105 protein-coding genes (1 of these 105 running past the window's edge) are annotated in these 111209 nt (G+C 69.4%); 63 read left to right on the top strand and 42 right to left on the bottom strand.

The genetic code is table 11. From position 1 onward, the window contains the following. Together ABDW61_RS08795 and ABDW61_RS08790 are read left to right on the top strand one after the other, a co-directional pair. Positions 1 to 1838 carry the 3' portion of an EAL domain-containing protein gene (locus ABDW61_RS08795; protein ID WP_343638071.1) on the top strand. The gene continues 268 nt to the left of window position 1, outside the view, so the window shows 1838 of its 2106 coding nt (coding positions 269–2106); the start codon falls outside the window, past its left edge; the stop codon is at positions 1836 to 1838. Between the two features lie 95 nt (positions 1839 to 1933). Continuing rightward, entirely contained in the window at positions 1934 to 3019 is a 1086-nt protein-coding gene (locus ABDW61_RS08790) for an SAM-dependent methyltransferase (RefSeq protein WP_343638218.1), read from the top strand. Here the strand turns inward: ABDW61_RS08790 and ABDW61_RS08785 are convergent. Continuing rightward, entirely contained in the window at positions 2988 to 4229 is a 1242-nt protein-coding gene (locus ABDW61_RS08785) for a multifunctional CCA addition/repair protein (RefSeq protein WP_343638070.1), read from the bottom strand. The genes ABDW61_RS08790 and ABDW61_RS08785 overlap by 32 nt on opposite strands. Positions 4230 to 4391: 162 nt before the next feature. Between ABDW61_RS08785 and ABDW61_RS08780 the strand changes: the two genes are divergently transcribed. Continuing rightward, positions 4392 to 4667: a hypothetical protein gene (locus ABDW61_RS08780; RefSeq protein ID WP_343638069.1), complete on the top strand. Its 276-nt coding sequence runs from the start codon at positions 4392 to 4394 to the stop codon at positions 4665 to 4667. Positions 4668 to 4751: 84 nt separating this feature from the next. Here ABDW61_RS08780 and ABDW61_RS08775 read toward each other — a convergent pair whose 3' ends face one another. Both ABDW61_RS08775 and ABDW61_RS08770 read right to left on the bottom strand, forming a co-directional pair. Next, positions 4752 to 5459 carry a glutathione S-transferase gene (locus ABDW61_RS08775; RefSeq protein ID WP_343638068.1) on the bottom strand — a complete coding sequence of 236 codons (708 nt, stop codon included), beginning with the start codon at positions 5457 to 5459 and terminating at the stop codon, positions 4752 to 4754. Positions 5460 to 5509: 50 nt separating this feature from the next. Next, entirely contained in the window at positions 5510 to 7549 is a 2040-nt protein-coding gene (locus ABDW61_RS08770; protein ID WP_343638067.1) for a transglycosylase SLT domain-containing protein, read from the bottom strand. Positions 7550 to 7614: 65 nt separating this feature from the next. Between ABDW61_RS08770 and ABDW61_RS08765 the strand changes: the two genes are divergently transcribed. Further along, positions 7615 to 8232, top strand: coding sequence for a 5-formyltetrahydrofolate cyclo-ligase (locus tag ABDW61_RS08765; RefSeq protein WP_343638066.1), 618 nt, complete (start codon positions 7615 to 7617; stop codon positions 8230 to 8232). Between the two features lie 20 nt (positions 8233 to 8252). Here ABDW61_RS08765 and ABDW61_RS08760 read toward each other — a convergent pair whose 3' ends face one another. Further along, a complete protein-coding gene (locus ABDW61_RS08760; protein WP_343638065.1) occupies positions 8253 to 9236 on the bottom strand; it encodes a LysR family transcriptional regulator in 984 nt (327 codons plus the stop codon). Between the two features lie 70 nt (positions 9237 to 9306). Here ABDW61_RS08760 and ABDW61_RS08755 point away from each other — a divergent pair, with 70 nt between their 5' ends. Next, positions 9307 to 9717 carry a DUF2917 domain-containing protein gene (locus tag ABDW61_RS08755; protein ID WP_343638064.1) on the top strand — a complete coding sequence of 137 codons (411 nt, stop codon included), beginning with the start codon at positions 9307 to 9309 and terminating at the stop codon, positions 9715 to 9717. On the opposite strand, the gene ABDW61_RS08750 is transcribed toward ABDW61_RS08755, so the two are convergent. Further along, a complete protein-coding gene (locus ABDW61_RS08750; RefSeq protein WP_343638063.1) occupies positions 9665 to 10201 on the bottom strand; it encodes a TfoX/Sxy family protein in 537 nt (178 codons plus the stop codon). The genes ABDW61_RS08755 and ABDW61_RS08750 overlap by 53 nt on opposite strands. 89 nt (positions 10202 to 10290) lie before the next feature. Between ABDW61_RS08750 and ABDW61_RS08745 the strand changes: the two genes are divergently transcribed. The 13 genes from ABDW61_RS08745 (at position 10291) to ABDW61_RS08685 (ending at position 24185) form a co-directional block, all read left to right on the top strand. Continuing rightward, the gene (locus tag ABDW61_RS08745; RefSeq protein ID WP_343638062.1) at positions 10291 to 10884 is read left to right on the top strand and encodes a 5-formyltetrahydrofolate cyclo-ligase; all 594 of its coding nucleotides are present in this window, start codon (positions 10291 to 10293) and stop codon (positions 10882 to 10884) included. Then, complete coding sequence (gene pepQ, locus ABDW61_RS08740) at positions 10881 to 12230, top strand: Xaa-Pro dipeptidase (protein ID WP_343638061.1); 1350 nt, start codon at positions 10881 to 10883, stop codon at positions 12228 to 12230. The genes ABDW61_RS08745 and pepQ overlap by 4 nt, the downstream gene beginning before the upstream one ends. Positions 12231 to 12246: 16 nt before the next feature. Further along, on the top strand, positions 12247 to 12699 hold the full coding sequence (locus ABDW61_RS08735; RefSeq protein ID WP_343638060.1) for a DUF2946 family protein: 453 nt from the start codon (positions 12247 to 12249) through the stop codon (positions 12697 to 12699). 108 nt (positions 12700 to 12807) lie between these two features. Further along, positions 12808 to 13092 (top strand): hypothetical protein, encoded by a 285-nt coding sequence (locus ABDW61_RS08730; RefSeq protein ID WP_343638059.1) that lies wholly within the window; start codon positions 12808 to 12810, stop codon positions 13090 to 13092. A 10-nt stretch (positions 13093 to 13102) separates the two neighbouring features. Next, entirely contained in the window at positions 13103 to 14554 is a 1452-nt protein-coding gene (locus tag ABDW61_RS08725) for a TolC family protein (RefSeq protein WP_343638058.1), read from the top strand. A gap of 22 nt (positions 14555 to 14576) precedes the next feature. Continuing rightward, entirely contained in the window at positions 14577 to 16001 is a 1425-nt protein-coding gene (locus ABDW61_RS08720; RefSeq protein ID WP_343638057.1) for a copper oxidase, read from the top strand. A 173-nt stretch (positions 16002 to 16174) separates the two neighbouring features. Then, positions 16175 to 17188 (top strand): ribosome biogenesis GTPase YlqF, encoded by a 1014-nt coding sequence (ylqF, locus tag ABDW61_RS08715; protein ID WP_343638056.1) that lies wholly within the window; start codon positions 16175 to 16177, stop codon positions 17186 to 17188. A gap of 167 nt (positions 17189 to 17355) precedes the next feature. Next, positions 17356 to 18534, top strand: a complete 1179-nt coding sequence (locus ABDW61_RS08710) for an isovaleryl-CoA dehydrogenase (RefSeq protein ID WP_343638055.1) — start codon at positions 17356 to 17358, stop codon at positions 18532 to 18534. Positions 18535 to 18589: 55 nt separating this feature from the next. Beyond that, a complete protein-coding gene (gene can, locus ABDW61_RS08705; protein ID WP_343638054.1) occupies positions 18590 to 19267 on the top strand; it encodes a carbonate dehydratase in 678 nt (225 codons plus the stop codon). 36 nt (positions 19268 to 19303) lie between these two features. Continuing rightward, a complete protein-coding gene (gene aceK, locus ABDW61_RS08700) occupies positions 19304 to 21142 on the top strand; it encodes a bifunctional isocitrate dehydrogenase kinase/phosphatase (protein WP_343638053.1) in 1839 nt (612 codons plus the stop codon). Between the two features lie 47 nt (positions 21143 to 21189). Then, on the top strand, positions 21190 to 22368 hold the full coding sequence (locus ABDW61_RS08695) for an acetyl-CoA C-acyltransferase (protein WP_343638052.1): 1179 nt from the start codon (positions 21190 to 21192) through the stop codon (positions 22366 to 22368). Positions 22369 to 22381: 13 nt separating this feature from the next. Then, complete coding sequence (locus ABDW61_RS08690) at positions 22382 to 23050, top strand: SDR family oxidoreductase (RefSeq protein ID WP_343638051.1); 669 nt, start codon at positions 22382 to 22384, stop codon at positions 23048 to 23050. 4 nt (positions 23051 to 23054) lie between these two features. Beyond that, on the top strand, positions 23055 to 24185 hold the full coding sequence (locus tag ABDW61_RS08685) for an acyl-CoA dehydrogenase family protein (protein WP_343638050.1): 1131 nt from the start codon (positions 23055 to 23057) through the stop codon (positions 24183 to 24185). Positions 24186 to 24225: 40 nt separating this feature from the next. Here the strand turns inward: ABDW61_RS08685 and ABDW61_RS08680 are convergent, their stop codons facing one another. The 5 genes from ABDW61_RS08680 to ABDW61_RS08660 form a co-directional block, all read right to left on the bottom strand. Beyond that, on the bottom strand, positions 24226 to 24978 hold the full coding sequence (locus ABDW61_RS08680) for a carbonic anhydrase family protein (RefSeq protein WP_343638049.1): 753 nt from the start codon (positions 24976 to 24978) through the stop codon (positions 24226 to 24228). Positions 24979 to 25175: 197 nt separating this feature from the next. Continuing rightward, positions 25176 to 27245: a S41 family peptidase gene (locus ABDW61_RS08675; protein ID WP_343638048.1), complete on the bottom strand. Its 2070-nt coding sequence runs from the start codon at positions 27243 to 27245 to the stop codon at positions 25176 to 25178. Positions 27246 to 27767: 522 nt separating this feature from the next. Then, on the bottom strand, positions 27768 to 28634 hold the full coding sequence (locus ABDW61_RS08670; RefSeq protein WP_343638047.1) for a hypothetical protein: 867 nt from the start codon (positions 28632 to 28634) through the stop codon (positions 27768 to 27770). A 19-nt stretch (positions 28635 to 28653) separates the two neighbouring features. Continuing rightward, positions 28654 to 29349 carry a hypothetical protein gene (locus ABDW61_RS08665; protein ID WP_343638046.1) on the bottom strand — a complete coding sequence of 232 codons (696 nt, stop codon included), beginning with the start codon at positions 29347 to 29349 and terminating at the stop codon, positions 28654 to 28656. Between the two features lie 158 nt (positions 29350 to 29507). Then, on the bottom strand, positions 29508 to 30221 hold the full coding sequence (locus ABDW61_RS08660; RefSeq protein WP_343638045.1) for a hypothetical protein: 714 nt from the start codon (positions 30219 to 30221) through the stop codon (positions 29508 to 29510). Between the two features lie 266 nt (positions 30222 to 30487). Here ABDW61_RS08660 and ABDW61_RS08655 point away from each other — a divergent pair, with 266 nt between their 5' ends. After that, complete coding sequence (locus tag ABDW61_RS08655) at positions 30488 to 31483, top strand: LD-carboxypeptidase (protein WP_343638044.1); 996 nt, start codon at positions 30488 to 30490, stop codon at positions 31481 to 31483. Next, on the top strand, positions 31480 to 32142 hold the full coding sequence (locus ABDW61_RS08650; RefSeq protein WP_343638043.1) for a glycoside hydrolase family 25 protein: 663 nt from the start codon (positions 31480 to 31482) through the stop codon (positions 32140 to 32142). Before ABDW61_RS08655 ends, ABDW61_RS08650 begins: the two co-directional genes overlap by 4 nt. 18 nt (positions 32143 to 32160) lie before the next feature. Here the strand turns inward: ABDW61_RS08650 and ABDW61_RS08645 are convergent, their stop codons facing one another. The 5 genes from ABDW61_RS08645 to ABDW61_RS08625 form a co-directional block, all read right to left on the bottom strand. Then, complete coding sequence (locus ABDW61_RS08645) at positions 32161 to 32982, bottom strand: ZIP family metal transporter (protein ID WP_343638217.1); 822 nt, start codon at positions 32980 to 32982, stop codon at positions 32161 to 32163. Positions 32983 to 33097: 115 nt separating this feature from the next. Next, positions 33098 to 34498, bottom strand: coding sequence for a class II fumarate hydratase (locus ABDW61_RS08640; protein WP_343638042.1), 1401 nt, complete (start codon positions 34496 to 34498; stop codon positions 33098 to 33100). Positions 34499 to 34645: 147 nt separating this feature from the next. Then, positions 34646 to 35836: a DUF1501 domain-containing protein gene (locus ABDW61_RS08635; RefSeq protein ID WP_343638041.1), complete on the bottom strand. Its 1191-nt coding sequence runs from the start codon at positions 35834 to 35836 to the stop codon at positions 34646 to 34648. 20 nt (positions 35837 to 35856) lie between these two features. After that, complete coding sequence (locus tag ABDW61_RS08630; protein ID WP_343638040.1) at positions 35857 to 37416, bottom strand: DUF1800 domain-containing protein; 1560 nt, start codon at positions 37414 to 37416, stop codon at positions 35857 to 35859. Positions 37417 to 37522: 106 nt separating this feature from the next. Further along, on the bottom strand, positions 37523 to 41098 hold the full coding sequence (locus ABDW61_RS08625; RefSeq protein WP_343638039.1) for an indolepyruvate ferredoxin oxidoreductase family protein: 3576 nt from the start codon (positions 41096 to 41098) through the stop codon (positions 37523 to 37525). Between the two features lie 140 nt (positions 41099 to 41238). On the opposite strand from ABDW61_RS08625, the gene ABDW61_RS08620 reads away from it, so the two are divergent. Then, positions 41239 to 41709: an Lrp/AsnC family transcriptional regulator gene (locus tag ABDW61_RS08620; protein WP_343638038.1), complete on the top strand. Its 471-nt coding sequence runs from the start codon at positions 41239 to 41241 to the stop codon at positions 41707 to 41709. Positions 41710 to 41882: 173 nt separating this feature from the next. After that, positions 41883 to 42575, top strand: coding sequence for a CBS domain-containing protein (locus tag ABDW61_RS08615; protein WP_343638037.1), 693 nt, complete (start codon positions 41883 to 41885; stop codon positions 42573 to 42575). A gap of 19 nt (positions 42576 to 42594) precedes the next feature. On the opposite strand, the gene ABDW61_RS08610 is transcribed toward ABDW61_RS08615, so the two are convergent. Continuing rightward, entirely contained in the window at positions 42595 to 43020 is a 426-nt protein-coding gene (locus tag ABDW61_RS08610; protein WP_343638036.1) for a hypothetical protein, read from the bottom strand. Positions 43021 to 43224: 204 nt separating this feature from the next. Between ABDW61_RS08610 and ABDW61_RS08605 the strand changes: the two genes are divergently transcribed. Then, complete coding sequence (locus tag ABDW61_RS08605; RefSeq protein WP_343638035.1) at positions 43225 to 43770, top strand: protein phosphatase CheZ; 546 nt, start codon at positions 43225 to 43227, stop codon at positions 43768 to 43770. Positions 43771 to 43816: 46 nt separating this feature from the next. Here the strand turns inward: ABDW61_RS08605 and ABDW61_RS08600 are convergent, their stop codons facing one another. Both ABDW61_RS08600 and ABDW61_RS08595 read right to left on the bottom strand, forming a co-directional pair. Beyond that, entirely contained in the window at positions 43817 to 44635 is an 819-nt protein-coding gene (locus ABDW61_RS08600) for a M90 family metallopeptidase (protein ID WP_343638034.1), read from the bottom strand. Beyond that, entirely contained in the window at positions 44632 to 44916 is a 285-nt protein-coding gene (locus ABDW61_RS08595; RefSeq protein WP_343638033.1) for a hypothetical protein, read from the bottom strand. Before ABDW61_RS08595 ends, ABDW61_RS08600 begins: the two co-directional genes overlap by 4 nt. A 65-nt stretch (positions 44917 to 44981) precedes the next feature. On the opposite strand from ABDW61_RS08595, the gene ABDW61_RS08590 reads away from it, so the two are divergent. The 4 genes from ABDW61_RS08590 to ABDW61_RS08575 all read left to right on the top strand — a co-directional run bounded on the left by ABDW61_RS08590 (position 44982) and on the right by ABDW61_RS08575 (position 50392). Beyond that, a complete protein-coding gene (locus ABDW61_RS08590) occupies positions 44982 to 45368 on the top strand; it encodes a hypothetical protein (protein WP_343638032.1) in 387 nt (128 codons plus the stop codon). A gap of 214 nt (positions 45369 to 45582) precedes the next feature. After that, positions 45583 to 45816, top strand: coding sequence for a hypothetical protein (locus ABDW61_RS08585; protein WP_343638031.1), 234 nt, complete (start codon positions 45583 to 45585; stop codon positions 45814 to 45816). 271 nt (positions 45817 to 46087) lie between these two features. Further along, positions 46088 to 47632, top strand: coding sequence for a methyl-accepting chemotaxis protein (locus ABDW61_RS08580; RefSeq protein WP_343638030.1), 1545 nt, complete (start codon positions 46088 to 46090; stop codon positions 47630 to 47632). A 48-nt stretch (positions 47633 to 47680) separates the two neighbouring features. Continuing rightward, on the top strand, positions 47681 to 50392 hold the full coding sequence (locus ABDW61_RS08575; RefSeq protein WP_343638029.1) for a 2-oxoglutarate dehydrogenase E1 component: 2712 nt from the start codon (positions 47681 to 47683) through the stop codon (positions 50390 to 50392). 182 nt (positions 50393 to 50574) lie between these two features. On the opposite strand, the gene ABDW61_RS08570 is transcribed toward ABDW61_RS08575, so the two are convergent. After that, complete coding sequence (locus ABDW61_RS08570) at positions 50575 to 50967, bottom strand: hypothetical protein (RefSeq protein ID WP_343638028.1); 393 nt, start codon at positions 50965 to 50967, stop codon at positions 50575 to 50577. Between the two features lie 187 nt (positions 50968 to 51154). Here ABDW61_RS08570 and ABDW61_RS08565 point away from each other — a divergent pair, with 187 nt between their 5' ends. Then, positions 51155 to 52243, top strand: a complete 1089-nt coding sequence (locus tag ABDW61_RS08565) for a sensor domain-containing diguanylate cyclase (protein ID WP_343638027.1) — start codon at positions 51155 to 51157, stop codon at positions 52241 to 52243. A gap of 27 nt (positions 52244 to 52270) precedes the next feature. On the opposite strand, the gene ABDW61_RS08560 is transcribed toward ABDW61_RS08565, so the two are convergent. Further along, positions 52271 to 55969, bottom strand: a complete 3699-nt coding sequence (locus ABDW61_RS08560) for a CheR family methyltransferase (RefSeq protein WP_343638026.1) — start codon at positions 55967 to 55969, stop codon at positions 52271 to 52273. A 139-nt stretch (positions 55970 to 56108) separates the two neighbouring features. On the opposite strand from ABDW61_RS08560, the gene dmeF reads away from it, so the two are divergent. From dmeF to ABDW61_RS08520, 8 genes are all read left to right on the top strand, one after another. Next, a complete protein-coding gene (gene dmeF, locus ABDW61_RS08555; protein ID WP_343638025.1) occupies positions 56109 to 57110 on the top strand; it encodes a CDF family Co(II)/Ni(II) efflux transporter DmeF in 1002 nt (333 codons plus the stop codon). 55 nt (positions 57111 to 57165) lie between these two features. Further along, positions 57166 to 57306: a hypothetical protein gene (locus ABDW61_RS08550; RefSeq protein ID WP_343638024.1), complete on the top strand. Its 141-nt coding sequence runs from the start codon at positions 57166 to 57168 to the stop codon at positions 57304 to 57306. Between the two features lie 134 nt (positions 57307 to 57440). After that, the gene (locus ABDW61_RS08545; RefSeq protein ID WP_343638023.1) at positions 57441 to 57671 is read left to right on the top strand and encodes a hypothetical protein; all 231 of its coding nucleotides are present in this window, start codon (positions 57441 to 57443) and stop codon (positions 57669 to 57671) included. Between the two features lie 201 nt (positions 57672 to 57872). After that, complete coding sequence (locus tag ABDW61_RS08540; RefSeq protein ID WP_343638022.1) at positions 57873 to 58136, top strand: hypothetical protein; 264 nt, start codon at positions 57873 to 57875, stop codon at positions 58134 to 58136. A 13-nt stretch (positions 58137 to 58149) separates the two neighbouring features. After that, positions 58150 to 58500: a hypothetical protein gene (locus ABDW61_RS08535; RefSeq protein WP_343638021.1), complete on the top strand. Its 351-nt coding sequence runs from the start codon at positions 58150 to 58152 to the stop codon at positions 58498 to 58500. 10 nt (positions 58501 to 58510) lie between these two features. Beyond that, positions 58511 to 59050, top strand: a complete 540-nt coding sequence (locus ABDW61_RS08530) for a cell division protein FtsI (RefSeq protein WP_343638020.1) — start codon at positions 58511 to 58513, stop codon at positions 59048 to 59050. A gap of 14 nt (positions 59051 to 59064) precedes the next feature. Next, positions 59065 to 59781, top strand: a complete 717-nt coding sequence (locus ABDW61_RS08525; protein WP_343638019.1) for a flagellar basal body L-ring protein FlgH — start codon at positions 59065 to 59067, stop codon at positions 59779 to 59781. Between the two features lie 167 nt (positions 59782 to 59948). Continuing rightward, a complete protein-coding gene (locus ABDW61_RS08520; protein WP_343638018.1) occupies positions 59949 to 60716 on the top strand; it encodes a hypothetical protein in 768 nt (255 codons plus the stop codon). Between the two features lie 22 nt (positions 60717 to 60738). Here the strand turns inward: ABDW61_RS08520 and ABDW61_RS08515 are convergent, their stop codons facing one another. After that, positions 60739 to 61278: a cysteine hydrolase family protein gene (locus ABDW61_RS08515; RefSeq protein ID WP_343638017.1), complete on the bottom strand. Its 540-nt coding sequence runs from the start codon at positions 61276 to 61278 to the stop codon at positions 60739 to 60741. A 198-nt stretch (positions 61279 to 61476) separates the two neighbouring features. On the opposite strand from ABDW61_RS08515, the gene ABDW61_RS08510 reads away from it, so the two are divergent. Further along, entirely contained in the window at positions 61477 to 61737 is a 261-nt protein-coding gene (locus tag ABDW61_RS08510) for a type II toxin-antitoxin system HicB family antitoxin (RefSeq protein WP_343638216.1), read from the top strand. Here ABDW61_RS08510 and ABDW61_RS08505 read toward each other — a convergent pair. From ABDW61_RS08505 to ABDW61_RS08495, 3 genes are read right to left on the bottom strand one after another with little or no spacing between them, the layout of a single operon-like run. After that, a complete protein-coding gene (locus ABDW61_RS08505) occupies positions 61725 to 64691 on the bottom strand; it encodes a TonB-dependent receptor (protein WP_343638016.1) in 2967 nt (988 codons plus the stop codon). The two genes, ABDW61_RS08510 and ABDW61_RS08505, sit on opposite strands and share 13 nt — an antisense overlap. A 10-nt stretch (positions 64692 to 64701) precedes the next feature. After that, positions 64702 to 65550 (bottom strand): hypothetical protein, encoded by an 849-nt coding sequence (locus ABDW61_RS08500; protein WP_343638015.1) that lies wholly within the window; start codon positions 65548 to 65550, stop codon positions 64702 to 64704. Between the two features lie 57 nt (positions 65551 to 65607). After that, entirely contained in the window at positions 65608 to 66000 is a 393-nt protein-coding gene (locus tag ABDW61_RS08495) for a hypothetical protein (RefSeq protein WP_343638014.1), read from the bottom strand. A 565-nt stretch (positions 66001 to 66565) separates the two neighbouring features. On the opposite strand from ABDW61_RS08495, the gene ABDW61_RS08490 reads away from it, so the two are divergent. From ABDW61_RS08490 to fdhD, 4 genes are all read left to right on the top strand, one after another. Further along, a complete protein-coding gene (locus ABDW61_RS08490; RefSeq protein WP_343638013.1) occupies positions 66566 to 68236 on the top strand; it encodes an OFA family MFS transporter in 1671 nt (556 codons plus the stop codon). A gap of 184 nt (positions 68237 to 68420) precedes the next feature. Further along, the gene (locus ABDW61_RS08485) at positions 68421 to 70781 is read left to right on the top strand and encodes an FdhF/YdeP family oxidoreductase (protein WP_343638012.1); all 2361 of its coding nucleotides are present in this window, start codon (positions 68421 to 68423) and stop codon (positions 70779 to 70781) included. A 25-nt stretch (positions 70782 to 70806) separates the two neighbouring features. Next, entirely contained in the window at positions 70807 to 71148 is a 342-nt protein-coding gene (locus ABDW61_RS08480; protein WP_343638011.1) for a hypothetical protein, read from the top strand. After that, positions 71145 to 71990: a formate dehydrogenase accessory sulfurtransferase FdhD gene (gene fdhD, locus ABDW61_RS08475; RefSeq protein WP_343638010.1), complete on the top strand. Its 846-nt coding sequence runs from the start codon at positions 71145 to 71147 to the stop codon at positions 71988 to 71990. Before ABDW61_RS08480 ends, fdhD begins: the two co-directional genes overlap by 4 nt. Before the next feature lie 58 nt (positions 71991 to 72048). Here fdhD and ABDW61_RS08470 read toward each other — a convergent pair whose 3' ends face one another. The 4 genes from ABDW61_RS08470 to ABDW61_RS08455 all read right to left on the bottom strand — a co-directional run bounded on the left by ABDW61_RS08470 (position 72049) and on the right by ABDW61_RS08455 (position 76288). Then, positions 72049 to 72714: a hypothetical protein gene (locus ABDW61_RS08470; protein WP_343638009.1), complete on the bottom strand. Its 666-nt coding sequence runs from the start codon at positions 72712 to 72714 to the stop codon at positions 72049 to 72051. Between the two features lie 438 nt (positions 72715 to 73152). Next, positions 73153 to 74289 carry an ABC transporter permease gene (locus ABDW61_RS08465; protein ID WP_343638008.1) on the bottom strand — a complete coding sequence of 379 codons (1137 nt, stop codon included), beginning with the start codon at positions 74287 to 74289 and terminating at the stop codon, positions 73153 to 73155. Then, positions 74286 to 75272: an ABC transporter ATP-binding protein gene (locus ABDW61_RS08460; RefSeq protein WP_343638007.1), complete on the bottom strand. Its 987-nt coding sequence runs from the start codon at positions 75270 to 75272 to the stop codon at positions 74286 to 74288. The genes ABDW61_RS08465 and ABDW61_RS08460 overlap by 4 nt, the downstream gene beginning before the upstream one ends. After that, positions 75269 to 76288: an HlyD family efflux transporter periplasmic adaptor subunit gene (locus ABDW61_RS08455; protein WP_343638006.1), complete on the bottom strand. Its 1020-nt coding sequence runs from the start codon at positions 76286 to 76288 to the stop codon at positions 75269 to 75271. The genes ABDW61_RS08460 and ABDW61_RS08455 overlap by 4 nt, the downstream gene beginning before the upstream one ends. Positions 76289 to 76506: 218 nt before the next feature. On the opposite strand from ABDW61_RS08455, the gene ABDW61_RS08450 reads away from it, so the two are divergent. Continuing rightward, entirely contained in the window at positions 76507 to 77208 is a 702-nt protein-coding gene (locus ABDW61_RS08450) for an SDR family oxidoreductase (RefSeq protein WP_343638005.1), read from the top strand. 228 nt (positions 77209 to 77436) lie between these two features. Here ABDW61_RS08450 and ABDW61_RS08445 read toward each other — a convergent pair whose 3' ends face one another. The 3 genes from ABDW61_RS08445 to ABDW61_RS08435 form a co-directional block, all read right to left on the bottom strand. Then, positions 77437 to 78765 carry a TRAP transporter large permease subunit gene (locus ABDW61_RS08445; RefSeq protein ID WP_343638004.1) on the bottom strand — a complete coding sequence of 443 codons (1329 nt, stop codon included), beginning with the start codon at positions 78763 to 78765 and terminating at the stop codon, positions 77437 to 77439. Continuing rightward, on the bottom strand, positions 78762 to 79412 hold the full coding sequence (locus tag ABDW61_RS08440; protein WP_343638215.1) for a TRAP transporter small permease: 651 nt from the start codon (positions 79410 to 79412) through the stop codon (positions 78762 to 78764). Before ABDW61_RS08440 ends, ABDW61_RS08445 begins: the two co-directional genes overlap by 4 nt. 175 nt (positions 79413 to 79587) lie before the next feature. Beyond that, a complete protein-coding gene (locus ABDW61_RS08435; RefSeq protein ID WP_343638003.1) occupies positions 79588 to 80610 on the bottom strand; it encodes a TRAP transporter substrate-binding protein in 1023 nt (340 codons plus the stop codon). 173 nt (positions 80611 to 80783) lie between these two features. On the opposite strand from ABDW61_RS08435, the gene ABDW61_RS08430 reads away from it, so the two are divergent. Together ABDW61_RS08430 and ABDW61_RS08425 are read left to right on the top strand one after the other, a co-directional pair. Continuing rightward, the gene (locus ABDW61_RS08430; protein WP_343638002.1) at positions 80784 to 82730 is read left to right on the top strand and encodes a PAS domain S-box protein; all 1947 of its coding nucleotides are present in this window, start codon (positions 80784 to 80786) and stop codon (positions 82728 to 82730) included. Beyond that, positions 82727 to 83365, top strand: coding sequence for a response regulator (locus tag ABDW61_RS08425; protein ID WP_343638001.1), 639 nt, complete (start codon positions 82727 to 82729; stop codon positions 83363 to 83365). Before ABDW61_RS08430 ends, ABDW61_RS08425 begins: the two co-directional genes overlap by 4 nt. Here ABDW61_RS08425 and ABDW61_RS08420 read toward each other — a convergent pair. From ABDW61_RS08420 to ABDW61_RS08400, 5 genes are all read right to left on the bottom strand, one after another. After that, on the bottom strand, positions 83359 to 83652 hold the full coding sequence (locus ABDW61_RS08420) for an addiction module antidote protein (RefSeq protein WP_343638000.1): 294 nt from the start codon (positions 83650 to 83652) through the stop codon (positions 83359 to 83361). The two genes, ABDW61_RS08425 and ABDW61_RS08420, sit on opposite strands and share 7 nt — an antisense overlap. Then, positions 83645 to 83908 (bottom strand): type II toxin-antitoxin system RelE/ParE family toxin, encoded by a 264-nt coding sequence (locus ABDW61_RS08415; RefSeq protein ID WP_343637999.1) that lies wholly within the window; start codon positions 83906 to 83908, stop codon positions 83645 to 83647. The genes ABDW61_RS08420 and ABDW61_RS08415 overlap by 8 nt, the downstream gene beginning before the upstream one ends. 112 nt (positions 83909 to 84020) lie before the next feature. Continuing rightward, positions 84021 to 85247 carry a beta-ketoacyl-[acyl-carrier-protein] synthase family protein gene (locus tag ABDW61_RS08410; RefSeq protein WP_343637998.1) on the bottom strand — a complete coding sequence of 409 codons (1227 nt, stop codon included), beginning with the start codon at positions 85245 to 85247 and terminating at the stop codon, positions 84021 to 84023. 11 nt (positions 85248 to 85258) lie between these two features. Beyond that, positions 85259 to 85534 carry an acyl carrier protein gene (locus ABDW61_RS08405; protein ID WP_343637997.1) on the bottom strand — a complete coding sequence of 92 codons (276 nt, stop codon included), beginning with the start codon at positions 85532 to 85534 and terminating at the stop codon, positions 85259 to 85261. After that, positions 85518 to 86441 carry an alpha/beta fold hydrolase gene (locus ABDW61_RS08400; RefSeq protein WP_343637996.1) on the bottom strand — a complete coding sequence of 308 codons (924 nt, stop codon included), beginning with the start codon at positions 86439 to 86441 and terminating at the stop codon, positions 85518 to 85520. The genes ABDW61_RS08405 and ABDW61_RS08400 overlap by 17 nt, the downstream gene beginning before the upstream one ends. Before the next feature lie 135 nt (positions 86442 to 86576). Here ABDW61_RS08400 and ABDW61_RS08395 point away from each other — a divergent pair, with 135 nt between their 5' ends. Next, positions 86577 to 87263 (top strand): response regulator transcription factor, encoded by a 687-nt coding sequence (locus ABDW61_RS08395; protein WP_343637995.1) that lies wholly within the window; start codon positions 86577 to 86579, stop codon positions 87261 to 87263. Positions 87264 to 87274: 11 nt separating this feature from the next. Further along, positions 87275 to 88672 carry a sensor histidine kinase gene (locus ABDW61_RS08390; RefSeq protein WP_343637994.1) on the top strand — a complete coding sequence of 466 codons (1398 nt, stop codon included), beginning with the start codon at positions 87275 to 87277 and terminating at the stop codon, positions 88670 to 88672. A gap of 153 nt (positions 88673 to 88825) precedes the next feature. Here ABDW61_RS08390 and ABDW61_RS08385 read toward each other — a convergent pair whose 3' ends face one another. Further along, positions 88826 to 89296: a hypothetical protein gene (locus ABDW61_RS08385; RefSeq protein ID WP_343637993.1), complete on the bottom strand. Its 471-nt coding sequence runs from the start codon at positions 89294 to 89296 to the stop codon at positions 88826 to 88828. Continuing rightward, on the bottom strand, positions 89293 to 89886 hold the full coding sequence (locus ABDW61_RS08380; RefSeq protein WP_343637992.1) for a Panacea domain-containing protein: 594 nt from the start codon (positions 89884 to 89886) through the stop codon (positions 89293 to 89295). Before ABDW61_RS08380 ends, ABDW61_RS08385 begins: the two co-directional genes overlap by 4 nt. A gap of 125 nt (positions 89887 to 90011) precedes the next feature. Between ABDW61_RS08380 and ABDW61_RS08375 the strand changes: the two genes are divergently transcribed. Further along, positions 90012 to 90416 (top strand): DUF488 family protein, encoded by a 405-nt coding sequence (locus ABDW61_RS08375; protein WP_343637991.1) that lies wholly within the window; start codon positions 90012 to 90014, stop codon positions 90414 to 90416. A gap of 22 nt (positions 90417 to 90438) precedes the next feature. Here ABDW61_RS08375 and ABDW61_RS08370 read toward each other — a convergent pair whose 3' ends face one another. Then, positions 90439 to 91452, bottom strand: a complete 1014-nt coding sequence (locus tag ABDW61_RS08370) for a LysR family transcriptional regulator (RefSeq protein ID WP_343637990.1) — start codon at positions 91450 to 91452, stop codon at positions 90439 to 90441. A 244-nt stretch (positions 91453 to 91696) separates the two neighbouring features. Between ABDW61_RS08370 and ABDW61_RS08365 the strand changes: the two genes are divergently transcribed. The 6 genes from ABDW61_RS08365 to ABDW61_RS08340 all read left to right on the top strand — a co-directional run bounded on the left by ABDW61_RS08365 (position 91697) and on the right by ABDW61_RS08340 (position 99482). Continuing rightward, positions 91697 to 92545 (top strand): alpha/beta hydrolase fold domain-containing protein, encoded by an 849-nt coding sequence (locus ABDW61_RS08365; protein WP_343637989.1) that lies wholly within the window; start codon positions 91697 to 91699, stop codon positions 92543 to 92545. 48 nt (positions 92546 to 92593) lie between these two features. Beyond that, on the top strand, positions 92594 to 93844 hold the full coding sequence (locus tag ABDW61_RS08360; protein WP_343637988.1) for an efflux RND transporter periplasmic adaptor subunit: 1251 nt from the start codon (positions 92594 to 92596) through the stop codon (positions 93842 to 93844). A gap of 48 nt (positions 93845 to 93892) precedes the next feature. Beyond that, positions 93893 to 97156: an efflux RND transporter permease subunit gene (locus ABDW61_RS08355; RefSeq protein WP_343637987.1), complete on the top strand. Its 3264-nt coding sequence runs from the start codon at positions 93893 to 93895 to the stop codon at positions 97154 to 97156. A 12-nt stretch (positions 97157 to 97168) separates the two neighbouring features. After that, positions 97169 to 98587: an efflux transporter outer membrane subunit gene (locus ABDW61_RS08350; protein WP_343637986.1), complete on the top strand. Its 1419-nt coding sequence runs from the start codon at positions 97169 to 97171 to the stop codon at positions 98585 to 98587. A gap of 249 nt (positions 98588 to 98836) precedes the next feature. Continuing rightward, positions 98837 to 99106, top strand: a complete 270-nt coding sequence (locus ABDW61_RS08345; protein ID WP_343637985.1) for a type II toxin-antitoxin system RelE/ParE family toxin — start codon at positions 98837 to 98839, stop codon at positions 99104 to 99106. 70 nt (positions 99107 to 99176) lie between these two features. Beyond that, the gene (locus ABDW61_RS08340; RefSeq protein ID WP_343637984.1) at positions 99177 to 99482 is read left to right on the top strand and encodes a HigA family addiction module antitoxin; all 306 of its coding nucleotides are present in this window, start codon (positions 99177 to 99179) and stop codon (positions 99480 to 99482) included. A 10-nt stretch (positions 99483 to 99492) separates the two neighbouring features. On the opposite strand, the gene ABDW61_RS08335 is transcribed toward ABDW61_RS08340, so the two are convergent. Genes ABDW61_RS08335 through ABDW61_RS08325 form a run of 3 tightly spaced genes read right to left on the bottom strand, consistent with a single transcriptional unit; the run spans position 99493 to position 101975 of the window. After that, complete coding sequence (locus ABDW61_RS08335; protein WP_343637983.1) at positions 99493 to 99726, bottom strand: hypothetical protein; 234 nt, start codon at positions 99724 to 99726, stop codon at positions 99493 to 99495. 57 nt (positions 99727 to 99783) lie between these two features. Beyond that, positions 99784 to 100743, bottom strand: coding sequence for an alpha/beta hydrolase (locus tag ABDW61_RS08330; protein ID WP_343637982.1), 960 nt, complete (start codon positions 100741 to 100743; stop codon positions 99784 to 99786). Then, complete coding sequence (locus ABDW61_RS08325) at positions 100740 to 101975, bottom strand: low temperature requirement protein A (protein ID WP_343637981.1); 1236 nt, start codon at positions 101973 to 101975, stop codon at positions 100740 to 100742. The genes ABDW61_RS08330 and ABDW61_RS08325 overlap by 4 nt, the downstream gene beginning before the upstream one ends. A gap of 136 nt (positions 101976 to 102111) precedes the next feature. On the opposite strand from ABDW61_RS08325, the gene ABDW61_RS08320 reads away from it, so the two are divergent. The 10 genes from ABDW61_RS08320 (at position 102112) to ABDW61_RS08275 (ending at position 110866) form a co-directional block, all read left to right on the top strand. After that, positions 102112 to 104028: a diguanylate cyclase gene (locus ABDW61_RS08320; RefSeq protein WP_343637980.1), complete on the top strand. Its 1917-nt coding sequence runs from the start codon at positions 102112 to 102114 to the stop codon at positions 104026 to 104028. Between the two features lie 45 nt (positions 104029 to 104073). After that, positions 104074 to 104883 carry a cytochrome C gene (locus ABDW61_RS08315; protein WP_343637979.1) on the top strand — a complete coding sequence of 270 codons (810 nt, stop codon included), beginning with the start codon at positions 104074 to 104076 and terminating at the stop codon, positions 104881 to 104883. Then, the gene (locus tag ABDW61_RS08310) at positions 104880 to 106238 is read left to right on the top strand and encodes a c-type cytochrome (RefSeq protein WP_343637978.1); all 1359 of its coding nucleotides are present in this window, start codon (positions 104880 to 104882) and stop codon (positions 106236 to 106238) included. The genes ABDW61_RS08315 and ABDW61_RS08310 overlap by 4 nt, the downstream gene beginning before the upstream one ends. Before the next feature lie 149 nt (positions 106239 to 106387). Next, positions 106388 to 106876, top strand: coding sequence for an Hsp20/alpha crystallin family protein (locus ABDW61_RS08305; protein WP_343637977.1), 489 nt, complete (start codon positions 106388 to 106390; stop codon positions 106874 to 106876). 26 nt (positions 106877 to 106902) lie between these two features. Further along, complete coding sequence (locus tag ABDW61_RS08300; RefSeq protein ID WP_343637976.1) at positions 106903 to 107325, top strand: Hsp20/alpha crystallin family protein; 423 nt, start codon at positions 106903 to 106905, stop codon at positions 107323 to 107325. 137 nt (positions 107326 to 107462) lie between these two features. Next, a complete protein-coding gene (locus ABDW61_RS08295) occupies positions 107463 to 107882 on the top strand; it encodes a VOC family protein (protein WP_343637975.1) in 420 nt (139 codons plus the stop codon). Between the two features lie 95 nt (positions 107883 to 107977). After that, complete coding sequence (locus ABDW61_RS08290) at positions 107978 to 108847, top strand: DUF3034 family protein (protein WP_343637974.1); 870 nt, start codon at positions 107978 to 107980, stop codon at positions 108845 to 108847. A gap of 32 nt (positions 108848 to 108879) precedes the next feature. Then, the gene (locus ABDW61_RS08285; protein WP_343637973.1) at positions 108880 to 109335 is read left to right on the top strand and encodes a group 1 truncated hemoglobin; all 456 of its coding nucleotides are present in this window, start codon (positions 108880 to 108882) and stop codon (positions 109333 to 109335) included. Positions 109336 to 109513: 178 nt separating this feature from the next. Beyond that, entirely contained in the window at positions 109514 to 109939 is a 426-nt protein-coding gene (locus ABDW61_RS08280) for a hypothetical protein (RefSeq protein WP_343637972.1), read from the top strand. A gap of 108 nt (positions 109940 to 110047) precedes the next feature. Next, entirely contained in the window at positions 110048 to 110866 is an 819-nt protein-coding gene (locus tag ABDW61_RS08275; protein WP_343637971.1) for a hypothetical protein, read from the top strand. Positions 110867 to 111209 lie beyond the last annotated feature (343 nt).

Here is a 111209-nt window from a genome sequence, read left to right as displayed (position 1 = left end):
AGCGCGTGTCCGTCAGCTACGAGCGCCGGCTGGAGCGCCGCGACGGCGCGCCGCGCTGGATCGAGGTCAACCTGATCCCTTACGTGCCGCCCGGCGAGTCGGTGGTGCAGTCCAGCTTCGTGCTGATCAGCGACATCACGCGCTTTCGCGAGGCCGAGGCGGCGGTGCGCGAATCCGAGGAGCGCCTGGCCAAGTTCATGCAGGCGTCGATGGAAGGCATCGTCTTCCACCGCGACGGCATCGTCACCGACGCCAACCCGCCGATCTGCGAGCTGATCGGCTGGCCGCTCGAGGACCTGATCGGCCGCCAGGCGCTGTCGCTGATCGCGCCGGATCAGGTCGACACCGTGCGCGCGGTGATGGAGTCCGGCCAGGAGACCCGCTACGCGACCGCGATCCAGCACCGCAGCGGCGAACGCATCGACGTCGAATTCATCGTCCGCACGCTGTGGCGCCATGGCGAGCGGCTGCGCATGACCATCGTCCGCGACCTGCGTCCGCATCTGGCGGCGGTGGCGCGCATCCAGCATCTGGCGCAGCACGATCCGCTGACCGGGCTGCTGAACCGCTCGACCTTCATGGAGCGGCTGCGCGAGCGCCTGCTGCAAGGCCCGTCGCGGCGCACGGCGCTGCTGTTCATCGACCTGGACAACTTCAAGCGCGTCAACGATTCGCTCGGCCACCTGGAGGGCGACCGCGTGCTGCAGACGGTCGCCGAGCGGCTGCGCGGCGGCCTGCGCGGCAGCGACCTGGTGGCGCGCTTCGGCGGCGACGAGTTCGTCGTGCTGCTCGAGGACGTGCATCAGCGCAAGGACGTGCAGACGGTGCTCAATGCGCTGCTCAGCGTCGTCGAGGTGCCGGTGCAGGCCGATGGCCGCGACCTGTCGGTGACGCCGTCGATCGGCGTGGCCATGTACCCGGAGCACGGCGAATCCCCCGAAGAGCTGCTGCAGCACGCGGACACGGCGATGTACCTCGCCAAGACCGCCGGGCGCGCGACCTACCGCTTTTTCGAGCCCGCGATGGCCGAGAGCGCCTATGCCGACCTGGTGCTGGAGAGCGAGCTCGCGCAGGCGCTGACGGCCGACGAGTTCGTGCTCTTCTACCAGCCGCAGGTCGACGCGCGCAGCGGCGAGCTGGTGGGGGCCGAGGCGCTGCTGCGCTGGCGTCATCCGCAGCGCGGGTTGCTGACGCCGGACGCCTTCATCATCGTCGCCGAGCGCCACCGGCTGATGCTGCCGCTGGGCGAGTGGGTGATGTACGAGGCGGCGCGCCAGACGCGCGCCTGGCATGAGCGCGGCGTCGCCGCGGTGCCGATCGCCGTCAACCTGTCGAGCATGCAGTTCCGGCTGGCCAGCTTCTCGAGGTCGGTCGCGCAGGTGCTGAAGACCGCCGGCGTGCCGGGCGAATGGCTGGAACTGGAACTGACCGAGCGCATGCTGACCGAGGAGATCGACCGCCTGCCCGAGCTGCTGCAGACGTTGCGCGCCCAGGGGCTGGCGATCTCCATCGACGACTTCGGCACCGGCTACACGGCGCTGAATCAATTGACCCGGCTGCCGCTGGACAAGCTCAAGATCGATCAGAGCTTCGTCGCGGTGCTGCCGGACGACCGCGGCGCCGCGGCGATCACGCGCGCCGTGGTGCAGATGGCCAAGGGCCTGGGTCTGCGCGTGGGCGCCGAGGGCGTGCGCAACGCGCGGCAATGGCAGTTGCTGGCCGAATGGGGCTGCGACGAGCTGCAGGGCGAGGTGATCGCGCCCGCGATGCCCGCCGACGAATTCGAGGCATGGCTGGCCGCACGCGGCCGGCCCCCGCTTCCCGGACAAGACACATGACCTCCAAGACGCCCGATTCCGCCCGCCCGAACGGCGCGGCCCGCCTGCCCGCCGGCACGCCGCCAGGCGGGCCCGTTCATGAAACCGATCCGGCCATGGCCGCGCTGCTGCAGGGCGAGATCGCCGCCGCGGGCGGCTGGCTGCCCTTCGACCGCTACATGAGCCTGGCGCTGTACGCGCCGGGACTGGGCTACTACGCCAACGCGCGCCGCAAGTTCGGCACGATGCCGCAGCAGGGCTCGGACTTCGTGACCGCGCCGGAACTCTCGCCCTTGTTCGGACGCGCGCTGGCCAGGCAGGTCGCGCAGGCGCTGTCGCTCAGCGGCACCGAGACCGTGATCGAATTCGGCGCCGGCAGCGGCGCGCTGGCGGAGCAGCTGCTGGAGACGCTGGACGGGCTGGGGCAGCCGGTCTCGAAGTACTTCATCGTCGACCTGTCGGGCTCGCTGCGCGCGCGCCAGGCCGAGCGGCTGGCGCGCTTCGCGCCGCGCGTCGAGTGGCTGGACCGCTGGCCCGACGAGATTCATGGCGTGCTGGTCGCCAACGAACTGCTGGACGCGATGCCGGTCGAACTGCTGTGCTGGGATGGCGCCCGCTGGCTGCAGCGCGGCGTGGGCCTGGACGGGCAGGGGACCTTGCACTTCGTCGACCGGCCCGGCGACGCGCGCCCGCCGACGCCGCAGGAGCACGACCTCGGTGTCGTGCCGGGCACGGTGACGGAGATCCATCCGCAGGCCGAAGCCTTCATGCGCACGCTGGCGGAGCGGCTCAAGCGCGGCGCGGCCTTCTTCATCGACTACGGCTTCCCCGAGGCCGAGTACTACCACCCGCAGCGCACCGGCGGCACGCTGATGTGCCACCACCTGCACCGCGCCGATCCCGATCCGCTGGCGTTGCCGGGCCAGAAGGACATCACGACCCACGTGAACTTCACCGGCATCGCGCTGGCCGGTCAGGATGCCGGGCTGACGGTGCTGGGCTACACCAGCCAGGCCAACTTCCTGATCAACTGCGGCCTCGTGGACCTGATGGCCGAAGCCAGCCTGGCCGAGCGCACGATGGCGCACCGGCTGATCGCCGAGCACGAGATGGGCGAGCTGTTCAAGGTGATCGGCTTCGCGCCGGGTGAGGGCTTCGACGCGCTGGGCTTCAGCGCGGGCGATCGCTCTCACACGCTGTGAGCGCGGCGCGGCGGGCTTCGTAGATCGCCTGGCCGATCGCGGGTCCCTGCTTCCCCGCCGCGAGCGCCGCGGCCGAGATCGCCGCCTGGTCCACCGATCGCACCGCGCGCAGGTCATGCAGCAGCGCAGCCCGCTGCGGATAGGGGCGGTCGCGCAGGCCGGCGCGGCCGCGGGCATCGCATTCGCAGGCCAGCAGCAGCAGCTCGAAGCGTTCGGGGCGGCGGAATGCATCGCTGCGCTCCATCAGGCGCAGCCGGGCCTCCGGCGTGAAGTCCAGGCTCTGATGCACATGCGTGTGCTCGCGCGCGACCAGCTCGGCCAGTTCCTTGCAGTCCGAGGGCACGCGCCAGCGCTGCGACAGCGCCGCCGCCAACGCGGCGCCGCGCGCCTCGTGCTTCAGATGGCGTGGCCACTCCTCCTCCGGCGTCGTGCCTTTGCCGAGGTCGTGGCACAGCGACGCGTACCGGACCGGCAGCGGCGCGTCCACGCGGGCGCATTCCTCGAGCACCAGCAGCAGGTGCGCGCCGGTGTCGACCTCCGGGTGATGCGCGGGCGGCTGCGGCACGCCGAACAGCCGATCCAGCTCCGGCGCGATCCGCGCCAGCGCGCCGCTGTCGCGCAGGATCTCGATCATTCGCGCCGGGTGTTTCTCCATCAGGCCGCGGGCGACTTCCTGCCAGACCCGCTCGGCGACCAGCGCGTCGGCTTCGCCGGCGGCGACCATGCCGCGCATCAGCGCCATCGTCTCGGGCGCGACCGTGAAGTCACCGAATCGGGCCGCGAAGCGCGCCAGCCTCAGGATCCGCACCGGATCCTCGGCGAAGGCAGGGGAGACGTGGCGCAGCACGCGAGCTTCCAGGTCGCGCCGGCCACCATACGGGTCGATGAGCGAACCGTCCTCGGCCTGGGCCATCGCGTTGATGGTCAGGTCGCGGCGGCCCAGGTCCTCTTCGAGCGTGACGTCGGGGTCCGTGTGGAACTGGAAACCGTGGTATCCGGATCCGGTCTTGCGTTCGGTCCGCGCCAATGCCACCTCTTCATGGGTCACGGGGTGCAGGAACACCGGGAAGTCCTTGCCGACGGGCACGAAACCCTTGTCGATCAAGGACTTGGGTGTTGTTCCCACAGCGACCCAGTCCCGGTCCTGGACCGGCAGACCCAAGAGGGCATCACGAACGGCACCCCCGACAAGAAACATCTGATCACTCATGTTGCGGCGCAGCATCCCCAAGGCTGGGGATAGCTCACGTAGGCTGTGACTCCGTATATTCACCAATGCCACCTGCACACCAGTGCCTGTCCGGAAACAGGCCAGCTACCGAGAGAGACGTTGTAGTTCCGCAGGTTGGCTCATGCAGTAGGGAGTTTATGAATGAAGTCTGTTCTGTTCTTCCTGCTGGGCGGAATTGGTCTCGCCGCCCAGGCGCAGGAACTGCCGTCGCCGGAAGCTCCCCAGCTTCACGTCGCGGCTGAAACGAGTTTTGTCCAGCAGAGCCAGGCGGCCGCCGCCCAGCTGCCGGATGTCAACGAGCAGGAAGGCGCGGATACCGTGATCCCGTCCTTCGCGTCCGAGTCCCAGACCCAGGCCATGATGCTGGGCGGCTTGCTGGCCGTCGGCTTCCTGGTCCGCCGCCGCCGCGACCACTGAACCCGGTCCCGACGGTCCACCTCGCCGCTTCCCGCCGCCTGCCCGCACAGGCGGCCGGAAGCGGTTCTTCTTTCAGCCCCTGATTCAACCCGTGAAGGTCAGCACCGGCTCCGGGCCGCTGACGTCGCGATAGGGCTCCTCGAAGTCCAGGAAATCCTTCTCCGCGATGGCATCGGCGATCCACTCGCGCACGCCTGGCGCGGCCTGGATGCGCCCGGCATACCCCTGCAGCGCTTCGGGCAGGGGCAGCCCGTAGCGCGTGACCCGCATCACCACCGGCGCGAAGAACGCGTCCGCCGCGCCGAAGGCGCCGAACAGGAAGGGGCCGCCGCTGTGCGCCAGCGCCTCGGTCCACAGCTCGACGACGCGGTCGAGGTCCTTGCGCAGGCCGGCCTCCCTGGCCAGCAGGCGCGGGCCCACGGTGCGCAGGTCGGCGTCGATGTTCATCACGCACAGGCCGCGCATCTGGCTGAAGCCGCTGTGCATCTCGGCGCACAGGCTGCGCGCGCGGGCCCGCTGGCGCGCGTCGCGCGGCCAGACGCCGGCGTCGGGGAAGCGCTCGGCCAGGTACTCGACGATGGCCAGCGAATCCCACACCGCGAAGCCCTCGTCCACCAGCACCGGCACCTTGCCGGTCGGCGTCACGGCGCCGACCTCGCGGTAGAAGGCCGAATCGGGGGTGAAGTCGAAGCGGACCACATGTTCCTGGAACGGAATGCCCAGCGCCTTCATCAGCACCCATGGGCGCATCGACCAGGACGAGTAGTTCTTGTTGCCGACGATCAGCTGCATGCGGAGTCTCTCCGTTGGGGGGAATGGGAGGGGGCGGTCGGCGCGGGCGATCAATTGCCCCCGTTGGCGGGAATGTCCGGCGCCGACGCGGCCGCCGGGCCGATGACGCGGCCGAGCCGGTCGCGCAGCAGCGTGCCGCCCTCGCGGCCCATCAACTGGGCGTAGATCGTCGCGTTGGACAGCACTTTGCGCACGTAGTCGCGGGTCTCCCAGATGGGGATGTTCTCGGTCCAGACGGCGGCGTCGAGCTGCGGGCCCTCGCGCCAGCGGCGCGGGCGGTTCGGGCCGGCGTTGTAGGCCGCCGCGGCCATCGCCTGCGAGCCGTCGAAGCTGTCCATCACCAGCTTCAGGTAGCCGGTGCCCAGGCGCAGATTGGTGTCGCGGTCGTGCAGCATGTCGGGTCTGAATTCGACGCCCAGCTTCTTGGCCGTCCACTTCGCGGTGGCCGGCATCACCTGCATGAGCCCGCCGGCGCCGACGTGCGAACGCGCGTCCATCATGAAGCGCGACTCCTGGCGGATCAGCCCGTAGACGTAGGCCGGGTCCAGGCCGACGGCGGTCGCCTGCTTGAAGACGTCGGCGCGGTAGGGCATGGGGAAGCGCTGGGCCAGGTCGATCTCGCCCTTGGTGCGCTCGCTGGTCTGGATGCAGCGCTCCCAGAGTTCGCGCTCGCAGGCGGCCTGGGCGATGGCCAGCAGCTCGCGGTCGGACAGCCCGCGCAGCGTGAAGTTCCATTCGCGCTGTCCTTCGCCGCGCAGGCCGACGGCCAGCAGTTGCATCGCGCGCTGGATCCCGGGCAGGGCCAGGGCGGCGGCGCGTTCCTGGGCGGTCAGTTCGGCGGGGGGCGGCGGCAGCGGCAGGCGCAGCTTGAGTTCGTCCGCGGCCAGCTTGCCGTAGAAGCTCAGCGGCGAGGCGATCGCGCGCAGCGTCTCCTGCGCCTCGCGGCGCTGGGCGTCGCCGCCGGGGCCGGACGGCGCGAGTTGCTGCTGGGCTTTCGCTCGCCAGTACTGCCAGGTGATGTCCTTCTGGTCCGCAGGCTTCATGAGCGCGATCGCGGCCAGCAACTGCTCGGGTCTGGGCGCGCCGGCGTCGCCGCGCAGCGCCGCGCGCGCGATCCAGCCGACCGTCTCGTCGCTCCACTCCAGCGGGCCGCCGAGCCGGGCCTGCAGCTTCATCGCCCGCTCGAAGTGCTCGTTGGCCTCGTCCTTGAGCCGCAGCGCGGCCTGGCGGCCGTACTGGGCCCACAGCCACGCCGACAGGTCATTGGGCAGCTTCGGCGCCCAGCGGCGCACGTCGTCCTCCGATTTGTCGAAGTCGGTCGCCATCAGACGCATCAGCGCCAGCATCGTCAGCTCCGCCTTCGCGCGCGGCGACGCGCCGGCCTTCTTGTTCAGGTAGCGCTCGGGCTTGTCCATGAGCTCGGCGAGCGCGTCCTGCTCGGGCTTGCCCAGCAGCGCGCCGGCCTGCTTCACCGCGCGCGGCTTGTTGGTCTCCACCACCAGGCGCAGCTTGCGCCAGACGTCCGCGTCCTTGAACTCGCCGTTCTCATGCAGCGTGGTGGCCAGCATGTTGCAGCCCTCGTCGGCGTCGCGCTGGGCGAACCAGGCGGCGCGGGCGGTCTCGCGCAGGTCGCGCTTGGGCGGATCGGCGAGCAGCGTGTAGCAGACGACCTCGCGGTCGTCCTGCATCTTGTAGCCGGCGAGGTCACGCCGGAAGTTGGCCCAGTCGCGGCGGTGGCCGAGTTCGAGCAGCCAGTCGTTGCGCAGCCGGTCCTCGACGTAGCTCCCCGGCCAGCGCGCGTAGAACGCGTTGATCTCCGGCTGCTGGGCGTCGGACAGGCGGGCGTTCAGTTCCCAGTAGTCGAACCAGGGCGCGAGCGGATGCTGCTGGTCGAAAGCCGCCTGCCGCATCGCGGCCAGTCTGGCGCGATCGCGGACGCGCCAGGCCTCGCGGGCATCGGTGACGAGGTCGGGCAGCGGCGGCGGCGGGTTGGGGACGACGTTGAAGGCCGTGACCGACTGCGCGGCGGCCGGGGCCGCGGGCAGGAGCGCCGGCGCGGCGATCGCGGCGACGGAGCCAAGGACGGCCATGACGGCCCGAGGGGCGGCGGCGAGGGCGGTTACAGTGATCCGAGCGAACTTCATGCCGAACTGCGATGAGTGACTCTCCCATGGCCCCCGAGGCCGCCGGCACGTCCGGCAAGACCTGGCCCCATGAGCGGAGCGAATTGCGGCGCGCCTTGCTGGCGCGCCGCCGCGAATGGTGGGCCGGCGCCGAGGCGCGTCTCGCCGCCGACAAGCTGGGCGAGCAGCTGCTTCCGCTGCTGCGCCAGCTCGAGCCGCTGACCCTCGGCCTGTACTGGCCACTGGAAGGGGAATTTAACGCAGCGGCCTGGGCCGCGACGCACGAGCTCGGGGGGGAGATGCAATTGGCGCTGCCGTTCGCGCGCAAGGCCGGGGACCGCGGGCCAGCGTCGATGGAGTTCCGGAGATGGGATGGGCGGGAGCCGGCGGTAAAGGATGAATGCGGCATCCCGAGCGCGACGGGGCCGGTGCTGGTGCCGGAAGTGCTGCTGGTGCCTTGCCTGGGCTATACGCGGGAGGGGTTCCGCTTGGGTTACGGCGGCGGCTACTTCGACCGCTGGCTGGAGGCGCATCCGGGCGTGACCACGATCGGGCTGGCGTGGAGCTGCTGCGAGGCAGCTTTCGAAGTCCAGCCGCACGACCAGGCGATGACCGTCGTGCTGACCGAGCGCGAACTCGTCGCGCCTTGAGCGGGGCGACGGCCGCTGGCTCAGCCTGAGCGCTCATCCACTGGCGGATCCGGCTCCCCGATCGCCTGCCGCGTGAGCGCCGCCTGTTCGGCGATCCACTGCGCGAACTCCACCACCTCCGGCCGCGCCCGCCCCTGCGGCGACAGCACCAGCCAATACACCGTCGGACAGTCCGTCCGCCCCTCCAGCCCGAAGGGCTCGACCAGTTCCCCGCGCTGCAGCGCTTCGTAGACCAGCGGCAGCCGTGCCAGCGCCACCGCCTGCCCGGACACTGCCGCCTGGATCTGCTGGTACGTGAAGTTCAGATACATCCAGCGCCGAGGCTGCAGCTCCGGCGCGCCGTGCAGCGACAGCCACCGCCGCCAGCTCAGGAAGATGCCGCTGGGCCGCTGATCATCCTCCTCCGCCAGCGTGTACTGCCGCAGATCGCTCGCCTGGCTCAGCGGCGGCGCCTGGCCGTCCCTGGCCTGCGCCGCCACCCACGGATTCACCACCGGCGTCAGCATCTCGCCGAACATGCGCTGCGCCGTCGGCGGCACGCGGTTCGGCGCGGCGTAGCGCAGCGCCAGGTCGAACTCGCTGTCATCCATCTCCACGAGCTGATCCAGCGCCGACACGCGGATGTCCATGTCCGGATGCTCGCGATGGAAGGCCTCCAGCCTCGGAATCAGCCACAGCGAAGCGAAGGAGGCGAACGTCGTCACGTTGACCACGCGCCGGCCGCGGGTCGAGCGGATCTGGCGCACCATCCCATCGAGCCGCTCCAGCATCGGCTCCACCACCGACAGCAGCAGCTTCCCATCCGGCGCGAGCTCGACATGGCGCGTCCCCCGCAGGAACAGCGTCGCGCCGAGCTCCTCCTCCAGCGCCCGGATCTGGCGGCTGACCGCCGACTGGGTCAGGAACAGTTCCTCCGCCGCGGCGCTGAAGCTCAGCCGGCGGGCGACCGCCTCGAAGGCGCGCAGCGGACCGATGGCGAGTGGGCGGTGGCGACCGGTATTCATGCGCGAATGGTATCAATCGACGCCCGAACACTCATTGGACCGGACTGCGGGTCAACCCTAGGATTGCACCATGTCCACGAAGGAAGGCCGCAAGTGCGCGGACCGCCCGCTGGACCGGGAGCCGATCATGAACGTCATGCAAAAGTCATCAATCCAGGTCAGCCGCGACGACGCCGCATGGGCGTTGTCCGAGGGCGAGGCGATGAGCCTGCCGATCGGCCCGGGCCGGCGCGAGCTGCACGTGCTCGAGGGCCGGGTCTGGGTGACGCAGCGCGGTGACCTGGCGCTGCCGGCGCAGGATTTCTGGCTGAGCGCCGGCGAGACGCTGGAAGTCGACAGCGGCGCCCAGCTCGTCGTCGAAGCCTGGCCGACCGCCCGCTTCCAGCTGCTGGTGCCGCCGCAGGCCTGCGCCACCCGCCATCCCCGCGTCACCCGCCGGCCTTCGTTCGGCCTGTTCGGCCAGCGCCTGGCGAACGCTTGACCGGAGCAGCGGCCTTGACCGGCTTCACTTTCTTCTCCGTGCTGGGCTCGGCGGTGGTGCCGGCCCTCTTCTTCGCGGTGCTGGCCTTGGGTTTCGCGTTCGCGGAACGCAAGGCCGCCTCCATCGCCAGGCGCCCCCAGGGCAGCATCAGCGCGGGCGACTCCAGCGTCTCCTCCGGCGGCCGGAAGTAATTCAGGCTGGCGACCTCCTGCTGGCCGTCCTTGCCGGACTTCGCATACCGGAACGGCTCGCAGCCGGCGTCGACGTAGCGCGCCTGGCTCGCCGCGTCCGCCTTCAGATAGAGCTCGTCGCGGCTGATGATGGCCATGAACAGGCCGTCCACGTAGAGCCCGAAGCCCCCGAACATCCGCCGCGCCAGCACCGGCCCCAGCGGCGCGAGCAACTCCATGCAGTGATTGGCGAAGTCGCTGCCCGCGCCGGTGACGCGGCGGACGGTTCCTGTCGTGGTGGTGCCTCGTGTCATGGCGGCGACTCTAGCGCCGCGTTCGCGGCGCGGCCACAATCGCCGCTCCCGGGGCCCGTCGGTCCCGCTGGGCGACGCGAAAGGGCCGGATGGATCCGAACGACAAGCTGCCGATCTCCGAAGACCGCCAGGCGCTGCGCGAGCGCCTGATCCGCGAACGGCTGGACCTGCCGGGCCGGCTCGAGCTGGCCGACATCGTGCAGAGCGTGCTGCGCGTCTGGCTGGTGGGGCGCAAGGAACTGCGCATCGCGGCCTACTGGCCGATCAAGGGCGAGTTCGATCCGCTGCCGGCGCTGTTCCGCTGGAGCGAGGTCGACGCCAACCGCCGCATCGGGCTGCCGGTCGTCGATCGCGAGGAAGGGCGCCTGCGCTTCCATGTCTGGTACCCCGGCTGTCCGATGGAAGAGGACGCGACCGGCATCACCAAGCCCAAGGACACCGAGTCCTTCGACCCGCAATTGCTGCTGCTGCCCTGCCTGGGCTACGGGCCGGGCGGCATCCGCATGGGCTACGGCGGCGGCTTCATGCTGCGCACCATCGCGCAGATCCAGCCGCGGCCGGTGGTGGTGGGCGTGGGCTTCAGCCACGGCTTCCAACCGACGCTCACCGCCCAGCCCAGCGACGTGCGGCTGGACGCGATGCTGACCGAGATGGGTGTCGTCTGGGAGAATCCCCGCGCATGAATTCCTCGCGCATCACGGCTGCCGATCCGAACGCCCTTCACACGCTGTACGAAGCCCACCTGGCGGAGCAGCAGCGCCGCACCGAGCACGCGCTGCGGCGCGGCGGCTTCGATGCGCTGCTGATCGCCTCGGGCATCGAGAAGTTCGCCTTCCTCGACGACCGGCCCTACGTCTTCCAGCCCAATCCCCACTTCAAGCTGTGGGTGCCGCTGGTCCGTCATCCGGACAGCTGGCTGGTGATCCGCCCGGGCCACAAGCCGCGGCTGGTGTACGTCCAGCCGGAGGACTACTGGCATGTGCCGCCCGAAGCGCCGAGCGGCTTCTGGGTCGAGCATTTCGAGCTGATCGTCGTGCGCAAGGCAGAGGAGGCGCTGCCCTATCTGCAGTTGCCGGGGAACCTGGCCATCGTCGGCGAGGCCGACGCGGCGCTGGGCGACATCATCCCGAACAACCCGCCCGAGGTGCTGAACCCGCTGCACTACGCCCGCGCGGTCAAGACCGGCTATGAGCTGCTGCGCTTGCGCGAGGCGTCGGCGCTGGGCGCGAAGGCGCATCTGGCGTCGCAGCGCGCGTTCCGCGACGGTCTGTCGGAGGCGGGCATCCACCGCGCCTACCTCGAGTCCTGCGGCCTGGCCGAGCGCGACCTCCCGTACGGCAACATCGTCGCGCTGAACGAGCACGCCGCGGTGCTGCATTACCAGTACCAGGACGAACGGGCGCCGGCGCAATCGCTGTCGCTGCTGGTCGACGCGGGCGCGCACAGCTGCGGCTATGCCTCGGACATCACGCGCACCACTGGTAACGGCGACGCGGCCTTCCAGGCGCTGATCGACGCGATGGACGCCGCGCAGCTGCGCCTGGTCGATCAGGTGCGGGCGGGCGTCGACTACCGCGACATCCATCTGGCCTCGCATCGCGAGATCGCCGGCGTGCTGCGTCAACTGGGCATCGTGAAGATGGACGAGGAGGCGATGCTCGCGCAAGGCGTGACCTCGGCCTTCCTGCCGCACGGCATCGGCCATCTGCTGGGCCTGCAGGTCCACGACATCGGCGGCTTCATGGCCGGCGAGGACGGCGGCACCATCGCCAAGCCGCAGGGCCATCCCTACCTGCGCCTGACGCGCGTGCTGCAGCCCGGCATGGTGGTCACGATCGAGCCGGGCCTGTACTTCATCCCCATGCTGCTGGAGAAGCTGCGCGCCACGCCGGCGGCGGCCAGCGTCGACTGGGCGCTGGTGAAGCACCTGAGCGCCTTCGGCGGCGTGCGCATCGAGGACGATGTCGCATGCCGCGAAGCCGGCGCACCGGAGAACCTCACCCGGGACGCCTTCGCGGCGCTGGCCTGACCTACACTCCGTCCCCATGTCCCGCCCGATCGCGTCCACGCCGCGCCGGCTCCTCTGGAGCCGCTGGCTGGTGCTCGCGCTGCTCAGCCTGACCCTGCCGCTGCAGGGCGCGCTCGCGGCGACGATGGGGATCGGCATGGCGCTGATGTCGTCGCACTCGGTGTCCACCGTGATGACGATGCCCAGCGATTGCCAGGACATGGCCGCGATGGGCATGGACGGCACGGACCACGGCGCGATGTCGATGGACTCCGCGCCGCCACATGACGATGGCGGCGATGGCGCCGCCCAGGATCACCACCACTGCGGCATCTGCCTGCAGTGCTGCCTTGGCGCCGCGATGCCCATCGCGCCGCTGACCGTCGCCGCGCAGGACCTGCGTGACGCCGCTCCCGCGCTCGGCGCCGTCGGCGCGCCGGAGCAGTCCCCCCAGCCGCTCGAGCGGCCACCCAAAGCCTTCCTCGCCTGAACGCCGGCGCGCTCGTCCTCGACGGGCGGCCGTTCGTGCCGATCCGCGCCCGCGCCTGAGCGAGGCGCCTCGGCGCCGATCCCGTTCCTGTTCCTTTGCGAGGAAGCCATGTCTTCTCGATTCATTTCCGCGCTCGCGCTCGTCCTGATGGCGGGCAGCGGCGCGGTCGCCGCCGCGCCACCGGATCCCGCCGACGCGCGCCTGGGTTCCCGCGCGCCGCTCCCGCCCGCGCCTGCGAAGCCGTCCAGTGCGGCCGTCGCCGATCCCGGCGTCGGTGACTGGCGCGCGGCCAACCGCCGCGTCCTGGAAGCCGGCGGCTGGCGCGCGCTGGCCCGCGAACGCTCAGCCTCGGCCCCGCCCTCGGCGCCGGCTGCCGGCCATCACCAGCACTGAGGAGTCCACCATGTCCTCCTTGAAGAAGTCGGGGCGGGTGGCGGTGCCGCTGCTGCTCGCGCTGATGCTGTCGGCCTGCGCCTCGCTGTCCCCGGAGCGGGCCGCCGCGCCGGTTCAGCAGCAGAGCCGCGACTGGCTCGGCGCCGACCTGCCGCTGCAGCGAGACGACGACCAGCGCGCCGCGGCCCGCGCGCGCTCCGAGGCCTTGCTCGCGCAGCCGCTGGACGCGCAGGGCGCGGTGCAGCTCGCGCTGCTGAACCATCGCGGTCTGCAGGCGGCGCTGCGCGGTCTTGGCATGGCGGAAGCCGAGCGCGTGCAGACGCTGCTCTGGCCCAACCCCGTGCTGAACATCGGCCGCCTGGTCCGCGGCGATGAGCGCGAGATCGAACGCGGCCTCGAGTTCAACCTACTGGCCCTGCTCAGCCGCGGCGCGCGCCAGGAAGCCGGCGCGCGAGCGCTGGAACGGGAGCAGGCGCGCGTCGCGCAGCAACTGCTCGACGTCGCCGGCCAGGCGCGCCGCGGCTGGGTGCAGGCCGTCGCCTCGCAGGAGCAGTTGACGCAGGCGCAGACCGTGCTTGACTCCGCCTCGGCCGGGGCCGAGCTCGCCGCGCGGATGCGCCAGTCGGGCAATGTCAGCGCGCTGCGGCTGGCGCGCGAGCGCGCCGTGCTCGCTGAGGCGCAACTCGCGATGGAGCAGGCGCGGCTCGCCGCCGTGCGTGATCGCGAGGCGCTGATCCGCGCGATCGGCCTGTGGGGCGACGACGTCGCCGCGCTGAAGCTGCCCCAGCGCCTGCCCGAAGTGCCGGCCGAGTTCCGCGCCGCGGACGACCTCGAGCGTCAGGCGGTCGCGCAGCGGCTCGACATCCTGGCCGCGAAGCGCGAGTCGGGACAGCTCGCCGCGCAGCTTGGCCTGACGCGCCAGACCGGGCGGGTCAACGTGCTGCAGCTGGGCGTGCAGCGCAACAGCAGCAACGAGGCGCCGACCCAGCGCGGCGTCGACCTCAGCGTCGAGCTGCCGCTGTTCGATTGGGGCCAGGCGCGCGTCGCCGGCGCGCGCGAGGCCTACGGTCAATCGCTGGAGCGCGCCGCGCAGATCGCGATCGACGCGCGCTCCGAAGTGCGCGTCGCGCGCGCCCAGGCCGAAGCGGCCTGGCGCATCGCGCGGCGTCATCACGACGAGCTGCTGCCGCTGGCCCGGCAGGTCTCCGACGAGACCCTGCTGCGCTACAACGGCATGCTGGTCGGCGTGATGGAACTGCTCGCCGATGCGCGCGACCAGGCTCGCGCGGTGTCCGCCGCGCTGAACGCGCAGCGCGACTACTGGCTCGCCGAATCGGCGCTGTCGCAGAGCCTGCTCGGCCCGCTGCGCGAGTCCGGCGCCGGCGCCACTTCCGCCGCCAACTCTCCCGCTTCATCGACTGCCGCCGCTTCGCTCGAAGCCGCTGGCGGCGCCGCGCATTGAGCGCGGCCCGAAAGGATTGCCCATGATTTCCCGACGACACCTCTTCGCGCAGGTCGCGGCTGGCGCGGCGCTCGGCGCCGCTGGCGCGGTCAATGCGAGCAGCGTCTCGCGCGCCGCGATGGCGGCGCTGCCCGAGCCCGCCCAGCGCGACAACGCCGACACGGCGCCGCCGCTGGCGCCTTCCGATGGCCGGCCCTACAACCCGGTCGTCACCCTCAACGGCTGGACGCTGCCCTGGCGCATGCGCGATGGCGTCAAGGAGTTCCACCTCGTCGCCGAGCCGGTCCTGCGCGAGCTCGCGCCCGGCTGCACCGCGCACCTGTGGGGCTACAACGGCCAGTCGCCCGGTCCCACCATCGAAGTGGTCGAAGGCGACCGCGTCCGCATCTACGTCACCAATCGCCTGCCCGAGCACACCAGCGTCCACTGGCACGGCCAGCGTCTGCCCAATGGCATGGACGGCGTGTCGGGCCTGACGCAGCCGGCGATCAAACCGGGCGAGACCTTCGTCTACGAGTTCGTCGCGCGCCGTCCCGGCACTTTCATGTACCACCCGCATGCGGACGAGATGACGCAGATGGCCATGGGCATGATGGGCTTCTGGGTCACGCATCCGAAGGGCCGGCACCCGCACATCGCCGAGGTGCAGCGCGACTTCTGCTTCCTGCTCTCGAGCTTCGACATCGATCCCGGCAGCTACACGCCGCGCACGATGACGATGACCGATTTCAATCTGTGGGCCTGGAACAGCCGCGTCTTTCCCGGCATCGACTCGCTCAACGTGCGCCAGGGCGACCGGGTGCGGATCCGTGTCGGCAACCTCACGATGACGAATCACCCGATCCATCTGCATGGGCATGAGTTCGAGGTCACCGGCACCGATGGCGGCCCGGTGCCGAAGGCGGCGCGCTGGCCCGAGGTCACCACCGATGTTGCGGTCGGGCAGATGCGGCAGGTCGAGTTCATCGCGGACGAGCCTGGCGACTGGGCGCTCCACTGCCACAAGAGCCATCACACGATGAACGCGATGGGGCACCAGGTCGACACGCTGATCGGCGTCGATCATCGCGGGCTTGCGGCGCGCATCAACAAGGTCATTCCGGACTACATGGCGATGGGCGAGCGCGGCATGGCCGACATGGGCGAGATGGAGATGCCGCTGCCCGAGAACACCGCGCCGATGATGTCGGGGCAGGGACCGCACGGCCCGCTGGAGATGGGCGGCATGTTCAGCGTGCTCAAGGTCCGCAAGGACCAGAAGCCTGGCGACTACAGCGATCCGGGCTGGTTCGCTGCCGCGGCCGGCACGGTCGCCCGCCGCGTCGCCACGCCTGACGGCGCGCCCAGCGCGCCCGCTCCAAGCCCTTCGCCGAAGGCCGCGCCGGCCTCTTCCTCCGAGCCCCTGCGCGTCCGCAAGCCTGATGGCCACGGCCATCAAGGCCATTGAACGAAGGCATTCCCGTCCCCCGCGGTCCTCGAACTGTGGTTGGTTCTCGGTCGTTCGGGGACGGCAGGGCGCGGGGTTTCGGCGCTTGCCGCCGGGGCCCCGCGCCCTGGCGGCCAAGCGCTGAGAGATCGCAGGTGGAAAGCCCCCCTCCCGATCACCGACAATCCCGCCCCATGGCGATTCAATGGTTTCCCGGGCACATGCACAAGACCCGGGGCGCGATCCGCGAGCGCATGAAGAGCGGGATTGACGTGGTCATCGAGATGCTCGATGCCCGGGTGCCTGCGAGCAGTGCCAATCCGTTGATTGCGCAGCTGACGCAGGGCCGGCCGGCGCTGAAGCTGCTCAACAAGCAGGATCTGGCGGATCCGGCGCGCACGGTGGAGTGGCTGGCGTTCTACCGGGCGCAGCCCAACACGCATGCAGTGGCGATTCATCAGGGTCAGCCGGGTCTGGCGAAGCTGATGGCGGCGGAGTGCCGTGCGCTGGCGCCGACGCGGGGTGGGCTGGACAAGCCGCTGCGGGTGTTGATCTGTGGCATTCCCAACGTGGGCAAGTCGACGCTGATCAACACCATTGTGGGCAAGCGCGCTGCTGCCACGGGTGACGAGCCGGGCATCACGAAGATCGAGCAGAAGATCCTGCTCGACAAGGGTGTCTATCTGTTTGACACGCCGGGCATGCTGTGGCCCAAGATCCGTGTGCCGGAGGCGGGCATCAATCTGGCGGCCAGTGGTGCGGTGGGGCGCAATGCGTTCGAGGAGGAGGTGGTGGCGCTGGATCTGCTGGGGTATCTGCGCCGGCACTATCCGCAGGCGCTCAAGGGCCGGTATCAGCTGGAGCCGGATGCGTCGTTGCTCGATGGTGAGGTGCTGGCGCTGATCGGCAAGCGGCGTGGTGCGGTGCTGCCGGGCGGGCGGATCAACATGCAGAAGGCGGCCGAGATCCTGCTGTACGACCTGCGCCAGGGGCAGCTGGGACGGATCACGCTGGAGACGCCGGGCGAATTCGCCGAGTGGACTGCCGCGGCCGAGGCTGCTGAGGCGGCCAAGGAGGCGGAGAAGGAAGCGCGCCGGGTGGAGAGCAAGCGCGGCACGCGCGACGCGTACGCCGCCGACGACGGTGACGACGAGGAAGAGGCCGACGAGGACCAGGACGAGGGCCTCGGCGACGACGGGCGGTCCTGATTGGCGGCGGGCCGGGCCGCCACCCGGACTGAACCTTACGCATTTATGCAATAGCCGAAACGGTACGGACCTGCTCTACAATTGACGTTTACGTAAACGTAAGTACGAATTACCCAGTGCGGCGCCCGGTCAGGGCGGCGCGCGGAGGTGGTCGAGGAGACAAGCCCATGAACCTGCCCGGTCTGAACTTCCAACTCGGCGAGGACATCGACGCGCTGCGCGATGCGGTGCGCGAATTCGCCCAAGCCGAGATCGCCCCCCGCGCGGCCGAGATCGACCGCAGCGACCAGTTCCCGATGGACCTGTGGCGCAAGATGGGCGAACTGGGCGTCCTGGGCATCACGGTGCCCGAGGAATACGGCGGCGCCGCGATGGGCTACCTGGCCCACATGGTGGCGATGGAGGAGATCAGCCGCGCCAGCGCCTCGGTGGGTCTGAGCTACGGTGCCCACAGCAACCTGTGCGTCAACCAGATCAAGCGCAACGGCAGCGACGCCCAGAAGAAGAAATACCTGCCCAAGCTGATCAGCGGCGAGCACGTCGGCGCGCTCGCGATGAGCGAGCCGGGCGCCGGCTCCGACGTCGTGTCGATGAAGCTGCGCGCCGAGGACAAGGGCGGCTACTACGTCCTGAACGGCACCAAGATGTGGATCACCAACGGTCCCGACGCGGACACGCTGGTCGTCTACGCCAAGACCGAGCCCGAACTCGGCGCCCGCGGCATGACCGCCTTCCTGATCGAGAAGGGCATGAAGGGTTTCTCGATCGCGCAGAAGCTGGACAAGCTCGGCATGCGCGGCAGCCACACCGGCGAGCTGGTGTTCCAGGACGTCGAGGTCCCGGCGGAGAACGTCCTGGGCCAGGCCGGCGGCGGCACCAAGGTGCTGATGTCGGGCCTGGACTACGAGCGCGCCGTGCTGGCCGCCGGCCCGATCGGCATCATGCAGGCGGTGATGGACAACGTCGTCCCCTACATCCACGACCGCAAGCAGTTCGGCCAGTCCATCGGCGAATTCCAGCTGATCCAGGGCAAGGTCGCCGACATGTACACGGTGCTGCAGGCCGCGCGCGCGTTCTGCTACACGGTGGGCAAGAACCTCGACGCGCTGGATGGATCGCATGTGCGTCAGGTCCGCAAGGATTGCGCCTCCGTCATCCTGTGGTGCGCCGAGAAGGCCACCTGGATGGCCGGTGAAGGCATCCAGATCTTCGGCGGCAACGGCTACATCAACGAATATCCGCTCGGCCGTCTGTGGCGTGACGCGAAGCTCTACGAAATTGGGGCGGGTACTTCCGAGATCCGCCGCATGCTGATCGGGCGCGAGCTCTTCGCCGAAACGATGTGAGGCCTTCGCGGTTCTGACATCCGCTGACGCTGCGCAACCGCGACAATCCCGCCCCATGAGCACGAACGACCACATCGACGGGTTGCTGGACAACAACCAGCGCTGGGCCACCGAGACCGAGGAACGCAGTCCCGGTTTCTTCTCTCGCCTGCTGAAGCAGCAGACGCCGCAGTATCTGTGGATCGGCTGCGCCGACAGCCGCGTGCCGGCCAACGAGCTGGTCGGCCTGCTGCCGGGCGAGCTGTTCGTGCATCGCAACGTCGCCAACGTCGTGGTGCACTCCGACCTGAACTGCCTGTCGGTCATGCAGTTCGCGGTCGACCAGCTGCAGGTGCGGCACATCATCATCGTGGGCCACAGCAACTGCGGCGGCGTGCGCGCCGCGCTCGAAGACCTGCGCGTGGGCCTGGTGGACAACTGGCTGCGCCATGTGCAGGACGTGCGCAACCACCATCAGGAATGGCTGGACCAGCTCAATCCCGAGCAGCGCGTCAACGCGCTGTGCGAGCTCAACGTGCTGGAGCAGGCCCGCAACGCCTGCCAGACGACGGTGGTCCAGGATGCCTGGGCGCGCGGCCAGTCGGTGGCGGTGCATGGCTGGGTCTACGGCCTGCACAACGGTCTGCTGAAGGACCTGAGCGTCACCGCCGCGGGTCCGGACGACGTCGGCCCCGCCTACCGCCGCGCCCTGGAGGCGCTGCACCGCCGCTACGAGGCGGCCATGGGCCGCTGAGCCCGGGCGCGGGAGGGGCGCGGGATGAGTGCGGCGATGTTTCCCCACGAGCTCACCGATCCGCGCGCGTTCGAGATCGCGCAGACGATGCTCGAGGGCTTCGACAAGCATTACCGGCTCTTCCGCGCCGCCTCGGCGACCGCCAAGCAGCGCTTCGAGCAGGCGGACTGGCAGGGCCAGCAGCGCGCGCAGCGCGAGCGCATCGAGTTCTACGACCTGCGCGTCGACGAAGCCGTCGCGCTGCTGGAGGAGCGCTACACCACCAGCGCGCTGCCCAGCGAGGTCTGGCAGCAGGTCAAGCTGCACTACATCGGCCTGCTGACCAAGCATCTGCGCCCGGAGCTGGCCGAGACCTTCTTCAACTCGGTCACCACGCGCATCCTGCACCACAGCTACTTCCACAACGAGTTCATCTTCGTCCGGCCGGCGATTTCGACCGAGTACATCGAGAACGACCAGCCCGGCGCGCAGTCGACCTATCGCTGCTACTACCCCTCGCAGGACACGCTGCGCGACACCTTCCTGCGCATCGTGTGGAACTTCCAGCTGGCGGTGGAGTTCGAGGACCTGGAGCGCGACATCGACCTGGTGCTGAAGGCGGTGGGCGAGCAACTCGGGGCCTTCCGCTGGCGCACCAACTTCCAGGTGCAGGTGCTGTCCTCGCTGTTCTATCGGAACAAGGGCGCGTACATCGTCGGCAAGGTCATCAACGGCTTCACCGAGACGCCCTTCGCGCTGCCCATCCTGCACAAGGAGCGGCCTGACGGCGAGGTCGATGCGTCGCCGGCGCGGCGCCGGCTCTACATCGACGCGGCGCTGTTCGGCGAGGACGAACTGCAGATGCTGTTCAGTTTCGCGCGCGCCTACTTCCTCGTGGACATGGAGGTTCCGAGCGCCTACGTGCAGTTCCTGCGCTCGCTGATGCCGCGCAAGCCGCGCTCGGAGATCTATTCGGCGTTGGGGCTGCAGAAGCAGGGCAAGAACCTGTTCTACCGCGACTTCCTCAACCACCTGCGCCACAGCAGCGACAAGTTCCGCATCGCGCCCGGCATCAAGGGCATGGTGATGCTGGTCTTCGACCTGCCGTCGTATCCCTTCGTCTTCAAGGTCATCAAGGATTTTTATCCGCCGCAGAAGGACACGACGCGCGAGCAGATCCAGGCCAAGTACCTGCTGGTCAAGCAGCACGATCGCGTCGGGCGCATGGCCGACACGCTGGAGTACACGCGCGTGGCCTTTCCGCGCCACCGCTTCGAGGACGAGCTGGTGGCCGAGCTCAAGCACTTCTGCCCGTCGCTGCTGGAGGAGTCCGGCGAGGACCTGGTCATCAAGCACCTGTACATCGAGCGCCGCATGGTGCCGCTCAACATCTACCTGCAGGAGGCGTCTCCCGCGCAGCTGGCGCATGCGGTGGTGGAGTACGGCAACGCGATCAAGGACCTGGTGGCGGCCAACATCTTCCCGGGCGACATGCTGTGGAAGAACTTCGGCGTGACGCGCCACGGCAAGGTCGTGTTCTACGACTACGACGAGATCGAATATCTCACCGACTGCAACTTCCGCAAGGTGCCCGCGCCGCGCAACGAGGAGGAGGAGCTGTCCGGCGAGGTCTGGTATCCCGTCAACAAGCTGGACGTGTTCCCCGAGACCTTCGGCCCCTTCCTGCTCGGCCATCCCGGCGTGCGCGACGTCTTCCTGGCGCATCACGCCGACCTGCTCGATCCGGCGTTCTGGCAGACCCACAAGGAGCGCATCCTGGCGGGCCATGTCGAGGATGTCTTCCCTTACGACCCGCACAAGCGCTTCCACGTCCACGGCGTGGCGCCGGCCCTGAAGGTGCCGGAGCCGCAGGACCGGGAGCTTCCCATCCACTGATCCGCCGCGGCCCGCGGGGCCGCACCGATTCCCTTGAAGGAGACCCCATGTCCGATTCCATCGTCATCGTTTCCGCCGCGCGCACGCCGATCGGCGGCCTGCTAGGCGACTTCGCCGGCCTGGCCGCGTGGGAGCTGGGCGCTGTCGCGATCAAGGCGGCCGTCGAGCGCGCCGGCGTGCCGGCCGACTCGATCAGCGAAGCCCTGATGGGCAACTGCCTGATGGCCGGTCAGGGCCAGGCGCCGGCCCGGCAGGCGGTGCTGAAGGCGGGGTTGCCGCAGTCGGTGGGCGCGGTCACGCTGTCCAAGATGTGCGGCGCCGGCATGCGCGCGGTCATGTTCGCGCACGACACGCTCAAGGCCGAAAGCGCCGACGTCATGATCGCCGGCGGCATGGAGTCCATGACCAACGCGCCGCATCTGATGTTCGCGCGCAAGGGCGTGAAGTACGGCGCCGCGCAGATGTATGACCACATGGCGCTGGACGGCCTGGAGGACGCGTACGAGCGCGGCAAGGCGATGGGCGTCTTCGCCGAGCAGTGCGTCGACAAGTACGCCTTCACGCGCGAGGCGCAGGACCAGTTCGCGATCGCCTCGACCGAGCGCAGCAAGCGCGCCAACGAGGATGGCAGCTTCAGCTGGGAGATGGCGCCGGTGACGCTCGCCGGCAAGGGCGGCGAGACCGTGATCTCGCGCGACGAGCAGCCGTTCAAGGCCAAGCTGGACAAGATTCCGTCGCTCAAGCCGGCGTTCAAGAAGGACGGCTCGATCACGGCCGCGACCTCGTCGTCGATCTCCGACGGCGCTGCCGCGATGGTGCTGATGCGCGAGTCCACCGCGCGCAAGCTGGGCGTCACGCCGGTGGCGCGCATCGTGGGCACGGCGGTGCACGCCAACGCGCCGGAGTGGTTCACGACCGCGCCGGTCGGCGCGATCCAGAAGCTGTTGGCGAAGAACCAGTGGGACGCCAAGAGCGTCGACCTGTGGGAAGTCAACGAAGCCTTCGCCGCCGTCACGATGGCCGCGATGGCCGAGTTCAAGCTGCCGCACGAGATCGTCAACGTCAACGGCGGCGCCGTGGCGCTGGGCCATCCGATCGGCGCCTCGGGCGCGCGCATCCTGGTGACGCTGCTGGGCGCGCTCAAGCATCGCGGCCTCAAGCGTGGCGTCGCGGCGCTGTGCATCGGCGGCGGCGAAGCGACGGCCGTCGGCGTCGAGCTGATCTGAAGGGCGTGAATTGATGGCGCAAGTCCTCATCATCGGCGCGTCGCGCGGCATCGGCCTGGAGCTGGTGAAGCAGCATCGCGCGCTGGGCGACACGGTGGTCGCCACGGCGCGCGACGATGCCAGCCTCGACAAGCTGCGCGCGCTGGGCGCGACGGCGATCAAGCTCGACGTGTCGGACGTGATCAGCATCGCGGGCCTGGCCTGGCAGCTCGACGGCTACCAGTTCAACCGCGTCATGTACGTGGCGGGCCTGTACGGGCCCAAGACCATCGGCCTGCAGCCGCCGAGCCAGGCGGACTTCGACGCCGTCATGCACACCAACGTGCTGGGTCCGATGCGGGTGCTGCCGCAGCTGCTGGACGCGCTGGCGCCGGACGCGCGCATCGGCATCCTGTCCTCGCGGATGGGATCGCTGACGCTGCGGGCGAACTCGGCGGGCTGGGTCTACCGCGCGTCCAAGGCGGCGGTGAACTCGGTGATGAAGGACCTGGCGCTGTCGCTGGACGGCCGCGCGGTGTGCGTCAGCCTGCATCCGGGCTGGGTCAAGACCGACATGGGCGGCCAGGAGGCCGACATCGACGTGGCCACCAGCGCCTCCAGCCTGCGCGGCGTGCTCGACGGCCTCAAGGCCGGCGACAACGGCGGTTTCTTCAACTACGACGGCAGCGCGCTGCCCTGGTGATCGCATGATCCTTTCCGAAGACCACCGCGCCGTGCAGGATGCCGTTCGCGCCTACGTGCAGGACCAGATCGCGCCGAAGGCGGCCGAGTGGGACAAGTCCCATCATTTCCCCGCCGCGGAGCTCAAGGGTCTGGCCGAGCTCGGCTGCTACGGCGTGGCCGTGCCGCATGAGTACGACGGCGCGGGCCTGGACTACCTGGCGCTGGCGATCATCCTGGAGGAGATCGGCGCTGGCGATGGCGCGACTTCGACCGTGGTCAGCGTCAACAACTGCCCGGTGTGCAGCATCCTGATGGCCTTCGGCAATGAGGATCAGAAGGAGCGCTTCCTCAAGCCGCTGGCGCGCGGCGACATGCTGGGCGCGTTCTGCCTGACCGAGCCGCATGTGGGCTCGGAGGCCGGCGGGCTGAAGACGACCGCCGTGCGCGATGGCGACGACTACGTCCTGAACGGCGTCAAGCAGTTCATCACCAGCGGCAAGAACGGGGACGTCGCGATCGTGATGGCGGTGACGGACAAGGCGGCCGGCAAGAAGGGCATCTCGGCCTTCCTGGTGCCGACGTCGACGCCGGGCTACGTGGTGGCGCGCATCGAGGACAAGATGGGCCAGCACGCCAGCGACACGGCGCAGATCCTGTTCGAGCACTGCCGCGTGCCGGCCGCCAACCGGCTGGGCGAGGAAGGGCAGGGGCTCAAGATCGCGCTGTCGGGGCTGGAGGGCGGGCGCATCGGCATCGCGTCGCAGTCGGTGGGCATGGCGCGCGCGGCCTTCGAGGCGGCGCTGCGCTACAGCAAGGAGCGGGTCGCCTTCGGCGTGCCGATCTTCGAGCACCAGGCGATGCAGCACAAACTGGCCGACATGGCCACGCAGATCGAGGCGGCGCGCCAACTGATCTGGCATGCGGCGTCGCTGAAGGACGCCGGCCAGCCCTGCTTGAAGGAGGCGGCGATGGCCAAGCTCTTCGCCAGCGAGATGGCCGAGCGGGTCTGCTCGGCGGCGATCCAGATCCACGGCGGCTACGGCTACGTCAGCGACTTCCCGGTCGAGCGCATCTACCGCGACGTGCGCGTCACGCAGATCTACGAAGGCACCTCGGAAGTGCAGAAGATTCTGATCGGGCGCGCGCTGGGCTGAGGCGGCGTGAACGGGCCGGCCCGAGCGGGCCGGCGCCGTCTCACTCGCTTTCCTTCACTTCGCGGCCGTTGAGCGCCTGCACGGGCCGCGCATTGCTGCCGATCAGCTTGCGGAACGCGCCGAGCTGCTGGCTCGAGAGCGTCGTCGGCGTCTTCAGCACCATCCAGTGCACGCCTTCGGAGCAGGGCGGCGTCGTGAGCGAGCCGGCGAAGTCGTAGTAGCCCAGCGATGCCGGCAGCAGCGCGGCCAGGTCGAGCGACAGCTCGTCCACGGTGATCTTCTCGCCCTTGCGCGGCAGGTGCTCGAAGACCGGCGACAGCGCCGGATTGGCCCGGCCTGCCTTGATCAGCACCGCCACCACGCCCAGTTCACCCGCAGCGGTCTTGTGGACGAAGTGGACGACCATCGGCTGTGACTTGCCCTGGATGCGTTCCTCGCTGGGCGTGTGGAAGTGGAACTGCAGCAGCTCATAGGTCTGGTCCCCGACTTGCAGCGTGTTGCCGGGTGGCAGGTTCACCTGCACGGTGTGGCCGTTGTTCCAGATCGTTGGCGTGGCGCTGCCGTAATGGAAGACGAGCTGGGGCAGGGCGGTCTTCACCGTCCGGGTGATGTCGATCGGGCTCTGTTGATGGCCGAGCGCGCATTGGGCGAAGGACGCGTCGATCTCGCTCCAGTGGGCGGCGCCCTCGCTGCCGGTGTAGGTCCAGTGCGGCGGCGCCGCGGATGCGGACAAGGCGGACGACAGGAGGCCGATCGACAGGGCGGCGGACAGCGCGCGGGCGTGCAGGGTCATGGTGCTTCGTGGGTGGTGGAGGCGGGGAAGGGAGGCCCGGGGGGCCTCACGCCGGCCGGCAGTGTGGCACGCGCCGAAAGGGGTTTTCCGGCGTTTCGCGCTGAAGTCGAGGGCGAAACGCATGTGGCGTTTGGGTCGTGTGAAGACGGTGTGCTGATTTCGTTCGCATTGAATGAAAACCAGCGTTTTCTGTCTCGCTACATGGTGCACGAGCGTCGCCCTGACGCTACTTGGACTGCAGCGTTCAGAACGGGGTCGCTGCCAGCAACAATGTCTGCCAGCGATGGCTCCACCAGTATGTCGGGCACCAAGCCATCGGGGTTGGCCAGCTTCCCATCCGCCGACAGCACGTCGTTCGCAGTAAAGGACACGAACAGCCCGCCAGGCAGGGAAGCTGCAGCAACGTTTCCATAGGTGCCAAAGGTGTTCTGCCCGACGGTGCAGAGCTTCGTCACCGACTTCAGCAACAGCACGGAGTATTCGCCTTGGCTTTGAGTCTCTGGTCCGATCAGCGCGATGACGCGTCCGCGCCACTGAGTCACAGCACGATTGGTGGTGACGCTCTGCACCACGGCTCCTTCGCCGATCCCCTGCCGAGGCATGACGTGAGTCGGTCCTGCGGCCATGGGTGCCTTCAGCAGGCGCCCCGCGAGCGCCCAGGCTGCGCCGCGCGGATATCGGCGTAGATCGACGATGAGTGACGCCGCGTTTCCCAAAGCTGCATCGACAGTCGCAAGGTCTTCAGTCTCCGAAAGGTCCAGGTATCCCACCGATGCGGAGAGCATTCGCGTGGATGACTGCGATGCCTCAATTGCGCGAGCAGACGTCGCCTGCATCTTCAGATCGAGTTGCTGATTTCCGCGCTTGACACGGATCACTGCGGTTTGACCCACTGGTCGCTGGCTGAGTAAATCGAGAGCGAGCAGTTCACGCGATGCAGGGGTCGCTGCGCTGACAAAAGGGAGCTGCGCCGCCACCGCCTCCGCGATGGGCTTACCGTCTATCGCGAGCACCTGATCGCCGCGGCGGGCGGCCATCGGTGGGCTGCCATCGACATCCTTGACGACGAAGCGCGATCCCACCCGTCGCAGACGCACCGGCAAGGCGCCTTCACCGACGCGTGCGCGCATCCATCGCCCCATCAACTTCGCGTGTCCGTCGTTGAGCGATGCCAGCATGCACCGCAGAACGTCCACATACCTGTCCTTCGAAGTGGCCTCGGTCATGGCAGCGGCTGCCTGATCGAAAGCCGCATTCCATCGCGCTGCCGGGAAAGTGAGTGGACGTGACGCCGCCTTGATTGACGACCACAGTTTGATTGCGGCCATCGCTCGCCAAGCCGCGTCTGGAACGTCGGGGGGACGCGGCGACTCTGGCTCGGTGACGGCTGTTGCCGTCCGGGCGAAGCCGGGGATAGGCCCCATGGATGTAGAACTCGTCCCGGCACTGGTCAAGCCACAAAGATCCCGGGACTGCGGACAAAGCTCAAAGCGGCCTGCTACCGGCAATGGTCGTGACGATGAATCAGCCGCGTCCAACGCCGGCACACGGCCGCGTTTGGATTCGTCCTCCACCTCGACGAATATCGCGGTCGTGAAGCGGAACTCCCGGCCATTCCCGACCGGGACAGCCTCCATCGCACCCACCATTGGCGGATCTCCCGAGCCTGAGATGAATAGCTCGGCCCGGCGCTGTTGAATCAGCGCCCACGCCGCTCGCGTGACGACGGTCCGTTCGTCAGCCACGATGCTCATGCGAAGCGCGCGCCCAGGGCGCTTGGCTGCCAAATCCCGCCCGCCTTCAAGGCGCATGCCAGACGACATACCGTCCATGCCATGGGCCACGTCGAAGCCACCGCGAAACGCGTGCTGAACTGCCGGCAATCGCAGCGGCTGCGTCATGAGGCGAGAAAGCACCTCTTGAAGACTGGTCTCGTCGACCATGAGCCGATCGCCAAGCGGGCGCAGATCCAGAATGACTTGGGAGACATCAGAACGGCTTTCGAGTGCGGAAAGCGCTTGCTCCAGATCCTCATCAAGACGACCCTCAGCAGTTGAAAGCGCTTGGTCCTGCGGCAGCCGCAAGATCCAAGCACCGTCAGCGGCCCGAGTCATGCGCTGAACGTCTCGCGGCATTTGGTGCTGCGTGATCTCTACGGGCCTTGAAATCCGCGCGTTGATATCGTGCATCGAGCCAGCCAGGCGAACGAACGCCTCATCGGCAGCGTCGTGATCGTGCGCGCAGAGAGCTTCGAGTTCCTCAGCCATTCGCTGCTCCCACCCGATCCCCGGAACTGCCATTGCAAGTCCGTGCCACCGCACGCCATGCCAGACATCGGCTATTACTCGAAGGCGTTCTGGCGCGCAGGCTACCGCGCTCCCGGACGCGGAGGCTGCCCCGGCGAAAGCTCCGATGGGGATTGCCACCAAGACGGCGGCCCAGCGCCGGAGCAGAGTTCTTCTCATGGTTGGGAAAGCGGCGGTGTCGGCATCGGGCCAGTCTCAGGCGTCCCTATTGGGTTGCTCTTGAGGTGGAATTAATCGCAAGTCCACCTTTAATTTCAACGATCCTGTCTGCTTCATCTATGGAGCTCGGTCGATGTGTAATTATCAACCTGGTCATTCCACGCGCGCCAACTGTTGAATTTACCTTCTCCTCGCTTTTGGGGTCTAAGTGGTTTGTCGCCTCATCCAGAATGAGAATCGCCGGGCAGGAGTGAAAACCGAGATTCGCCAGGCCCTGCAGAAGAGACCTGACTTCGATTCCCGCCGAATCAAGATTTCGCGACATCATTTCTGACATATTCCACCGGGGCCCAAAGAACGAACCAGATTGGTGGGAAGATGCGACGCTCCGACGAAGATCACATTCACTTCCGGAGCATGAAGCGCCGCCATCAATTCCCCCTTGAGGTGTGCGTCCCGCCGGCGGGCCGCATCATTGACTAGCAGTTTCGCGCCGATGCGGCGCATATCTCGCTCGTACGTCTCCAGGGCCGATGTGAGCGAACTGCGGTCATTCAGACTGGCGAGTAGAGCTTTGGCCGATACATTGAAGGCACCGCAGTTGGTTAGGAATGCCCAAGCCATTTCCGCTTTGTCTTGCCCGCTTGATTCTGAATATACGAGGTGCTGTTGCTCCGCTGACTCAAGATATGCCACCTCAAGGCCGGCTATTTTGGCGGCATTCGCGATGTTGCGTTCGCCCCAGTTCCCGGAAGATATCATCCGAGCGCAGTAGTCTGACGATATGGTTAGCAAGTCATCTGGCGTGAGTATTGCGAGGTGTTCGCTTGAAAACGAATAAAAGCTCAACACTCCCGCGCTTATGAATTTGTCATGAATTCTCTCTTTCCATTCCACGGGGAAATCCCATATTGGAGAAGAGAGCGGCTCTTCGTCCTTTTTTGGAGCGGTCTCAAGCCAGATCTTGGGCGCAGATCTCGCATTGGTCGCGATTGCGTGAATGATCGATGCGTCGCTGGAAGTATCCCGATTGTGGGCGATGGGGATGACAATACTTTCGGACGTGTTGGTCGTGCCGAAACAGAGCGGCTTTTTCCACTCCTGCTTGCCAATGTCCTTCGCTGAAGAAAGGAGTCCAGGGAAGACCAGGGCGACTGTGACGAGAAAATGTTGCACTGTAGAAAAGCGCAATGCGCCTCCGTTCCTCATTTCAATCCGAGTTGAAAGCAGGCGCAAGCGCCGCAGGAACGGGCAGCTCCGAGGTCGAGATCCGGATCTGCTTCAGCGACACATCGATGGGGCGACACCTGCTCGGGAAATACTCGCAGAGCAGTACCGTCTCGCCCTGGGCCGCACGCACTGAACCATCCGTGAAAATGAAAAGCCCGGCCCCCGTGGGATATGGGAACGACACAGCTATATCAATATCCTTGCGGCTGATGGGCTCCAGCCTTTCCGCATAGCGGGTCAGATTGTTGGTCGAGCGGGTCAGCCATTCACCATGGAATGTGAAGGCGCCATGAATGATCAGCGCGGACATGAGTTTCCCTTTCCAGGGAACCGCGTTCAGCGTTCGGCCGGACAGGGCGACGTCGGCACAGGCGGAATAACAGCCGCCGGCGACGAAGACATCCATTTCCTGGGCGCGCCACGCCAGCCGCGCACCCGAAACGCCAATGCCGCCCGGCACGTCGATCAGCCAGAGCCTTTCAATGGATGGATTGGCATCAAGCAGCGAGAGCGCTTCGTTGACCAGTTGTTCGGTCAGGATGGCGTCGCGGACGACCAAGGCATCTCCACTGAGATGCACGTGAGGATTCGGCGCGGGGGTGTATGCAGGTTTTTCTGTCGCCGCTTGGGCATTCATCACCATGAACGCCGTCAAAACCGTAGCGAGGATCTTCATTGCCATTCCTGAACTGTCGAGAAAACCAGACCAGTCTAGGAATGAATTCGCCGTGCATGTTCTGGGATATTTGCCTAACAAATATCCGCCAGTTCACCCACCGATATCGGTGGAAGGCGTCCGCCTTCAGTCGTTCAAATGAATGAGTCCGAGCCGGCTCATTCCTCCTCGGCGTTCAGCCCGCTTTGCCAGACCGGCAGCGCGGCATCGAACATCGAGGGCGCGCTTCCCAGCGCTTTCGGATCTCGAGCCAGCTTGAGCCACGTCAAGGTGTCGTGGTGGCTGCCCGGCAGCAGGTCACGGCCGCGTTCCGCGCTCAGCCACGCATGCAGCGAGGCGTATTGCGCCGGGTGACGCTGCGCCGTCCAGCTCAGCGCCACGAGGTCGCCATAACCTTCCTCGCGCCGCGTCGACTTCATCGAGAGAAACGCGCGCTGCAGATCCGCGCTCAAACCCTCCGGGGCCGGAGCCGCCGTGAATCCCGCCGGCAGGTTGAACCACGCGCCCTCCAGGTAGCGGCGGCAGTGACCCAGCTCGTGCGCGGCCATCAGTTCCAGCGCGCCGTCCTCCAGTCCCGCCGGCAGGCGCTGCATCGTGGCCTCGCCTTCCGGATTGCCGCGCAGGCTCAGCACCAGCTTGCAGCGGCCGTCCCGGAACCCCAGCGCCAGCGGCGCGGCTTCCGGCGCGTCCTGCGGCTGCACCACGATGTCCACCGGCATGCCCTCGGCCTTGGCGTGCTGCAGCACTGGTGTCATGCCGGCGATCCAGCGCTGTTCCAGCGGTGTCAGTCCGGCCGCCTGAGCCACCAGGCCGGACAGGAGCAACGCGCTGGCGAACGTGGCACGGAGGGCGGGAAACAGCACCGATTTCATGGGGACCTGCGACTTCCAGGAAGACATCGACGAGGCGGAGGGCGCGGCCGGCCTGGCGACCGCGCATCGCGTGTGAACCCCGATGGTGACGGGCAACGGCGGCCGGTGGGCGCCAGCGAGCCCATCAACCGGGGGCTCGGCGTGACGGGTTGCGCGTGTCGTCGATCGGCGCGCCCGGCCTCCGCTCACGCTCCCCGGCACCGCGCCGGAACCCCGCTCCGCGCCTGCGCACTGACCGCGTCTTCCATCACGGTCCGAGCTCACCCATGACCGCCACTTCCGCCGCTCCCCCGACCTGGGTCTTCCTGCAACCCGGCGACACCATCGACGTCATCGCCCCCTCCTCGCCACCGCCCGATCCCGAGGCCACCATCGCCGCGATCCGCGCCTATTTCGCGGGCACCGACCTGAAGGTCCGCATCCCCGATGGCCTGATCGATCCCACCGAGCCGCTGCTCGCCGCCAACACCGCCGAACGGCGCGTCGCCTTCATCGAGCAGGCGCTCCATGCCTCGGACTCCCGGGCCGTGTGGGCCATCATGGGCGGCGGCTGGGCCTCGGAGCTGATGCCGCTGCTGCAGGCCATGCGCAAGCCGGCGCGGCCCAAGCCCATCCTGGGATACAGCGACGTCACGGCGCTGCACGTGTTCTTCAATCACAACTGGGGCTGGCCCACGCTGCACGGCATCGAGCTCGGCGCCAACGGCGACATCGGTCCGGGATGGAATCGCGATCCCATCGTCGAGATGCTGGCGGTGCTGCGCGGGCAATGTCCGGTGCCCACCTACCCGCTGGCCGCGCTCAACGCGGCCGCCTCGCGACCCGAAGTGCTGGAGGGGCTCCGGGTGATCGGCGGCAACAGCCTGCTGCTGTCCGCGCTCAAGGGCAGCATCGACTTCACGCCCGACACGCGCGGCGCCGTGGTGTTCATCGAGTCGGTCGCCAACGGACCCGGCGAGCTGTCGCGGCTGTTGGATGGCTTCCTCTACTCCCCACTGATCATCGAGGCGAGCGCAGTGATGTTCGGCGACTGGGTGCAGACCGGCGGGAAACCGAATCCATCGCTGGTGCAGACCCAGTTCGACTATCTCCAGCGCCGCTTCGCCGGCGCGCTCGACCCGCGGGGCATCCCGGTGCTGCGGGCCGACAAGCTCTTCGGCCACGGGCCGGTCAACCGGCCGCTGCCGCTGAACACGCCGGCCACCTTGACGCTGGGCGCGAGTCCGGCATTGGCCGTTCAGTCAGGCGGGTGCGGCGCATGAGCACCGTTCCCGGCCTCAACGCCTTCGTCGACCTGAGCCACCACAACCCCAGCGTCGACCTCGCGGCCGCGCGCGATGCGGGGCTGGCCGGCCTGATGCACAAGGCCACGCAGGGCGTGTCCTTCGTCGATCCCGCCTACGCCGAGCGCGCCAGCCAGGCGCGATCGCTGGGTCTGCTGTTCGGCGCCTATCACTTCTGCACCGCCGAGCCGGTGGACCGGCAGCTCGACCTGTTCCTGGACACGCTGACGGCATCGGGCCGCGACGGCGTGCTGCCCTGCATCGACTGGGAGCCCAATCCGCTGGCGTCGCAGGGGACCATGACGCAGGATCAGCTCGTGGCCCTGATCGCAGGGTTCCACGAGCGCACCGGCGTCTATCCCGTGCTCTACGGCGGCTACTGGATGCTCGGCGCCCTGTCGGCGGGCCACCCGCTGGGCGACATCGGCCGCTGCCCGCTGTGGCAGGCGTTCTATTCGTCGGACTTCGGTTGGCTGAGCGACATCTGGGAGCGCTGGACCTTCCTGCAGTACACCGATGGCACGCGGGGCCCCGGTCCGCATGAGATGCCCGGCCTCGGCCCGGTCGACCGGGACACCTTCAACGGCTCGCTGGAGGAGGCGCGGACCTTCTGGCAGACGCAGGCGCTGCGCGGCTGATCCGGGCATGGCGCCGGTTCAGCCCAGCGCCGTGTCCAGCACCATCATCAGCGCGAACCCCAGCATCAGCCCCTGCGTCGCCCAGCGCTCATGGCCCTTGCGATGCGACTCGGGAATGATCTCGTGGCTGATGACGAACAGCATCGCCCCCGCCGCGAAGCCCAGGCCCCAGGGCAGCAGCAGCGGCCAGGCCGACACCACCCAGGCCCCCAGCACCGCGCCCACCGGCTCGACCAGCCCCGAGGCCGCGCCCAGCAGCAGCGCCTTGCGTCTCGAATAGCCCACCCCCATCAGCGCCACCGCGATGACGAAACCCTCGGGCAGATCCTGGATCGCGATGGCCAGGCTGAGGCTGGCCGCCGCGAGCGGATCGTTCGCGGCGAAGGCCACGCCCATCGCCAGCCCCTCCGGCAGGTTGTGCAGCGTGACCGCGATCACGAACAGCGTCGTGCGCCGCAGCCGTGTCGGGTCCATGCCCTCGCGGCCCTTGATGAAGTGCTCGTGCGGCAGCCAGCGGTCCAGCGCCATCAGCGCCCACGCGCCCAGCAGCACCGCCAGCGCGACCTGAGCCGCCGCGCCCGTCGCCGTCGCGCCCGTCGCCGTCGCGTGGGCGCGCGCCGCCTCCAGGCCCGGCACGATCAGCGAGAACGAACACGCCGCCAGCATCACCCCGGCGCCGAAACCCATCAGCGCATCCTGGCCGCGCGCCGACAGCCGGTGCGTGCCCAGCGCCGGCAGCGTGCCGAAGGCGGTCGCCGCCGCGGCGAGCAGGCCCGCCTCCAGCGCCATCACGATCACCGATCGCCCCTGACCCGAGCCCGAGCCCGTGCCCGGCCGCATCCACAGCCAGCCCTCGCGCAGCGGCAGCGCCGCGCCGATCAGCAGGATCGCGAACCCGGCCGCCTGGCGCAGCCGCTGGCGCCGCGCCAGCACCCGGTCCGCCGCGGCGATCGCGTCAGAGTCCGCCATCGGTGAGCTTCGACGGATCCAGCATCTGCAGCAGCGCCGCGCGGTCGAACTCGGTCATCTCCTCGGCCACGTCGACGATGGGCCGCTTCTCCGCATAGGCGCGCTTGGCGATCGCGGCCGCCTTCAGATAGCCGATCTCCCGGTTCAGCGCCGTCACCAGGATCGGGTTGCGCGCCAGCGCGTGCTGCAGCCCCTCGGTGTTGACCTTGAAGTCGCGGATCGCCTGTTCCGCCAGCGCCTTCGCGGCCGCCGCCAGCAGCGCCAGGCTGTCCAGCAGATTGGCCGCGATCAGCGGCAGCATCACGTTGAGCTGGAAATTGCCCGACTGCCCCGCCACCGTGATTGCCGCGTCGTGGCCGATGACCTGCGCGCAGACCATGGTCACCGCCTCCGGGATCACCGGATTCACCTTGCCCGGCATGATCGACGAGCCCGGCTGCAACGCGTGCAGCTCGATCTCCGCCAGGCCCGCCAGCGGGCCCGAGTTCATCCAGCGCAGGTCGTTGGCGATCTTCATCAGCGCCACCGCCAGGCCCTTGAGCGCGCCCGACAGCGCCACCGCCGTGTCCTGCGCCGACAGCGCCGCGAAGAAGTCCGGCGCCGGCCGGAAGCTCAGGCCGGTGAGCGAGGACAGCTCCTCGCAGAAGCGCGCCGCGAAGTCGGGATGCGCATTGATGCCGGTGCCCACCGCCGTGCCGCCCTGCGCCAGCTCGCACACCGAGGGCAACAGCGCCCGCAGCTGCGCGCGCCGCGCGTCGATCTGCGCGCACCAGCCGCCCAGCTCCTGCCCCAGCCGCAGCGGCATCGCGTCCATCAGGTGGGTGCGGCCCGTCTTGACGTGATGGCCGTCGCTCTTGATCTTGTCCTGCAGCGTCTGCACCAGCAGGTCCAGCGCCGGCAGCAGCTCGCCATTGAGCGCCTGCGCCGCGCTGATGTGCAGCACGGTCGGGATCGAGTCATTGCTGCTCTGGCCCGCGTTGACGTGGTCGTTCGGGCTGACCGTCAGCGGATTGGCCGCGCCGCTGCCGATCAGCCGCGTCGCCACGGTGGCGATCACCTCGTTGGCATTCATGTTCGAGCTGGTGCCCGAGCCGGTCTGGAAGATCTCCACCGGGAAGTGGTTCATCAGGTCCGGGTCCTGCAGCAGCTGCGTCGCCGCGCGCTCGATCGCCTGGCCGATGTCGGGCGGCAACTGCTCCAGCGCGATGTTGGCGCGCGCCGCCGCGGCCTTCTGCAGCACCAGCGCGCGCACGAAGCGCTCGGGCATGGGCTGGCGGCTGATCGCGAAGTTCTCGACCGCGCGCTGCGTCTGCGCGCCGTACAGCGCGTCGACCGGGACGGCGACCTCGCCCATGGAGTCGCGTTCGATGCGGGTTGGCTTGTTCATCAGGAGGCTTTCGTTGCAGGCAGGCTCGACGGTCCGGCTCAGGGGTCAAACGAATGACCATGACCAGAGTAGATGAGAACTTCTCTCATCTGCAAAGTTGCCGCGCAAGCGCTTGTGCGGCCTGGGGGCTTTGCCTCCCGGCAAACCTCAGACCAGGCGCAAGTCCTTGGGCCGCACGGCCGGAAACACGCGCGCGAGCGCCTCGCCGGACAGCCCGAACTGGCGCTGCCACAGGCCGCCGAGCACCGCGCGGTAGTCGTTCAGCACCGGGTAGTCGCGGTTCTGGAACAGCGAGCCCGCCGTCAGCGCGATCTGGTCGCCGGCGACCGGCGCGCCGCTGGCCAGCCCGCCGCCGAGCAGCCAGTACACGCTGCCATGGCCATGGTCGGTGCCGCGGTTGCCGTTCTCGCGGAAAGTGCGGCCGAACTCGCTGATCACCATCACCGTGGTCTGGCGCCAGAGGTCGGGGCCGAGTTCATCGGCGATGGCCGCCAGCCCGCGCCCGAGTTCCTCGAAACGGCTGGCGAGCTGGCCGGTCGCGCCGCCCTGGTTGACGTGCGTGTCCCAGCCGCCGACATCGATGAAGCCCAGGCTGAAGCGGCCGCGCATCAGCGTCGCGATGCGGCGCGCCTCCAGTTCGAAGCCCTTGGCCGGGATCGCGTTGCGGCCGGCCGCGTCGGTCATGGCCTTCATCTTGTCCGGCGACAGATCGCGCGCCAGTTCCTCGCGCAGCGCCAGGCCCTCCTGCACCGCCGAGCCCAGCGGCTGGCCCTGGTACATGCTGGCGATCAGGGCGCGGCTCTTCGCATCGACCGCCGGACGCGCGGTCTCGCGCAGGCCCGCGTTGGCGATGCGGGCCGGACCGCGGAAGGCGATCGGCAACTGGTCGGTGAACGACAGCGCCTGCTGCGCGTCGAGCTCGCTCGCGAGGCGGTTCAGGAAGCCCGAGTTGTAGTCGCGCGAGCCGCCGACCGGCTGGCCGAGCTCGATGCTGTCCTGCGTCTCGAAATGGCTGCGCGACAGGTCCTCGGTCCCGGCGAACGGGATGAAGCGCGCCTGCCCGGCCTGCGCCAGCGGGAACAGGCTGTTGCGCAGCGCCGGGTGCAGGCCCCAGTCCGCGTTCAAGGGCAGCGCCGCGGCCGCGTCGGACGCCGAGGGACGCGCGATCGCGATGCGCGGGCGCTGCTCGTAATAGAAGCTGCTGCCGATGGGGACCAGCAGGTTCGCCGCGTCGTAGCCGCCGCGCAGGAACACCAGCAGGAAGCGCGGCCGGTCCGCGCCGGCCGCGAACAGCCGCGCGCCCGACAGTGCGAGCGGCGCCGCCGCGAAGGCTTGCACAAGAGAACGTCTTTGCATGGTCAGCGGTACATGAAGTCGGGACTGGACAGCAGCAGCGTCAGCCATTGCTGCGGCGAGTTCGTCTGCGCCAGCGCGCCGCGCGTCGCGGCCGCCAGCGTGGGCTCCAGGCGCGCGCGCAGCGGCTGCAGGTCGGGCATCGGCACCGGCGTGTTCGTGCCGTCGGGCCGGTACAGCGCCACCGCGCCGCCGCCGATCTGGCGCGCGATCTCGAAGCGCTGCGTCATCTGCCCCGGGCTGTTCCACGCGTCCGCCGTCATCGGATAACCGTCCGGCGTCTGCTTGTCGTAGAGGCCCTGTCCCAGCCGTCTGAGCCAGTTCTGCAGCGGCTGCGCGTTCTGCAGCTCACGCTGCTCGAAGCCGGCGCGCAGGCTGGACAGCAGGTAGTGATGCGGGTCCTTGAACTTCGGCGGCTCGGCCGACGCGAACTGCGGCGAGAACAGCAGCGGCCGCAGCGTCGCCGGGATGTCGCCCTTCGTGCGCAGGAAGGCGGCGCTCATCGCGTCGACGGTGGCTGGCGGCGGTTGATCGCTGAGGAAGAACACCGCCAGCTTGCGGCTCACGAAGCGCGCGGTCGCCGGCTGCGCCACGAGCAGGTCCAGCACCTCGTCGAGCTCCTCCACGCCGCGGCCCTTGATCGTGTGGCCGAGCAGCTGCTTGTCGCCGAAGTCGTGACGCGCCGGGTGGAACTCGAACAGCCCGTCGCGCCGATAGAGGCGCTCGAACTTCGGCGCGACCTTGGCCGGGTCCGGATCGATGCGAACACCCAGGCCCGTCAGCACCCGCGCCAGTTCCTGCACGTCGCGCTGCGAGTAGCCGCCGTCCACGCCCATCGTGTGCAGCTCCAGCAGCTCGCGCGCGTAGTTCTCGTTGATCGCGCGGACGGCGTTCTGGTCGTTGTCGAGATAGCGCAGCATCGCCGGATGGCGGGCCACCGCGCCCAGCATCCGGCGGAACGAGCCGAGCGCGTTCGGCCGCAGCGCGCGGTCCTGGTAGTCCGAGAGCATCAGCCGGATGTCGCGCTTGCCCTGGTGCACGTTGAAGTGGTTGAACCAGAACCACGACAGGTGCTCGAGCAGTTGCTGCTCCGAGTACAGCTCGCGCATCAGCTGGCGCTCGCCGGTCTCGCGCGCCGCCAGGCCTTGCGTGTCCTGATAGGCCTTGCGCGCGGCGGCCCGCTCTTCTTCGGATGCGCCCTTGTCGCCATTGCGGCGGAACGCTTCGGCCGCCCACACGCGCATCGCGACGTCGCCCTGGCTGATGCCCATCGCGTCGATGCGGGTCTGGATCGGCGCGGGCAGCGGGGCCTTCGGGTCTGACGTCAACTGGCGCTCGACGTAGCGGCCCCAGCCCAGGCGCTCGATCTCATCGAGTTGCGCCTGCGTCGCGCCCCAGCCGATGCGATTGGCGGCGCGCAGGCGCTGCGCCGCATCCATCGGCACGTCGGGCGCCGTCGCCATGCCGCCGCAGGCGGCCAGCGCCGCCGACGCGGTCGCGCCGAGCAGCAGCGTGCGCCGGCGCAAGGGAAGGGGCAGGGGAGGCGGGAGCGGGGACCGTGGCATGGGGCAAGCATGCCGCCCGCGCGTCAACGGTGTCCAGCGGTGCTTGCGCCCTTTGCGCTACTTCACACTTGCAGCCCCCGCGCGGCGGCGCGAGGGGATCAGGCGCTCACAGCTCGGCCACGCCCTTCACGCGTTCGGGCGCCTTCGCCAGCGGCACGACGGCGATGGGCGCCTCGACCGCGCGGCCGTGGAAGCGGTCGAGCAGATCCTTCCACTGCGCGCGCACGGTCACGACGTTGGCCAGCTTCACGTGGCCGTAACCGCGGATGCCTTCCGGCAGCCGGGCGAGCTTGATCGCGATGTCCAGCTTCTCCGCGCTCAGGCCGGCGAGCAGCTCATCGACGAGGGCTTCGTAGTCGCGGATCAGTTGGCGCTCGATGCGGCGTTCCTCGGTCTTGCCGAAGAGGTCCAGCGCGCCGCCGCGCAGGCCCTTGAACTTGGCCAGCGTCTTCAGCGCCTTGAAGGTCCACGAGCCCAGCTCGACCTTCTTCGCGCGGCCGTCGGCGCCGGGCTTGGCGATCAGCGGCGGGGCCATGTGGAAGCTGAGGTGATCCCAGTCCTCGAACTGCGCCTTCAGCGCGGCCTCGAACTTGCCGTCGGTGTACAGGCGCGCGACCTCGTACTCGTCCTTGATCGCCAGCAGCTTCGCGTAATAGCGCGCCACCGCCTTGGTCAGGCGCAGGCCCTTGCCGGCGTCGCCCAGCGCCGCTTCGGCCGCGCGAACGCGGTGCACCAGCGCCTCATAGCGCGACGCGTAGGCGGCGTCCTGGTACTCGGTCAGGAAGGCCTTGCGGCGCGAGATCAGGCCGGGCTGGCCGTCCTTGTCGTCGAGCTGGTCGAAGTTGAACCACTGCACGGCCGCGCCGCTCTGCTCGCCGGCCAGCCGCCGCAGCGCCTCGGGCGCGGCAATCGCCAGGCGGCCCAGCGCGAAGGCGGTCTTGTTGTTCTCCACCGCCACGCCGTTGAGCTCGATCGCGCGCATCAGCGCCTCGAACGACACCGGCACCAGGCCGCGTTGCCAGCACGCGCCCAGCATCACGATGTTGCTGGGCATGGTGTCGCCCATCAGACGCTGCGCGATGTCCTGCGCGTCGATGCTGGCCAGCAGGCCCTGGCCCTCGCCAACGGCGTGGCGCATCTTGGCCAGCAGCGAGTCGGCCTGCAGGCTCGCGTCCGGGTTGCGGACGAAGGCGGCGGTCGGCAGCTCATGCGTGTTGGCCAGGATCACCGTGCGGCCGGCCTTCACCGTCGCCAGCGCATCGGCGCTCGCGCCCACGACCATGTCGCAGGCCAGCAGCACGTCGGCCTGCTGCGTGTCGATGCGGACCTGGTTCAGCAGGTCCTGCGTCGGCGCCACGCGCACGAAGGACAGCACCGCGCCGCCCTTCTGCGCGAAGCCCATGAAGTCCAGCACCGAGCTCTGCTTGCCCTCCAGGTGCGCGGCCATCGTCACCAGCGCGCCCACCGTCACCACGCCGGTGCCGCCGACGCCGGTGACCAGCATGTCGAACGGGCCGGTCCACGCCCAGGCCGCGGGCGGCTGGATCGCGGCGATCTCGCGCGCCAGGTCCGCGGGCCCGAAGGCCGCGCCGGCGCGCTTCTTCAGCTTGGCGCCATGCACCGACACGAAGCTCGGGCAGAAACCGTTCACGCAGCTGAAGTCCTTGTTGCAGCTGCTCTGCTCGATCGCGCGCTTGCGGCCGAAGTCGGTCTCCACCGGCACCACCGACAGGCAGTTGCTCGCCTGGCCACAGTCGCCGCAGCCCTCGCAGACCGACTCGTTGATGAAGATGCGCTTGTCCGGGTCGGGGAACTCGCCCTTCTTGCGGCGGCGGCGCTTCTCGGCGGCGCAGGTCTGGTCGTAGATCAGCACCGTCACGCCCTGGATCTCGCGCAGCTCGCGCTGCACCGCGTCGAGCTCGCTGCGATCGTGGAACGTCGTGCCGGCGGGGAACAGGCCGTGATGGCCGTCGTACTTGCCGATCTCGTCCGAGACCACGACCAGGCGCTTCACGCCCTCGGCCTCGACCTGGCGCGCGATCTGCGGCACCGAGGTCTGGCCGTCGACCGGCTGCCCGCCGGTCATCGCCACCGCGTCGTTGTAGAGGATCTTGTAGGTGATGTTGGCCTTGGCCGCGATGGCCTGCCGGATCGCCAGATAGCCCGAGTGGTAGTAAGTGCCGTCGCCCAGGTTCTGGAAGACATGCTTCTCGGTCGTGAAGCGCGAGTGGGCCGCCCAGTCCACGCCCTCGGCGCCCATCTGGATCAGGCCGGACGTGCCGCGCTCCATCCAGCTCGCCATGAAGTGGCAGCCGATGCCGGCCAGCGCGCGCGAGCCCTCGGGCAGCTTCGTCGAGGTGTTGTGCGGGCAGCCCGAGCAGAAATAGGGCTGGCGGCGCACCGCGTCGGCGCTGTTGGACAGCAGGCAGGGCGTCAGGAAATCGACGACCAGATGGCGGCGGTCCAGCGCCGGATTCAGCCGCGCCAGCCAGTCCGCGACGGTCGGCATGATGCGCGACGGCCGCAGCTCGCCGAGCGCGCTCAGCACCGCCGCCCCGTGTTCATCGGACTTGCCGACCACGCGCGGACGCTGCGCGTCGGGCAGGTGATAGAGCAGCTCCTTGATCTGGCGCTCGACGACTGGGGCCTTCTCCTCGATCACCAGCATGTCGGTCAGGCCCTGCGCGAACTCGCGGATGCGCGTCGGCTCCAGCGGGTACACGAGGCCGACCTTGTAGACCCGCACGCCGGCCGCGGCCAGCGCGTTGGGGTCCAGGTCCAGACGGCGCAGCACTTCCATGAAGTCGTAATGCGCCTTGCCCACGGTCACGATGCCCAGCGACGCGCGCGGGCTCACCACGATGTGCTTGTCGATCGAATTGATCTTCGCGAAGGCCAGCACCGCGTCGATCTTGTGCGCCAGGCGCGACTCCAGCTCCAGCGACGGCAGATCCACCGAGCGGATGTGCAGATTCGTCGGCGGCGTGTGGTCGACGGGCAGCTCGAAGTCCAGCGGCACCGCGTCCAGGTCGACCGTCATGCCCGACTCGACCACTTCCGAGATCGCCTTGAACCCGACCCACGCGCCCGAGAAGCGCGACAGCGCCCAGCCGTAGAGGCCGAACTCCAGGTACTCGGCCACGTTGCCGGGATGCACCAGCGGCATCGACCAGGCCTGCAGCGCGAGGTCGCTCTGATGCGGCGTCGACGAGGACACGCAACCATGGTCGTCGCCGCAGACGACGAGCACGCCGCCCTGTTTCGCGCTGCCGTAGACGTTGCCGTGCTTGAGCGCGTCGCCGGAGCGGTCCACGCCGGGGCCCTTGCCGTACCACATCGCGAAGACGCCATCGACGGTGCGCTTCGGATCGAGTGCCACGCGCTGCACGCCCAGGCAGGCGGTGGCGGCGAGGTCTTCGTTGATCGCGGGCAGGAAGTTGACCTGGGCCTTCTCGAGGAACTTCTTCGCCTTCCACAGCTGCTGGTCGACCATTCCGAGCGGGCTGCCGCGATAGCCGCTGACGAAGCCGGCGGTCTTCAGGCCCTGCCGCTCGTCCTGGGCCTTCTGCATCAGCAGCAGGCGGACCAGTGCCTGCGTGCCGGTCAGGAACACCTGGCCGGTGCTGGCGGCCAGGTTGTCGGAGAGCTGGTAGGGACGCAGCGAGGGAGTGGCTTCGGACATGGCTGTCTCCGACCCGCCGTGGCGACGCGGGTTCTTATGGTCTGAGAGGGGAGATTCTTTACGAGACAATGCGCGATTTCTTGCTTCGTTCGCTCGCCAGCGCCAGCGATTGGAGTGAATTCAACTCACCGAAGGCGTCTATGGAAAATGAACGTTTCGATCGTGCGACGCGTTTGATCCTGGAGGCGCTCCAGGCCGATGCGCGCCAGAGCACGCAGCAGCTGGCGGACAAGGTGGGGTTGTCGGCGACGCCGGTCTGGCGCCGGATCAAGGAGCTGGAGGAGCGGGGGGTCATCCGCCGCCAGGTGGCGCTGGTGGACCGTGAGCAGCTGGGCTTGTCGATCTGCGTGCTGGCCAACGTGAGCCTGGTGCGCCATACCGAAGGGGCGGTCGATGCTTTCGAGGCGATGGTGGCGGGCAGTCCGGAGATCGTCGAATGCCAGGCCATCACTGGCGAGGCGGATTACGTGCTGAAGATCGTCGCGCCCGACATGAAGGCGTACGACCAGTTCCTGCAGAGCAAGGTGTTCAAGGTTCCGGGGGTGGCGAGCGTGCGCAGCAACGTGGTGCTGCGCGAGGTCAAGTACGAGACCGCTTATCCCGTCCCCTGACCGCACCACGCCGGCCGTCTTGGAGGGGGGCAGCGGGTGCGTGTGGGGCCGGAATGATGCGAGGGGGTCCTGGAGGGAGCCCCCTCGCGTCGTGGAGAGCCCGCGCTTGGCCCTCCGGAGTTAGGCGTTCTCCTCAATGGCCCCCGCTGTTCCCGCATGCCATCCTCCCGGGCATGTTTTCCGTCTACGGCACTTCCGGAAAGATCCTGACGGGTGGCCTGGAGCAGGTCCGAGACCTCGCCCCGGTGCAGGCTGTCGCCCGCACGCGCGCGGTGGCTCCGGTGGCGCGCCAGGGCGATCTGACGCCGTCGTCGGTCGTGCTTGCGGGCGTGAGCCAGGGCGGCGGAGGGGGCGGTGGCGGCATGACGGGTCCGTCGGCCTATGTCGCGCATGAGGCGCTGGCGGCTTACGCTGGCGACACGCAGCGCCAGGTGCTCACGCAGGTGCATCAGCTGATGAGCCGGAAGTTGATCAGTGTGATGTCGGGCGCTCCGCTGCGGAGCGCGATGCGGATGATGTCGCGTGCCGGGGTGGCGCAGGCGCCGGTGCTTGGTCCGATGGGGGAGGTGCGCGGTCTGGTGTCGCGTGGCGATCTCACGCGGGGCTTGGCGGACGATCTCGACGAGGTCGCCGAGATGATGGTCATCGCGCGCCGCCTGGCCGCGCCGGTGGATGACGTGATGTGGACGCCGGTGCCGGTGGCGCAGCCGGACACGCCTTTGCGCGAAGCGGCGCAGTTGCTGCTGGACCTGGGACTGCCTGGCTTGCCGGTTGGTGACGACAACGGCCATCCGATCGGTTTTCTCTCGCGCAGCGACCTGCTGCGCGGCATGACGCACGAGCCGCCGCTGGACCTCTGGTCCTGAGGGCGTGTCCTCGGTCCTGTCAGTACTTGCGCATCCCGCGCTCGGCCTCTTCCTGCTCGATCGCCTGCAGCGTGCGCCAATCGGTGCACACGAACACACCGTCCTCGACGATGCGATCCGGCAGCGAGCCGTCGCCGCGGGCGATCTTGCCGTCCTTGCACACCAGCGTGCCGCGCGCCTGACCCTGCTCCTGCAGCGCCTTGCCCACGGCCATTGAGTCGCGCGTGTACAGCGTCAGCATCAGCAGCGCGAACAGCACGCCCAGCATCAGCGCCACACCGACCATGATGTCGCTCACGTCGCGCAGCGCGGACGGTGGCGCCGCCGTCTGCGCGCGCGGCGCGGCGGCGAAGCTCGCGCCCTCGCCGCGGGACGGCGGGGTCGAACCAGACCGCGAGGGAGCGCGGTGATAACCGGGCGAGGGACGGGTGGTGGCCATGTTCATGTGACGGATCGCTTTGCCAGGACAGACGGCAGCAAGGACGGTCCGAAGGACGGACGGGTTGAAGGCTACAGGCGACCGCGCCGATCCATCACTTAAATGCAGTGCTCCCCACCAAAAATGCACGGGTGCCCACCCCCCTTTCCGTTGGTTACAGCAGTTGCAGAATTAAGATTTCGGGACTCTCGCGAGCTGCACTCCGACACCATGTCCAAGCCCGACACCCCACTCACGGCCACCGAGCACCAGGCGCTGCACAAGCTGTCCCAGGAGCTCCCGGACGCCTGCGAGCGGCTGGATTACGTCAAGCGCATGACCGACCAGGCGGCCAGCAAGGTGCTGGGCATCGTCGAGGCGGCGCAGGACGACGCGGAAGCGGTGCGGCGTCAGGGGCAGGAGTTGTCGGAGTCGCTGCAGCGGCTGGCGGCGGCGCCGGACCTGAGCGTCGAACGGGCGCGGGCCATGATGCGGCTGTGCGCGGCCTACGCCGCCGGGGCCGCCGGTTTCGCGGACCGGGTCCGCGGGCTGCAGACCGAAATCATGATGGCCCAGGACTTCCAGGACCTGTCGGGCCAGGTCATCAACAAGGTGCTGGGCATGCTGCGGCCCGCCGAGGAGCCGCTGGCGCAATTGCTCGCCGCGCATGAGCCGCCGGCCGCCGCCGCCCAGGAACAGCTTGCCGGCGTGCAGACGCCGGACAAGGCGCTGCAGCAGGACGACGTCGACGCGCTGCTCGCCGAAATGGGTTTTTGACGCGATCTTGATGAGTCCTTGAGGGTCGCCTGAGAGGCTGGCCCGCTCAGGCCCAGAGCATCGGATCGACCTCGTAGAACCGTCTCAGCTCCGCGTACAGCGCTGGATGCGCCTGCGCCAGCGCCCAGGGCTGGCCGAAGAAGCGCTCGCTCGCCACGGCGAAGAACTCCGCCGGCTCGGTGGCCGCGTAGTCGCCCAGCGGATCGGCCTCGCCCGCCGCCAGACGCGCCCGCAGCAGGTCGAAGCTCTGCTGCATCACCGCCGCCCAGCGCGCCTGCCGCGCCCGGTTGCCCAGCCACGGCGCGCCGTTGGCCACGCCCTTGACCTGATCGAGCTGGTGCGCGAACTCGTGCACCGCGACGTTGTGGCCGAGTTCCGGCTGCGACGCGTCGCGCAGCACGTCGTCCCAGGACAGCACGACCTGGCCCTCGCCCCAGGATTCGCCGCTCAGCACCTGGCGCTGCTGCATCTGCAGCGGCCCTTGATGGCGGACGCGGTCGACGATGAAGGCGCCGGGATAGACCAGCACCGTGTGCAGCTTGGGGTAGTAGCCGCGCGCGCGGCCCAGCAGCGGCAGCGAGGCCAGCGCGGCGACCGTCACGCGCACCTCGTCGGTGATGACCTGGCCGGCGCAGCCGATGAAGGTCTTCTCCGCCAGGAACACCTGCATCTGGCGCTTGAGTTTGAGCTGCAGGTCGGCCGGCAGCCGCGCCACCTGGGGCACGTTGCGGCGCAGGATCGCGCGCCACGCGGCGGGGAAGGCCTTCGCCCGCAGCGCGGCGCGGCGGCGCGCCTGCCGCCAGGGCTGGCTCAGCAGCCAGAAGCAGATCAGCGCCGCGATCAGCGCGAGCACGAGCAGGGTCATGGGATGAAGCGCCGCGGCAGCCAGGCTGCGAAGTCCTGAAGATGCGCGCAACCCGCCGCCTTTTCAAGAGCGGGCCAGGTCTTGCGCCCTTCGACCAGATCCGGCCGTGCCTCGAACGGAACTGCGGCGCCCGCGCGACGCGCCTGCTCGGCGGGGCGATTGACGTCCGGGCGGGGCCGATCCGGCGCGGGCTTTGCGCCTCGGCCCCGGACAATTTCGGCCGGGATGGCCCCGGACTTGAGCGCTGATTCAAGCGCCGCCGCGCAGGGGCCGTCCGTCATCACTACATCAGCGTCATGAGGGAGGGTGGCGACCGGCCATCGAGCGCGGTCGCCGCCGGGGCGATTTGAAGTTTTCCGAAGTACAGGCGACGCCGCTCAGGACGTCGCCGTTCGATGTCAGTCCGTTGCAGCAGTACCGCGCCAAGGTCCAGCAGGAGATGCTGGAGGGCCCGCCGCCGTCCGTGGTGCTGAAGCTGTCTCCGTTCATCGGGACGGAAGGGCCGCTCAAGGAGATGCGCGCCCGCGACAGCGCCGACGTCACCTATGGCCGGCACCCGCTCGGCCAGGAGGCGCCGCCGGTCAGCCGCGTGCAGACGCCGGCGTACTCGCGGGGCGCCTACACGGCGGCGGATTTCCCGGATCTGAAGGTGCAGGTCTCGCTCGGGCCGATGCTGTCCAGCCATGTCGAGCGCGCCGGCGGGACGCCGCGCATCCTGGACGTCACCGCCTGAGCATCACCGCCTGAGCGGAAGGATCGCCGCGGCCCCCCGGCGCTGGCGGACGTCCCGCACCCCGTGTTCATGCGGGATGCAAGGAATTTCTTTCCCGTGAACCGGGCGACGGTGTACAACCACGGTCATCGCGTCACCCGTGTCCGTGCGCGCCTTTCCTCCCCGCGCGCATCGACCCGGCTTCCAGCGTCCGTCCGTTCGTCCGTTGCCGACCATGCCGACTTCGCAGACCGTCCGCCAGCACAAAGGCCGCACCTATGTCCTCGACGCGCTCGGGCAGGACGCCGGGCCGTGGCGAGGGCGATTCGTCGTCAAGGGGGTGGAGGACGGCCAGCTCGGCACGTCCTGGCATGACCTCGAGGACGAGTTCGCGTCCCCTGACGAGGCCGTCGACCATGCCGACCGCGTGGCGCGCCAGTACATCGCCACCTTTGCGGAACAAGCGTGAGCAAACCCGCGCGTTGCCCCCTGTGCCAAGCCGCGTGCCGGGCCACGTGCCGGGCCGCGCGCCCGAACGCGCGGAGGCAGCGGATCTTCCTCGGGCACGGCCGCCGCGCCGGGCCTTCCTGAGACGCCGGCGCCGGCAATGACGCGGGCCGCCGGCCCGTGGGCACCACGTTTGCCCACGCCGCGGCGCCCATGGGTCCGGTGGACTTTCACCCGGCCCGCGCCTTGCCCCGCTGCCAGGACTGATCGTGGGCCCCCAGGGGGAAAAGAACATGCCGACGCTGTCCAACTTCAAGATCGGCACGCGCCTCGCCGCCGCGTTCGCCGTTGTCATCCTGCTCCTGTTGCTGGTGCTGACCGTGGCCGTCTCGGTGCTCAACCGCACCAGCGACACCATGGACCGCCTGGTCGACGATCGCTACGCGCAGATCTCGATCAGCGACGACATCAAGAATGTCGGCGACCAGGGCGTCATCGTCATCGGCCGGCTGCTCATGGCCACCGATCCGGCGCAGGTCAAGCGCTACATGGACGAGTACGCCGCCGTCCGCGCCGCCAACACCGAGAACTTCGCCAAGTTCGAGAAGCTGCTCCACACCGACGAGGGCAAGGCCATCTTCGCCGAGCAGTCCGAGGCGCGGAAGGCGTACGGCGCCGCCGTGCGCAAGCTCTTCGATCTGATCGCCGCCGGCCAGCGCGAGCAGGCCATGGCCGTCTACCAGGGCGACATGGCGACGCTGCAGGTCCGCTACTACGCGCTGATCGACAAGATGGTCGACTACCAGGCGCGCGCGATGGCCGATGACGTCGCCCGCGCCAAGGATGACGCGCGCCGCTCCAAGCTGTGGATGGGCATCGTCGCCGCGATCGCGGTGGTGCTCGGGGTCGCGACGGCCTTCAGCATCACGCGCTCGATCACGCAGCGCATCCTGGGCGCGATCGGGCTGGCGGAGGACGTCGCCCGCGGCGACCTCACGCCGCGCGAGCTGCCCCAGAGCAGCGACGAGATCGGCCGCCTCATCGCCGCGCTGCAGCACATGGTGCGCAGCCTGCACCGCATCGTCTCCGAAGTCCGGCAGGGCGCCGACACCATCTCCGCCGCCGCCCGCGAGGTGGCGCAGGGCAATGCCGACCTCTCCGCCCGCACCGAGGCCCAGGCCAGCGCGCTGCAGCAGACCGCGTCCGCGATGGAGCAACTGACCGCGGCCGTGCGCCTGAGCGCCGACAACGCCGACCAGGCCAACGCCAGCGCCGCCTCCGCGTCGGAGGTCGCCAGCCAGGGCGGCCAGGCGGTGGGCGAGGTCGTGGCGACGATGAACTCCATCTCCGCCTCCTCGCAGCGCATCGGCGAGATCATCGGCACCATCGACGGCATCGCCTTCCAGACCAACATCCTGGCCCTGAACGCCGCGGTCGAGGCCGCGCGCGCCGGCGAGCACGGACGCGGCTTCGCGGTCGTCGCCTCGGAAGTGCGGGCGCTGGCGCAGCGCTCGGCCAGCGCGGCCAAGGAGATCAAGGGCCTGATCGTCGCCTCCACCGAGCAGGTTGGCGCCGGCAGCCGGCTGGTCGAGCAGGCGGGCGCGACCATGTCGCAGGTCGTCTCCGGCATCCAGCGCGTCAGCGGCGTCGTCGCCGAGATCAGCGTCTCCAGCCGCGAGCAGAGCCTGGGCATCGAGCAGGTCAACGCCGCCATCATGCAGATGGACGACACCACCCAGAAGAACGCCGCCATGGTCGAGCAGAGCACTGCCTCGGCCAAGGCCCTCGAGGACGAAGCCGCCCATCTCAACAACGCGGTGCGGGCCTTCGTGCTCTAGCCCGCCGGCGGCCGCGCCTTCACGTCGACTCACCAGGGAGCGACCCTCATGAACGACAGGATCCAGGCGGGCGTCGCGACGCCCCCATCAACCCCTTCCCCTTCATCCCCTTCGTCATCCGCCCGCGCGGGCGCCCCGGCGGCCGCCGGCGACGGCAGCGCCCGCTGGCGGCCGGAGGTGCTCGCCTTCATCGAGGCGCACCGCCGTGACGGCCACCGCTGCGCGCGGCTCGATCCGCTGGGCGTCTCGCGGCCGGCCGATCCGACGCTGCTCGACCCGCAGCGCTTCGGCCTGCAGCCGGGCGACTGGCTCTCGCCGGCGGGCACGCCGCTGTGGAGCGCGCGCACCGTCGCCGACCTGGATCGCGCGCTGAAATCGATCTACTGCGGCGGACTCGCGCTTGACGCCAGCGCCGTGCGCGATGCCGCGCGGCGCGAGTGGCTCTTCCACGAGATGGAGGCCGCGCCCCCGGGCGCCGGTGGCGCGGCGGGGCGCCTGGCGCTGCTCGAGCGGCTGATCCGCGCGCAGGGCTGGGAAGAGCATGTCGCGCAGGCCTTCCCGCATGCCAAGCGCTTCTCGCTGCAGGGCAACGAGACCCTGATCCCGCTGCTGGACGCGTTGTGCGAGGAGGCCGCCGGCCTGGGCGTGCGGCGCATCTTCCTGGGCATGCCGCACCGCGGCCGGGTCAACGTGCTGGTGAACCTGATGGGCTTCGCGCCGGCGCGGGTGCTGGACTACTTCGATCCCAAGTCGCCGCATCCCGAGCTGCACACCGACCTCGTCTACCACCTTGGCGGCGAGCGCGAACTGGACACGCCGCGCGGCCGCGTCACGCTGACGCTGGCGCACAACCCGTCGCACCTGCAGAGCGTGCATCCGGTCCTCACCGGCCTGGCGCGTGCCTGCCAGGACGCGCTCAGCCGCGCGCATGCCGACCAGGACGGCCGCCGCCTCGTGCTGCCGCTGATGCTGCATGGCGACGCGGCCTTCGCGGGGCAGGGCGTCGTCATGGAGACGCTGATGCTGGGCGGCAAGCCGGGCTACACCGTGGGCGGCACGGTGCACGTGATCATCAACAACCAGGTCGGCTTCACCGAGCCCAACCCCATGAGCGCCTGGCCGGCGCAGTACTGCACCGACGTCACGCGCATGGTCGACGCGCCGGTGCTGCGCGTGAACGCCGACGAGCCCGAACAGGCGCTGCGCGCCGCCGCCATCGCGATGGCGTGGCGCGCGCGCTTCGGCTCGGACATCGTCATCGACCTCATCGGCTACCGGCGGCTGGGGCATTCGGAGAGCGACGTCCCGGCGCTGACGCGGCCGCGCATTCACGCGCTGATGCAGAGCCATCCCACCATCGTCGACCGCTACGCGGCCGCGCTGCGCGCCGATGGCGTCGTTCCGCCGGACACCGACATGGCCTCGCACGTCACGCACGGCCGCGTGCGGGCGCACCAGGCCTTCGCCGATCCGGCCATGCCGGAGGAGGACGAATCGCCGGCCCCGCTGCGCCGCCCCGGCGAAGTGCCGCCGCTGGACGCCGCGGCGCTGCGGGCGCTGGTCGAGCCGATGGTGCGCTGGCCCGAGGGCTTCGAGCCGCACGCCATGGTGCGCACCCTCGCGGATCACTGGCGCCGCATGGCGGGCCTGGACGAGCCGCCGCTGGCTGCCGACTGGTGCTTCGCCGAGAACCTCGCCTACGCCACCATCCTGCGCGGCGGGCTGAACCTGCGCATCTCGGGCATGGACGTGCGGCGCGGCACCTTCCTGCACCGGCAGGCGGTGTGGACCTCGCAGGCCGCGGACGGCGACGGCGGGCCGCGGGACTTCGTGCCGCTGCGCCAGATCGCGCAGGACGGCGGCGAAAGCGGCGGTGGGGCCGCGGACGGGCGCGTGCCGGCGGGCCGTTTCGACATCTTCAACTCGCCGCTGTCGGAGGAGGCGGTGCTGGGATTCGAGTACGGCTACAGCGTCGGTGCCCAGCGGACGCTGACCGTGTGGGAGGCCCAGTTCGGGGATTTCGTGAATGGGGCGCAGGTCTTCGTCGACCAGTACATCAGCTCGGGCGAGGAGAAGTGGGGTGACACCTCCTCGCTGACGGTGCTGCTGCCGCATGGCAACGAGGGCATCGGTCCGGATCATTCGAGTGGCTACCTGAGCCGGTTCCTGCAGCTCTGCGGCGAGGACAACATGCGCGTGGCCTGTCCGTCGACGGCGGCGCAGTGGTTCCATCTGCTGCAGCGGCAGGCTTTCGACACCTTGCGCAAGCCGCTGATCGTGATGTCCCCCAAGGGCACGCTGTATTGGGAGAAGGCCTCGCATGCAGCGATCGAGGATCTGACGCACGGCCGCTTCCAGCCGGTGATCGACGATGCCGGCATCAAGCTGCCGCGGCAGGTCGAGCGCCTGCTGCTGTGCAGCGGCAAGGTCTATTACGACCTGGACCGAGGGCGGCACTCGGTCGCGCGGGCGGACCTGGCGATCGCCCGCATCGAGCAGTTCTACCCCTTCCCGGAGGACGAGATCGTTGCCCTGTTGGCGCGTTACCCGGCGCTGGTCGAGATCACGTGGGTGCAGGAGGAGCATCGCCAGCAGGGCGCATGGACCTTCATCCGCGAGCACATGGACGGCCTGCTGCCGCGCCAAGTGCAATTGCGCTGCGTCGCACGTCGCGCCAACGGATCGGGTGCTACTTCCTCGCACGCCATCCACCAGCTGGAGCAGGTGGAGCTTGTCGCCCGCGCCCTGGGCGAAGCCTGAAGGGAGCCCGCCAAGCCAGTCCGCCAAGCGCGCCCGCGTCCGCCAAGGCCCGCCAAGACGCGCCAAGGCCCGCGGTCAGCGGATGCGGGTGGGGCCGGAATGATGCGAGGGGGTCCTGGAGGGAGCCCCCTCGCGTCGTGGAGAGCCCGCGCCTGGCCTTGCGCAGTCGGAGGCGGTCTCCCTCACTGCCCCAACGAATCCGTCCTGCGCCAACTGGACCCGCTCCCGCGCCCCTGCGCCTGAGGCCGGCCGAGCTGCATGATCTCGATCGCGTGGCAGGCTGCCTCGGTCGCATAGGTGAGGGCTTCGTTCTCCGTTGCCCAGGCGTGTCCGACCGGCGGGTGGACGACGTCTTCGATCCCCGCCTGTGGGGCCTGCTCATCCCCGGGCGGCTCGAGCTGGGCCCCGAACGCATCGTTGGCTGCCGATCCTCCCCCGAGGAAGGCGTGATCGGTGGTGTCGCTGCGTCGGCGTCCGGCGTCGAGCAACTGGTAGTGGCCGATGTAGGTATCGCCTGGAGCGGGTTGGGCGTCGACGCGGTAGGTGACGCCGCGGTACTGTCCTTCGCGTTGCATGAGGGGACTCCGTGGGTTGTCGCGCAAGCGTTGATACCTGCGCGGCAAATCCGGCGCCCGGGTCCTGCCTGCGAGGGGATCCGGCGGACGGCAGCGGTGCCGGGACGGACGGTGTCCGCCGTGGGTTCTCAGTTGTGACAACATCGCGAAATTCTTCTTCCGATCTTCCTACTGCCCGGTTTCGATCTTGGATGCCCTGCTTGCCCGACTGACCTCGACCGTCCCCGCTGCCCGGAACCTTGAACAGCTCACCCGTCCGCTGCTGGAGATGCTGGGGGCGGTCACCGGCCTGGAGTCCACCTATCTGACGACGATCGACCTGCGGGCCGGCGAGCAGCATGTGCTGCTGGCGCGCAACGCGGGGACGATGGTGATTCCCGAGGGCCTGACGGTGGCGTGGTCCGACACGCTGTGCAAGCGTGCGCTCGACGAGGGGCGCATGGCCACCGAGGACGTGGGCGCGTGCTGGGGCGATTCGGAGGCGGCGCGGCAGCTCGGGATCCAGACCTATGTGAGCACCCCGGTGCGCGATGACGGCGGCGAGCTGCTCGGCACCTTGTGCGCCGCGAGTGCCCAGCGCCGCGCGATCGCGCCGGATGCGGAATCGCTGCTGAGGCTGTTTTCGACGCTGGTGTCGCAATTCCTGCAGCGCGAGCGCCTGATGGACGACCTGCGCGCCGCCAATGAGCAGCTTGCCACCTATGCCCTGACCGACGCGCTGACCGGGCTGCCCAACCGCCGCGCGCTCTTCGACGAATTGCAGCGGCAGCTGCAGCGCGCCTCGCGCGATGGAAATTGCGTGCTGCTGGGATGCATCGATCTGGATGGTTTCAAGTCGGTGAATGATCAGCTGGGCCACCATCGCGGCGATCTGTTCCTGCGCGAGATGGCTCATCGCCTGATGCTCGAGCTGCGCGGCTCGGACATGCTGGCGCGCATGGGCGGCGACGAGTTCGTCGTCGTCGGTCCGGGCGTGAGCCTGGACGGCCTGCCGCCTTCGGAGGGGCCGTTGATCGACCGCGGCGAGCCGGTTCAGGCGGCCCGCACGCTGGAGCAGCGCGCCGCGCTCGCCAGCGTGGGCCGCTTCGATCTGGACGGCCATCTGCTGCAGTACGCCGGTGCCAGCGTCGGCGTGGTCGCGCTCGATCCGTCGCGCGTGAGCGCCGAGGAGGCGCTGCAGCTCGCCGACGCCCGCATGTACGAGATCAAGCGCGCGCGCCGCGGCAGCATCGTCGTGCCGGCCGTGGTCGCGCAGGCCGCCGCCGCGGCGGACTGACACGCCGGCCGCCGCGCCGCACCCCGTTCAGCGCGGCCGCGCGGCGAGCAGCTTCTCGATGAGCAGGTCGACGTCCACCGGCTTGGCCAGGTGGTCGTCGAAGCCGGCGGCGATCGCCGCGTCGCGGTCCTGCAGCGTCGCCAGGCCCGTCAGCGCGACCACGTAAAGCCGCGATCCGCCGCCGTCCGCGCGCTCGCGCTCGCGCAGCCGCCGGACCAGCGAATAGCCATCCGCCCCTGGCATCGCCACATCGCTCACCAGCGCCTGCGGCGGCTCGTGCGCCGTGTCGACGGCGGCCGCCCAGCCCTCGTCGGCCGAGCCGGCGGTCCTCACCTGCGCACCCGCCAGTTCCAGCAGCTCGCCCAGCGCCTCGAGCGCATGGGTGTCGTCGTCGACCAGCAGCACGCGCAGGCCGTCCAGGGTCAAGCCGGTGCTTTCGCGCGGCGGCGATTCCGGCGCGTCCGAGACCAGTTCCACCGCCGGGAAGCGCACCGTCAGCCGCGTGCCGCGCCCCTCGCCCTCGCTGTGCGCGGTCACGGTGCCGCCATGGGCCAGCACGAGATGGCGCACGATGGACAGGCCCAGTCCGAGGCCGCCGTACTCGCGCGTGCGGGTGATGTCGGCCTGCGTGAAGCGGTCGAACAGCCGCGGCAGCATCTCCAGCGCGACACCGATGCCGGTGTCGACCACGGCCAGTTCCACGGTCGGTCCGATGCGGCTCAGCGACACCGACACCCGGCCCCCGCGCGGCGTGAACTTCAGCGCGTTGCCGATCAGGTTGGAGACGATCTGCTGCACCCGGCGCGCGTCGCCCTGGATGCGATGCGGCTGCTGCAGCCCGGTGCCGGTCAGCGCCAGGCCCCTGGCCTCGGCGGTCGGCTGCAGGCTCTCGACCACGGCGCGCACGCAGGCCGACAGGTCCAGCGGCCGCGGCTCCAGCGCCAGGTGGCCGGACGCGATGCGCGACACGTCCAGCAGGTCGTCGATCAACTGGGCCTGCGCCTGGCAGTGCTTCAGGATCGTCGAGATCGCGCGCGTGGCGGTGGCTTCGCCGAGCGCGTGGCGTTCCTGCGCCTGCCTCAGCACCGAGGCCCAGCCCGAGATCACGTTCAGCGGCGCGCGCAGCTCATGCGACACCATGCCGAGGAAGTCGTCCTTGGCGGTGTTGGCGCGTTGCGCGTCGTCGCGCGCGTGCTGCGCCGATTCCAGCGCGCCGCGCAGCGCATGGATGTCCTGGAAGGCGATCACCGCGCCGTCGATGCGGTCGTCGGCGGTGCGGTAGGCCCGCACGTTGATCAGCCACCAGCGGCCTTCGCTGTCCTGGTGTTCATGCTCGACGGCGGACAGCCCTTGCACCGCCGCCTGCACCAGTTGCTCCAGATGCCCGATCGCGAAACGCGCGCCGACCTGGCCCACCGGCTGCCCGATCACCTGCCCCAGGGTCTCCGGCGTCAGCCCGAACAGCGGCGCCGCCTGCGGCGACGCGTGACGCAGCCGCATCTGGCGATCGAGCAGCACCACCGGCAGCGGGATGCCCTCCACCAGGTTGCTCAGGTCGTCGTTGGCCAGGTCCAACTCGTCGTTGCGCGACTTGAGCTCCTCGTTCAGCGAGATCAACTCCTGGTTGGCGGACTCGAGTTCCTGCTTCGCGCTCTGCAACTCCTCGTTCGCGCTCTGCAGTTCCTCGTTGGTGCTGAGCATCTCCTCGTTGGCGGTGCGCAGCTCCTCGTTGGCCGATTCGAATTCGATGACCAGCGTGCGCAGCTGCGCCTGCGTGGCTTCGAGCTCGTCGGACAGCGTCGTGACGGTGCGTTCGAGTTCGTCGACCCGCGCACGGGCGCCGCCCGGTGCGAACGGCGGCGTGGACAGCGCGGCGGCCGCCTCGGCGGCTTCGTCCGGCTGCGCCGACAGGGTCACCAGGAAGTGCTGCAGCGCCTCGCCCGTCTCCAGCGGCAGGACCTCGAGCGCGTAGCGGCGCTCGTTGAAGGCCACGCGCTCGCGGCGCACCGGCTGCGCGGTGCGCTTGGCCTCGATCAGCGCGGTGCGCACCGGCACGTTGAGCTCGGCATGCAGCAGCCGCGGGAGCGCCAGCGTGGCCTCGCCGCTGGCCGGCGCGATGAAGGCGGCGACGTCGCCGCGGAACTGCACGACGTCGCCGTTCTCGTTGACGACGAAGCCCGGCGGCACGTAGCGCGCGAGCGCCACGCGGTTGGCGGCCTCGCTGACCAGGTCGGGCGGCGGCGGCTGCGTCGCGCGCGGCGTGTCGCTGTCGCTGGCCCAGGGGCGCAGCGCGTCGATCGGGAACAGCGGCCGCTGGCGGCGCGCGTTGGGCAGCTTGCGGTACAGGTGGGGGGCGCCGGCGTGCTCGAAGCCATCGGCCGCCGAGGCCGCCTCGGCGCGGCCCAGCAGCATGAAGCCATCGTTGCGGCAGGCGTAGTGCAGCACTTCGAAGACATGCTGCTGCGCTTCCTTGCGCAGGTAGATCAGCATGTTGCGGCAACTGATCAGGCCCATGCCGGAGAACGGCGCGTGCGTCAGCAGGTTGTGCCGCGCGAACACGCACATCTCGCGCAGGTCCTTGGCGACCAGGTAGGCGCCCGAGCTCGGCAGGAAGGCCGAGTCGCGAAAGGCCTGCGGCACGTTCTCCAGCGCGGCGGCGCTGTAGCGGCCGGCGCGGGCGGTCTCGATCGCGGCCTCGTTGATGTCGGTGCCGAAGATCTGCACGCGGCGGTCGATGCCCTCGGCGTGCATCGCCTCCTTGAGCAGCATCGCGATGGTGTAGACCTCCTCGCCGGTCGAGCAGGCCGGCACCCAGATCCGGATCGGGTCGTGGCGCAGCGCCAGCAGCTTGGGCAGCACCACCTGGCGCAGCACGTTGACGAACTCCGCGTCGCGGAAGAACGCGGTCACGCCGATCAGCACGTCGTCGCGCAGCGCGGCGGCTTCGTGGGGATCGGAGCGCAGGAACTGGAGATAGGCGGCGACGTCGCGGTCCTTCTGCAGCAGCACGCGGCGCAGGAAGCGGCGCCGCAGGTTGACGTCCTTGACGTAGCCCAGGTTCACGCCAGCCTTCTGCTGCACGATCGCCAGCGCGGTCTCGAGCGCGTCCACGTCCTGGGCCGCGCTGGCGGAGCCGGGGATCCCCTGCTCGCCATGCGGCCGGCCGAAGCGGCGCACCAGCGCCTGGGCGATCTCGGCGGGCGGGAGGACTTCGTCGATCAGACCGGTGTCGATGGCCGCCACCGGCATGCCGTCATGGGCGGCGGTGGCCGGGGCCTGCGCGATCGCCAGTCCGCCGGACGCCTTCAGGTCGACCAGCCCGGCCGCGCCGTCCTGGCCGGTCCCCGACAGGATCACGACGGCCGCGTCGACATCCGGGTCCTGCGCCATCGACGCCAGACAGGCGTCGATCGGCAGATGCAGCCCGGGCTGGCGGCGCGTCAGCCGGAAATGGCCGTCCAGCGCGATGACGCCGGCGTTCTCCGGCATCACGTAGACGCGGTTCTCCTGGATCTTGACGAGGTGCTCGAGCCGCTCGACCGGCAGCGTGGTGCGGTCCTGCAGCACCTCGGGGAGGCGGGTTTCCTCGGTGGGATCGAGGTGGGTGATCACCAGGACGGCGAATCCCGGCGTGTTCGGTAGCGCACCGAGGACGGTCCCGAGCGCATCGATGCTGCCCGCCGAGCCACCGAGCACCACCACCCGCAAGGGCTGTCGCTCCTCCATGTCCACCCTGAGATCCCATGTTCCATTGACCGTGCGGCGGAGTCTACCGTGGTGGCTGGAGGGTGTACGGCGCGGCGGCGGGGCGCGCCATGCCGTGGCGGCGGTATCCTCATGCCGCCTTTTTTTCGCGCTTCCCGTCATGTCCTCTTCGCTCTCCGCTGCGCCCTGGCAGCACACCCATGTCTTCGACGAGGGCAATCCGCTCGCCGCCCGCAACACCCGCTGGGCGGTGCTGCTGACGGTGGCGATGATGGCCGCGGAGATCGCCGGCGGTTACGTCTTCAATTCCATGGCACTGCTGGCCGATGGCTGGCACATGAGCTCGCACGCGGTGGCGCTGGGCGTGTCGCTGCTGGCCTATGCGGCCGCGCGGCGCTGGGCGAAGGATGGCCGCTTCGCCTTCGGCACCTGGAAGATCGAGGTGCTTGGCGGCTTCAGCAGCGCGCTGCTGCTGGTCGGTGTCGCGGGCCTGATGTTGTGGCAGTCGGTCGAGCGGCTGATCGCGCCGACACCCATCCACTACGACCAGGCCATCGCGGTGGCGGCGCTCGGCCTGCTGGTGAACCTCGCCTGCGCCTGGCTGCTGCGCGGGGAGCCGCATCACGGCCATCACCACGGTCATGACCATGGACATGTCCACGGCCACGATCGCTCCCATGACCACGGCGGCGGACATGGCGACGTTCATGGCGACGGCCACCACGATCTGAATCTCCGCGCCGCCTATCTGCATGTGCTGGCCGACGCGGCGACGTCGGTGCTGGCGATCGTCGCGCTGCTTGGCGGGCGGCTGTGGGGCGCGGACTGGCTGGATCCGGTCATGGGCATCGCCGGCGCGGTGCTGGTGGTGGTGTGGGCGCGGGGTCTGCTGCGCGACACCGGCCGCGTGCTGCTGGACGCCGAGATGGACGCGCCGGTCGTCCAGGAGATCCGCGAGGCCATGGCCGCCGCGCCGTGGCCGGTGGCGATCGCCGACCTGCATGTGTGGCGCGTCGGCAGGGCGCAGTACGCGTGCATCGTCTCGCTGGTCACGGACAACCCCGAGGCGCGGCCCGACGAGGTCCGCCGGCTGCTCTCGATCCACGAGGAACTTGTTCACGTCACCGTGGAGATCAACCGCCCCGCGCCGGCGACTGTCTGATCCGCGCCGCGGAGTTCGCCGGACACCCGCCAGGGGGCCGCCACAATCGCGGCCCATGAAAACCAACTATCTCCTTGCCGCCATCCTGGTCTGCAGCCTGATCGGCGCTTTCGTCGCCAATCGTTCGGTGAAGACCGCCTGTGCCGTGGGCAGCGGCGCGATCGCGCTGTACGCGCTGCTGCGTCAGGTGATCTGACGGGGGGCGACCGCTCGGCTGCTGCTCGGCGCCTTTCGTCCTGATCCCCCCTGGCATCCCCCCGGGTCCACCCTATGGTGGGATGGCACTTGCAACGGCCCCCGCCGATAGTGGGGGTTCGTCAGGAGAGGCTCATGCGACAACGATTCGCGACCCCGGCCGGAGAACCCGGTCATCCCTTCCACTCGGTGATGCAGCACATCCTGCACCAGACCGAGGTGCTGCTGCAGCGGCGCATCCCGTTCAGCCCCTCGGGCTGGCCCATCGAGGAGCCGCCCGCGCTGGAGGGTCTGGAGGTCACCGAGTCGACCTGGGACGAGTGGACGGAAGCCATGGCCCGTCAGGGCCATCCGGCCGCGCGCTGAGCGCCCCGGGCGGAGCCCGCCCGGCCGCGGCTGCGCCAACTTGAATCGGAATTGCGGTGCCTGCACCGCCCAGTCTTTCCGCTCGGTGATGCACGACACCGAGTTCCTGACGACCGCCGGCTTCGTCGCGTTCATCGCGGCATGCGGCGTCCCCCTCGCGGCGAAGAATCCGTTCACCCCAACGAACGAGAGCGCTTCGCCATGCACGTCAAGTCCTCCGCTTCTCCGTCGCCGGCCACCCACGCCGGCGCCCCGGCGCCTGCCAGCGCCGCCAAAGGCGCCAACGGCGCCAACGGCGCCAGGAATGGTCCGCCCGATTTCTCCAGGATGCTGAACGACGCGAAGGCCGGTGCGCCGGCCTCCGCGGCGACGGCGCCGATGGCCACGCCGGCCGCGGTGAGCGCCGCCGCGCTCACGCCGTCCACGCTGTCGCTGGACACGGCCTCCCTGGCCGCCCGCGCCTGACCGGGAGTCCGCCTTGAGCAGCGTGCCCTTCCTCTCCGGCCTGGCCAGTCTCGCAACCTCCTCCGACGGGGCGCATGAAGGCGGCCGCGCCGCCGCGGTCAGCCTGTCGTCGTCCGGCGCCTCGCGCGGCGGAGCGCCCGGGCTGACGCTCGGACCGGTGCTCGGCGTGACGGCCACGATCAGCGCCAAGGGATTGCAGGCGCTGGCCGGCGACGCGGCGGGTGCGGTCGGCACGGTGGCGGGCACCGTCACCGAGGTCGTCGGCGACGCCGCCGGCGCGGTCGGCCATGTGGTCGGCAACGTCGTCGGCTACGGCGTGATGGCCGCGCTGGGCGGCGGCGCCGTGCTCGACGAACTGGTGTGAGGGACTGGCGATGCGCGCGCCTCTGGTCCTGATCCTCACTGTGCTCGCGCCGCTGGCCGGCTGCAGCGTCCTGAGCCCGATCCCCGCGTGGGAACTGGTGAAGGGCGCGGGGACCGCGACCTCGACGGCGCTGGCCACGAGCGCGCCGGCCAAGGCGAGCAACACCGTGCATCACGGCGACGCGCCGGTGCGCGAGGTGTGCATCGAATTCAACCGCAATGCGCCGCTGGAGGACTTCGTACCCGCGCTGCAGGCGGAGCTCAAGGGTCAGGGCGTGGAGAGCCGCGTGTACGAGGCCGGCACCGGGCTGCAGCAATGCGGCGTGTGGCTGCGCTACGTCGCCACCATCGAATGGGGCGTACCGCCGATGGCGAGCAACTACCGCGCCAATCTCAGCGCCGCGTCGCTGAGCCTGCATCGTGCCGACGGCACGCTGTTGTCGAGCAGCAGCTACGTCGCCGACGAGAACTTCGGCCTGGCCCGCTGGGCCGGGACGCGCAACAAGATCGCGCCGGTCGTGAAGGCGCTGGTCACCGGCTTCCAGAGCTGAAGGGGAGGAATGTGATGGCTACGAATCCGTGCGCCCGCCACTGGCCGGGCGCTGTCCGAGCCAGCGGGGCGGCGATCGTCGCGGCGCTGCTTGGCGCCTGTTCGAGCGCGCCGCCGACGGTGCCGGGTCCGATGCTGGTCGCGCCGCCGCAGGCGCCGATGTACATCGAGCGGCCCAACAACGGCGCGATCTATCAGCCGGGCATGGCGCCGGCCTCGCTGTTCTCGGGCGAGAAACGCCCCAGCGCGATCGGCGACACGCTGAAGGTCGACATCCAGGAGACCTTGAAGGCGAGCCAGAAGCAGAAGACCGACACGGCGCGCGACAACAAGCTCGCGGTGCATGGGCCGGGCGGCAAGAGCAACGTCGGCGCGGTGGAGCGGCTGCTCAACGTGGACGCGACGGCGTCGGGCAGCGACTCGTTCAAGGGCAGCGGCACGACGGAGACGGACAACAGCTTCGTCACGCAGGTGGCGGTGAGCGTCATCAATGTGCTTCCCAACGGCAATCTGCTGGTGGCGGGGGAGCGCAACGTGGGCCTGAACCAGGGCGTGAACACGCTGCGGTTCTCGGGGATCGTCAATCCGCGCGACATCCGCCCCGGGAATGTCGTGGCGTCGCGAGACGTGGTGAACGCGAGCCTGGAGAGCGTCGCGCAGGGGGATGTATCGGAGGCCTCGTCGCGCAGCTGGTTGCAGCGCGTGCTGGCGAGGAGCCTGTCGATCTGGTGATCGCCGCGCGGTCAATGCGCAAACCGGACCGGCGCCACGGCCCTTATCGACCGATCGGGGCGGGCGGTCCGCTTCTATAAACCCACGATTCGCCGTCAGGCCTTGCGAACTTCCGTGCGTCGCGCGGAGGGCGGAGCCTTGTCCGGCGGACTTCATCCAGAACGAGCATGAACACGAGAGGGACGCGAGCGCCGCACAGCGGCGGGCCGGAGACGACGAACGACGACTGGCTGGCCGATGGTCAGGTCCGGACGTATCGGCGCGGCCAGAAGATCATCGAGGCCGGCAGCCCGCTGGCCGAATGGATCGCGATCAGCGGCGGGGCGGCGTACCTGGCGGCGAAGGTTGCGGCGGACACGCGCGTGGCGGTGGCGGCGCTGTGGCTGGGGGATGTGATCGGGGCGGATTCGCCGCTGGGCAAGCTGGCGGCGCGTTACGACGTGATGGCGCTGGTGGACGTGACGACGATCCACATTCCGCTGCCGCGGATGAAGGATCCGCACGCGCCGCTGCGCGACGCGGCGACGGGCGAGTTGTACGCGGCGACGGCGTCGCGGCTGCAGGGCCAGATCACGATGCGGCTGGCCGGGAACGGCTTCCAACGGCTGATCAGCGTGCTGGCGACGCTGGCGGCGGCGCTGAGCAGCACGCCGCGGCCGGGGACGCTGGGCAACAGCCTGGCCCTGCCGGTGTCGCAGGCGAGCATCGGGCAGTTGTCGGGGCTGTCGCGGCGGCAGACGTGGATCTACCTGGGCCAGCTGGCGGAGCGCGGCTGGAGCCGGACCTCGCGCACGAAGGTGACGCTGGAAGGCCTGAACGCGTGGCTGAGCCTGATGAGCGAGGTCGAGACGCGCGGGCTGGACTGCATCGGCAGCGTCGAGCAGTGCGATGCGACGCTGTCGGAGCTGGCGGCGGCGAAGGCGTTGCGGCGTTAGGCCGTCGCCCGGCGACGGCGGATCACGCGAAGCGGATCTCCGCCGCCTTCTGCGCGGCCATCGCTGGCCCGAAGCTGTTGAGGTTGCGCAGGATCAGCGTGTGGTGGTCGATGATCTGCGGCGCGGTCAGATCCCCATTGGCGATCGTCGTGTGGCCGTCCTCGACCAGCGTGACCGCATAGCCTGAGCTCAGCGCGCGGCGCGTGGTGGTGTCGACGCAGAAGTCGCTCTGCGCCCCGCAAATCACCAGGTGGTCGACGCCCAGGCCCTTGAGCACGCCATCCAGGTCCGTCTTGTGGAACGAGTCCGGCGAGGTTTTGAAGACCCGCCGGTCCTCAGGCCGCGCATGCAGGCGGTCGTCGAGTTGCCAGCCTTCGCTGCCATGGCGCATCGGCTCCCAGGCCTCTTCCTCGTGCTGGACGAAGATGATCGGTGTGTCCGTCTCGCGCGCTCGCGCGATCAAGCCGTTGACGCGGCCGATCACGGCGTCGATGTCATGGCAGGCGTAGTCGCCCTGGCACAGCACGCGTTGGAGGTCGATGATCAGCAGGGCAGTGGACATGGCTGGCGGCGATCGGTGTTTGAAGCGGCTCAGCATACGTCGCGCGATGGATCTGGCCGTTCGTCACCGCAGTAAGCAGGTCACGAGCGGATTCGAGTCATTGCTCGAATGCTCAAAGTGTTTAGCCTCTTCAGGCTTGGATCGACGAGCCAAAGAGGTCAGAAATGCTGTTGAGCTTTCCCGCGAGCATTACCCCTCCTGGTCCTCTTCCCCGATATTCCTGAAGCAGTCACGTGTGGCGATACCTACGAGGAGGCGCTGCAGATGGCCTCCGACGCGATAGTCACCGCGATGGACTTCTACTTGGAGGACCAGCGTCCAGTCCCCCAGCCGTCTCGGCCGTCGCAGAACCAAGTTCTGATCGATCTGTCGGAGAGTCTCAGCGAGAGGGTCTTTCAGCTGAATGAGACATTGACGTCAAGGGCACGTAACGCGGGCACCGTCCCTCAGAACTTGTAGTTCATCACCACCCGCAGCGCGCGGTTGTCGCCGCGGGCGTTGTTGGGCTTGTCCAGATTGAGGTTGTCGCCGCCGAGCCGGTTCGCCGGCTGGCCGGCCGCCGGCGCGGTGCCGATCCAGTCGTCGAAGCCGTTGTAGTTGTCGACGCCGAACACATTCAGCACGTCCAGCCGCAGCGCGACCTGATGGATGCCCATCTTGAAGCGCTTGCCGATGCTGATGTCGACTTGACGGAAGCTCGGCGCATCCCCTTCCTGCAGGAAGCATTGCGGCGTGCCGCCGACGCAGTTGGTCAAGCGCCTCGGGAAACCGCTCGCATAAGTCCCCTTGGCCGAGAACGTCAGCCCCCACGGCAGCAGCTTGTCCGTCATGAACGCGCCCACCAGCCGGTGCCGGTCCACCAGCGTGCTCGGATTCCAGCCACGGCCGCTGCGCCCATACGTCCAGTCGAAGGTGTCGTTGCTCCACTGGAGATTCGTCGTCTTCGCGTCGCTGTAGGTGTAGGCCAGCGTCGCGGTCCAGCCCGAAGCCTCGGTGTAGGGCTTGTCCGCCTTCACGAACACCGAATCGGTCCGCGTCCTGCCGATCGAATCGCCCAGCACCAGTTGCCCGTAGCGATCCGGCCCGCCCCAGAGCGGATCGATCGCCGACTGCTGCGCGAAGCCGCCATTGGGATCGCGGTTGCCGCTGAACCAGACGAACTGGTTCTTCGCTTCGACGCGGCTGATCGCGATCTCGCCGTTCCAGCTCGGCGTCAGCGCCTGCCGCAGCCCGAGGCTGAACTGGTCCGCGTAGGGCATCTTGAGGTCGTTGCGGATCAGCCAGATCTCGCCGCCGGGCGCCTGGTTCTTCTGCAGCTCGTCGAGCGCGTGATTCGCCATCGTGCGGTCATAGCTGCGGCCATAGCCGCCGAAGACCACCGACTTGCGATCGCCGAAGACATCGTAGGAAAACCCCAGCCGCGGCGCGAAGGCGTTCTTGAACGCCTGACGCGAGTGGCCGTCGCTGATGTACTGCGAGACGTCGATGCCGCCCTTGGCGAGCGACTGCGCGTAGGTCTGCCCGGCCGCCGGCGCGACGCCGTAGCGCGTGACGTCCGGCGCCAGCAGCGCGGCCACGCGGTCGGCCGGCGTCGCGTAGCGGTTGTTCAGCATGTTGTCCTCGTAGTCCCAGCGGACGCCGAGGTTGAGCTCCAGCTTGTCGGTGACGCTCCAGTCGTCCTGCAGATACAGGCCCCATTGCCGGTTCTTGAAATTCGCCACCGCCGGCGCCTCGGCGCGCGTGATCTTGCACTGGTCGCTGCTGGTGCCGTTGTTGGAGACGGTCGTGCCCGTGCAGTTCGTGCCGTCCCAGTAGGGCAGGCCGGTGACGGTGTCGATCAGCACCTCGACGCGATCGACCGAGTTGGCCGTGCCGCTCAGGTCGTAGCGCATGTCCTTGAGCTTGACGCCGCCCTTGATCACATGGCCATCCGCGCCGGTGAAGGTCAGTTCCTCGGACAGGAAGGCGCCGCGCTGCTGCCGTCGCTGCGCGTCCGGCGAGCCGCCGTCCAGGATCACGTCCTGCGAGGCCGTCAGCGCCTGCGGCGTCGAGGTCGAGACCTTGTAGCGGATCAGCGGCGCATTCGCCGCCGAACGCGGATTCCACACGTAGTCCTCGTAGCCGATGCGCGCTTCGCTGAGCCAGTCGCCGCGCGACCACTCGTGCTTCAGATCGACGCGCGTCTCGTCGTTGCGGCGCTGCTTGTCGTTGCCCGGCAGCGAGAGGTTGCGGTCCTCGGCGATGCGGTCGGTCTCGCGCCGCAGCCGCGCGCTCAGCGTCAGCTTGTGCTCGTCGTTGAGCTGCGCGTCGAGCTTGCCGAACAGCAGGTCCTCGTGGAACGGATCGACCTGGCTGCCGCGCCGCGCCAGCAGGTCCGGGACGATGCCGGCACTCGGCAGCTTCTCGAAGTTCTGGCCGGCGATCTGGCGCGAGTCCTCGATCCGCTTGCCGTCGTACGCGACGAAGAAATGCAGCTTGTCCTTGACGATCGGCCCGCCGACGCTGCCGCCGTACTCGTACTTCTGCGAGGACGGCCGCGGCACGCCCTGCGCCTCGCGCTCCTTCTCGAGCGGGTTCATCGCGCGCCAGTTGGTGCCCGTGCGGTCGGCATAGACCTCGCCGTGGAATTCATTGCTGCCGGACTTCGTCACCGCCGTGATCGCCGCGCTGCTGACCTGATCGAACTCGGCCTTGTAGTTCTGCGTCAGCACCTTGTATTCGGAGATCGCCGACTGCGGGAACGGATTGCCGCGCGAGTTGTCCTGCCCGCTCAGCCCGCCGCGCAGGATGTTGTTCTTCTGGCCCACGCCATCGATGAACACGTTCAGGTGGTCGAAGTCCTGCGCACCCGACTGCACGCGGCTCAGCCCGCTGGCATCGCTGGAGAAGGCCACGCCGGGCGCGAGGTCCGCGGCGCTCAGGAAGTTGCGGGTGTTCTGCGGCAGCGCCTCGATCATCCGCTGCGACACCACCGTGCCCACCTGCGAGTCCTTCACCCCCTGGCGGATCGAGGTGCCTTCGACGGTCACGCGGCTCAACTGCACCGGATCGCCGGCGGTCGAAGGGGCGGCCGAGAGGTCGAGCGCGGCGCTCTCGCCGACGGACAGCGTGATGCGCTCGGTCTTGATCGGCGCGCCGTCGGCGCCGAGCACGCGCACCAGGTAGTCCCCCGGCGCGATGCCGACCAGCGCATAGCGGCCATCGGCTCGCGTCGCAGTGCGATAGCGCGCGCCGGTGGCGGTGTTGGTCGCGGTGACCGTGAGGCCGCCCGCCTGCGTGCCCGCCGGCGCGGTGACGAGGCCGCGCACGGTCGCGCGGCTGACCTGGGCATGGGCGGACGGTACGAGCCCCGCGCCGAGCGCGAGGGCGATCGCGGCGGCGAGGGCGTGCCGGGAGCAGCGGGGCGCGGTCATGAACCGCGCGTCAGGTGGTCGGGCCGGCCTGGGCGCGGCGCATCTGGTCGGCGAAGACCTGCTCCAGCGACTTCTTCTCAGGCAGCACGTAGACGATGCCGCCGCGCTTGCCGAAGGTCGGCCACAGGGTCTGTTCGAAGAACTTCACAGGCATGTTGATGCAGCCGTAGCTGATGCGGTTGTCCTTGGGCGTCGGCGACGCGAGGCGCTCCAGCCGGTGCTCCGCCGGATTGGTCGCGCGCACGCGGTGCATCGAGACGGCGGCGTCGTAGTCGACCCACAGCACGTCCTCATGACCGGCGTTCTTGCCCGGCTGCGCGACGAAACGTCCGGCCGGGGTGGTGCGCTCGGACGGGCGCACCTGCGCGATCGGCCGCAGGCCGATGCCCGCAACGCTGTCGTCACCGGCCGCGTAGCCCAGCAGCACCGGCGTGGTCGCCTGCAGCTTGCCGTCGGGGCTGAACATCAGGACCTGCGCCTGGCGCTTGTCGAGGATCGCGAACGGACGCCCGTTGTGATCCCAGCCCGCCATCACCCACTGCGCGAGCTGGCGGGCCTGCTTGGAAATCTTGGCCTTCCCGAAATCGGCCTTGCCGGACCGCGGCACTGGCGCGGGGGCTTGGGCGACCGGTTGGACCGGAGAAGGGGACACATGTTTCGCCACGACCGGCGGCGCCGGCCGCAACTGCTTCATGACGAAGGTCGCCGCCGGCCACGCCAGCAGCGCGCCAGCCAGGCCCAGGGCCAGACCTTGGACCGCCCACCCCGCGCGTTCCCGCACGGGCTCCGACATCCACGACGGCATCGGCTTCGGCGGAGGAGGATCGCCGGAGAAATAGCCGCTGGAGGCGCGCAGCATGGTGGGCTTTCAGGAGAGGTCAGGTCACCGGGCGTGGCGGCGTGCGTGCGTCATCGCTCAGTTGCGGTCAGCGCGCGGAGCAGGCGTGCCGGCGCTGGTCGGCTCGCTGGGCAGCTGCGACTGCTGGCTTTGCTGGCTCTGCCACTGGTCCGAGGACTGGGGCTGGGCCTGCTGCGACTGGGCTTCCGGCTGCGTCTGCTGGGACTGGGTCTGCGATTGCGATTGCGGATCCGTCGACTGCTGCTGCGATTGGTCCGCCGGCGTCATGCTCTGCTCGGCCGGAGCGGCCTGCTGGGCCGGATCGGTCTGCGTCGCGGGGTATTGCTGTTCCTGCGTCTGCGGCTGGGTGGACTCGGTCGAGTTCTCCACCTGCGCATACGCCAGGCCCAGCACGCTGGCGAAAGCGGTCAGGGCAACAGCACCGGTCACGAGGGGCTTGGTCACGTTCATTCAGTCTCTCCTTTGGGCTTGAGGGGCCGATCGGTGAGATCGGTTAGGACCTACTGTGGACCGTGGCGGGGAGGGCTTCCGTGGGTCGACGTCGCGTACTTCTGTAGGACAAACGGCAGGTTTCACCGCGATACATCCGCGGCTTCCATGGGGCAAATGCCAAGCCCGCCCCTGCTTCCTTGCTGCGGGAAAGTCCCTCCCGGGCTCTCCGGTGCGCCCCTGATTGCGCGCGAACATCGCCCGAAGTACGCGGTCCGAATGCACGTACCGCCCAGCGCACGATAGACACCGGCTGTCGGTTTCGTGCGATAGATGTCCGCTCGCTATGTGGGGTTGTCAGTGAATGTCAATGACATGCGTCAATATCGCGCCCGCCGCAAGCGTTCTGAGCTGGATATTTCACCGCGTAACGAGTGAGCGTGTCCTAACCGCTCCCCAACTGCCACGTGAATGGGGTCATCGGAACACGGGACGCGGCCGATCAGGGTGCCGGGGAGGGGTTTCCGGCCGGGTCGCCCATCAGCGGGCCGCGTCGCGGCCGCCAATCATTGTTTGAGGAGGACCCATGTCTACTGTGCTGACCGACCCGAGCGTCGGATCCGCCGGCTCGAGCTGGCTGGACAAGGAGCGCACCATCGCCGCTCCTGGTTTCAACCGCTGGCTCGTGCCGCCGAGCGCGCTGGCCATTCACCTGTGCATCGGGATGGCCTACGGCTTCTCGGTGTTCTGGCTGCCGCTGTCCAAGATGCTGCAGACCGCCGGCGCGGGCGCCGCGTGCGGCAAGGACGTGGGTTTCTTCGCCCAGCTGTTCGCCACCGATTGCGACTGGAGCGTCGCGACGCTGGGGTGGATGTACACGCTGTTCTTCGTGTTCCTGGGCTGCGCCGCCGCGATCTGGGGCGGCTGGCTGGAGCGCGCCGGTCCGCGCAAGGCGGGCCTGGTGTCGGCCGTGTGCTGGTGCGGCGGCATGCTGATCTCCGCGATCGGCATCCACACCCACCAGTTCTGGATGATGATCCTGGGCTCGGGCGTGATCGGCGGCATCGGCCTGGGGCTGGGCTACATCTCGCCGGTGTCGACGCTGATCAAGTGGTTCCCGGACCGCCGCGGCATGGCCACCGGCATGGCCATCATGGGCTTCGGCGGCGGCGCGATGATCGGTTCGCCGCTGGCGGTGGAGCTGATGAAGCGCTTCGCCACCCCGACCGACCCGGGCGTGATGCAGACCTTCGTCGTGATGGCGCTGATCTACTTCGTGTTCATGGTCGCGGGCGCGCTGGGCTACCGCGTGCCGCCCACCGGCTGGAAGCCGGAAGGCTGGACCCCGCCGGTCGCGCAGGCGGCCAACACCATGATCACGCAGCGCCACGTGCACGTGAAGAAGGTCTGGGGCATCCCGCAGTTCTGGCTGGTGTGGATCGTGCTGTGCATGAATGTGTCGGCCGGCATCGGCGTGATCGGCATGGCCAGCCCGATGCTGCAGGAGATCTTCGGCGGCTCGCTGATCGGCGTGTCGGCCAAGTTCAGTGAACTGGACAAGACCCAGCTGGCTGCGATCGCGGCGATCGCCGGCGGCTTCACCGCGCTGCTGAGCCTGTTCAACATCGGCGGCCGCTTCGTGTGGGCCTCGCTGTCGGACAAGCTGGGCCGCAAGCTGACCTACACCGTGTTCTTCGTGCTGGGCGGGCTGCTGTACGCCTCGCTGCCGAGCAGCGCCGCCGCCGGTCACAAGCTGGCCTTCGTGGCCGCGGTCTGCGTGATCCTGTCGATGTATGGCGGCGGCTTCGCCACCGTGCCGGCCTACCTGGGCGACCTCTTCGGCACGCAGATGGTGGGCGCGATCCACGGCCGTCTGCTGACCGCCTGGGCCACCGCCGGCATCCTGGGCCCGATCGTCGTGAACTACATGCGCGACTATCAGCTGGGTCTGGGCATTCCGCGCGAGCAGGTCTACAACCAGACCATGTACATCCTGGTGGGCATGCTGGTCATCGGCCTGATCGCCAACCTGGCCATCCGCCCGGTCGCCGACAAGCACTTCATGACCGACGCCGAACTGGCGGTCGAGAAGCAGCTGGCGCACGAGAAGGCCGCGGCCAATGAAGTGGGCAGCGGCCCTGGCACCGGCAAGGCGACGCCGACGGCGCTGGTCGTGCTGGCCTGGCTGGCCGTCGGCATCCCGCTGGCCTGGGGCATTTACCGCACGCTGCTGAGCGCATCGAAGTTCTTCAGCTGATAACCCTCAGCACACGGCGCGGCTGATCAGCGCCGATACTGAGACCCATCGATGGCAGACCTCGGTCTGCCATTCTTCCTTGTTAGCGAGGGGCGGGCCGAGCGCCGGGCCGCCCCAAGCCGGCCCGCCACCCCCTCGGGGGGTGGATAGAACGGGCCGCGGCCCGTTCTATCCGGGGGCACCAATGACAGCAGAGCAGAAGATCCATTTCTACAAGGGGCCGGCTGGCGGCTGGGGCGCGCTGCGCAGTGTCGCGAAGCACCTGCAGCAGCAGGGTGTCGCGGTCAAGGGCGCCAAGACGCTGCTGTCGGCCAACCAGCCCGATGGCTTCGACTGCCCGGGCTGCGCCTGGCCGGACCGGGATCACCGCTCGACCTTCGAGTTCTGCGAGAACGGCGCCAAGGCCATCGCGGCCGAGGCGACCTCGCACCGCGCCACGCCGCAGGTGCTGGGCAGCCACACGGTCAGCGAGCTGGCCGAGTGGTCCGATTTCGACCTCGAGAACCTGGGCCGCATCACCGAGCCGCTGGTCTACGACGCCGCCAGCGACCGCTACGTGCCGATCGCGTGGGACGACGCCTTCGAGCTGATCGCCGCGCGGCTGAACGCGCTGAAGGATCCGAACGAGGCGATGTTCTACACCTCGGGCCGCGCCAGCAACGAGGCCGCGTTCCTGTACCAGCTGTTCGTGCGCGAGTTCGGCACCAACAACTTCCCCGACTGCTCGAACATGTGCCACGAGCCCAGCGGCCAGGGCCTGAAGCCGACCATCGGCATCGGCAAGGGCACGGTGACGCTGCACGACTTCGAGCAGGCGGACGCGATCTTCATCTTCGGCCAGAACCCCGGCACGAATCACCCGCGCATGCTGGGCGAGCTGCGCGAGGCGTCCAAGCGCGGCTGCAAGATCGTCAGCTTCAACCCGCTGCGCGAGCGCGGCCTGGAGCGCTTCGCCGACCCGCAGGACAAGATGGAGATGGCGACGCTGGGCAGCACGCCGATCTCGACCCACTATTTCCAGCTGCGCATCGGCGGCGACATGGCCGTCATGAAGGCGCTGTGCAAGCGCGTCTTCGAGCTCGATGACGCGGCCGTCGCCGCGGGCGGCGAGCGCGTGCTGGACCTGGCCTTCATCGCCGAGCACACCCATGGCATCGAGGACTTCGAGGCCAGCATCCGCGCCGAGAGCTGGGAGGCGCTGGAAGCCGAGTCGGGCCTGTCGCAGGAGCGGCTCTGCGCCGCCGGCGACCTGTACGCGCAGGCCAAGCGCGTGATCATCTGCTGGGGCATGGGCATCACGCAGCATCAGCACTCGGTGGCGACCATCCAGCACATCGCGGCGCTGCTGATGCTGCGCGGCAACCTGGGCCGTCCGGGCGCCGGGGCCTGCCCGGTGCGCGGCCATTCCAACGTGCAGGGCGACCGCACGATGGGCATCTACGAGAAGCCGCCCAAGGCGCTGCTGGACCGGCTGGGCCAGGTCTTCGGCTTCGAGCCGCCGCGCCAGAACGGCTACGGCACGGTCGAGGCCATCCAGGCGATGCTGGAGGGCAAGGGCAAGATCTTCTTCGCGCTGGGCGGCAACTTCGCCTCGGCGACGCCGGACACGGTGGCGACCTGGAAGGCGCTGCGCTCGACCGAGCTGACGGTGCACGTCACCACCAAGTTCAACCGCAGCCACACCATCCACGGCAAGGAGGCGCTGGTGCTGCCCTGCCTGGGCCGCACCGAGATCGACATGCAGGCCAGCGGCCCGCAGGGCGTGACCGTCGAGGACTCGATGAGCATGGTCCACATCTCCAGCGGCATGAACGCGCCGGCCTCGGAGCACCTGCTGTCCGAGCCGATGATCGTGGCGCGCCTGGCGGCCGCGACGCTCAAGGGGCGCTCCAAGACGCCGTGGCTGTGGCTGGTGGAGGACTACTCGCGCATCCGCGACAAGATCGAAGAGGTCTTCGACGACTTCAAGGGCTTCAACGAGAAGATCAAGACGCCGGGCGGCTTCCGCCTGCGCAACACCGCGTCGGAGCGGGTCTGGAACACGCCCACCGGCAAGGCCAACTTCATCACCCACGCGCTGCCCACGGACACGCCCTTCCATCTGGCGCAGGCGCGGGCGATCGAGCACAAGACGGTGGTGTTCAACCTGGCGACGGTGCGCTCGCACGACCAGTACAACACGACGATCTACGGCATGGACGACCGCTACCGCGGCGTCTGGGGCCATCGCCGCGTGGTCTTCATCAACAAGGAAGACCTGCGGCAGATCGGCATGAAGGCCGGTCAGTGGGTCGACATCACCAGCGTCTACAGCGACGGCGACACGCGCCGCGCCGAGAAGTTCGTGCTGATCGAGTACGACATCCCGCGCGGCTGCCTGGCCAGCTACTTCCCGGAGACCAATGCGCTGGTGCCGCTGAGCAGCATCTCGATCGGGGCCGGCACGCCGACCTCGAAGTCCATCCCGGTGGTGCTGACGCTGCGTCCGCAGGACGAGCCGCTGCCGCAGGAGCAGGCCCGCTCCGTGGCGGGCGCGGGCGCCTGACCGGGCGCCGGGGGAAGGTGCGCGCATGAACGCCGCCGCCACGGATGCCGCCGACGAGGTCCCCGAGCGCCTCGAGGTGGGCGATGACGGCGACGCCGGCGATGACCGGGACATGGCCGCGCAGGCGCGCTTCGCGCTGGAGACGCTGGCCGAACTGGATGGCGGCAATGGCGTCTCGCTGCCGCGGCTGGCCAAGCGCACGGGGCTGCGGGTCAGCGTGCTGCTGCGGCTCTACACGCTGATGAGCGACGCGCGCGTCGGCGACGAGCAGGGACCCGGCTGGGTCCGGCTGCAGGTCGACGAGGACGGGCGCTGGATCGCGCGCATCACGCCGGCGGGACGCGGCGACGGCGAGGCTGCGTCATGACGGCCTGCCCGCTGCCGGGCGAGGCCGCGCCCGAGGACGACGCGCCGCTGCCATCCGCGCTGATCGCGGTGCGGCCGGAGCGGCTCGGGGCCGCGCGCGCGGGCGACGAGGAGTTCGTCGCCGAGGAAGTGCCGGTCGCGCTCGAGTACAACGGCCTGTCGCATGCGGTGATGCTGGCGACGCCGCTCGATCTCGAGGATTTCGCGCTGGGCTTTTCGCTGACGGAGGGGCTGCTGGCGTCGCCGGCGGATCTGCTCGACGTGGAAGTGCGCTCGCGGCCGAATGGCGTGGCGCTGCAGCTGCGCGTGACCGCGCGCTGCGAGGCGCTGCTCAAGGAGCGCCGGCGCAGCATGGCGGGCCGCACCGGCTGCGGGCTGTGCGGGACGGACAACCTCGATCAGGTCTTCCGCCCACCGCAGCGGCCGGTGCCGCCGCTGCCGGAAGGGCTCCGCGACGCCGGCGCGCTGGTGCCGGCGCTGTCGCGCGCGATGCGCGAGCTGGCGCAGGCGCAGCCCTTGCAGCAACGCACCGGGGGCATCCATGCGGCGGCCTGGTGCGGGGTCGAGGGCGAGGTGGCGCTGGTTCGGGAGGACGTCGGCCGGCACAACGCGCTGGACAAGCTGATCGGCGCGATGGCGCGTGCGGGGATCGATGCGTCGCAAGGCTTCGCGGCGGTGACCAGCCGCGCGAGCTTCGAGATGGTTCAGAAGGCGGCGCTCGCCGGCATGCCGATGCTCGCGGCGGTCAGCGCGCCGACGCATCTGGCGATCCGTACGGCGCAGGCTTGCGGGCTCCGGCTGGCGGGCTTTGTCCGCGACGGACGCGCGACGCTTTATGCCTGACGCCTGAAGCCTGAAGCCTGAAGCCTGAAGCCTGACGCGGGCGCGCCGCGCCGGTGCCTCAGAACTTGCAGGCCATGCCGAGCTGGGCGGCGATGTCGACCTGCGTCGAGCCGTCGCCCTTGCGGCCGAGCTTGGACGGCATTCGGAAGCGGCCGGCGCATTCGGTGGCGTCGAGTCCGATGCCGCGAAGGAACTGCTTGGGGCCGTCCATGCCGACGCTCAGCGCGTGATGGGCGCGCTTGGGTGGCGGCCCGATGGGCGCGCCCTCGCGGGGGAGCTCGATCACCTGGACGTTCAAGCCTTGATGCAGCATCGCGCCGCCATTGGCGTTGGCGGAGGAACTGCTCTGCCAGGGCTGCATCCGGGAGCGCAGCGCGGCGAGGGAGGCGCGCAGCGGCAGCGGCGCGCGGCTGGCGTTGGCGGTCCCTGGCTCGCTGGCGGCGGGGGATGGAGCGGTGGGCGCATTCGCGGGAGCGGCCACGGCTGCGGAAGCGAGTGCGATGGCCGGGGTGGTGTCGGTGAGGTGATCGGCATCGTGCCCGGTGCCCGGATGGGCGGACGGAGCGGACTGGGAGAGCTCGGATGACTGAGCGGGCCCGTAGGACTGCGCGATGGCGCTGGTGCAGGCGCAGACGGCCCCAAGCGCCGCTGCTGCCGCTGTTCTCTGCCACCGCAAGGCGCGCCGGCTGCCGGCGCCGGCCTGTCGATTGCGATCGCTGCCCATGCTGACCTCCATCCATCCTGACCGCGAGCGGCCACGATGCGCCGCGGCTCTGAAGGACCGCTGAAGCCGTGCTGAAGCGCGGCTGAAGGCGGGGTCAGGACTTCCCCGTGGGCAAGGGGGATCAAGCGGACAGCGGACGGCGGACGGCGGACAGCGGACAGCGGACAGCGGACAGCGGGCGAGTAGGCACGGGGCTTCGACTGGAACTCCCTCGCCCCCCGCGAGGGGGGAGAGGGAAGGGGAGAGGGGGGGCTTCGCACTCCGCGGTCTTACTTCGATGCACCCCTCTCCCCTCCCCTCTCCCCGCGTTGCGGGGCGAGGGAGTTCTCGGCGAGCGCTCGTGGGGTTATCGTTGAATCCTTGTGGGATCCTGGTTGGATACCCGGTGTGGCCTGGCGGCTGTCGTGCGGAGCGTCGAGTGCTCCAGCTGTGGCAGCGCTAGTCCAGCGTCTGCCGATAGCGCATCAGCGCGATCGTTCCCGCGACGAGCAGGAACACCAGCATTGGCCAGAGCTCCGGCACCAACTGCCCGAAGCCGTTCCCCTTGAGCATGATCCCCCGCACGATGCGCAGGAAGTGCGTCAGCGGCAGCGCCTCGCCGATCACCTGCGCCCAGCGCGGCATGCCGCGGAACGGGAACATGAACCCCGACAGCAGCATCGACGGCAGGAAGAAGAAGAACGTCGCCTGCAGCGCCTGCAGCTGGTTCTTCGCCAGCGTCGAGAAGGTGAAGCCCACCGCCAGGTTGGCCAGCATGAACACGCCGATCATCGCCAGCAACAGCGCAAAACTCCCCGCCATCGGGATCTCGAACAGCAGCGCCGCGGCCAGCAGGATCACGCCCAGCTGCACGTAGCCCAGCACGATGTAGGGCAGGATCTTGCCGATCATCACCTCCAGCGGCCGCACCGGCGTGGCGAGCAGGTTCTCCATCGTCCCGCGCTCGCGCTCGCGCGTCATCGCCAGTCCGGTCAGCATCACCATCGTCATCGTGAGGATGGTGCCGATCAGCCCCGGCACGATGTTGTAGCGGGACAGGCCCTCCGGGTTGTAGCGCCGATGAATGCGCCATTCAAAGGGCATGCGGGCCGCCTCCGCGGCCAGCGCCCCGACCAGATCGCGCCGCAGCGCCTGCGCGCCGAGCTGCGCCAGCGCCGCGAGCGCATTGCTCGACGCGGACGGGTCCGTCGCGTCGACACTCACCAGCACGGCCGGCTGCTCGCCGCGCACGACGCGGCGGCTGAAGTCCGGCGGGATCACGATCAGGAACTGCACCTCGCCGTCCTCGACCAGCGCGTCGCCTTCGCGCTCCGACGCCGGCCGCGCCTGGATGCGGAAATAGCCGCTCTGTTCCATCGCCGCGACCAGGCTGCGCGCCATCGGCCCGCGGTCCTGTGTCACGACGGCCGTCGGCAGGCCCTTTGGATCGGTGTTGATCGCGTACCCGAACAGCAGCAGCTGCAGGATGGGCACGCCCACCGCCATCGCGAAGGTCGGCCGGTCGCGCAGCATCTGCTGGACCTCCTTGATGAAGATCGCCAGCACCCGCGCCAGGCTGAAGCGCCGCGCGCTCATCGCGCCGGCTCCTTCGTCGCAGCGCTTGGCGTGGCGGTCTTCGGCGGTGCGTCCTCGAAGTTGTCCGGGCTGCGGCTGATCAGGCTGATGAACACATCCTCCAGGTTCGCCTCGGCGCGCTCCCAGCGCAGCCCGGGCCGCTCGCGAAACGGAGCGATCGCCTCTTCCAGCCATGCCTCGTCCTGCCCGGCGACATGCAGGCTGTTGCCGAACGCCGCCACGCTGAGCACGCCGTCCGCGCCGTTGAGCGCGATGGAGGCCTCGGTCAACCGCCGCGGGTCGTCCGCGTGCAGCGCCCAGACGGCGAGGCCCGCCTGATCGATGATCTCGCGCTGCGTGCCGCGCGCGAGCAGCTTGCCGTAGGCGATGTAGGCGAGTTCATGGCAGCGCTCGGCCTCGTCCATGTAATGCGTCGAGACCAGCACGGTGATGCCGTCGGCGGCGAGGCGATGGATCTCGTCCCAGAAGTCGCGGCGCGCCTTGGGATCGACGCCCGCGGTCGGTTCGTCGAGCAGCAGCAGCCGCGGCTCGTGGAGCAGGCAGGCGGCCAGCGCCAGCCGCTGTTTCCAGCCGCCCGACAGCGAGCCCGCCAGTTGGTCCTGGCGCGACTTCAGCCCCAGGCGCTCGAGCGCCTCGTCGACGCGCCGGGCGCGGTCGCCGAGCTCGAACAGCCGCGCGATGAAGTCCAGGTTCTGGCGGATCGACAGATCCTCGTACAAGCCGAATCGCTGCGTCATGTAGCCCACCTGCCGCTTGATCTCGGCGGCCTGCCGGCGCATGTCCAGGCCCAGGCAGGTGCCTTCGCCCTCGTCGGGCGTCAGCAGACCGCAGAGCATGCGGATCGTCGTCGTCTTGCCGCTGCCGTTGGGACCGAGGAAGCCGCAGATGCGTCCGCGCCCGAGCTGCAGGTCCACGTGGTCCACCACGGTCCGATGGCCGTAGCGCTTCGTCAGCCCGCGGACATCGATGGCGAGCTCGCTCATGGGCGGGAAGCGGCGGAGACCGCGGCGGACGAAGCGGCCGACGAAGCGGAAGATGGCGCCGTCGCGATGGCCCGCACCTCCAGCGGCTGCCCGGGATGGAGCCGCAGCGCCTGAGAGGGCTCCGGCCTGGCCTCGACGAGGAACACCAGCCGCGCGCGCTGGCTGTTCGAGTAGATGACCGGCGGCGTGTACTCCGGTTGCGGCGAGATGTAGCTCACGCGCGCGAGGATCGGCGCGCCGCAGCCATCGCAGCTGAGTTGCACCGGCTGTCCCTGGCGCAGCGAGGCCAGCTCCGGCTCCGGCACGTAGAAGCGGGCCTTGCGCTGCGACGGCGGCAGCAGCGACACGACCGGCTGGCCGGCGTTCACGTACTCGCCGACGCGAAAGAAGGTGTCGTCGACGAGGCCGGCGGCGGGGGCGCTCTGCCGGGTCTGCGACTCGCGCCACTGCTGCTGCGCGAGCGCCGCGGAGGCCGCCTCCGTGTTGGCGCGCGCGGCGGCCTGCTGATCGGCGCGCGCCGGCAGCTCGGCCACGCGCAGCGAGGATTCCAGTTCACGCACCCGCTGGCGCGCCTGCGCGGCGGCGGCGCGCGCGTCGTCCAGCCGCGACGCCGAGATGAAACCCTGTCCGATCAATTGCTGCTGCCGCGCCAGATCCGAATCCGCCAGCGCCGACTGCGCGCGGGCCTGCGCCAGCTGGGCGCGATTCATCGCGATCTCGTCAGGGCGGCGGCCCTTGGCGGCGTCGGCCTGCTCGGCGCGCGCGGCGGCCAGCCGCGCATCGGCTTCGGCGCGGGCCGCGCTCACCGGCGTCACATCGATGCTGAACAGCGAGGCGCCCGCATCGACCGTGTCGCCGCGCTGCACGTTCAGCGCCATCAACTGGCCGGCCACCGGCGCCGCGACGTAGACCGGATCCCCCTCCGCGTAGCCGGACCAGGCCGGCGGCGGCTTGTCGCCGCAGGCGCTCAGCGCCAGGGCGGCGATCGTCACGGGCAACAGCGCAAGCCTGGGCATCGACGCGTTCTCCGGGAATGGGGTGATGGGGATTATTGCCCTCGCCCTTTTCGTCGTGGGCCGCCGGGACGGCGTCCGCCACGGAACCGTCAATCCGGGTCCATCCGCGCGACGTCCCTGCCGGCAGCAGGGGCAAGTCGCATGCCCTTCCGTGTTTTGAGTACGACCAACATTAAAGTATTGATGTCGTTAATCATCTAAACAGCCAAAGGCCGATCATGGAATTCAAGAACACTGTTGCTTTCGTCACCGGCGCCAACCGCGGTCTCGGCAAGAGCTTCGTCAAGGCGCTGCAAGCTGCTGGCGCGAAGAAGATCTACGCCGCCGTGCGCGACCCGTCCACGATCGACCTGCCGGGCGTCGTGCCGGTGCAGCTCGATGTGAACAAGCCTGAGCAGATCGAGGCGGCGGTGCGTGCTGCCGGTGATGTCACGCTGCTGATCAACAACGCGGGCATCTCGCGCGGTTCGTCCTTGCTGGCCGATGGCGCGCTGGGCGCCTTGCGGGACGAGTTCGAGACCAACGTCGTTGGCCCGCTGGCGCTGGCGCGGGCCTTTGCGCCGACGCTGAAGGAGCAGGGTGGCGGCGCCGTGGTCAACGTGTTGTCGGTGTTGAGCTGGCTCAACCTGCCGGGCGCCGCGACTTACAGCGTGTCGAAGGCGGCGACCTGGTCGGTGACCAACGGTCTGCGCCAGGAGCTGAAAGGGCAGGGTACGGCGGTGGTGGCGCTGCATGTCGGCTTCATGGACACCGACATGGCTTCGGGCATCGATGCGCCGAAGGCCGATCCGCTGGATGTTGCGAATCAGGTGCTGCGCGCGCTGTCCGAGGGACGAGACGAGGTTTACGCCGACGATCTCACGCGCGGAGTGAAGGCGGGCCTGTCCGCCGAGGCTGGCAGTTACCGCGGCGGCGTCTGATCCTCCCGGTCCTGATGATGGTCCTGGGACCTGACGATGGTCCTGGATGCTGATGATGGTCCTCGCTGCTGATGGGGTCCGGGGAGGGCTTGGGGGTCCTGGAGGGATCCCCCATGCCCTCGCCGGGCCCGCGCTCTGAACGTGGCAGTCCAAAGAGGCCCTTGAAGCAAAAAAGCCCCGCCGCGCAGACCGCGCGAGCGGGGCTTTTCATCAGGGGGGGGCCGAGGCTTACACGACCAACCCCAGCGCCCTGGGCAGTGCGAGCGACAGTCCTGGCCAGTAGGTCACGACCAGCAGGAAGCCGAGCATTGTGAGCAGCCAAGGCCACACTGCGACGGTGAGTTCGGTGATTCCCATCTTCGTGATCCCTGACGCCACGTAGAGGTTGAGTCCCACGGGCGGGTGGCACAGGCCGACTTCCATGTTGACGGCCATCAGGATGCCCAGGTGTACCGGATCGACGCCGAGCTTGGCTGCGACCGGGAACAGGATGGGTGCCATGATCAGCACGATGGCTGCCGGGTCCATGAAGTTGCCTGCGCCCAGCAGGATCAGGTTGACCAGCAGCAGGAAGACGATCAGTCCGAACCCTTGCGCCGACATCCACGCGGCCATCGTCTGGGGGATCTGCTCGGAGGCCATCAGGAAGCTGAACAGCACCGCGTTGGTGATGATGTACAGCAGCATCGAGCTCATTGCCGCGGCTTTCAGCAGCACCTTGGGCACGTCCTTCAGGCCCATGTCCTTGTAGACGAAGACCGAGATGATGAAGGCGTACACCGCGGCCACGGCGGCGGCTTCGGTCGGCGTGAACTTGCCGCTGTAGATGCCGCCGATGACGACGACGATCAGCATCAGGCCCCAGAAGCTCTCGCGGAAGGCCTTGAAGCGCTCGGCCCAGGTCGCCTTGACCATGCGCGGGTAGTCGTACTTCTTGGCGCGGTACCAGGTGGTGATGCCCAGCAGCAGCGACAGGCACACGCCGGGCACGACACCGGCCATGAACAGCTGGCCCACCGACGCGGTGCCGACGGCCTCGCCGTTGGGGCCGGTGGCGCTCATGCCTGCCGTTGCGATCGAGAACATCACCAGGTTGATCGACGGCGGGAACAGGATGCCCAGCGCGCCGGACGTCGTGATCACGCCCGCGCCGAACTGCTTCGGATAGCCCTGCTTGGTCATCGCCGGCAGGATGATGGAACCGACCGCGACGACCGTCGCGACCGATGAGCCCGAGATCGCCGCGAACATCGCGCAGGCCAGCACGCCGGCCAGGCCGAGGCCTCCGTACCAGTGGCCGATCATGGTCGTGGCGAAGTGGATGATCCGCCGCGCCACCCCGCCATGGGTCAGGAAATTGCCCGCCAGGATGAAGAAGGGCACGGCCATGATCTCGAACTTCTCGATGCCGGTGAACAGCTTGAGCGCGACCGATTCGATCGGCACGTTCGTCATCGTGAAGAGGTAGGTCAGGACCGTCAGGCCCAGCGAGATCGAGATCGGCATGCCGGTGAGCATCAGCACCACCAGCAGCGAGAAGATGATCAGGGTGTTCATGCGCGATCTCCCTTGGCCGACTTGGCGGCCTCCTCGGCCGTCTTGGCCGCGCCGACCGCGGCGACGTCATCCTCGATGCCTTCGACATGGCCGTGGTCCGCGTGCGGCGCCTCGCCGGTGCGGATGAAGTGCCAGCACACCTGCAGGAAGCGGAAGCACATCAGGTAGGAGCCCAGCGGCACGCATGAATACGCGATCCAGGTCGGGATCTCCAGGTCGGGCGAGGTGGGGCCTTCGAAGAGGTCGGGGTTCTCGATGCCGAAGGCATGCGTGAACGCGTAGTGCGCGCCGTTCTCCCACACGAAGGTCGCGCCCAGCGTGCCGATGGTCGCGGTGAACACCGCGCCGGCCAGCAGGCTGAAGATCACCAGGTACTTCGCGTGCTCCGGCTTGAGCTTGCGCACCAGCACGTCCACGCCCACGTGGGTGCCGGCCCGCACGCCGTAGGCGGCGCCGAACTTGGCCATCCACACGAACATGTAGATGCACAGCTCCTGCGCCCAGCTCACGTCGATGCGGATGACCAGGTCCTGCAGATGCGGCACGCCGGCCAGGAAACGATGCAGAACGGCCATCGCGATGACCAGCGTCGCAGCGCCCATGAGGAAAGCGATCAGGCTCTCCTCCAATCGATCCAACCATCTCAGCGACATGGCGATCTCCTTCAGACAAAAGAAGGCCGCGCCGCCCAGAGCAGGGGCGCGGCACACAGGACGCCGCCCCAGGCGGGCGGACCCATCAAGCGGGAGCCCGGAGAACCGGCTTTGCCGGGCTCCTGGGGTCCGCCCCCTTGGGGGGCCGGCGTCAGCCGGTAGGGGGAACTTATCGAGTCGGCGGGACGAAGCCGGCGGCCTTGTAGGCGGCCTCGACGGTGGCCTTGCCGACGCGGCCTTCCATCTCCTTGTGGACTGGCATCAGCGCCAGCTTCCACTCGTTCACCTCGGCCGGCGTCAGCGTGTAGATCGTGGTCTTGCCGCTGGCCTTGATCTTCTCCAGCGCCTGCTGGTTCTCCGTCTGCGCGATCGCGTTGGCGTAGATGGTGGCGTCCTTGACGCTGCTGTCCACCACCGCCTTCAGGTCGGCGGGCAGGCCGTCATAGAACTTCTTGTTGATGATCAACGCGTAGGCCAGGTGGCCGTGGTTGCTCAGCGTCGTGTGCTTCTGCACCTCGTAGGTCTTCTGCGTGTAGAAGTTGGACGGCACGCCCTCGGTGCCATCGACCACGCCCGACTGCAGCGCCTGGTACAGCTCGGAGAAGGCCATCACCTGCGGGATCGCGCCCAGCGCGCGCATCTGCGCGTCCAGCACCTTGGAGGACTGGATCCGCATCTTCAGGCCCTTGAAGTCCGCCACGTGGTGCAGCGGCTTGTTGGCGCTCATGATGTGGAAGCCGTTGTCCCAGAAGGCCAGGCCCTTGATGCCCTTGGGCTCGAGCTTCTTGAACAGCTCCATGCCCAGGGTGTTCGTGGTGTTGCGGAACGACGCATCGTCCTTGAACAGGAAGGGCAGGTCGAAGACCTCGAACTCCTTCACGCCCAGCGGGCCGAACTTGGCCAGCGACGGCGCCAGCATCTGCACCGAGCCCAGCTGCAGCGCCTCGAGCTCTTCCTTGTCCTTGTAGAGCTGGCTGTTGGGGTAGACCTCGACCTTCAGGCGGCCCTTGCTGCGTTCCTCGGCCAGTTCCTTGAAGCGCTGCGCGCCCTTGCCCTTGGGGGTGTCGGGGGCGACGACGTGGCTCAGCTTGATCACGATCGGCGCCTGGGCGAAGGCGGACGCGGTGGCGCCCAGGCCGGCGACGGCCAGCGCGGCGCCCAGCAGCAGGCGGCGGGGGAAGGTGGCGGACATGAAGGTCTCCTGATGTTTTTCGGCCGGGTCGGGGCGCGGAAAGCGCCGGTTTCCGGAATGGAGGCGATTGTGGAAATCCGGCCCTGGCCCCACCAGTTGTGGACTTCCACATCAGGAGAACACGCATCGCACGGGCTCCGCGGCGGCGCCGCGCAAGGCCTAGACTGCCTGCCATGGCCGTGCCTCGTCGTCTCCTTCAACTGCTCAAGCGCGCCAGCTGGGCCCTGCCGCTGGTGCTGGCGCTGGCCTTCGCCGCGTCGGTCGGCGTGTGGCTGCGCCTGAGCGACATGCGCGACCTGGAGGAGGAGCGGCTGACGCTGATCGCCGACTCGTTGTCGCTGGAGGCGCGCATCTCGGATTGGCTCAATGCCGAGCATGCGGCGGTGGACCGGCTCGCCCAGCAGCTGCCGGGCGAGGTCGACGACAACGCGCTGCTGCGGCATCGGGCGGTGGTCGAGGGCCTGCGCCGGCTGTGGGTGAGCGTGACGGTGCTGGACCTCAACAACCGGGTGCTCGCGCATGTGCCGCAGCAGGTGCCGCAGGCGGCCGCGCCGCAGAAGGAGCGCAGCGGCGTGAGCCTGGATGAAGGCGGGCTGACCGCGCACTGGAGCGCCGCCCGACCGCAGGGCGGCCGGCTGGTGGTGCGCTTCGCGCCGAGCGCGCTGCTGCGGCAGACGGTGCCGTGGTGGCTGGCGCAGAAGTACGACGTGCGGCTGGTCGACGGGCTCGGCCAGCGGCTGGCCCAGACCGGCGACGCGCTCGCCCTCCCCGACACGCAGAGCTACCGCGTCAGCGTCGACCCGGCGATGCGCGAGACCTGGCTCGAACTCAACACGCGCGTGCCGCACCGGCCGTGGTGGTACACGCTGGCGGCGGCGCTGATGGGGGTGTTCCTGCTGCTGTCGGCGCTGGCCAGCGCGATGCTGCGCCGGCAGATGCGCGAGGTGCGCCGCGCCGAAGGCGAGGCCCGCACCGAGGCCGCCTGGCGGCGCGCGGTCGAGGACTCGTTGACGGTGGGCCTGCGCGGGCGTGATCTGGACGGCCGGCTGACCCATGTGAATCGCGCGTTCTGCGACCTCGTGGGCTATGGCGCGGATGAACTGCTCGGACGCCTGCCGCCGATGCCGTACTGGCTGCCTGACGAGATGGAGGACAGCCTGCGCCGGCACCGCCGCAACATGGCCGGCGGCGCGCCGCGGGAAGGCTATGAGGCGCGCTGGATGCACCGCGACGGGCATGTGCTGGACGTGATGATCTTCGAGGCGCCGCTGGTGGACGCCAACGGCACGCAGATCGGCTGGATGGGCTCGATCGTCGACATCAGCGCCCGCAAGCAGGCCGAGGAGCGCGAGCGCCGCCGCACCGAGGCGCTCGCGCATCAGGCGCGGCTGAGCACGCTGGGCGAGGTCGCCTCGGCACTGGCGCATCAGCTCAACCAGCCGCTGGCGGCGATCGCCGGCTACAACGCCGGCGCGCTGCGCTCGCTGGAGCGGGCCGGGCATCCGGATGACGACATCGTCATGGAGGCCCTGCGGCGGCTGGGCGAGCAGGCGCAGGAGGCGGGGCGCATCGTGCAGCGCATCCGCGCGTTCCTGACGCGCCGCGCGCCGCAGCCGGAGCGCTGCGCGGTGCCGGAGCTCGTCGCGCGGGTGCTGGCGCTGCTCAAGCGGGACCTGCGCGGCGCGCGCGTCGACGTTGCGCTGCCGCCGGGACTGCCCGACGTGCAGGCCGACGCGGTGCTGATCGAGCAGGTGCTGATCAACCTGGTCCGCAACGCGCTCGATGAGTTGCACGGCAAGCCGGCGCCCACGGTGAGGATCGCGGCGCAGCGTGTCGGGGAGCGCTTCGTGCGCGTGGACGTGGACGACAACGGCCCGGGGTTGCAGGGGCGCGGCATCGACCAGTTGACGACGGCGTTCTACTCGACCAAGGCGGAGGGCATGGGCATGGGGCTGGCGATCTGCCGCTCCGTGATCGAGGCGCACCACGGCGGCATGGAAGCCGGCGCGGGCGCGCTCGGCGGCGCGAGGATCAGCTTCACGCTGCCGCTGTGTCAGGACGCCGGGCCGTGCGGCGCGGGCGAGGCGGGCATCGATTCATACAAGGAGGGCGCGCGATGAGCGACCCACAGGCGACCGTCCATCTGGTGGACGACGAGGCGGCAGTGCGGGACGCGCTGGCCTTCCTGATGCGCTCGCACGGCTTGCGCGTGGAGGCGCATCCGGGCGGGACGGCGCTGTTCGAGGCCCTCGACCATGCGATCGAGCCGCATGGCTGCATCGTGCTGGACGTGCGGATGGAGCCCTTGTCGGGGCTGCAGGTGCATGACGAGCTGATCGCGCGCGGCGTGCCGCTGCCGGTGATTTTCCTGAGCGGGCACGGCGACATCCCGATGGCGGTGGACGCGATGCAGAAGGGCGCGCTGGACTTCGTCGAGAAGCCCTTCAACGACCAGGCGCTGGTGAACAAGGTGCAGCGCGCGATTGCGCTGGACATGCACCGCTGGCGTGAATCACGCGCGCATGCGAGCGTGGCGGGCAGGCTCGCCAGCCTGACCGACCGCGAACGCGAGGTCGCGGTGCTGGTCGCGGCCGGCAAGCTCAACAAGCAGGTCGCCGATGAACTCGGCATCGCGATCCGCACGGTGGAGGTCCACCGCGCGCGCGCGTTCACGAAGCTGGGCCTGCGCTCCGCAGCGGAGCTGGCGACGCTGCTGGAGCGGTTTGAGCTGAAGCGGGAGATGGGCGGTCAGTGAGCGACCGCAGGGCGGGCCGTCAGCTCGATTCCGAGCGCATTAAGCACGGCCAGGAGTGTGCGCAGCGTCGGATTTCCCTTTTCGCTGAAAGAACGATACAGATGCTCGCGGGACAAGCCTGTTTGTTCGGCGACCTGGGACATGCCCTTGGCGCGCGCCACCATCCCCAGTGCAAACGCGATGTAGCCGGCGTCGTTCGTTTCGAATGCGTCTGCCATGAAGATCGCGATCGACTCTTCCGACGTCAGCATTTCTGCCGGGTCATAAGTCCGCACCTTCTCAGCCATCTTGAAACTCCCCTTTCGCGAGTTCGATCGCGTTACAAATATCCGAGGCCTGAGACGACTTGTCTCCGCCGCACAGCAGCAGGATGAGTCGATCTCCACGCCTGACGTAGTACAGCCGGTAGCCCGGGCCGTAGTGGATTCGGAGTTCGCGAACACCATGGCCGACAGCCTTCTCGTCACCGACGAGGCCGTAGCCGAGGCGGGAAATGCGCGCGTTGATCCGGTTCGCCGCCTCAAAGTCCTTGAGGCGGCTCAACCACTTGTCGAACGTGCGGGTGGACTGGACAGTGATCACCCGACCACTGTAGTTTAGAAGCTACCTGGCGGGATTGCCAATCCCAAGGCAATTCATCAAACCTTGCGGTTGATCAAGCCGCCCGGACCACCAGTGACACGTTGCTTCCGCCGAACGCGAACGAGTTGCTGACCATGGCCTTCGAAGGATCGAAGGCGCGCGGCTCGCGGATCACATCCGCGATTTCCTCGAGCGCGCTCGTGCGCACGTTCGCGCTGGGCGGCAGCTCGCCCCGGCGCAGCGCCTGCACGCAGGCGACCAGCTCCAGCGCGCCGCCGGCGCCGATCAGGTGGCCGTGCAGCGCCTTGGTCGCGCTGACCGGCACGCCGCGCGGGCCGAAGACCCGGGCCAGCGATTCCGCCTCGACCACGTCGCCGACGTCGGTCGCGGTGCCATGCGCGTTCACGTAGCCAACCTGCGACGGCGCGATCCCCGCGTCGGCCAGCGCGGCGCGCAGCGCGCGCTCCTGGCCATCGGCATCGGGCCGCGACAGGTGCACCGCGTCGACGCTATGCCCATAACCGGCCAGCACGGCAAGCGCCGACGCGCCGCGTGCGCGGGCGTGGCTTTCCGTCTCCAGCACCAGCGCCGCCGCGCCCTCGCCCAGCACCAGGCCCTTGCGCCCGTCGTCGAACGGGCGGCAGCTCCGCGAGGGATCCTCCGGATCCGGCGGCGCCATCACGCCCATCGCCTGCCACGCGCCCACCGAGCCCGGATTCAGCATCGCCTCCGAGCCCCCCGCCAGCGCCACGTCCGCGCGGCCCTGGCGCAGCAGCATCAGCGCCTCGCCGATCGCCTGCGCCGACGAGGCGCAGGCATTGGAGATCGTCAGCATCGCCGCCTTCAGCCCGTACTTCATCGCCAGATGCGACGCGGCCGAGTTGCTCATGACCCGCACCACCGTGTACGGATGGATGCGCGGGGGCGTCTTGGTCAGGTGCTCGGCGTAGGACAGCTGCAGCGCATTCGATCCGCCCAGCCCCGTGCCCCAGGCCACGGCCGCGCGTTCCGGCGCCGCCGCGGTCGCCGGCAGACCGGACTGCGTCCAGGCCTCGCGCGCCGCCTGCAGTGCCATCAGGCTGTGCCGGTCGTGCAGGTTGCGCTGCGCCGGCGGCATCTCCTGCCCCAGCGCCTGCGTCACCGCGGCCGCCGCGAACGGCGGCACGCCATGCTCCGGATCTCCCGGCTGCAGCGCGATCCCCGACCGCCCCTGCGACAGCGCGTCCGCGAGCGCGTCCGCGTCCGGGCCGAGCGCGCTGCACGCGCCGATGCCGGTGATCCATACCGCTTCCCGGCTCACGGGTCCGGTCCTCAGGCCGCCGCCGCGGCCGCGGACCCGTCCTTGCCCGCCTTGGCGGCCAACTGCTCGTCCACCAGCGCGGCCAGGCCGGCGATCGTCGGCTGCTTCATCGCCGCGTCGTGGTCGATGTCGATCACGAACTTGTCCTCCACCGCGAACATGAAGTCCACCAGCATCAGGGAGTCCAGCCCCAGTTCGGCGAAGGTGACGTCGTTCTTCAGGTCGGCGTCGTTCATGCCCAGGTCGTGGCAGGCCAGACGGCGCAGTTCTTCAAGCGTGTTGCTCATGGCGGATGTCCTCGGTCGCGGAAAGGATGAAGTCACGGTCGGCAGGGTCCGCGACGGGCACCTGGCGCAACAGGAATTGTCGGGCCGCCTGGGTCACGGCGCCCCGCTCATTGTCCAGCGTCAGCATGTGATAGCTGTGGTGGAACCAGTGCACCTCCGGCGTCGTCGCCAGCCGGCGCTGCAATTCCAGCACGGAACGCGGGCCGCTGACATCGTCCTCGCTGGCGTGCAGCACCACCGCCGGGGCGTCGATCTCATGCAGCCGCGCCCGCACGTGGCGGATCAGCCGTGACGCCTGATGCAGGGACGCGGCCGGCAGGCGGTCGGCGCCGGCGGCGGACACGTGGCTCGAACTCATGGCCTGCGCGACCCACTCGCGCAGCCGTTCGTTCTTGATGCCGTAGGGCGCGGTCTCGCGGAAGGCCAGCCACTGGCGCAGCGGCGGCACGTAGGCCAGCGGCAGCAGGCGGCGCCACGGCGAGACGTTCCAGCCGTCGAAATGCAGGCTGGTCGAGAGCAGCATCAGCGCCGCCGCCGGGCGCCTGAGCGCCAGCGCCAGCGTCAACACCGAGCCCATCGACAGGCCGCCGATGGCCACGCGCTCATGCCGGGCGGCCAGCGCGTCGAAGTGGGCGGCGGCCATGTCGACCCATTCCTCGAAGCGCGGCACCGCGCGCCTGCGGCGCGTCTCGGGCGCGGCGCCCGCGGCCGGCGGGGCCACGCCGTAGCCCTCCAGCGCCGGGGCTTCCACCACGTAGCCGGCATCGCGCAGCGAGCGCGCCAGCGGCATCATCTCGAGCGGGTTGGCGCACAGGCCGTGCAGCAGCAGCACGGCGGGACGGGGATCGAGCGCCGGCGGCTGGGCCGGTGCCGCGGACACGGACGGCGGGAAGGGGAGGTTCAGCATGGGCGGCAGTCTGGCCAAGCTCGCTGTTGCGGACTTGACGCGAAGCTGTCGGAAACCTGTCCGCGCCATTGCCATCAGGTTTCTGAAAGGTCGGCGATTGGCCCGCGAAAGGCTCAAGGCTTATGCTGCCGCACCATGCGAATCCTCCTGGTCGAAGACGATGAGTTCCTGGCGGAATCCACCGCCCGGGCGCTGCGCTCGCAGTCCTGGGTCGTGGACGTCAGCGCCCGTGGCGAGCCGGTGCCGCTGTCGCTGCGCGAGGACCGCTACGACCTGCTGATCCTGGACATCGGGCTGGCCGGCATCGACGGTTTCGAGACCCTGCGCCGCGTGCGCGCCCAGGGCAGCACGACGCCGGTGCTGCTGCTGACAGCTCGTGACGCCGTCGAGGACCGCGTGCGCGGCCTGGAAGGCGGCGCCGACGACTACCTGGTCAAGCCCTTCGCCCTGAGCGAGCTGATCGCGCGGGCCCGGGCGCTGGTGCGCCGCAGCCAGGCGCGCACCGGCAACGAGCTGCGGCTGTCCACGCTGCGCATGGACCTGGAGGCGCGCCGCGCCTACATCGCCGAGGAGCCGCTGGCGCTGTCCGCGCGCGAATGGGACGTGCTGGGCTTCCTGCTGGCGCGCGCCGGCAAGGTGGTGGCCAAGGAGCAGATCGCCTCGGCCAGCAATGGCTGGGAGCAGGGCGTGAGCGACAACGCGATCGAGGTCTGCGTCTCGCGCCTGCGCGCCAAGATCGAGCCCGCCGGCCTGCAGCTGCGCACGGTGCGCGGCCTGGGCTATCTGCTGGAAGAGACGCCCGCCCCGGCGGCCAACAGCTGATCCGGCGCGGCATGACGGACGCGATCCCGCGCGCAGCCGGCCGCATCTTCAGTCTGAAGCAGCGCCTGCTGATCTGGCTGATGGCGCCGGTGCTGGTGGCCGTGCCGGCCGCTGGCCTGGTGCTTTACGACGTCATGCACGACACGGCCATCTCCTGGCTCGACCAGGCGCTGGGCGACACGGCGCTGTCCGTGGCCGGGCTGCTGCGCGAGCGCGACGGGCAGGTGGTCGTCGACGTGTCCGGCGCCACGGACCGCGCGCTGCGCTTCGACCGCACCGACCGCGTCTACTACCTGGTGCTGAATCCGGCCGGCGAGGTGCTGATGGGCGACGCGCAGCTCGCCAGGCTGCATCTCCCGCCGCGCCGCGCGGGCGAGTGGTACTTCTCGCTGGTCTCGCTGGATGGCGAGCAGTTGCGCGCCGCGGCGCTGGGCACCGCGTGCGGCGACCGCCAGCTGTGCCAGGTGGTCGTGGCCGAGACGCTGAACAAGCGCGACACGCTGCAGAAGCAGCTGCTGGCCGTGGTGGTGCTGCTGATCGGCGGCATGGCGGTGCTGCTGGCGGCGGCCGGCTGGGTCGCGACCCACCGCGGCCTGCGCCCGCTGGCGCGTCTGAGCGCCGAGCTCGAGCAGCGCGACCTGGCGCGCCTGGAGCCGCTGCAGCATGACGTGCCGGGCGAGCTGCGGCCGCTGATCTCCGCCTTCAACCGGCTGTTCGAGCGGCTGCGGCGCGCGTCGTCGGCGCAGCAGGACTTCCTGGCCAACGCGGCGCACCAGCTGCGCACGCCGCTGACCTCGCTGCGCACCGAGATCGATCTGGCGCTGCTGGAGCCGCATGACCCGCAGGTCGAGCCGCTGCTCAAGCGGCTGCAGAGCTCCGTGGACCGCAGCGCGCGGCTGGCGACGCAGATGCTGTCGATCGCGCGCGCCGAGGCCGAGCCCGGCGGGCGGGAACAGCCGCTGGACCTGCGCGACATCGCGGCGCAGGTGGCCGAGGACTGGGTGCCGCGCGCGCTGCAAGCCGGGGCGGACCTGGAGTTCGAGCTCGAGAGCGCGCCGGCGATGGGGCAGAGCTTCCTGCTGCGGGAGCTGCTGACCAACGTGCTGCACAACAGCCTGAACTACGGCGGCCACGGCCCGCGCATCACGGTGCGCACGGGCTGTGATGGCGACTGGTCGCGGATGGAGGTCGAGGACAACGGCCCCGGCATCCCGGCGCACGAGCGCGAGCGCGCGCTGCGCCGCTTCGAGCGCGGCAGCGAGTCCAAGGGCACGGGCAGCGGCCTGGGGCTGGCGATCGCGCTGGACATCGCGCAGCGGCACGGCGGCCGGCTGGAGCTGCTGGACGCCACGTCGGGCGAGGGCCTGCGGGTGCGGCTCAGCGTGCCGCGGCTGCGCACGCCGGTCTGAGGTCCTCGACCCGGGAAATGCAGCGTTTGGCCGGGATGCCGCGGACGACGCATCATGGCGAGATGCGTATCCGCATCGTCTTGCTTCGAAACGGATGCACGAAGAGAGCCGACGCGGAAACTGCAGAAGCAAGCGGCTTCTCGGATTCGAGGCCTAAGGGCAATGCAGTGCCGCCACTACATCGCCCACCAGCCTGGCTTGGCGGCCGGTCAGGTCGTCATACTGCAGTAGACAGCGCAGCACGGCGCACAACAACGGCGTAGGCAGGGACTGTTGCTGCAGGCTCATGCGACCGCTGCGCTGCAGTCTTGTCATGTCGCCGGCGTCCAGGTCTTGCAGGCTGTTGAAGTCCACCCAGGTGGGCTGCGTGAGCGCCCCGCCCGGCGCGCCCACGAAGTGGCCCGCACGCGGTGGGCCTTGGTTGCAGGCGGGCTGCTCCACCAGTCCGTTCGGTTTGCTGGTGAATACAACCGTAACCACGTCGGCACTGCGCGGGTCCACCGCCAGCACCAACAGATATTTGCGCTGGCACTCGCCCGTCGCACGGTTGAGGTCGTAGCAGTCGTCGCGCCATATCTGTCCCGGCAAGGCGGTTGCGGCAACCGTCACCATCATCGGGCTCAAGCGGCTTCAGCGTGGCGAACGGCCATCAAGGCAGCGCGGTACTGGGCTTGTTCCTGCGCCAGTTCGCGCACCACGTCGGAATGCGGGTCGGTCTCGCCGATGGCCAGTTCATAAGGAATGACGCGATGCGCACCCTGGCCGTTCTGCCACACACGGTCCCAAGCGCCGTTCTGCGCGTGGGTGACGTCGATCATCTTGGGGGAGTAGGTGTCGCGATATTGCTCAGCCAAGGACCGCATGATGCGCAACTGCCGCGGGCTGAACGGTTCGGCATCAAACTGAACGCCGCCGTTCACCTTCACGGCTTGGCGCTCGAAATCGATCACCTTCTCTTCGACGATGTGCACGAGGTTGGCCAGATCAGGGCCAAGATCTTCCCACTCCTCCATCAGTTCGATGGGCACCGGACCGAATTTCCAAGCTTGATAGTCCAGGCCAGTAGCGCTCTTGCCGGTCTGTCGGAAGTGCTCAAAGTCCAGCAAGTACAGCAGCTTGAACAGTTTGATCTTGCCGCAGTGCTGCGTGTGGGATGCGAAGAACACCACTGCGTGCAGCAGGCGTTGACGTTCGCTTTGGGTGAGAACCGGCATAGGGTGGCGATTATCCCGCCGAGACTTGGTCGGGTCAAAACTTCTGCCGCCTATTGCGGCCTGCCCCTAGGGGAGGCTTGCTATGCGCTAGGAAATTCATCGATGCTCCATGATCATGCGGCTCCATGAGCATCCGCATCGTCCGACTCGGCGTCACGCCGCGCCTGCCCGACGAGGGCCCCCGTCTCGGCACCGTCCGCCGTCCGCCGCGCGGCGTCCGCAAGGAGGATTACGGCCGCCTCGACTACTACGACAGCTGGCTGCCGCTGCTGTCGCCGAGCCCCGAATTGATGGCGCGGGCGAAGGCGGCGCAGGCCCAGGCGGATGAGCAGCCCTGGGCCGCCTTCGCGCGTGCGTACCGCAAGGAGATGAGCGAGCCGGCGCCGTCGCAGGTGCTGGACGCGCTCGCGGCGCTGTCGCACACGGCCAATCTGTCGATGGGCTGCTATTGCGAGAACCCGGCGCGCTGTCATCGCGGCTTGCTCACGCAACTGCTCCAGGAGCGCGGTGCCGCGCTGCGCGTGGACTGAGCGTGAGTGGACAGGCGCCGGCTCACGCCGCGCTCAGCACCGCCTGCTTGGCCGCGTTCGCCTCCAGCGGGAGGTAGGCCTGGTCGGTCTCGGCGCGTTTGGCCTCGCAGCTGGCCACCAGCTGCTTCTGCCATTGGCCGTGGCGATCGAACAGCTCCGCCACCCAGTCGACGAACACCCGCAGCTTGGTGCTCAGGTGTCGGTTCGGCGGATACACGACGTACAGCGGCAGCGGGTCCGACTCCCAGTCGCACAGGAAGGGCACCAGCTCGCCAGCGTCGATGTGCGGCTTGATCATGAAGTAGGGCGCCTGGATCACGCCCAGCCCGGTCAGGCCCGCCGTCATGTACGCGTTGCCGTCGTTCACCGAGACCTTGTAGTGGCCGTAGATCTCGTAGCGCTGACCGTTCTTGCTGTAGTCGAACGGGAAGCGCTTGCCGGTGCGGGTCGAGAAATAGCTCACCACGTGATGCTGGTCCGACTCCAGGTCCAGCGGATGCTGCGGCATGCCGTGGCGCTGGATGTACTCCGGCGAGGCACAGCAGCCGTAGCCCCAGTCGCCGATGCGGCGCGCCACCAGCGACTGGTCCGTGATCTCGCCGCCGCGCACGACGCAGTCGACGTTGTCGCCGATCAGGTCCACCGGCCGGTCCGACACGCCCAGGTCGATCTGGATGTCCGGATGTCTTGCATAAAACTCCGGAAGCGCCGGAATCAGCAGCAGCCGCGCCACGCTCGACGCGACGTCGACGCGGATCCGCCCCTTCGGCGCCGCGCGCGCATGCGACACGGAGCCCTCGAGCTCCTCGATGTCCGACAGCAGCCGCGTCACCCGCTCGTAATAAGCGGCGCCATCGGGCGTCACGCTGACGCGCCGCGTCGTGCGGTTCAGCAGCTTGACCTTGAGATGGTCCTCCAGCGACTGGATCAGCCGCGTCACCGCGGTCTTGGGCAGGTCCAGCGATTCCGCCGCCCGCGTGAAGGTGCCTGCTTCCACGACCCGCGCGAAAGCCTGCATGGCATTGAGCTTGTCCATCTTGAAACCCCTGACTGCAGCCCATGGGCCGCGACTGCGGATGCGCCGGTCTCGTTGACGGCGCTGCCGGATCGGCGCGTCTCGTGCGCGCGTGAGGCCGCCATCCTGCCCGATCGATTGTTTCGTCGATGAAACGCTGATTCGCGTCGGGCCCTGTTTATCGGACGGCGTCCGATCCCTAAATTTCGCTGCATTGCAACATGAACCGGCCTGCCCCCACGCGGAGCAGGCCTTTGCTCCTGCCATGGATGCGCTGCCGCTGACCTCCTGCCACGACGACCTCCTGCCCGCCGGCGACGGCGCCGTGCCGGTGCGCGTGTACAAGGGCGCGGCCCGCCGCAAGGATGCGCCGGTCGTCATGCACCTGCACGGCGGCGCCTTCACCACCGGCGACCTGGACAGCGGCGAGCTGGTGTCGCGCCTGCTCGCCGACGCGGGCGCCGTGGTGGTGGACGTCGACTACCCGACCGGCCGCGATCACGTCTTCCCCGCCGCGCTCAAGACGCTGGACGCGCTGCTGGCCGGCCTGCACAAGGCGCGCGCCCGGCTGTCCGGCAAGGGCGCCCCGCTGCTGGTCGCCGGCGAGGAGGCCGGCGGCAACCTGGCCGCCGCGCTGGCGCTGATGGCGCGCGACCAGGGCCACCGCAAGCTCGCCGGCCAGATCCTGATCGGGCCGATGCTCAATCCCTGCCTGGCGACGGCCTCGCTGCGCCAGGCCGAGGCCGGCTACGGCGAGTGCCGCTGGTCCCATGGCTGGCGCGCCTATCTCGGCCAGTGCGAGGACGGCGACCACCCCTACGCCGCGCCCGCCAACACCAGCCGCCTGGCGGGCCTGGCACCGGCGCTGGTCGTCAGCAGCGACGACGACCCGATGCGCGACGAGACGTTCGCCTATGCCCGCGCGATGAAGCGCGCCGGCGTGCAGGTCCAGCAGGCGCTGATCGCCGGGCCCAGCGGCTGGCCCTGCAGCCTGATGAAGCTGAGCTCGCTGTCGGTGCTGCAACTGCCCTGGGCCGTGGCGCTGCGCCAGCGGCTCGCCGATTTCCTGTCCCTGATCCCACCCGCCGGCCCGGCCCGGCTCCAACCGGCCTGAGGCCGCCCGAGAACTCCCAACGTCTACCCCCGTCCACGGAGCACCACCATGAACAAGAAGATCTTTGCCACTTCACTGACCGCTGTCGCCGCGGTCGCCGGGGCCGTCGTCGTCGGCCTGCACAGCCAGCAGGCGGTCGCGAACCAACCGTCGGGGGCGCCGCAGGCGATCCCCGTGTCCGTCGCCACCGTCGCAAGCCAGGACGTGGCCGCGTGGGACGAGTTCTCGGGCCGCCTGGAGGCCGTCGAGCGCGTCGACGTGCGGGCCCGCGTCTCCGGCGCGGTGCAGTCGGTGCACTTCCGCGAAGGCGCGCTGGTCAAGGCCGGCGAGCTGCTGATCACCATCGACCCCGCGCCCTATCAGGCCGAAGTCGATCGCGCCGAGGCGCAGGTGCTGGCCGCGCAGGCCCGCGTCAGCTACACGAAGAGCGAGCTGGAGCGCTCCACGCGCCTGTGGAGCGAGCGCGCCATCGCTCAGCGTGAGCTCGACGAGCGCAGCAACGCCTTCAACGAGGCCAACGCCAACCTGCGCGCGGCGCAGGCGGCGCTGCAGTCGGCCAAGCTGAACCTGGGTTACACGCAGGTGCGCGCGCCGGTCGCCGGCCGCGTCGGCAAGCTGGAAGTCACGCAGGGCAACCTGGTGGCCGCCGGCCCCGGCGCGCCGGTGCTGACGACGCTGGTCTCGGTCAGCCCGATCTACGCCAGCTTCGACGCCGACGAGCGCACCGTCGCCCGCGCGCTGAACGAGCTGCATGGCAACGCCAAGGGCGGGGCGGGCGCCGCGGGCGACCTCTCGAGCATCCCCGTGCAGATCGGCACCGCCGCGACCGCCGACACGCCGTTCAACGGCAAGCTGCAGCTGATCGACAACCAGGTTGATGCCAGGAGCGGCACGGTGCGCGTGCGCGCGGTGCTGGACAACAAGGACGGCGCGCTGATCCCGGGCCAGTTCGCCCGCATCCGCCTGGGCCAGGCCAAGTCGCGTCCGGCGGTGCTCGTCAACGAGCGCGCGGTCGGCACCGACCAGAGCAAGCGCTTCGTGATGGTGGTCGGCGCGGACAACACGCTGAGCTACCGCGAGGTGCAGCTCGGCGCCAACGTCGACGGCCTGCGCGTCGTGACCAGCGGCCTGAAGGCCAACGAGCGCGTCGTCGTCAACGGCCTGCAGCGGGTGCGCCCGGGCGCGCTGGTGGCGCCCACCGTCGTGCCGATGAACGCCAAGGCCGAGATGCAGGCCAGGTCCGGCGCGGCCAAGGACGTGCAAGCCAAGGAAGGCGAGGGGAAGGCGGACAAGTCCTGATCGGACCGTCCCGCCCCTCGCCGCTCACAGTCGATCTGAAAGACTGACATGAATCTCTCCAAATTCTTCATCGACCGCCCGATCTTCGCGGGCGTGCTGTCGGTGCTGATCTTCGTCGCGGGCCTGCTCGCGGTGCGGGTGCTGCCGATCTCGGAATACCCCGAGGTCGTGCCGCCCCAGGTGGTGGTCCGCGCGCAGTACCCCGGCGCGAACCCCAAGGTCATCGCCGAAGCCGTGGCCACGCCGCTCGAGGAATCGATCAACGGCGTGGAAGGCATGCTCTACATGGGCAGCCAGGCCACCACCGACGGCCTCATGACGCTGACGGTCACCTTCAAGCTGGGCACCGACCCGGACAAGGCCCAGCAGCTGGTGCAGAACCGCGTCTCGCAGGCCGAGCCGCGCCTGCCCGAGGAAGTCCGCCGCCTGGGCCTGACGACGGTCAAGAGCAGCCCCGACCTGACCATGGTCGTGCACCTGCTCTCGCCCAACGACCGCTACGACATGACCTACCTGCGCAACTACGCGGTGCTCAACGTCAAGGACCGCCTGGCGCGGATCCAAGGCGTGGGGCAGGTGCAGCTGTTCGGTTCGGGCGACTACTCGATGCGCATCTGGCTGGACCCGCAGAAGGTCGCCGAGCATGGCCTGTCGGCCAGCGACGTGGTCCAGGCGATCCGCGAGCAGAACGTGCAGGCCGCGGCCGGCGTGGTCGGCGCGTCGCCCGGCCTGCAGGGCATCGACCTGCAGCTGCCGATCAACGCGCAGGGCCGCCTGAACAGCGAGCAGGAGTTCGGCGACATCATCGTCAAGTCGGGTGCCAACGGCCAGGTGACGCGGCTGCGCGACCTGGGCCGCATCGAGCTGGGCGCATCGGAATACGCGCTGCGCTCGCTGCTGGACAACAAGTCCGCGGTGGCGATCCCGATCTTCCAGGCGCCGGGCTCCAACGCGATCGAGATCTCCAACAACGTGCGCGCCACGATGGCCGAGCTCAAGAAGGCGATGCCCGAAGGTGTCGACTATTCGATCGTCTATGACCCGACGCAGTTCGTGCGGGCGTCCATCGAGTCGGTGATCCACACGCTGCTCGAAGCGGTGGCGCTGGTCGTGCTGGTGGTGATCCTGTTCCTGCAGACCTGGCGCGCGTCCATCATCCCGCTGCTGGCCGTGCCGATCTCGATCATCGGCACCTTCGCGGTGATGCACCTGTTCGGTTTCTCGATCAACGCGCTGTCGCTGTTCGGCCTGGTGCTGGCCATCGGCATCGTGGTCGACGACGCGATCGTGGTGGTCGAGAACGTGGAGCGCAACATCGAGTCCGGCCTCAGTCCACGAGACGCGACCTACCGCGCGATGCGCGAGGTCTCGGGCCCGATCATCGCGATCGCGCTGGTGCTGGTGGCCGTGTTCGTGCCGCTGGCCTTCATCACCGGCCTGACGGGCCAGTTCTACAAGCAGTTCGCGCTGACGATCGCGATGTCGACGGTGATCTCGGCGATCAACTCGCTGACGCTGTCGCCCGCGCTGGCCGCGATGCTGCTCAAGGGCCATGACGCGCCCAAGGACTGGCTGACCCGCGCGATGGACAAGGTGCTGGGCCGCTTCTTCGGTGGCTTCAACAAGCTGTTCAACCGCGGCGCCAAGGCCTACAGCGGCGGCGTGACCAAGGCGATCTCGCGCAAGGTCATCATGCTGGTGATCTACGGCGCGTTGCTGGGCCTGACGGCGGGCCTGTTCAAGGCGGTGCCCAGCGGCTTCGTGCCGGCGCAGGACAAGCAGTACCTGATCGGCTTCGCGACGCTGCCCGACGGCGCCACGCTGGACCGCACCGAGGACGTGATCCGCCGCATGAGCGAGATCGCGATGAAGACGCCGGGCGTGGAGCACGCCATCTCCTTCCCGGGCCTGTCGATCAACGGCTTCACCAACAGCTCCAACTCGGGCATCGTGTTCGCGTCGCTCAAGTCCTTCGACCAGCGCACCGGCAAGGGCCTGTCGGCGGGCGAGATCGCGGGCAACATGAACGCGCAGTTCGCGCAGATCCAGGACGCCTTCGTCGTGATGTTCCCGCCCCCGCCGGTGCAGGGCCTGGGCACGACCGGCGGCTTCAAGCTGCAGCTCGAGGACAAGGGCGGCCTGGGCTACGAGGCGCTGGACCAGGCGGTCAAGGCCTTCATGGCCAAGGCGCAGAAGACGCCGGAGCTGGCGGGTCTGTTCACCAGCTACCAGGTGAACGTGCCGCAGCTCTACGCGGACCTGGACCGCACCAAGGCGCGCCAGCTGGGCGTCGCGGTGACGGACGTGTTCGACACGATGCAGATCTACCTGGGCTCGCTCTACGTCAACGACTTCAACAAGTTCGGCCGGACCTACACGGTGCGGGTGCAGGCGGATGCCGCCTACCGCGCGCGCGCCGAGGACGTCGGTCTGCTGAAGGTGCGCTCGGCCTCGGGCGAGATGGTGCCGCTGTCGGCGCTGATGAAGGTGGAGCCGAGCTTCGGTCCGGAACGCGCGATGCGCTACAACGGCTTCCTGTCCGCCGACATCAACGGCGGCCCGGCCCCGGGCTACTCGACCGGCCAGGCGCAGGACGCGATCGCACGCATCGCGGCGGAGACGCTGCCCCCGGGCATCAGCTACGAATGGACCGAGCTGACCTACCAGGAGATCCTGGCCGGCAACTCCGCGGTGTGGGTGTTCCCGCTCGCGATCCTGCTGGTGTTCCTGGTGCTGGCGGCGCAGTACGAGAGCCTGTCCCTGCCGGTGGCGATCATCCTGATCGTGCCGATGGGTCTGCTCGCGGCGATGACGGGCGTGTGGCTGAGCAAGGGCGACAACAACGTCTTCACGCAGATCGGGTTGATCGTGCTGGTGGGCTTGTCGGCGAAGAACGCGATCCTGATCGTGGAGTTCGCCCGCGAGCTGGAGTTCGCCGGCCGCAGTCCGCTGCAGGCGGCGATCGAGGCGAGCCGGCTGCGTCTGCGCCCGATCCTGATGACGTCGATGGCGTTCGTGATGGGCGTGCTGCCGCTGGTGCTGGCGCACGGCGCGGGCGCCGAGATGCGCAACGCGATGGGCGTGGCGGTGTTCGCCGGGATGATCGGCGTGACGGCCTTCGGCCTGTTCCTGACGCCGGTGTTCTATGTGGTGGTGCGCCGCCTGACCGGCAACCGGCCGCTGAAACAGCACGGCGAGGTGCCGCATGACGTCGAGGCCTTCGTGCAGCCCGAGCAGGGCGCCGGCCACGACTTCGGCCCGGGCGGCAATGCGCGTCCGCACCCGGCGGCACCGCGTCACGAGCACGACTGAGGATTCGATGCCATGAGAACCAAACTGATGATGACGACGCTGCTGGCCGCGCTGGTGCTGGCCGGTTGCGCGACGCCGCCCCCGATCGACGAGACAAAGCTGCCGGCGACGCCGGCGGGCTGGAAGTCGGATGCGACGGCGGCGGTGGGCGAGGCCCGCTGGGCCGTGGTGCCGCCGGCCGATGCCGAGCCGCGCGGCGATTGGTGGCTCGCGTTCGGTGATGCGACGCTGAACGATCTGATCCGCCGCTCGCTGGCGGGCAACACCGACCTGCAGGGCGCGGCGGCGCGGCTGGCGCAGGCGCGGGCGCTGCTGCGCAGCGCCGACGCGGACCGGCTGCCGCAGGTCGGCGCCAGCGCCGGCGCGGCCCGCGGCACCGTGGCGGGGCAGGGCCCGGCCGCGACGACGGTCTGGAACGCCGGCCTGGCCGCGAGCTGGGAGGTCGACATCTCCGGCCGCCTGTCGCAGGCGAGCCGCGCGGCCTCGCTGGACGCGCAATCGCGCGAGGCGCTGCTGCAGAGCACGCGGCTGATGGTGCAGGCGGACGTGGCGCAGACCTATCTGGCGCTGCGTTTCGCCGATCAGGAGCGGCGGCTGGTGCGCGACACCGTCGCGGCCTATCGCGAGACGCTGGCGCTGACGCAGCGCCGCTACCAGGCGGGCGACGTGGCGGAGCTGGACCTGGCGCGGGTGCAGACGGAAGTCGCCGCGACGGAGGCCGAGGCGATCAGCCTGGACCGCCGCCGCGCCGAGCTGGAGAACGCGCTGGCGGTGCTGCTGGGCGAGCCGGCGTCGGGCTTCCGCGTGGCGGAGGACGTGTCGCTGTCAGCGCTGCCGGCGATCCCGGCGGGGCTGCCGAGCGCGATGCTGGCGCGCCGTCCGGACGTGGCGGCGGCGCAGCGCAGCCTGCTGGCGGCGCAGGCGCGGGTGGGCGTGGCGCAGGCCGCGTGGTTCCCGAGCCTGGCGCTGACGGCCAATGGCGGCTATGCCTCGCCCGAGCTGAGCGATGTCTTCAAGTGGTCGGCGCGGGCGTGGTCGGTGGATGCGCTGCTGTCGCTGCCGATCTTCGACGGCGGCCGCCGCAAGGCGGGCGTGGAGTCGGCGACGGCGGGCCTGGACCTGGCGATGTCGAGCTACCGCCAGCAGCTGCTGCAGGCGCTGCGGGAGGTCGAGGACTCGCTGGTGGGGCTGCAGACCTTGTCGCAGCAGGCGCAGGTGCAAGGGCAGGCGGTGCAGTCGTCGGCGCGGGCGACGGCGCTGTCGGACTCGCGCTATCGCAACGGGCTGGTGAGCCAGCTCGACCTGCTCGACGCGCGCCGCAGCGAGCTGCGCAACCGCCGCGCGGCGCTGCAGGTGCAGGCGGCTCAGTACCAGGCGACGGTCGGACTGGTCCGCGCGCTGGGCGGCGGCTGGCAGAACACGCCAGCCTGAGCCGCGGCCGGGCAAGACCCGGCCCCGTTCATTCGCGATCGGTCCATGACCGGTGCCCCTTTGGGCGTGCAGGGATGCACGCCCTTTTTTCGTTTGAGGCATGAATCACTTGATGCGGGAGCAGACCAGTCAAGCGAGTTTGGCAGCAGAGGTTCCTGCTGTCGCCACCACTTGCAGCAGGTAGCGCAGAGCGCATTTACGCAAACTCCCTTCGTTGAGGAGGAGGGGCTCGATCGATAACTTGGTTGGATGTCGATCCAATCCTTCGCGTGCCGGGAGACCGAACGCCTTTTCACGTCCGGGCGCACGTCGCGCTTCGTGAACGTGAAGGGCCCGGCAGAGCGCAAGTTGGCGCAGCTCGACGCGGCGCCGGCGGTCGAGTTCATGCGAACGCCGCCGGGAAACGACATGAAGTGGTACGGCGGCGCTTGGCACGTCAGAATCAACGATCAATGGCGGCTGACGTTCAAGTGGGGAGAAGAAGGCCCTTACGACGTGAGGATCGAGGATCCACATTGAGCGATAGGGAACCGGTCCTCAGATACGGCCGACAGTGATCGCATACGAGCTAGGACGAACGAGGTAAGCAATGTTCAGGAACGGAATGCGCCCGATCCATCCGGGAGAGATCCTCTTCGAGGATTACATCAAGCCGATGGGCATCAGTGTTCATGCGTTGTCCAAGGCGCTGCACGTGCCTTATTCGCGATTGCGCGAGATCGTCGATGGCCAGCGCAGCGTGTCGCCAGACACCGCCCTGCGGCTGGAGCGCTACTTCGGCAGCGACGCGCAGGGGTGGCTCAATCTGCAATCGGCCTACGACCTGCGGCGGGCCGAGAAGACCGCAGGCCGACTCATCAAACGCGAGATCCGTCCGCTGGCCCTGGCGGCGTGAGGAGCGCCGTTCAGCAATGCCCGCGGGCCCGAGCGCGGAACCGGCGCCATCCGGCGCGCATCAACCACATGCCCACGCCAGCGAGCAGCAGCACGATCACGAGGGCGCCGCCGGCCCCGGCCGGCGCGGAGGCGTTCTCCGCCGCGCCGATCAAGGGCTTCAGCGCATTGAAACCGGCGACCACCGCCGCGATCCACAGCACCGCGCCGCCCGCCAACTGCCCAAGGGCGACCAGCTTGTCCATGCCTTCACTCCGGATGTCGTCAACGGACGCAGCGTAACGGGCGCGGCGCCGGCCGCGTCAAAGCCCTTCGCGCAGGAACGGCATCACCGCCGCCAGCAGCGCGTCGGGCGCCTCCTCGGGGATGTAGTGGCCGCAGGGCAGGGCCTCGCCGTCGACGTCCGAAGCGACGCGCCGCCATTCCCCCAGCGGATCGAAGCACTTGGCCACCACGCCCTGCGCGCCCCAGTAGACCCGCAGCGGCATCGCCAGCTTGAAGCCGGCGTCGCGATCCGCCCGGTCATGCTCGAGATCGATGCCCGCCGCGGCGCGATAGTCCTCGCACATGCCGTGCGCGGTGCCGGGCAGCGACAACGCCCGCTGGTACTCCACGAACGCGCGCGGGTCGAAGACGGCCTGGCCCGCATGCCGCCGCCCCATCGTGTCCCGCGCATAGGCGGCAGGGTCGGCCTCGATCAGCCGCTCCGGCATGGGCGCCGGCTGGATCAGGAAGAACCAATGCCAATACGCCCGCGCGAAGGCCTCGGTCGTCTGCTCGTACATCGCCAGCGTCGGCGCGATGTCCAGCAGCGCCAGCCGCTCGACCGCTGCCGGATGGTCCGCCGCCATCCGGTGCGCCACCCGCGCGCCGCGGTCGTGCGCGAGCACGGGGAAACGCGTGTGCCCCAGCGCCGCCATCACGCCGATCAGGTCCAGTGCCATGCTCCGCTTGCTGTAGTTCGCGTGGTCCGCCGCGCCCGCGGGCTTGGACGAATCGCCATAACCGCGCAGATCCGGCATCACGACGCTGAACCGCGCCGCCAGCGCCGGCAGCACGCGGTGCCAGATCGCCAGTGTCTGCGGATGGCCGTGGATCAGCAGCAGCGGCGGCCCCTCGCCGCAGACGCGCGCGTGGATGCGCACGCCGGGCTCGACCTCGACGCTCAGACGCCGCGCGGCCGGCGGGAACAAGGCATCGGCCGGGTGCGGTTCGGCGATGAACCTCGCGATGAACTTGGCGGTGGAAGAGGAAGCGCTCATGGTCCGATGCTAGGTTCGGTCTCCCCGGCCGCGCTGTCGGGCACGAGACACGCCGCCCGCGACGCCCGCTCCCAGGCTGCCAGCGCGGCCAGCACGGCGCAGGCGAAGGCGCTGGTGGCCACGGCCGGCCAGTCGTGCACGAAGGGGCCGGCCGCCGCCAGCAGCAGCGCCGCCAGCCCGTGCGACCACGGCCAGCGCCCGACCACCGCACGCTTGAACAGCCCCACGCCGATCGCGTACAGCCCCACGCCGCCGAGCAGGCAGACCGCCGTGCGCAGGTCGGTGTGGCCGGACGGGTGGGCGAGCACGAATTCGTCCGCCGCCGCGTTGACGATGATCCCGGCCACGATCGGCAGGTGCAGGTAGGTGTAGGCCAGCCGCGCCAGCCGGCCCGGGTCGTCGCTGCGGGCGATGCGGCCGGAGGCGAAGTCGTTGGTGGTGTCGAAGTACAGCCACCACATCACCAGGCTGCCGGCGAAGGACACCAGGAAGGCCAGCACGCCGATCGGCGTCAGCGGCTCAGCCGCGAAGGTCGCGCCGGTCACCAGCAGCGACTCGCCCAGCGCGATGATCACGAACAGCGCGCAGCGCTCGGCCAGGTGACCGCCGGAGACGTTCCAGTCCGAGGTCGTCGAGCGCCCCAGCCCCGGCACGAAGAAGCCGGCCGATGGGCCGACGTACTCGATCGCGAGCGCCGCCAGCCACAGCGGCACGCGCAGCGGTTCATGCAGCGCGCCGGCGATCCACAGCACCGCCGTCGCCGACAGCCACGCGCCGATGCGCTGGAAGTTGCGCACCATCGGGCGCTCGGCCCCCCGCACCGCCCAGAGGAAGAACAGCGTGCGGCCAACCTGGATCGCCGCGAAGGAGCCGGCGAACATCAGGGCCCGTTCGCCGAAGGCCTGCGGCAGCGCCGCCGACATCAGCAGCCCGGCCAGCATGATCGCGAACAGGCACAGCCGCACCGGAAGGCGCTCCGGGTCGAGCCAGTTGGTCACCCAGGACGTGAAGATCCAGACCCACCACACCGCCAGCATCAGGAAGCCGGTCTGCAGCACCCCGGCCAGCGAGAAGTGCCCGATCAGCGTGTGCGACAGCTGCGTGACGGCGAAGACGAAGACGAGGTCGAAGAACAGCTCGACGAAGCTGACCTTGGCGTGGCCGTGCGGATCGGGCGGGCGCAGCAGCGGGAGCCGGCCGGGCGCCGACGGGGAAAGCGGGGACGAAGACATCCCCGGACTGTCGCACGCCCGCGTGAGCGCTCTACCGGGGCCGATGCCAGCTTGACGCAGCGCGCACGCTGGCGCCCATAATCGCCCGCAGCACCCGCCGCGCCCGCGGCCGGGAACGATCCGACACAGACGTCGCATGCGCGCCTCCGCCGAGCAGATCCATCGCAGCAGCCTGGGTCGCGGCGTGGGACTGCTGATGGTGGCGCTGGCGGCGATGGCGGTGATCGTCACCATGCTGGCCTGGCGCGCCCGCGCGACGCTGGAAGACCTGCGCCGCGCCGACTACATCAACAACGTGCTGCCGGCGATGACCACGCTGATGGAGGACCTGCTCAACGCCGAGACCGGCCAGCGCGGCTACCTGCTGACGCAGCGCACCAGCTACCTGCAGCCCTACCGCGACGCGATGCGCAACCTCGACCGCCGCGTCGAGGAACTGCGCGAGCGCGACCAGGATCCCGCCCATGCCGCCAAGTTGGCGCGTGTGCGCGAGCTCGTCCAGCTCAAGATGGGCGAGCTCAGCCAGACCTTGCGGCTGCACGACTCCGGCCGCGAGGAACAGGCGATGGAGATGATCCTGGGCGACCAGGGCCAGCACCACATGGACGAGCTGCGCGACGTGCTGGGCGAGCTGACCTCGTCCATGCGCGCCGAGCGCGCGGCCATCAGCGCACGGCTGGGCGTCGAGGCCAGCCACACCGAGCTGCTCATGCTCGCCGGCCTGGCGATGCTGGGGCTGTTCACCCTGCTGGCGACGACGCAGCTCGTGCTGCGTTCGCGCGACCTGGTGCGGACACAGCGCCGGCTCAAGGGCATCGCCGACAACGTGCCCGCGCTGATCTGCCACTACGACGCGAAGGGACTGGTGCGCTTCGCCAACGCGGAGGTCGGCCGCGTCTTTCATGTCGATCCGGCGACGCTGGACGGCCACTCGCTGGACAAGGTGCGCGGCATCGAGAACGCCGAGCGCATGCGGCCCTACTTCGAGCGCGCGCTGCGCGGCGAGGCGGTGGAGTTCGACGCGGAGCAGGTCATCGACGGCGAGACGCTGCACTTCCATCAGCGCTTCGTGCCGGAGCTCTCCGGCGGCCGGTTCGAGGGCTTCTATGCCTGCTCCATGGACATCACCGAGCGCAAGCGCGCCGAGGAGCGCGTCGCCGCCAGCGAGCGCCGCATGAAGGCCGTCACCGACAACCTGCCGGTGTTCATCGCCTACATCGACGCCAGGCGCTGCCTGCGCTACGCCAACGAGACGCTGCGCACCTGGTACGGCCTGGACCCGCAGGCCGCAATCGGGCTGCACATCGACGAGGTCTTCGGCGTGGCCAGCACCGGCGAGCGCAGCGCGCAGCTGGCGCTGTCGCTGGGCGGTGAGCGCGTGGAGTTCGAGGTCACCTCGACCATGCTCGGCAAGCAGCGCCACCTGCGCTCGGTCTACGTGCCGGACGTTGGCGCCGACGGCCGCGTGCAGGGCATCTTCACGCTGTCCATCGACATCACCGTCATGAAGCAGGCCGAGGCGCAGCTGGCGCGGCTGGCCAGTTCCGACGCGCTGACGGGGCTGCCGAACCGGCGCGAGTTCGACCAGGCCCTGGGCGGCGCGCTGACGCGTCAGCGCCGCCTGGCGCGCGAAGGGCGGGTGATGGCGCTGCTGTTCCTGGACATCGATCGCTTCAAGTCGATCAACGACACGCATGGTCACGGCGTCGGCGACACGGTGCTGCGTGAATTCGCGCAGGTGCTGCGGCGCGCGGTGCGCGGCAGCGACCATGTGGCGCGCATCGCCGGCGACGAGTTCGTCGCGGTGCTCGAGGGGCTGAACCGTCCCGAGGAGGCCGAGCAGGTCGCAGCCAAGATCGTCGAGGCGGTGCGGGCCGCGCGGCCGGCGGAGCTGGCGATCTCGACCAGCATCGGCGTGGCGACGGTGGCCGACGGCGAGGCGCCGGCGATGGACCTGATCGCGCTGGCCGATCGCGCGCTGTACCAGGCCAAGCATCAGGGCCGCGACGGCTGGGCGGCCTTGCAATGGCCGGGCCCGGACCAGCGCCGTTGAGTGCCGGCGATCGGCGATGATGGCCGGATGATGATCCCGCGTTCGATGCCGGGCCTTCTCATCGCCGCCGCGCTGGGCCTGGGACTGTCCGCCGCTTCGCCGGCCCGCGCGCAGGCCGGCGAAGCGCCGCCTACCGTTTCGGCTTCGGCTTCGGCTTCGGCTTCGGCTTCGGCTTCGGCTTCGGCTTCGGCTTCGGCCGCGTCCTCCACCGAGAGCGGGCCGCGCCCGCTGCGTCCGCTCACGGACGACATCGCCGAGCGCATCCAGGCCTGCACCTTGTGCCACGGCCCGCAGGGCCGCGCGACGCCGCAGGGCTACTTCCCGCGGCTGGCGGGCAAGCCGGCGGGCTACCTCTTCAACCAGCTGCAGAGCTTTCGCGACGGCCGCCGCCACCACGCGCTGATGGCCGGGCTGCTGCGCAACATGAGCGACGACTACCTGCGCGAGATCGCCGGCTACTTCGCCGGGCTCGATGTTCCCTATCCGGCGCCCGCGCCCTCCGGGCTGAGCGCGGAGCAGCAGGCGCGCGCGGAGCGCCTCGTCCTGCAGGGCGATCCCTCGCGCCGCGTGCCCGCCTGCACCGCCTGCCATGGCCCGTCGATGGCGGGCCGGCAGCCCGCGATCCCCGGCTTGCTGGGGCTGCCGCGTGATTACCTCGTCGGTCAGCTCGGTGCGTGGCGCAACGGGATGCGGCGCGCCCATGCGCCTGACTGCATGGCCGGCGTGGCCAAGGCGCTGTCCACCGACGACGTCGCCCTGGTCGCGAGCTGGCTCGCCGCGCGGCCGGCCGGCGCCCATCCGGAGCCCGCCTCGGCCGAGCGGCTGCCGCTCGCCTGCGGGGGGCTGTCGCCATGACCGAGGCGCGGCAGGCGGCCGCCGCGCCGATGCGGATCTTCGTCCGCGGGCTGATCGGCCTGCTGATCGCGCTGCCGTTGATGGCGCTGCTGCTCATCGCCGGTGCCTGGGCGCGCGAGGCCTGGCTGGGCGCACGCCCCATCCCGTCCGAAGCGCAGGCCGCCACGCCTGCGTCGATCGAGCGCGGCGCCTATCTGGCGCGCGTGGCCAACTGCGCCGGTTGCCACAGCGTCAAGGGCGGCGCGCCGATGGCGGGCGGACTGCCGCTGGGCACGCCGTTCGGCACCCTGTTCAGCAGCAACCTGACGCCCGACCCCGAGACCGGCCTGGGACGCTGGAGCGCCGACGAATTCTGGCGCGCGATGCACCACGGCCGCAGCCGCGATGGGCGCCTGCTCTATCCGGCCTTCCCGTACACGAGCTACACCGAGATGTCGCGCGAGGACGCCGACGCGATCTTCGCGTGGCTGCGGCAGTTGCCGCCGGTGCGGCAGACCGCGCCGGCGCATCAGCTCGGCTGGCCCTATCGCTGGCAGACGGCGCTCGCGGTGTGGCGGCTGATGTACTTCACGCCGGGCGGCGTGCCGTCGCAGGACCAGCCCGGCGCCAGCGTCACGACCGGCGGCGCCGAGGCGGACGGCCTGGCGCTGGCGCGGCGAGGCCGCTATCTGGTGCGGGCCGTCGGCCATTGCGCCGAGTGTCATGCGCCGCGCAACCGGCTCGGCGCGCTCGAGGACGCGGCCGGACTGCGCGGCGGCTGGGTGGGCGTGCAGGGCTGGATCGCGCCGTCGCTCGCCGACCCGCATGCCGCGGGCGTGCAGGACTGGACCGAGGACGAGATCCGGCAATGGCTGCAATCCGGCTGGTCGCCGCGCGCGGCGGCGCTGGGGCCGATGGCCGACGTCGTCGCCGAAAGCCTGCAGCACCTGAGCGACGGCGACGCCCGCGCGATGGCCGCCTACCTGCGCGGTCTGCCGCGCGAGGAAGCGCAGAAGGCGGCGTTCAAGCCGGCGCCGCCGGGGCAGCTCGGCCTGGGCCGGCTGGTCTATGCGAAGTACTGCGCCGATTGCCATGGCGATCAAGGGCAGGGGCGCCGCATCGGCGGACAGCCCGCCTATCCGCCGCTGGCGGGCAACCGCGCGGTGACGCTGGAGGCGCCGCAGAACGTGCTGCAGATGCTGGCCGGCGGCGGCTATGCGCCGGCCACGAAGGCCCACCCGCGGCCCTTCGGCATGCCGCCGCTGCGGCAGGTGCTGTCGGAGGCCGAGATGGCGGCCGTGGCCAGCATGATCCGGCAGAGCTGGGGTAACCAGGCCTCGCCGGTGACCGAGCAGGATGTTCTGCGCTTGAAGTGAGACGGTCCCGCCGCAGGACGCGGGCGCGGCATATGGGGACGCGGCCCCCCTGATTTCAAGATCTTGAAGCACGGCTTCGCGCTCCTAGCTGGGGAGTCATGGCGGACAGACCCGCCGCGATCCCACCGCAGGAAGCCAAGGAGCCCCGCATGTCCCGTCCCCTGTTCGCCCGTGAGCTGTTCAACGACCTCGACCGCTTCCAGCGCGAGATGAGCAGCCTGTTCGAGTTCTCCGCTGGCCGCGCCACTGCTCGCGGCGGCTATCCGGCCCTGAACGTCGGCCTGTCGCCCGAAGCGGTGGAGGTCTACGCCTTCGCCCCCGGCCTGGATCCCGCCACTGTCGGCGTCGATCTGGACCGTGGCGTGCTGAGCCTGTCCGGCGAGCGCGTGTCGCCGCTGACCGCCAAGCCTTCCGAGGCTGCCGCGCCGCAAGCCGATGCCGCCGCACAGGCCACCGCCTCCGCCGACAAGACACTGGTGCATCAGCGCGAGCGCTTCGCCGGCAAGTTCCGCCGCGTGGTCAGCCTCCCGGACGACATCGATCCGGAGCAGGTCTCGGCCTCCTACAAGGACGGCGTGCTGCGCGTCACCGTCAAGCGCCGTCCCGCGCCGCAGCCGCGCCGCATCGACATCCACTGATCCGCCCCTCGAGACGAAAGCCCATCATGAGCACGACCGCCGTTCACACCCCCGCCGCCGACGACGCGGTGTCCGCCTCGGCCAGCGCGTCCGCGCAGGCCGCCCGCCGCCGTGACGACTACGCCATCCAGCCCGCCGTCGACGTGATCGAGGACGCGCAAGGCATCACGCTCTACGCCGACCTCCCCGGCGTGCCGCGCGAACAGCTCCAGCTGCGCGTCGACAACGACCGCCTGATCATCGAAGGCGACATCCAGCTCGACCTGCCCGACGGCCTGAAGGCCGGTCATGTCGAGGTCTCGCGCCAGTTCTATCGCCGTGCGTTCGCGCTGGGCAAGGAGCTCGACGCCGACCAGATCGCCGCGGAGCTGACGCATGGCGTGCTGCGGGTGCGCATCCCCAAGGCCGCCCATGCGCAGCCGCGCAGGATCGAAGTGCGGTTGAGCTGAGACCGCGATGAGGGTCATGCGCCAGTGAACCAGGGCCGGGTGCGATCCCGGCCCTTCGCATTTCGCCGGGCGCGGCCACAATGCGGCATTCGTTCTTTTCCTTTCCCCCCACCCTCAACGCCATCCGCCGATCGCTCATGAAGTATCTGCACACCATGGTCCGCGTGACCGACATCGACGCCTCCTTGAAGTTCTACCGCGACGCGCTCGGCCTGCGGGAAGTGCGCCGCAGCGAGCACGAGGCCGGCCGCTTCACGCTGATCTATCTGGCCGCGCCCGGCGACGAGGACGCCCAGATCGAGCTGACCTACAACTGGGATCCCGAGACTTACACCGGCGGCCGCAATTTCGGCCATGTCGCTTATGCGGTGCCGGACATCTACGCGGCGTGCCAGCGCCTGAAGGACGCCGGCGTGACGATCAACCGCCCGCCGCGAGACGGCCGCATGGCGTTCGTGCGCTCGCCCGACAACATTTCGATCGAGCTGCTGCAGGATGGACCGGCGCTGCCGCCGGCCGAGCCCTGGATCTCGATGCCCAACACCGGCGCCTGGTGAGATCCGGCGGGGGGCGGGCCTTGCGCTGAAGCCCCCTCGTCTTGCCTTGTCGACGCCCCCTGTCCACCATGACACCGCGCCTGCTCCGAGCGATCGTGCCCCTGCTTCTGGCCGTGCCGCTGGCCTGCGCCGCGCAGGCGCAGGGCAAGCTGTTGCTCACCGGTGGCGTCAGCAGCATCGATGGCGCCGCGGGAGGCGGTCTGTCGCCGTGGGCGCTGACCGGCAGCTACGCGACCAGCGGCCAGACCGGCGCCACTGCCTACTTCACGCGGCTGCCGGTGCAGGACTACAGCCTGTCCGGCTACGGCGCGTCCGTGGCCTTTGGCGAGCGCGCCGAGGTCTCGCTCGCGCGGCAGGACTTCAATGCCTCGGCCACTGGCGCGGCGCTCGGCCTGCCGGGGCTCAGGCTCAAGCAGACGATTCTTGGCGCCAAGATCCGCCTCGCCGGCGACGCGGTGCTGGATGCCGACACCTGGATGCCGCAGGTCGCGCTGGGCGTGGAATACAAGCACCTGGACTCGGGCGGTCTCGCGCCGACGCTGGATGCGCTCGGCGCCAGGCGCAGCGGCATCGATGTCTATCTGAGCGCGAGCAAGCTGTTCCTTGCGCAAAGCACGCTGGTGAACGTCACGCTGCGCGCGACGCGCGCCAATCAGAACGGGCTGCTGGGCTTCGGCGGGAGCGCGAGCCGGAGCTACTCGCTGGCGCCGGAGGTGTCGGTGGCCTATCTGTTGAGCCGGCAATGGGCGGTGGGCGTCGAGTACCGGATGAAGCCGGACAAGTTGAATCCGTCGGTCCTCGGCGACGCGTTGCGCGAGGATGACTGGAAGGATGTGTTCGTCGCCTGGGCGCCGAACAAGCATGTCTCGCTGACGGCGGCCTATGTGGACCTGGGGCGCGTCGTGCCGGGTCTCCAGCCCAGACGGCAGCGCGGCGTGTACGGGTCGATCCAGTTCGCGTATTGAGGCGCTCGGCGCGGCCATCTGCGGAGGCACGGATGAAGCGATCTTCTCGAGACTCCTGGTGGCCGGCGGCGCTTGCGCGGCGCGTGCTCCTGGCGATGGCGCTGCTGACCGGCCTGGCGGCCTGGGCGGAGGACGACGCGCTGTACCGCGACCTCGGCGGCGAAGAGGGCATCGCCCGCATCGTCGAGGGCATGGTCGATCGCGCGTACGCCGATCCGCGCATCCAGAAGAAGTTCGACGGCGTCAATCCGAAGGCGCTGAAGGAATCGCTGCGCCGCCAGTTCTGCGCGCTGAGCGGCGGGAACTGCGCGTACGAGGGCGAGACGATGAAGAAGTCGCACGCTCACTTGGCCGTGGACAAGGCCGACTTCAACGCGTTGGTCGAGGACCTGCAGCTTGCGATGGATGAGCAGAAGGTGCCGTTCACGGTGCAGAACCGCTTGCTGGCGCTGCTGGCGCCGATGCATCGGGACATCATCACTCGCTGAGCCGGGATCAGCAGATCGCCGGCTCGAAATCAGCGTCGTGCTGATGGGGCAGGACCAAGCGGGTCGGTAAGGTGGCCGTGCAGATTCTCTGCAGGAGCCTAGGCCGATGAAGACCATTCAGCGCCACGCCGCCGCGGAGGCGGCACCGACTCGCCGTCCCGCTGCCGCTCACGAGGCCGTGCAAGCGGTCGCGGCACAACGTTTCGCGGACAGTCCCCGGCAGGCCGCGCAGCGGCAGGCGATCAGCCGGCTGCAGGCGCCGTCGGAGGAGATGCCGGCGCAGTTGGGCAGGAAGAAGAATGGCCCCACGAAGCAGGAACTCGCGTCCAAGGCGCAGAGCAAGAAGGATCGCGGCGTCAACAAGGCGGCCAAATACTCGCCGGACGCCATGAAGGGGATGGAGAAGTCTGTCGGCGTGAAGAAGACGCGCGAACTCGCCAGTCAGGTCGACGGCCATGGCTCCGGCGGTCACGGGGATGGGCAGAACGCGGCGACCTCGAAATCGCTGAGCCGTATCGCCGAGCAGGCGCGCCTCTGGAAAGACGGCAATCCCAATCGCGGCGGCGGAAACGCCCAAGGGGGGAAGAAGAAGCGCGGGAAATGAGCGCGGGTTGCGCCGCGACGTGGCGAGTGCCCGAGGTGGACGAACTGGGGGTGTTCGAGCGGCCTAGCCCTTCCTAGACTGCGTCGATCTATATGCGAGGAGGTAGCCATGCCGAACGACCTCATTTCGTTGTGCAGCGTGAGCTGGATCGACGCCAAGCCATTGCCAAAGGTGGGGTTCTGGATGGTTGCCGGCGCTGCGGTCAGTTGGTCGAATCGCGTGGTCATGGGGCTCGCGGCCACGGCCAATCCCGAGCCGCCCCAGCATCTCCTCAATGTCAGTGGCTTTCGGGGGCGACAGCAATACAGGGCGCTGACCAGTTGCTGCATCCGACCGGGAGCCGCCATCGCGTTGACCGATCAGGTGCTGGACCCGGGCTATACCCCGCCGTTCGACAAGTCCAAAGTCGATACCCGCCTAGTCGAATTGGCGCCGATTGCCGATGACCCACGCTTTCATCCGGGGGAGCGCAGCGGCCAGTCCGCCATCGTCGCGGGCAAGCTCCATCCGTGTTCCACGTTGACGGTGGCAGCCGCTGATCGAGTGATCGTCAGCGCGTTGATTAAGTTCCGCGCGGGCGCCCATACCGACAAGGTCGGCATCGAAGAGGCGAAGTCGCCGTATCGCGTTCCGTGGGTCTGGTGCGAGTACGCGCTGGTGGCGTCGGGCAACCGGATACGGCTCCTGGCGCAGGGATCGAAGTTTCCTTCCCATGCCTGGTACGTCGCGGGGCATCGCGTGGCCTTGCGTTATCAGGATGCCGTGGCGGCCAATGCGACGGATCCGGCGCTCTCAAGCGGGCCTTCCGCCAAGCTGCCGGCTTCACAGGCGGAGCTGGATCACAGCGCGGGGCCGGTGGATAAGCATCAGCACACCATTGGGGCTGGGTTGCCGATCGAGGTTGACGTCACGAACCTCCTCTCTTAGCAGCACTTCTTGAAACCCGGTAAATCGACCATATCGCTCCATACAGATGAATGAGCTGCGAACGATGTCGTGCCGGAAATCTGAGGGCGAGAAGTACTGGCGTTTTCAGATTTTACCCGGCAGCCACATGTTCTGAAGCCGGTACTTCATTGCGATCTGGGAGACGTCGAACATTCTCGCCAAGCGGGCGACGTCACTGATGCGTTCGTCATTGACGGGGCGGTCTCAATTCTGAAGTGCAACACCCCTACCCAGGTAAGGTGTCGCGATGGAAAGACGAGAGACGTATCGGCATTTGAGTCCCGACGAGCGCGTGGCGATCTCGGGGCTGAGGATGCAGGGC

The sequence above is a fragment of the Roseateles sp. genome (genome assembly GCF_039595595.1).
GTDB lineage: Bacteria > Pseudomonadota > Gammaproteobacteria > Burkholderiales > Burkholderiaceae_C > Roseateles.
The sequence above is the reverse complement of the archived record's forward strand: the minus strand, read 5'-3'. Positions and strand labels throughout refer to the sequence as shown.

Excerpts from the sequence above, each read along its gene's own strand:
- ABDW61_RS08730 (WP_343638059.1), top strand. The coding sequence starts at position 12,808 with ATGTCTTCTCGATTCATTTCCGCGCTCGCGCTCGTCCTGATGGCGGGC.
- ABDW61_RS08530 (WP_343638020.1), top strand. The coding sequence starts at position 58,511 with ATGCGCGCGCCTCTGGTCCTGATCCTCACTGTGCTCGCGCCGCTGGCC.
- ABDW61_RS08330 (WP_343637982.1), bottom strand. The coding sequence starts at position 100,743 with ATGAGCGCTTCCTCTTCCACCGCCAAGTTCATCGCGAGGTTCATCGCC.
- ABDW61_RS08445 (WP_343638004.1), bottom strand. The coding sequence starts at position 78,765 with ATGAACACCCTGATCATCTTCTCGCTGCTGGTGGTGCTGATGCTCACC.
- ABDW61_RS08540 (WP_343638022.1), top strand. The coding sequence starts at position 57,873 with ATGCACGTCAAGTCCTCCGCTTCTCCGTCGCCGGCCACCCACGCCGGC.
- ABDW61_RS08465 (WP_343638008.1), bottom strand. The coding sequence starts at position 74,289 with ATGAGCGCGCGGCGCTTCAGCCTGGCGCGGGTGCTGGCGATCTTCATC.
- ABDW61_RS08305 (WP_343637977.1), top strand. The coding sequence starts at position 106,388 with ATGTCCCGTCCCCTGTTCGCCCGTGAGCTGTTCAACGACCTCGACCGC.
- ABDW61_RS08545 (WP_343638023.1), top strand. The coding sequence starts at position 57,441 with ATGCGACAACGATTCGCGACCCCGGCCGGAGAACCCGGTCATCCCTTC.
- ylqF (WP_343638056.1), top strand. The coding sequence starts at position 16,175 with ATGGCGATTCAATGGTTTCCCGGGCACATGCACAAGACCCGGGGCGCG.
- pepQ (WP_343638061.1), top strand. The coding sequence starts at position 10,881 with ATGAATTCCTCGCGCATCACGGCTGCCGATCCGAACGCCCTTCACACG.
- ABDW61_RS08525 (WP_343638019.1), top strand. The coding sequence starts at position 59,065 with ATGGCTACGAATCCGTGCGCCCGCCACTGGCCGGGCGCTGTCCGAGCC.
- aceK (WP_343638053.1), top strand. The coding sequence starts at position 19,304 with ATGTTTCCCCACGAGCTCACCGATCCGCGCGCGTTCGAGATCGCGCAG.
- ABDW61_RS08760 (WP_343638065.1), bottom strand. The coding sequence starts at position 9,236 with ATGAATACCGGTCGCCACCGCCCACTCGCCATCGGTCCGCTGCGCGCC.
- ABDW61_RS08630 (WP_343638040.1), bottom strand. The coding sequence starts at position 37,416 with ATGCCACGGTCCCCGCTCCCGCCTCCCCTGCCCCTTCCCTTGCGCCGG.
- ABDW61_RS08680 (WP_343638049.1), bottom strand. The coding sequence starts at position 24,978 with ATGACCCTGCACGCCCGCGCGCTGTCCGCCGCCCTGTCGATCGGCCTC.
- ABDW61_RS08460 (WP_343638007.1), bottom strand. The coding sequence starts at position 75,272 with ATGAGCGAGCTCGCCATCGATGTCCGCGGGCTGACGAAGCGCTACGGC.
- ABDW61_RS08610 (WP_343638036.1), bottom strand. The coding sequence starts at position 43,020 with ATGAACATGGCCACCACCCGTCCCTCGCCCGGTTATCACCGCGCTCCC.
- ABDW61_RS08340 (WP_343637984.1), top strand. The coding sequence starts at position 99,177 with ATGTTCAGGAACGGAATGCGCCCGATCCATCCGGGAGAGATCCTCTTC.
- ABDW61_RS08320 (WP_343637980.1), top strand. The coding sequence starts at position 102,112 with ATGCGCGCCTCCGCCGAGCAGATCCATCGCAGCAGCCTGGGTCGCGGC.
- ABDW61_RS08315 (WP_343637979.1), top strand. The coding sequence starts at position 104,074 with ATGCCGGGCCTTCTCATCGCCGCCGCGCTGGGCCTGGGACTGTCCGCC.
- ABDW61_RS08435 (WP_343638003.1), bottom strand. The coding sequence starts at position 80,610 with ATGTCCGCCACCTTCCCCCGCCGCCTGCTGCTGGGCGCCGCGCTGGCC.
- ABDW61_RS08390 (WP_343637994.1), top strand. The coding sequence starts at position 87,275 with ATGACGGACGCGATCCCGCGCGCAGCCGGCCGCATCTTCAGTCTGAAG.
- ABDW61_RS08765 (WP_343638066.1), top strand. The coding sequence starts at position 7,615 with ATGAGTGACTCTCCCATGGCCCCCGAGGCCGCCGGCACGTCCGGCAAG.
- ABDW61_RS08600 (WP_343638034.1), bottom strand. The coding sequence starts at position 44,635 with ATGACCCTGCTCGTGCTCGCGCTGATCGCGGCGCTGATCTGCTTCTGG.
- ABDW61_RS08515 (WP_343638017.1), bottom strand. The coding sequence starts at position 61,278 with ATGTCCACTGCCCTGCTGATCATCGACCTCCAACGCGTGCTGTGCCAG.
- ABDW61_RS08430 (WP_343638002.1), top strand. The coding sequence starts at position 80,784 with ATGGCCGTGCCTCGTCGTCTCCTTCAACTGCTCAAGCGCGCCAGCTGG.
- ABDW61_RS08695 (WP_343638052.1), top strand. The coding sequence starts at position 21,190 with ATGTCCGATTCCATCGTCATCGTTTCCGCCGCGCGCACGCCGATCGGC.
- ABDW61_RS08785 (WP_343638070.1), bottom strand. The coding sequence starts at position 4,229 with ATGAGTGATCAGATGTTTCTTGTCGGGGGTGCCGTTCGTGATGCCCTC.
- ABDW61_RS08400 (WP_343637996.1), bottom strand. The coding sequence starts at position 86,441 with ATGCTGAACCTCCCCTTCCCGCCGTCCGTGTCCGCGGCACCGGCCCAG.
- ABDW61_RS08345 (WP_343637985.1), top strand. The coding sequence starts at position 98,837 with ATGTCGATCCAATCCTTCGCGTGCCGGGAGACCGAACGCCTTTTCACG.
- ABDW61_RS08720 (WP_343638057.1), top strand. The coding sequence starts at position 14,577 with ATGATTTCCCGACGACACCTCTTCGCGCAGGTCGCGGCTGGCGCGGCG.
- ABDW61_RS08520 (WP_343638018.1), top strand. The coding sequence starts at position 59,949 with ATGAACACGAGAGGGACGCGAGCGCCGCACAGCGGCGGGCCGGAGACG.
- ABDW61_RS08650 (WP_343638043.1), top strand. The coding sequence starts at position 31,480 with ATGAGCACCGTTCCCGGCCTCAACGCCTTCGTCGACCTGAGCCACCAC.
- ABDW61_RS08470 (WP_343638009.1), bottom strand. The coding sequence starts at position 72,714 with ATGGGCAGCGATCGCAATCGACAGGCCGGCGCCGGCAGCCGGCGCGCC.
- ABDW61_RS08580 (WP_343638030.1), top strand. The coding sequence starts at position 46,088 with ATGCCGACGCTGTCCAACTTCAAGATCGGCACGCGCCTCGCCGCCGCG.
- fdhD (WP_343638010.1), top strand. The coding sequence starts at position 71,145 with ATGACGGCCTGCCCGCTGCCGGGCGAGGCCGCGCCCGAGGACGACGCG.
- ABDW61_RS08755 (WP_343638064.1), top strand. The coding sequence starts at position 9,307 with ATGTCCACGAAGGAAGGCCGCAAGTGCGCGGACCGCCCGCTGGACCGG.
- ABDW61_RS08625 (WP_343638039.1), bottom strand. The coding sequence starts at position 41,098 with ATGTCCGAAGCCACTCCCTCGCTGCGTCCCTACCAGCTCTCCGACAAC.
- ABDW61_RS08480 (WP_343638011.1), top strand. The coding sequence starts at position 70,807 with ATGAACGCCGCCGCCACGGATGCCGCCGACGAGGTCCCCGAGCGCCTC.
- ABDW61_RS08770 (WP_343638067.1), bottom strand. The coding sequence starts at position 7,549 with ATGGCCGTCCTTGGCTCCGTCGCCGCGATCGCCGCGCCGGCGCTCCTG.
- ABDW61_RS08660 (WP_343638045.1), bottom strand. The coding sequence starts at position 30,221 with ATGAAATCGGTGCTGTTTCCCGCCCTCCGTGCCACGTTCGCCAGCGCG.
- ABDW61_RS08645 (WP_343638217.1), bottom strand. The coding sequence starts at position 32,982 with ATGCGGCCGGGCACGGGCTCGGGCTCGGGTCAGGGGCGATCGGTGATC.
- ABDW61_RS08420 (WP_343638000.1), bottom strand. The coding sequence starts at position 83,652 with ATGGCTGAGAAGGTGCGGACTTATGACCCGGCAGAAATGCTGACGTCG.
- ABDW61_RS08725 (WP_343638058.1), top strand. The coding sequence starts at position 13,103 with ATGTCCTCCTTGAAGAAGTCGGGGCGGGTGGCGGTGCCGCTGCTGCTC.
- ABDW61_RS08620 (WP_343638038.1), top strand. The coding sequence starts at position 41,239 with ATGGAAAATGAACGTTTCGATCGTGCGACGCGTTTGATCCTGGAGGCG.
- ABDW61_RS08455 (WP_343638006.1), bottom strand. The coding sequence starts at position 76,288 with ATGCCCAGGCTTGCGCTGTTGCCCGTGACGATCGCCGCCCTGGCGCTG.
- ABDW61_RS08560 (WP_343638026.1), bottom strand. The coding sequence starts at position 55,969 with ATGGAGGAGCGACAGCCCTTGCGGGTGGTGGTGCTCGGTGGCTCGGCG.
- ABDW61_RS08310 (WP_343637978.1), top strand. The coding sequence starts at position 104,880 with ATGACCGAGGCGCGGCAGGCGGCCGCCGCGCCGATGCGGATCTTCGTC.
- ABDW61_RS08585 (WP_343638031.1), top strand. The coding sequence starts at position 45,583 with ATGCCGACTTCGCAGACCGTCCGCCAGCACAAAGGCCGCACCTATGTC.
- ABDW61_RS08665 (WP_343638046.1), bottom strand. The coding sequence starts at position 29,349 with ATGAAGATCCTCGCTACGGTTTTGACGGCGTTCATGGTGATGAATGCC.
- ABDW61_RS08775 (WP_343638068.1), bottom strand. The coding sequence starts at position 5,459 with ATGCAGCTGATCGTCGGCAACAAGAACTACTCGTCCTGGTCGATGCGC.
- ABDW61_RS08285 (WP_343637973.1), top strand. The coding sequence starts at position 108,880 with ATGAAGCGATCTTCTCGAGACTCCTGGTGGCCGGCGGCGCTTGCGCGG.
- ABDW61_RS08395 (WP_343637995.1), top strand. The coding sequence starts at position 86,577 with ATGCGAATCCTCCTGGTCGAAGACGATGAGTTCCTGGCGGAATCCACC.
- ABDW61_RS08790 (WP_343638218.1), top strand. The coding sequence starts at position 1,934 with ATGGCCGCGCTGCTGCAGGGCGAGATCGCCGCCGCGGGCGGCTGGCTG.
- ABDW61_RS08355 (WP_343637987.1), top strand. The coding sequence starts at position 93,893 with ATGAATCTCTCCAAATTCTTCATCGACCGCCCGATCTTCGCGGGCGTG.
- ABDW61_RS08495 (WP_343638014.1), bottom strand. The coding sequence starts at position 66,000 with ATGAACGTGACCAAGCCCCTCGTGACCGGTGCTGTTGCCCTGACCGCT.
- ABDW61_RS08570 (WP_343638028.1), bottom strand. The coding sequence starts at position 50,967 with ATGCAACGCGAAGGACAGTACCGCGGCGTCACCTACCGCGTCGACGCC.
- ABDW61_RS08605 (WP_343638035.1), top strand. The coding sequence starts at position 43,225 with ATGTCCAAGCCCGACACCCCACTCACGGCCACCGAGCACCAGGCGCTG.
- dmeF (WP_343638025.1), top strand. The coding sequence starts at position 56,109 with ATGTCCTCTTCGCTCTCCGCTGCGCCCTGGCAGCACACCCATGTCTTC.
- ABDW61_RS08300 (WP_343637976.1), top strand. The coding sequence starts at position 106,903 with ATGAGCACGACCGCCGTTCACACCCCCGCCGCCGACGACGCGGTGTCC.
- ABDW61_RS08615 (WP_343638037.1), top strand. The coding sequence starts at position 41,883 with ATGTTTTCCGTCTACGGCACTTCCGGAAAGATCCTGACGGGTGGCCTG.
- can (WP_343638054.1), top strand. The coding sequence starts at position 18,590 with ATGAGCACGAACGACCACATCGACGGGTTGCTGGACAACAACCAGCGC.
- ABDW61_RS08750 (WP_343638063.1), bottom strand. The coding sequence starts at position 10,201 with ATGACACGAGGCACCACCACGACAGGAACCGTCCGCCGCGTCACCGGC.
- ABDW61_RS08735 (WP_343638060.1), top strand. The coding sequence starts at position 12,247 with ATGTCCCGCCCGATCGCGTCCACGCCGCGCCGGCTCCTCTGGAGCCGC.
- ABDW61_RS08575 (WP_343638029.1), top strand. The coding sequence starts at position 47,681 with ATGAACGACAGGATCCAGGCGGGCGTCGCGACGCCCCCATCAACCCCT.
- ABDW61_RS08490 (WP_343638013.1), top strand. The coding sequence starts at position 66,566 with ATGTCTACTGTGCTGACCGACCCGAGCGTCGGATCCGCCGGCTCGAGC.
- ABDW61_RS08450 (WP_343638005.1), top strand. The coding sequence starts at position 76,507 with ATGGAATTCAAGAACACTGTTGCTTTCGTCACCGGCGCCAACCGCGGT.
- ABDW61_RS08485 (WP_343638012.1), top strand. The coding sequence starts at position 68,421 with ATGACAGCAGAGCAGAAGATCCATTTCTACAAGGGGCCGGCTGGCGGC.
- ABDW61_RS08405 (WP_343637997.1), bottom strand. The coding sequence starts at position 85,534 with ATGAGCAACACGCTTGAAGAACTGCGCCGTCTGGCCTGCCACGACCTG.
- ABDW61_RS08675 (WP_343638048.1), bottom strand. The coding sequence starts at position 27,245 with ATGGCTGAGGAACTCGAAGCTCTCTGCGCGCACGATCACGACGCTGCC.
- ABDW61_RS08710 (WP_343638055.1), top strand. The coding sequence starts at position 17,356 with ATGAACCTGCCCGGTCTGAACTTCCAACTCGGCGAGGACATCGACGCG.
- ABDW61_RS08365 (WP_343637989.1), top strand. The coding sequence starts at position 91,697 with ATGGATGCGCTGCCGCTGACCTCCTGCCACGACGACCTCCTGCCCGCC.
- ABDW61_RS08690 (WP_343638051.1), top strand. The coding sequence starts at position 22,382 with ATGGCGCAAGTCCTCATCATCGGCGCGTCGCGCGGCATCGGCCTGGAG.
- ABDW61_RS08375 (WP_343637991.1), top strand. The coding sequence starts at position 90,012 with ATGAGCATCCGCATCGTCCGACTCGGCGTCACGCCGCGCCTGCCCGAC.
- ABDW61_RS08780 (WP_343638069.1), top strand. The coding sequence starts at position 4,392 with ATGAAGTCTGTTCTGTTCTTCCTGCTGGGCGGAATTGGTCTCGCCGCC.
- ABDW61_RS08425 (WP_343638001.1), top strand. The coding sequence starts at position 82,727 with ATGAGCGACCCACAGGCGACCGTCCATCTGGTGGACGACGAGGCGGCA.
- ABDW61_RS08380 (WP_343637992.1), bottom strand. The coding sequence starts at position 89,886 with ATGCCGGTTCTCACCCAAAGCGAACGTCAACGCCTGCTGCACGCAGTG.
- ABDW61_RS08275 (WP_343637971.1), top strand. The coding sequence starts at position 110,048 with ATGCCGAACGACCTCATTTCGTTGTGCAGCGTGAGCTGGATCGACGCC.
- ABDW61_RS08360 (WP_343637988.1), top strand. The coding sequence starts at position 92,594 with ATGAACAAGAAGATCTTTGCCACTTCACTGACCGCTGTCGCCGCGGTC.
- ABDW61_RS08370 (WP_343637990.1), bottom strand. The coding sequence starts at position 91,452 with ATGGACAAGCTCAATGCCATGCAGGCTTTCGCGCGGGTCGTGGAAGCA.
- ABDW61_RS08685 (WP_343638050.1), top strand. The coding sequence starts at position 23,055 with ATGATCCTTTCCGAAGACCACCGCGCCGTGCAGGATGCCGTTCGCGCC.
- ABDW61_RS08500 (WP_343638015.1), bottom strand. The coding sequence starts at position 65,550 with ATGCTGCGCGCCTCCAGCGGCTATTTCTCCGGCGATCCTCCTCCGCCG.
- ABDW61_RS08295 (WP_343637975.1), top strand. The coding sequence starts at position 107,463 with ATGAAGTATCTGCACACCATGGTCCGCGTGACCGACATCGACGCCTCC.
- ABDW61_RS08745 (WP_343638062.1), top strand. The coding sequence starts at position 10,291 with ATGGATCCGAACGACAAGCTGCCGATCTCCGAAGACCGCCAGGCGCTG.
- ABDW61_RS08505 (WP_343638016.1), bottom strand. The coding sequence starts at position 64,691 with ATGACCGCGCCCCGCTGCTCCCGGCACGCCCTCGCCGCCGCGATCGCC.
- ABDW61_RS08350 (WP_343637986.1), top strand. The coding sequence starts at position 97,169 with ATGAGAACCAAACTGATGATGACGACGCTGCTGGCCGCGCTGGTGCTG.
- ABDW61_RS08325 (WP_343637981.1), bottom strand. The coding sequence starts at position 101,975 with ATGTCTTCGTCCCCGCTTTCCCCGTCGGCGCCCGGCCGGCTCCCGCTG.
- ABDW61_RS08550 (WP_343638024.1), top strand. The coding sequence starts at position 57,166 with ATGAAAACCAACTATCTCCTTGCCGCCATCCTGGTCTGCAGCCTGATC.
- ABDW61_RS08640 (WP_343638042.1), bottom strand. The coding sequence starts at position 34,498 with ATGAACAAGCCAACCCGCATCGAACGCGACTCCATGGGCGAGGTCGCC.
- ABDW61_RS08595 (WP_343638033.1), bottom strand. The coding sequence starts at position 44,916 with ATGACGGACGGCCCCTGCGCGGCGGCGCTTGAATCAGCGCTCAAGTCC.
- ABDW61_RS08655 (WP_343638044.1), top strand. The coding sequence starts at position 30,488 with ATGACCGCCACTTCCGCCGCTCCCCCGACCTGGGTCTTCCTGCAACCC.
- ABDW61_RS08335 (WP_343637983.1), bottom strand. The coding sequence starts at position 99,726 with ATGGACAAGCTGGTCGCCCTTGGGCAGTTGGCGGGCGGCGCGGTGCTG.